The organism is Solwaraspora sp. WMMA2101 (genome assembly GCF_049179175.1).
In the GTDB taxonomy this organism is placed as follows: Bacteria; Actinomycetota; Actinomycetes; order Mycobacteriales; family Micromonosporaceae; genus Micromonospora_E.
Genome location: NZ_JBMHMA010000006.1, coordinates 4,349,174 through 4,463,663 on the forward strand (window position 1 = coordinate 4,349,174; position 114,490 = coordinate 4,463,663).

The 114,490-nt window shown below is 70.6% G+C and carries 98 protein-coding genes, 1 tRNA gene, 1 other RNA gene and 7 pseudogenes (2 of these 107 cut by a window edge); 54 read left to right on the forward strand and 53 right to left on the reverse strand.

Annotation, left to right across the window (positions count from 1 at the left end):
- Positions 1-494, reverse strand: partial view of an L-glutamate gamma-semialdehyde dehydrogenase gene (gene pruA, locus ACN28F_RS20765; RefSeq protein WP_289209549.1) — the 5' portion only. 1,135 nt of this gene lie to the left of the window's left edge; the window shows 494 of its 1,629 coding nt (coding positions 1-494); the start codon lies at positions 492-494; its stop codon lies beyond the left edge, outside the window.
- A 184-nt stretch (positions 495-678) separates the two neighbouring features.
- Between pruA and ACN28F_RS20770 the strand changes: the two genes are divergently transcribed.
- The 11 genes from ACN28F_RS20770 to ACN28F_RS20820 all read left to right on the forward strand — a co-directional run bounded on the left by ACN28F_RS20770 (position 679) and on the right by ACN28F_RS20820 (position 10,441).
- A complete protein-coding gene (locus tag ACN28F_RS20770; protein WP_421359292.1) occupies positions 679-1,746 on the forward strand; it encodes a hypothetical protein in 1,068 nt (355 codons plus the stop codon).
- 74 nt (positions 1,747-1,820) lie between these two features.
- Positions 1,821-3,218, forward strand: a complete 1,398-nt coding sequence (locus ACN28F_RS20775; RefSeq protein ID WP_289209551.1) for a serine/threonine-protein kinase — start codon at positions 1,821-1,823, stop codon at positions 3,216-3,218.
- Positions 3,219-3,438: 220 nt separating this feature from the next.
- A complete protein-coding gene (locus ACN28F_RS20780) occupies positions 3,439-3,954 on the forward strand; it encodes a PadR family transcriptional regulator (RefSeq protein WP_282223798.1) in 516 nt (171 codons plus the stop codon).
- 45 nt (positions 3,955-3,999) lie between these two features.
- Positions 4,000-5,121 carry a peptide chain release factor 2 gene (prfB, locus tag ACN28F_RS20785; RefSeq protein ID WP_289209552.1) on the forward strand — a complete coding sequence of 374 codons (1,122 nt, stop codon included), beginning with the start codon at positions 4,000-4,002 and terminating at the stop codon, positions 5,119-5,121.
- A gap of 212 nt (positions 5,122-5,333) precedes the next feature.
- Positions 5,334-6,014: a cell division ATP-binding protein FtsE gene (ftsE, locus tag ACN28F_RS20790; protein ID WP_289209553.1), complete on the forward strand. Its 681-nt coding sequence runs from the start codon at positions 5,334-5,336 to the stop codon at positions 6,012-6,014.
- A gap of 110 nt (positions 6,015-6,124) precedes the next feature.
- On the forward strand, positions 6,125-7,000 hold the full coding sequence (gene ftsX, locus ACN28F_RS20795; RefSeq protein ID WP_289209554.1) for a permease-like cell division protein FtsX: 876 nt from the start codon (positions 6,125-6,127) through the stop codon (positions 6,998-7,000).
- A gap of 211 nt (positions 7,001-7,211) precedes the next feature.
- A complete protein-coding gene (gene smpB, locus ACN28F_RS20800) occupies positions 7,212-7,688 on the forward strand; it encodes an SsrA-binding protein SmpB (protein ID WP_289209555.1) in 477 nt (158 codons plus the stop codon).
- A gap of 35 nt (positions 7,689-7,723) precedes the next feature.
- Positions 7,724-8,401, forward strand: a complete 678-nt coding sequence (locus ACN28F_RS20805; RefSeq protein WP_421359294.1) for a cellulose binding domain-containing protein — start codon at positions 7,724-7,726, stop codon at positions 8,399-8,401.
- Positions 8,402-8,520: 119 nt separating this feature from the next.
- Positions 8,521-8,894, forward strand: a transfer-messenger RNA (tmRNA) gene (ssrA, locus tag ACN28F_RS20810).
- A 224-nt stretch (positions 8,895-9,118) separates the two neighbouring features.
- Positions 9,119-10,090, forward strand: coding sequence for a hypothetical protein (locus ACN28F_RS20815; RefSeq protein ID WP_421359296.1), 972 nt, complete (start codon positions 9,119-9,121; stop codon positions 10,088-10,090).
- Positions 10,091-10,093: 3 nt separating this feature from the next.
- Positions 10,094-10,441: a hypothetical protein gene (locus ACN28F_RS20820; RefSeq protein WP_421359298.1), complete on the forward strand. Its 348-nt coding sequence runs from the start codon at positions 10,094-10,096 to the stop codon at positions 10,439-10,441.
- On the opposite strand, the gene ACN28F_RS20825 is transcribed toward ACN28F_RS20820, so the two are convergent.
- A complete protein-coding gene (locus ACN28F_RS20825) occupies positions 10,403-11,206 on the reverse strand; it encodes an S-methyl-5'-thioadenosine phosphorylase (RefSeq protein ID WP_421359299.1) in 804 nt (267 codons plus the stop codon). The two genes, ACN28F_RS20820 and ACN28F_RS20825, sit on opposite strands and share 39 nt — an antisense overlap.
- Positions 11,207-11,468: 262 nt before the next feature.
- On the opposite strand from ACN28F_RS20825, the gene ACN28F_RS20830 reads away from it, so the two are divergent.
- Positions 11,469-12,023 (forward strand): YqgE/AlgH family protein, encoded by a 555-nt coding sequence (locus ACN28F_RS20830; protein WP_421359301.1) that lies wholly within the window; start codon positions 11,469-11,471, stop codon positions 12,021-12,023.
- 71 nt (positions 12,024-12,094) lie between these two features.
- Positions 12,095-12,167: transfer RNA gene (locus tag ACN28F_RS20835), tRNA-Ala, on the forward strand.
- 128 nt (positions 12,168-12,295) lie between these two features.
- Here the strand turns inward: ACN28F_RS20835 and ACN28F_RS20840 are convergent.
- The 11 genes and pseudogenes from ACN28F_RS20840 to ACN28F_RS20890 all read right to left on the reverse strand — a co-directional run bounded on the left by ACN28F_RS20840 (position 12,296) and on the right by ACN28F_RS20890 (position 23,276).
- The gene (locus ACN28F_RS20840) at positions 12,296-13,084 is read right to left on the reverse strand and encodes a helix-turn-helix domain-containing protein (RefSeq protein WP_421359302.1); all 789 of its coding nucleotides are present in this window, start codon (positions 13,082-13,084) and stop codon (positions 12,296-12,298) included.
- 931 nt (positions 13,085-14,015) lie between these two features.
- A pseudogene (locus ACN28F_RS20845) lies at positions 14,016-14,175 on the reverse strand (VOC family protein); the annotation flags it as partial.
- Between the two features lie 188 nt (positions 14,176-14,363).
- On the reverse strand, positions 14,364-15,650 hold the full coding sequence (locus ACN28F_RS20850; RefSeq protein WP_421359304.1) for a glycosyltransferase family 2 protein: 1,287 nt from the start codon (positions 15,648-15,650) through the stop codon (positions 14,364-14,366).
- 127 nt (positions 15,651-15,777) lie between these two features.
- The gene (locus tag ACN28F_RS20855) at positions 15,778-16,662 is read right to left on the reverse strand and encodes an SMP-30/gluconolactonase/LRE family protein (RefSeq protein WP_421359306.1); all 885 of its coding nucleotides are present in this window, start codon (positions 16,660-16,662) and stop codon (positions 15,778-15,780) included.
- A 35-nt stretch (positions 16,663-16,697) separates the two neighbouring features.
- The gene (locus ACN28F_RS20860; protein ID WP_421359308.1) at positions 16,698-17,435 is read right to left on the reverse strand and encodes an SDR family NAD(P)-dependent oxidoreductase; all 738 of its coding nucleotides are present in this window, start codon (positions 17,433-17,435) and stop codon (positions 16,698-16,700) included.
- Positions 17,435-18,661 carry an acetyl-CoA C-acetyltransferase gene (locus ACN28F_RS20865; protein WP_289209605.1) on the reverse strand — a complete coding sequence of 409 codons (1,227 nt, stop codon included), beginning with the start codon at positions 18,659-18,661 and terminating at the stop codon, positions 17,435-17,437. Before ACN28F_RS20865 ends, ACN28F_RS20860 begins: the two co-directional genes overlap by 1 nt.
- Positions 18,661-19,725: an ABC transporter permease gene (locus tag ACN28F_RS20870; RefSeq protein ID WP_289209606.1), complete on the reverse strand. Its 1,065-nt coding sequence runs from the start codon at positions 19,723-19,725 to the stop codon at positions 18,661-18,663. Before ACN28F_RS20870 ends, ACN28F_RS20865 begins: the two co-directional genes overlap by 1 nt.
- The gene (locus ACN28F_RS20875; RefSeq protein WP_289209607.1) at positions 19,722-20,048 is read right to left on the reverse strand and encodes a hypothetical protein; all 327 of its coding nucleotides are present in this window, start codon (positions 20,046-20,048) and stop codon (positions 19,722-19,724) included. The genes ACN28F_RS20870 and ACN28F_RS20875 overlap by 4 nt, the downstream gene beginning before the upstream one ends.
- Entirely contained in the window at positions 20,045-20,740 is a 696-nt protein-coding gene (locus ACN28F_RS20880; RefSeq protein WP_421359310.1) for an ABC transporter permease, read from the reverse strand. Before ACN28F_RS20880 ends, ACN28F_RS20875 begins: the two co-directional genes overlap by 4 nt.
- Complete coding sequence (locus ACN28F_RS20885; protein ID WP_421359312.1) at positions 20,737-22,278, reverse strand: sugar ABC transporter ATP-binding protein; 1,542 nt, start codon at positions 22,276-22,278, stop codon at positions 20,737-20,739. The genes ACN28F_RS20880 and ACN28F_RS20885 overlap by 4 nt, the downstream gene beginning before the upstream one ends.
- On the reverse strand, positions 22,263-23,276 hold the full coding sequence (locus tag ACN28F_RS20890) for a sugar ABC transporter substrate-binding protein (protein WP_289209610.1): 1,014 nt from the start codon (positions 23,274-23,276) through the stop codon (positions 22,263-22,265). Before ACN28F_RS20890 ends, ACN28F_RS20885 begins: the two co-directional genes overlap by 16 nt.
- Before the next feature lie 268 nt (positions 23,277-23,544).
- Here ACN28F_RS20890 and ACN28F_RS20895 point away from each other — a divergent pair, with 268 nt between their 5' ends.
- From ACN28F_RS20895 to ACN28F_RS20905, 3 genes are all read left to right on the forward strand, one after another.
- On the forward strand, positions 23,545-24,222 hold the full coding sequence (locus tag ACN28F_RS20895; protein ID WP_289209611.1) for a TetR/AcrR family transcriptional regulator: 678 nt from the start codon (positions 23,545-23,547) through the stop codon (positions 24,220-24,222).
- A 46-nt stretch (positions 24,223-24,268) separates the two neighbouring features.
- Positions 24,269-25,942: a long-chain fatty acid--CoA ligase gene (locus tag ACN28F_RS20900; RefSeq protein ID WP_421359314.1), complete on the forward strand. Its 1,674-nt coding sequence runs from the start codon at positions 24,269-24,271 to the stop codon at positions 25,940-25,942.
- A gap of 88 nt (positions 25,943-26,030) precedes the next feature.
- Positions 26,031-26,576: a hypothetical protein gene (locus ACN28F_RS20905; protein WP_421359315.1), complete on the forward strand. Its 546-nt coding sequence runs from the start codon at positions 26,031-26,033 to the stop codon at positions 26,574-26,576.
- Here ACN28F_RS20905 and ACN28F_RS20910 read toward each other — a convergent pair.
- The 4 genes from ACN28F_RS20910 to ACN28F_RS20925 are packed head-to-tail and all read right to left on the reverse strand — an operon-like array spanning position 26,557 to position 32,811.
- The gene (locus tag ACN28F_RS20910; RefSeq protein ID WP_421359316.1) at positions 26,557-28,623 is read right to left on the reverse strand and encodes an Hsp70 family protein; all 2,067 of its coding nucleotides are present in this window, start codon (positions 28,621-28,623) and stop codon (positions 26,557-26,559) included. The genes ACN28F_RS20905 and ACN28F_RS20910 overlap by 20 nt on opposite strands.
- Positions 28,623-30,521, reverse strand: a complete 1,899-nt coding sequence (locus tag ACN28F_RS20915; RefSeq protein WP_289209615.1) for a dynamin family protein — start codon at positions 30,519-30,521, stop codon at positions 28,623-28,625. The genes ACN28F_RS20910 and ACN28F_RS20915 overlap by 1 nt, the downstream gene beginning before the upstream one ends.
- A gap of 14 nt (positions 30,522-30,535) precedes the next feature.
- Positions 30,536-31,120, reverse strand: a complete 585-nt coding sequence (locus tag ACN28F_RS20920) for a hypothetical protein (protein ID WP_421359318.1) — start codon at positions 31,118-31,120, stop codon at positions 30,536-30,538.
- A complete protein-coding gene (locus ACN28F_RS20925; RefSeq protein ID WP_421359320.1) occupies positions 31,105-32,811 on the reverse strand; it encodes a dynamin family protein in 1,707 nt (568 codons plus the stop codon). The genes ACN28F_RS20920 and ACN28F_RS20925 overlap by 16 nt, the downstream gene beginning before the upstream one ends.
- Positions 32,812-33,066: 255 nt before the next feature.
- Here ACN28F_RS20925 and ACN28F_RS20930 point away from each other — a divergent pair, with 255 nt between their 5' ends.
- Together ACN28F_RS20930 and ACN28F_RS20935 are read left to right on the forward strand one after the other, a co-directional pair.
- Complete coding sequence (locus ACN28F_RS20930) at positions 33,067-33,810, forward strand: Crp/Fnr family transcriptional regulator (protein ID WP_421359322.1); 744 nt, start codon at positions 33,067-33,069, stop codon at positions 33,808-33,810.
- On the forward strand, positions 33,807-34,805 hold the full coding sequence (locus tag ACN28F_RS20935) for a hypothetical protein (protein WP_421359323.1): 999 nt from the start codon (positions 33,807-33,809) through the stop codon (positions 34,803-34,805). The genes ACN28F_RS20930 and ACN28F_RS20935 overlap by 4 nt, the downstream gene beginning before the upstream one ends.
- 177 nt (positions 34,806-34,982) lie before the next feature.
- Here ACN28F_RS20935 and ACN28F_RS20940 read toward each other — a convergent pair whose 3' ends face one another.
- The 4 genes from ACN28F_RS20940 to ACN28F_RS20955 all read right to left on the reverse strand — a co-directional run bounded on the left by ACN28F_RS20940 (position 34,983) and on the right by ACN28F_RS20955 (position 40,288).
- A complete protein-coding gene (locus tag ACN28F_RS20940; protein ID WP_289209621.1) occupies positions 34,983-35,465 on the reverse strand; it encodes a hypothetical protein in 483 nt (160 codons plus the stop codon).
- Positions 35,466-35,574: 109 nt separating this feature from the next.
- On the reverse strand, positions 35,575-36,303 hold the full coding sequence (locus tag ACN28F_RS20945; RefSeq protein WP_421361457.1) for a winged helix-turn-helix domain-containing protein: 729 nt from the start codon (positions 36,301-36,303) through the stop codon (positions 35,575-35,577).
- 65 nt (positions 36,304-36,368) lie between these two features.
- Positions 36,369-36,752, reverse strand: a complete 384-nt coding sequence (locus ACN28F_RS20950) for a DUF1622 domain-containing protein (protein WP_421359325.1) — start codon at positions 36,750-36,752, stop codon at positions 36,369-36,371.
- 101 nt (positions 36,753-36,853) lie between these two features.
- Entirely contained in the window at positions 36,854-40,288 is a 3,435-nt protein-coding gene (locus tag ACN28F_RS20955; protein WP_421359327.1) for a helicase-related protein, read from the reverse strand.
- A 419-nt stretch (positions 40,289-40,707) separates the two neighbouring features.
- Between ACN28F_RS20955 and ACN28F_RS20960 the strand changes: the two genes are divergently transcribed.
- Entirely contained in the window at positions 40,708-43,098 is a 2,391-nt protein-coding gene (locus ACN28F_RS20960) for a DEAD/DEAH box helicase (protein ID WP_421359329.1), read from the forward strand.
- Positions 43,099-43,111: 13 nt separating this feature from the next.
- On the opposite strand, the gene ACN28F_RS20965 is transcribed toward ACN28F_RS20960, so the two are convergent.
- The 6 genes from ACN28F_RS20965 to ACN28F_RS20990 form a co-directional block, all read right to left on the reverse strand.
- Positions 43,112-43,777, reverse strand: a complete 666-nt coding sequence (locus ACN28F_RS20965; protein WP_289209626.1) for a dihydrofolate reductase family protein — start codon at positions 43,775-43,777, stop codon at positions 43,112-43,114.
- On the reverse strand, positions 43,777-44,286 hold the full coding sequence (locus ACN28F_RS20970) for an SRPBCC family protein (RefSeq protein ID WP_421359331.1): 510 nt from the start codon (positions 44,284-44,286) through the stop codon (positions 43,777-43,779). The genes ACN28F_RS20965 and ACN28F_RS20970 overlap by 1 nt, the downstream gene beginning before the upstream one ends.
- 3 nt (positions 44,287-44,289) lie before the next feature.
- Positions 44,290-44,631, reverse strand: a complete 342-nt coding sequence (locus ACN28F_RS20975; RefSeq protein ID WP_421359333.1) for an ArsR/SmtB family transcription factor — start codon at positions 44,629-44,631, stop codon at positions 44,290-44,292.
- 287 nt (positions 44,632-44,918) lie between these two features.
- Complete coding sequence (locus ACN28F_RS20980; protein ID WP_421359335.1) at positions 44,919-46,364, reverse strand: ATP-binding protein; 1,446 nt, start codon at positions 46,362-46,364, stop codon at positions 44,919-44,921.
- Positions 46,365-46,667: 303 nt separating this feature from the next.
- Positions 46,668-46,943 carry a hypothetical protein gene (locus tag ACN28F_RS20985; protein WP_289209630.1) on the reverse strand — a complete coding sequence of 92 codons (276 nt, stop codon included), beginning with the start codon at positions 46,941-46,943 and terminating at the stop codon, positions 46,668-46,670.
- A 183-nt stretch (positions 46,944-47,126) separates the two neighbouring features.
- On the reverse strand, positions 47,127-50,267 hold the full coding sequence (locus tag ACN28F_RS20990) for a hypothetical protein (RefSeq protein ID WP_421359338.1): 3,141 nt from the start codon (positions 50,265-50,267) through the stop codon (positions 47,127-47,129).
- 433 nt (positions 50,268-50,700) lie between these two features.
- Between ACN28F_RS20990 and ACN28F_RS20995 the strand changes: the two are divergent.
- Positions 50,701-57,156 (forward strand): annotated as a pseudogene (locus ACN28F_RS20995) (ricin-type beta-trefoil lectin domain protein); the annotation flags it as partial.
- Positions 57,157-57,161: 5 nt separating this feature from the next.
- Here the strand turns inward: ACN28F_RS20995 and ACN28F_RS21000 are convergent.
- A complete protein-coding gene (locus tag ACN28F_RS21000; protein ID WP_289205445.1) occupies positions 57,162-57,923 on the reverse strand; it encodes a transposase family protein in 762 nt (253 codons plus the stop codon).
- Between the two features lie 133 nt (positions 57,924-58,056).
- Here ACN28F_RS21000 and ACN28F_RS21005 point away from each other — a divergent pair.
- From ACN28F_RS21005 to ACN28F_RS21015, 3 genes and pseudogenes are all read left to right on the forward strand, one after another.
- Positions 58,057-59,244: pseudogene (locus ACN28F_RS21005) on the forward strand (polymorphic toxin-type HINT domain-containing protein); the annotation flags it as partial.
- Positions 59,245-59,374: 130 nt separating this feature from the next.
- The gene (tnpC, locus tag ACN28F_RS21010) at positions 59,375-61,030 is read left to right on the forward strand and encodes an IS66 family transposase (protein ID WP_421359340.1); all 1,656 of its coding nucleotides are present in this window, start codon (positions 59,375-59,377) and stop codon (positions 61,028-61,030) included.
- Between the two features lie 225 nt (positions 61,031-61,255).
- Entirely contained in the window at positions 61,256-61,726 is a 471-nt protein-coding gene (locus ACN28F_RS21015; protein ID WP_421359342.1) for a hypothetical protein, read from the forward strand.
- A gap of 242 nt (positions 61,727-61,968) precedes the next feature.
- Here the strand turns inward: ACN28F_RS21015 and ACN28F_RS21020 are convergent.
- Positions 61,969-62,123 (reverse strand): annotated as a pseudogene (locus ACN28F_RS21020) (IS5/IS1182 family transposase); the annotation flags it as partial.
- Between the two features lie 10 nt (positions 62,124-62,133).
- Between ACN28F_RS21020 and ACN28F_RS21025 the strand changes: the two are divergent.
- Positions 62,134-63,105 (forward strand): annotated as a pseudogene (locus tag ACN28F_RS21025) (polymorphic toxin-type HINT domain-containing protein); the annotation flags it as partial.
- Positions 63,102-63,596 (forward strand): SUKH-4 family immunity protein, encoded by a 495-nt coding sequence (locus ACN28F_RS21030; protein ID WP_421359344.1) that lies wholly within the window; start codon positions 63,102-63,104, stop codon positions 63,594-63,596. The pseudogene ACN28F_RS21025 and the gene ACN28F_RS21030, both read left to right, overlap by 4 nt.
- A gap of 127 nt (positions 63,597-63,723) precedes the next feature.
- On the opposite strand, the gene ACN28F_RS21035 is transcribed toward ACN28F_RS21030, so the two are convergent.
- From ACN28F_RS21035 to ACN28F_RS21045, 3 genes are all read right to left on the reverse strand, one after another.
- Positions 63,724-64,743, reverse strand: a complete 1,020-nt coding sequence (locus ACN28F_RS21035; RefSeq protein ID WP_421359346.1) for a hypothetical protein — start codon at positions 64,741-64,743, stop codon at positions 63,724-63,726.
- Positions 64,744-64,845: 102 nt separating this feature from the next.
- Complete coding sequence (locus tag ACN28F_RS21040) at positions 64,846-65,034, reverse strand: DUF397 domain-containing protein (RefSeq protein ID WP_421359348.1); 189 nt, start codon at positions 65,032-65,034, stop codon at positions 64,846-64,848.
- On the reverse strand, positions 65,024-65,872 hold the full coding sequence (locus ACN28F_RS21045; RefSeq protein WP_421359350.1) for a helix-turn-helix domain-containing protein: 849 nt from the start codon (positions 65,870-65,872) through the stop codon (positions 65,024-65,026). Before ACN28F_RS21045 ends, ACN28F_RS21040 begins: the two co-directional genes overlap by 11 nt.
- Positions 65,873-66,101: 229 nt before the next feature.
- On the opposite strand from ACN28F_RS21045, the gene ACN28F_RS21050 reads away from it, so the two are divergent.
- Both ACN28F_RS21050 and ACN28F_RS21055 read left to right on the forward strand, forming a co-directional pair.
- Entirely contained in the window at positions 66,102-66,245 is a 144-nt protein-coding gene (locus ACN28F_RS21050; RefSeq protein WP_421359352.1) for a hypothetical protein, read from the forward strand.
- Entirely contained in the window at positions 66,242-67,456 is a 1,215-nt protein-coding gene (locus ACN28F_RS21055; RefSeq protein WP_421359354.1) for a helix-turn-helix domain-containing protein, read from the forward strand. Before ACN28F_RS21050 ends, ACN28F_RS21055 begins: the two co-directional genes overlap by 4 nt.
- Before the next feature lie 16 nt (positions 67,457-67,472).
- Here the strand turns inward: ACN28F_RS21055 and ACN28F_RS21060 are convergent, their stop codons facing one another.
- The 3 genes and pseudogenes from ACN28F_RS21060 to ACN28F_RS21070 all read right to left on the reverse strand — a co-directional run.
- Positions 67,473-67,772 (reverse strand): helix-turn-helix domain-containing protein, encoded by a 300-nt coding sequence (locus tag ACN28F_RS21060; protein WP_421359356.1) that lies wholly within the window; start codon positions 67,770-67,772, stop codon positions 67,473-67,475.
- Between the two features lie 50 nt (positions 67,773-67,822).
- A pseudogene (locus ACN28F_RS21065) lies at positions 67,823-68,140 on the reverse strand (helix-turn-helix domain-containing protein).
- Positions 68,137-68,373, reverse strand: a pseudogene (locus tag ACN28F_RS21070) (type II toxin-antitoxin system RelE/ParE family toxin); the annotation flags it as partial. The pseudogenes ACN28F_RS21065 and ACN28F_RS21070, both read right to left, overlap by 4 nt.
- Positions 68,374-68,436: 63 nt before the next feature.
- Here ACN28F_RS21070 and ACN28F_RS21075 point away from each other — a divergent pair.
- Positions 68,437-68,835 (forward strand): hypothetical protein, encoded by a 399-nt coding sequence (locus ACN28F_RS21075; protein WP_421359358.1) that lies wholly within the window; start codon positions 68,437-68,439, stop codon positions 68,833-68,835.
- Positions 68,835-71,276 (forward strand): DUF4132 domain-containing protein, encoded by a 2,442-nt coding sequence (locus tag ACN28F_RS21080; protein ID WP_421359360.1) that lies wholly within the window; start codon positions 68,835-68,837, stop codon positions 71,274-71,276. The genes ACN28F_RS21075 and ACN28F_RS21080 overlap by 1 nt, the downstream gene beginning before the upstream one ends.
- 72 nt (positions 71,277-71,348) lie before the next feature.
- Here ACN28F_RS21080 and argG read toward each other — a convergent pair whose 3' ends face one another.
- Positions 71,349-72,767, reverse strand: coding sequence for an argininosuccinate synthase (gene argG / locus ACN28F_RS21085; RefSeq protein WP_282223750.1), 1,419 nt, complete (start codon positions 72,765-72,767; stop codon positions 71,349-71,351).
- A gap of 298 nt (positions 72,768-73,065) precedes the next feature.
- Between argG and ACN28F_RS21090 the strand changes: the two genes are divergently transcribed.
- From ACN28F_RS21090 to ACN28F_RS21100, 3 genes are all read left to right on the forward strand, one after another.
- The gene (locus ACN28F_RS21090) at positions 73,066-73,653 is read left to right on the forward strand and encodes a hypothetical protein (protein ID WP_289209642.1); all 588 of its coding nucleotides are present in this window, start codon (positions 73,066-73,068) and stop codon (positions 73,651-73,653) included.
- Between the two features lie 5 nt (positions 73,654-73,658).
- Entirely contained in the window at positions 73,659-74,327 is a 669-nt protein-coding gene (locus tag ACN28F_RS21095; protein WP_289209643.1) for a copper resistance CopC family protein, read from the forward strand.
- A gap of 125 nt (positions 74,328-74,452) precedes the next feature.
- Positions 74,453-76,006, forward strand: a complete 1,554-nt coding sequence (locus tag ACN28F_RS21100) for an NAD(P)-binding domain-containing protein (protein ID WP_289209644.1) — start codon at positions 74,453-74,455, stop codon at positions 76,004-76,006.
- 27 nt (positions 76,007-76,033) lie between these two features.
- On the opposite strand, the gene ACN28F_RS21105 is transcribed toward ACN28F_RS21100, so the two are convergent.
- The 4 genes from ACN28F_RS21105 to ACN28F_RS21120 form a co-directional block, all read right to left on the reverse strand.
- Positions 76,034-76,633 (reverse strand): nitroreductase family protein, encoded by a 600-nt coding sequence (locus ACN28F_RS21105; RefSeq protein ID WP_421361459.1) that lies wholly within the window; start codon positions 76,631-76,633, stop codon positions 76,034-76,036.
- A 189-nt stretch (positions 76,634-76,822) separates the two neighbouring features.
- Positions 76,823-77,944 carry a carboxylate-amine ligase gene (locus tag ACN28F_RS21110; RefSeq protein ID WP_421359363.1) on the reverse strand — a complete coding sequence of 374 codons (1,122 nt, stop codon included), beginning with the start codon at positions 77,942-77,944 and terminating at the stop codon, positions 76,823-76,825.
- A gap of 28 nt (positions 77,945-77,972) precedes the next feature.
- Positions 77,973-79,139, reverse strand: coding sequence for a M20/M25/M40 family metallo-hydrolase (locus ACN28F_RS21115; RefSeq protein WP_421359365.1), 1,167 nt, complete (start codon positions 79,137-79,139; stop codon positions 77,973-77,975).
- Positions 79,140-79,315: 176 nt separating this feature from the next.
- The gene (locus ACN28F_RS21120; RefSeq protein ID WP_289209647.1) at positions 79,316-80,329 is read right to left on the reverse strand and encodes a hypothetical protein; all 1,014 of its coding nucleotides are present in this window, start codon (positions 80,327-80,329) and stop codon (positions 79,316-79,318) included.
- 214 nt (positions 80,330-80,543) lie between these two features.
- On the opposite strand from ACN28F_RS21120, the gene ACN28F_RS21125 reads away from it, so the two are divergent.
- Together ACN28F_RS21125 and ACN28F_RS21130 are read left to right on the forward strand one after the other, a co-directional pair.
- On the forward strand, positions 80,544-81,800 hold the full coding sequence (locus ACN28F_RS21125; RefSeq protein ID WP_289209648.1) for an extracellular solute-binding protein: 1,257 nt from the start codon (positions 80,544-80,546) through the stop codon (positions 81,798-81,800).
- A gap of 69 nt (positions 81,801-81,869) precedes the next feature.
- The gene (locus tag ACN28F_RS21130) at positions 81,870-82,223 is read left to right on the forward strand and encodes a hypothetical protein (protein WP_289209649.1); all 354 of its coding nucleotides are present in this window, start codon (positions 81,870-81,872) and stop codon (positions 82,221-82,223) included.
- Between the two features lie 29 nt (positions 82,224-82,252).
- Here the strand turns inward: ACN28F_RS21130 and ACN28F_RS21135 are convergent, their stop codons facing one another.
- On the reverse strand, positions 82,253-82,942 hold the full coding sequence (locus ACN28F_RS21135; RefSeq protein WP_289209650.1) for a DsbA family oxidoreductase: 690 nt from the start codon (positions 82,940-82,942) through the stop codon (positions 82,253-82,255).
- Positions 82,943-83,149: 207 nt separating this feature from the next.
- Between ACN28F_RS21135 and ACN28F_RS21140 the strand changes: the two genes are divergently transcribed.
- The 3 genes from ACN28F_RS21140 to ACN28F_RS21150 all read left to right on the forward strand — a co-directional run bounded on the left by ACN28F_RS21140 (position 83,150) and on the right by ACN28F_RS21150 (position 86,654).
- The gene (locus ACN28F_RS21140) at positions 83,150-83,869 is read left to right on the forward strand and encodes a helix-turn-helix transcriptional regulator (protein WP_289209651.1); all 720 of its coding nucleotides are present in this window, start codon (positions 83,150-83,152) and stop codon (positions 83,867-83,869) included.
- A gap of 101 nt (positions 83,870-83,970) precedes the next feature.
- Positions 83,971-84,918, forward strand: coding sequence for a hypothetical protein (locus tag ACN28F_RS21145; protein ID WP_421359368.1), 948 nt, complete (start codon positions 83,971-83,973; stop codon positions 84,916-84,918).
- Positions 84,915-86,654, forward strand: coding sequence for a M16 family metallopeptidase (locus ACN28F_RS21150; RefSeq protein ID WP_421359370.1), 1,740 nt, complete (start codon positions 84,915-84,917; stop codon positions 86,652-86,654). The genes ACN28F_RS21145 and ACN28F_RS21150 overlap by 4 nt, the downstream gene beginning before the upstream one ends.
- On the opposite strand, the gene ACN28F_RS21155 is transcribed toward ACN28F_RS21150, so the two are convergent.
- Complete coding sequence (locus tag ACN28F_RS21155) at positions 86,606-88,009, reverse strand: FAD-dependent oxidoreductase (protein WP_289209654.1); 1,404 nt, start codon at positions 88,007-88,009, stop codon at positions 86,606-86,608. The two genes, ACN28F_RS21150 and ACN28F_RS21155, sit on opposite strands and share 49 nt — an antisense overlap.
- A 290-nt stretch (positions 88,010-88,299) precedes the next feature.
- Positions 88,300-89,196, reverse strand: coding sequence for a hypothetical protein (locus ACN28F_RS21160; protein ID WP_421359372.1), 897 nt, complete (start codon positions 89,194-89,196; stop codon positions 88,300-88,302).
- A gap of 980 nt (positions 89,197-90,176) precedes the next feature.
- On the opposite strand from ACN28F_RS21160, the gene ACN28F_RS21165 reads away from it, so the two are divergent.
- The 3 genes from ACN28F_RS21165 to ACN28F_RS21175 all read left to right on the forward strand — a co-directional run bounded on the left by ACN28F_RS21165 (position 90,177) and on the right by ACN28F_RS21175 (position 93,341).
- Positions 90,177-91,421: a quaternary amine ABC transporter ATP-binding protein gene (locus ACN28F_RS21165; RefSeq protein WP_421359374.1), complete on the forward strand. Its 1,245-nt coding sequence runs from the start codon at positions 90,177-90,179 to the stop codon at positions 91,419-91,421.
- Positions 91,418-92,305 (forward strand): ABC transporter permease, encoded by an 888-nt coding sequence (locus ACN28F_RS21170; protein WP_289209658.1) that lies wholly within the window; start codon positions 91,418-91,420, stop codon positions 92,303-92,305. The genes ACN28F_RS21165 and ACN28F_RS21170 overlap by 4 nt, the downstream gene beginning before the upstream one ends.
- Positions 92,306-92,423: 118 nt before the next feature.
- Positions 92,424-93,341, forward strand: a complete 918-nt coding sequence (locus tag ACN28F_RS21175; protein ID WP_289209659.1) for a glycine betaine ABC transporter substrate-binding protein — start codon at positions 92,424-92,426, stop codon at positions 93,339-93,341.
- A 66-nt stretch (positions 93,342-93,407) separates the two neighbouring features.
- On the opposite strand, the gene ACN28F_RS21180 is transcribed toward ACN28F_RS21175, so the two are convergent.
- The 3 genes from ACN28F_RS21180 to ACN28F_RS21190 all read right to left on the reverse strand — a co-directional run bounded on the left by ACN28F_RS21180 (position 93,408) and on the right by ACN28F_RS21190 (position 95,842).
- Positions 93,408-94,388, reverse strand: coding sequence for a hypothetical protein (locus ACN28F_RS21180; protein ID WP_421359376.1), 981 nt, complete (start codon positions 94,386-94,388; stop codon positions 93,408-93,410).
- Positions 94,389-94,814: 426 nt separating this feature from the next.
- Positions 94,815-95,066 carry a DUF397 domain-containing protein gene (locus ACN28F_RS21185; RefSeq protein WP_421359378.1) on the reverse strand — a complete coding sequence of 84 codons (252 nt, stop codon included), beginning with the start codon at positions 95,064-95,066 and terminating at the stop codon, positions 94,815-94,817.
- Complete coding sequence (locus ACN28F_RS21190; RefSeq protein WP_289210846.1) at positions 95,063-95,842, reverse strand: helix-turn-helix domain-containing protein; 780 nt, start codon at positions 95,840-95,842, stop codon at positions 95,063-95,065. Before ACN28F_RS21190 ends, ACN28F_RS21185 begins: the two co-directional genes overlap by 4 nt.
- Positions 95,843-96,011: 169 nt before the next feature.
- On the opposite strand from ACN28F_RS21190, the gene ACN28F_RS21195 reads away from it, so the two are divergent.
- The 4 genes from ACN28F_RS21195 to ACN28F_RS21210 all read left to right on the forward strand — a co-directional run bounded on the left by ACN28F_RS21195 (position 96,012) and on the right by ACN28F_RS21210 (position 97,943).
- Entirely contained in the window at positions 96,012-96,242 is a 231-nt protein-coding gene (locus ACN28F_RS21195) for a hypothetical protein (RefSeq protein ID WP_421359380.1), read from the forward strand.
- On the forward strand, positions 96,232-96,489 hold the full coding sequence (locus ACN28F_RS21200; protein ID WP_289209663.1) for a hypothetical protein: 258 nt from the start codon (positions 96,232-96,234) through the stop codon (positions 96,487-96,489). Before ACN28F_RS21195 ends, ACN28F_RS21200 begins: the two co-directional genes overlap by 11 nt.
- A gap of 105 nt (positions 96,490-96,594) precedes the next feature.
- Positions 96,595-96,951 (forward strand): PadR family transcriptional regulator, encoded by a 357-nt coding sequence (locus ACN28F_RS21205; protein ID WP_289209664.1) that lies wholly within the window; start codon positions 96,595-96,597, stop codon positions 96,949-96,951.
- Positions 96,948-97,943, forward strand: a complete 996-nt coding sequence (locus ACN28F_RS21210; protein WP_289209665.1) for a hypothetical protein — start codon at positions 96,948-96,950, stop codon at positions 97,941-97,943. The genes ACN28F_RS21205 and ACN28F_RS21210 overlap by 4 nt, the downstream gene beginning before the upstream one ends.
- 51 nt (positions 97,944-97,994) lie before the next feature.
- Here ACN28F_RS21210 and ACN28F_RS21215 read toward each other — a convergent pair whose 3' ends face one another.
- Positions 97,995-98,402, reverse strand: a complete 408-nt coding sequence (locus ACN28F_RS21215; protein WP_289209666.1) for a VOC family protein — start codon at positions 98,400-98,402, stop codon at positions 97,995-97,997.
- Between the two features lie 145 nt (positions 98,403-98,547).
- Here ACN28F_RS21215 and ACN28F_RS21220 point away from each other — a divergent pair, with 145 nt between their 5' ends.
- Positions 98,548-98,934, forward strand: a complete 387-nt coding sequence (locus ACN28F_RS21220; protein ID WP_289209667.1) for a hypothetical protein — start codon at positions 98,548-98,550, stop codon at positions 98,932-98,934.
- On the forward strand, positions 98,931-99,458 hold the full coding sequence (locus tag ACN28F_RS21225) for a DUF6036 family nucleotidyltransferase (protein WP_421359383.1): 528 nt from the start codon (positions 98,931-98,933) through the stop codon (positions 99,456-99,458). Before ACN28F_RS21220 ends, ACN28F_RS21225 begins: the two co-directional genes overlap by 4 nt.
- Before the next feature lie 21 nt (positions 99,459-99,479).
- Here the strand turns inward: ACN28F_RS21225 and ACN28F_RS21230 are convergent, their stop codons facing one another.
- The 5 genes from ACN28F_RS21230 to ACN28F_RS21250 form a co-directional block, all read right to left on the reverse strand.
- Positions 99,480-99,896, reverse strand: a complete 417-nt coding sequence (locus tag ACN28F_RS21230; RefSeq protein ID WP_289209669.1) for a helix-turn-helix transcriptional regulator — start codon at positions 99,894-99,896, stop codon at positions 99,480-99,482.
- Positions 99,897-99,934: 38 nt separating this feature from the next.
- Positions 99,935-100,273, reverse strand: a complete 339-nt coding sequence (locus ACN28F_RS21235; protein WP_289209670.1) for a hypothetical protein — start codon at positions 100,271-100,273, stop codon at positions 99,935-99,937.
- A 70-nt stretch (positions 100,274-100,343) separates the two neighbouring features.
- Complete coding sequence (locus ACN28F_RS21240; RefSeq protein WP_421359386.1) at positions 100,344-101,471, reverse strand: hypothetical protein; 1,128 nt, start codon at positions 101,469-101,471, stop codon at positions 100,344-100,346.
- A 147-nt stretch (positions 101,472-101,618) separates the two neighbouring features.
- Positions 101,619-102,932 (reverse strand): YcaO-like family protein, encoded by a 1,314-nt coding sequence (locus tag ACN28F_RS21245; RefSeq protein WP_421359387.1) that lies wholly within the window; start codon positions 102,930-102,932, stop codon positions 101,619-101,621.
- An 83-nt stretch (positions 102,933-103,015) separates the two neighbouring features.
- Complete coding sequence (locus tag ACN28F_RS21250) at positions 103,016-103,150, reverse strand: hypothetical protein (RefSeq protein ID WP_421359389.1); 135 nt, start codon at positions 103,148-103,150, stop codon at positions 103,016-103,018.
- Between the two features lie 218 nt (positions 103,151-103,368).
- Between ACN28F_RS21250 and ACN28F_RS21255 the strand changes: the two genes are divergently transcribed.
- Positions 103,369-105,240: a BTAD domain-containing putative transcriptional regulator gene (locus tag ACN28F_RS21255; RefSeq protein WP_421359391.1), complete on the forward strand. Its 1,872-nt coding sequence runs from the start codon at positions 103,369-103,371 to the stop codon at positions 105,238-105,240.
- Here ACN28F_RS21255 and ACN28F_RS21260 read toward each other — a convergent pair.
- Positions 105,224-106,054: a hypothetical protein gene (locus tag ACN28F_RS21260; protein ID WP_289209675.1), complete on the reverse strand. Its 831-nt coding sequence runs from the start codon at positions 106,052-106,054 to the stop codon at positions 105,224-105,226. The two genes, ACN28F_RS21255 and ACN28F_RS21260, sit on opposite strands and share 17 nt — an antisense overlap.
- 186 nt (positions 106,055-106,240) lie before the next feature.
- Here ACN28F_RS21260 and ACN28F_RS21265 point away from each other — a divergent pair, with 186 nt between their 5' ends.
- The 7 genes from ACN28F_RS21265 to ACN28F_RS21295 form a co-directional block, all read left to right on the forward strand.
- Positions 106,241-106,861: a TetR/AcrR family transcriptional regulator gene (locus ACN28F_RS21265; protein WP_289209676.1), complete on the forward strand. Its 621-nt coding sequence runs from the start codon at positions 106,241-106,243 to the stop codon at positions 106,859-106,861.
- A complete protein-coding gene (locus ACN28F_RS21270) occupies positions 106,858-108,051 on the forward strand; it encodes an FAD-dependent oxidoreductase (protein ID WP_421359393.1) in 1,194 nt (397 codons plus the stop codon). Before ACN28F_RS21265 ends, ACN28F_RS21270 begins: the two co-directional genes overlap by 4 nt.
- Before the next feature lie 54 nt (positions 108,052-108,105).
- Positions 108,106-109,356, forward strand: a complete 1,251-nt coding sequence (locus ACN28F_RS21275; RefSeq protein ID WP_421359395.1) for a sensor histidine kinase — start codon at positions 108,106-108,108, stop codon at positions 109,354-109,356.
- On the forward strand, positions 109,353-110,081 hold the full coding sequence (locus ACN28F_RS21280) for a response regulator (protein ID WP_289209679.1): 729 nt from the start codon (positions 109,353-109,355) through the stop codon (positions 110,079-110,081). The genes ACN28F_RS21275 and ACN28F_RS21280 overlap by 4 nt, the downstream gene beginning before the upstream one ends.
- Before the next feature lie 96 nt (positions 110,082-110,177).
- Positions 110,178-110,948 (forward strand): ABC transporter ATP-binding protein, encoded by a 771-nt coding sequence (locus ACN28F_RS21285; RefSeq protein WP_289209680.1) that lies wholly within the window; start codon positions 110,178-110,180, stop codon positions 110,946-110,948.
- A gap of 7 nt (positions 110,949-110,955) precedes the next feature.
- Positions 110,956-113,520, forward strand: coding sequence for an ABC transporter permease (locus ACN28F_RS21290; protein WP_421359397.1), 2,565 nt, complete (start codon positions 110,956-110,958; stop codon positions 113,518-113,520).
- Positions 113,521-113,596: 76 nt separating this feature from the next.
- Positions 113,597-114,490 carry the start of a HelD family protein gene (locus tag ACN28F_RS21295; RefSeq protein WP_289209682.1) on the forward strand. The gene runs 1,269 nt beyond the window's last position, so 894 of the gene's 2,163 nt are visible here — the first part of the coding sequence; the start codon lies at positions 113,597-113,599; its stop codon lies beyond the right edge, outside the window.

Sequence of the window (114,490 nt, forward strand, 5' to 3'; positions counted from 1 at the left end):
TGCGGCTGCTCGGCCAGCACCTGGTGGCCGAAGTGCACGTTGAACCGGAGGAAGTCGATCAGTTCGCAGGCCGAGTCGATCTCCGCCTGGTAGGCGGTCTTGGACTGGCCGAGCATCGTGGCCGCGTTCAGGGTGTCCCGCCAGGGGCCGGCGAGCAGGTCGGCGGCGCGGAGAAAGACCGCGGCCCGTTCGGCGTACGGCAGGGCCCGCCAGCCCGGGGCGGCCTGTCCGGCCGCTGCCACCGCCGCCTCGGCGTCGGCCGGCTCGGCGTTGCCGGTGACCCCGAGTATGTGCCGGTGCCGGTGCGGCATCACCACGTCGATCGGTGCTCCGGCCGCCATCCGTTGTCGGCCGCCGATGGTCATCGGCAGGTCGATGCGGGCGTCGGACAGTTCGGCCAGCCGGCGGCTGAGGCCGACCTGGTCGGGGCTGCCCGGCGCGTAGTCGCGGATCGGCTCGTTACGGGGGGCGGGGGTGGTGGGTACGGCGTCCATCACAGCTCCTGGCGTGATCTCGACAACGTCGGCGGAACCGGATCCGTCGGGGTACCCGGTGGGGCGGCCACGGCGGCGGATCCGTCGTCTCATCGTCGCACGGGGCGTCGGGGCGGGGCGCTGGTCCGCGTACCCTGGTCGCAACCGGCGCTAGCGCCATGACCACCAGCAGGGGGTGACCGCGTTGACCAGCCAGTCCGTGCCGGCTGTCGCCGCCGATCCGGTTCCGGCCGACGCCGCCGCGGGTCTGGTTCCGGCCGATGTCGCGCCCGTGCCCCGGCCGGCGAACTCGGTGGTGACGGCGGTCACCCTTGCCGGGCTGACCCTGGCCTGGCTGGCGCTGCTGATCTGGTCCGTGCTCGCCACCCTGGCGGCCTCCACGGACGGTGTGCTGGCGGTCACCGAGACCGCGTACGGGCTGCCGGCGGTGATCTTCGCGGCGCTGCTCGCGGGGGCCGGCGTGGCCCAGGCGGTACGCCGTGCCACGGCGCGCCGGCTCGACGCGACCGTGCTGCCCCGGTTGCTGGTGGCGGTCGCCGCCGGTGCGCTCACCGGTGCCGTCGCCGCGGCCGCGCTGGTGTTCGGCGACGGGCGCGGCGGCTCCGCCGTCACCATCCTCGGCTGGGCGTTGTTCGCCGGCGCCACCGTCGGCGGTACGTTGGCCGGCCTGCACCGGTGGGCGGGGCTGCTGACCGCGGCCGGTGCCGCCGCCGGGTTGGCCGTCGCGGTCGCGATCACCGCGCGTGAGCTGTTCAAGGGCCCGCTGCTGGAGCTGTTCGGCGCCGGGCAGACAGCGGCGTCGGTGCTGGCGGCGCAGTCGCGGATCGTGTGGGTGAGTGCGCTGCTGGCCGGTGCGATCGCCGGGGCGGTGGCCTTCGGCTGGTTGGCGGGGGCGTCGCGGCGGTCGACGACGAGGCTGCCGTGGCCGACGTACCTGGTCGCCGGGGCCGCGCCGGGCGTGCTGCTGCTGGTGGCCGAGCTGATCACCCGGGTCGGTGGTGCCGAGTTGCTCGGCCTGGCCCGGTCGTTCAGCGAGACCGACGAGGCGTTCCAGGCCATGGCCGACGCCGGCCGGATCAACTCCGCGTTGGTGGTGCTCTTCGCCGGGTCGTTCACCGCGTTGATCTGCCTGGGGCGGACCCTGCCGAGCCGTCCGGACCAGGCCGACGATCCGGCCGATCCGGCCGTTCCCGCCGATCCGGCCGTTCCCGCCGATCCGGCCGTTCCCGCCGGTCCGGTCCGGGCTGGCTGATCCCGATCCCCGGTTCGTGCCAAGCGTCGGTTCGGTGACGGCGCGGCGGCGTCCGCCGCCCTACCGTCAGCGACGTGGATGGTGAGCAGACGGGTGGGCAGCCGCCGGCACAGCGGTACCGGCTCGGCGCCCAGATTGCCAGGGGTGCGATCGGTGCGGTCCACCGCGCGCACGACCTGCGCGAGGACGTACCGGTAGCGGTGAAGCTGTTGCGGCCGGAGTCGGCCGGGCAGGCCGATCTGGTCGAGGGCTTCCGTACCGAGGCGACGCTGCTGTCGCGGCTGGACCATCCGAACGTCATCCGGCTGCGTGCCCGTACGACGGTCGCGGACCAGCCGGCGTTGGTGCTCGACCTGATCGACGGCGACGACCTGCGGACCCGGCTGCGTCGGGGCGGACCGCTGCCGCCGGCGGCAGCGGTCGACGTCGCCGCGCAGGTCGCCACCGCGCTGGCCTATCTGCACCAGCAGGGCATCGTGCACGGTGACGTCAAACCGGCGAACCTGCTGGTGCCGGCCGACGGCGGCCGGGTCCGGCTGATCGACTTCGGCGCGGCGCGGGCGACGTCGGTCCCGGTGGTCGGACGGTCGACCTTGGCGACCCCGGAGTACGCGGCACCGGAGATCGCCGCCGGCGGGGCCTCGGGTCCGGCGTCGGACGTGTACGCCCTCGGGATCGTCCTGTTCGAGCTGCTGTGTGGACGTACCCCGTACCGTGGCGGGTCGGCCGACGAGGTGTTGGCGCGGCACGGCCGCTGTGTGCCGGTGCCGCCGCCGGGGTGGCCGTCGGCGGCGTGGCCGCTGCTGGAGCAGTGCCTGGATCCGCAGCCGGACCGCCGGCCCGACGCCGCGTCGCTGGCCGCCCGGTTGCGCGGGTTGGAGCCGGCTCTCGACGGTCGTCCGGCGCTGCCGGTGCTGCCGGTGGACGCGGTGACCTGGTGGCCGCGGACAGCGTCGGCGTCCGGTTCGGCCGGTAGCCACGGTCCGTCCGGTGTGACCGCCGCCTCGGTGGGCGGTACCGGGTCGGCGGAGGTGACCGGGTCGGCGGCTGTGTCGCGGCCGGTGGCGCGGCCGGTTCGGCAGCGAGGACTGCTGCGGCTCGGCGCGGCGGCCGGCAGCGGGGCGCTGCTGCTGTCCACGGTGATCGGGCTCACGGTGGTGGCTGGACAGGACGCCAGGCCGACGGGCCGGACGAGTGGCACCGGGGTGCCGGCTGCCACCGCACCGGCGGGGTCGGCGTCGGGCCAGCCGGGCAGGTCGACCGGACCGGACCGCCAGGACGGTGCGAGTGGCCAGGTAGGTTCAGCCGGGTCGGGCGGGTCAGGTGTGCCGGTCGGGCCGACGCCACCGGCCGAACCGGGGGGCTGGCCGACCTTTCCGGGTGGAAGACCTGGTCAGCCGGGTGTCGGGATCGGAGATCCGGTCCCACAGTGGCCGTTGGTCGGAACGGTCGGATCGGACACTCCGAACTAGTCAGAAGAACTGGACTTCATGTATCAAAAATCAATAATACGCTCTAGTTGACCGGATTCTGCGGCAGGTATGCTCCTTTTTGTCGGCTTTAGCGCCAGATGGTAAATATTGATCTTCCTTACCGGACCGTCGTCCACAGACAGTGCACAATAGAACACGATTGGTCGCGGATCGCGGCAAATCCTGGACGTAGAGGCGACAAAGTGGCAGCGTAGAGGGCATGGCGGAAGTTCGTATCAATCCAACGGCAGCGGCCCTTCTCGGCCTGCTCCATGAAGGACCCATGACAGGTGGGCAACTGATGGCCACCGCCGAGCGTCAGCTCGGCGCGTACTGGTCCATGACTCGCAGCCAGGTCTACCGGGAGTTGCCGGTGCTGGCCGAGCAGGGTCTGGTCCGGCTCGGTAAGCCGGGGCCACGGTCCAGCCAGCCGTACGCGATCACCGCGGCCGGCAAACGGGCGTTCCTCAAGTGGCTGGCCGACGCGCCCGGCCGTGACTCGGTGCGTAACCCGATCGCCCTGCGGGTGGCGTTCGGCAACCACCACACGGCCGAGCAGCTGAAGACGGTCTACGCGGACGCGAGCGAGCATCACACCGAGGCGCTGGCGGCAGCCCGCGAGCAGGCGCGTGAGGCGAAGAAGAACGGGGACACCTTCGGTGCCGCCGCCCTCGAGTTCGCGGTCGCGTACCACAAGGCGGTGCTCTCCTGGCTCAAGTCCGCGCCGGTGAGCTGACCGCCGGCGCCGGTCGGCGGCGGTCACGACGTATTCTTGTCGGTCGTGACCAGTGCCGACTATTCCGACCAGCTAAAAGATCTTGACGCCACGCTTCGCCGGATCGAGGCGGTCATCGACATCGATCGACTGCGCCGCGACCAGGCGGAGCTGGAGGAGGCCGCCTCCGCCCCCGACCTCTGGAACGACCAGGCGCGGGCACAGGAGGTCACCTCCCGGCTGTCGTACGCCAACGCGGAGATCGCCAAGCTGGAGTCGTTGCGTGCCCGGCTGGACGACGCGGCCTTGCTGCTGGAGATGGCACAGGCGGAGGAGGACGCCGGCACGGTCGCCGAAGTCGGCACCGAGCTGGCCGGGCTGCACAAGTCGATCGAGGAGCTGGAGGTCCGTACGCTGCTCTCCGGGGAGTACGACTCCCGGGAGGCATTGGTGGCGATCCGGGCGGGGGCCGGCGGCGTGGACGCCGCCGACTTCGCCGAGATGCTGCTGCGGATGTACCTGCGGTGGGCGGAGCGGCACGGTTACCCCACCGAGGTCTACGAGACGTCGTACGCGGAGGAGGCCGGTCTCAAGTCGGCCACCTTCACCGTGAAGACCCCGTACGCGTTCGGCACTCTCAGCGTCGAGTCCGGTACGCACCGCCTGGTGCGGATCAGTCCCTTCGACAACCAGGGCCGGCGGCAGACCAGCTTCGCCGGCGTCGAGGTGCTGCCGGTGGTGGAGCAGACCGACCACATCGACATCCCGGAGAACGAGATCCGGACCGACGTCTACCGGTCGTCAGGGCCGGGTGGGCAGAGCGTCAACACGACCGACTCGGCGGTGCGGCTCACCCACATCCCCACCGGGATCGTGGTCACCTGCCAGAACGAGAAGTCGCAGCTGCAGAACAAGGCGGCCGCGCTGCGGGTGCTGCAGGCCCGGTTGCTGGAACGCAAGCGGCAGGAGGAGCAGGCCAAGATGGCCGGGCTCAAGACGGACGCGGCCGGTTCCTGGGGCGACCAGATGCGCTCCTACGTGCTGCACCCGTACCAGATGGTCAAGGACCTGCGGACCGAGCAGGAGACCGGCAACCCGACGGCGGTCTTCGACGGTGACCTGGATGCCTTCATCGAGGCGGGTATCCGATGGCGCAAGCAGCAGGAGATGGCCCAGGACCAGCACTGATCGCTGCAGGTCAACTACTCTTCGTGTTTTCTGGTCGACACTCGCTGTGACTGAGGCCATCATTTCGGGTGGTGTCGGTTCGGTCCGGACGGTTGATTTCTCGGCATTCGTGGGGAACGCCTGACACGAAACCTTGCACATAGCCGACATACAAGACACCAGCCTTCAGGCTGGACTTGGCGTAGCGGTTACACCGCGTAGACTCACCACCCGTGATTGCGCTCGAGCAAGTGACGAAGACGTACCCGAAGGCGTCCCGGCCCTCGCTGGACAACGTGTCGGTGTCGATCGAGAAGGGCGAGTTCGTCTTCTTCATCGGTCCCTCCGGCTCCGGCAAGTCCACGATCATCAAGCTGCTGCTGCACGAGGTGACCCCCAACACGGGCAAGGTCGTCGTGAACAGCAAGGACGTCACGACCATGCGCTCCTGGAAGATCCCGCACTTCCGGCGCTCCATCGGCTGTGTCTTCCAGGACTTCCGGCTGTTGCCCAACCGCACCGCGTACGAGAACGTCGCCTTCGCCCTCGAGGTGATCGGCAAGACCAAGGCGGTGGCCCGCCGGGTCGTTCCCGAGGTGCTGGAGCTGGTCGGCCTCGGCGGCAAGGAGCACCGCTACCCGCACGAGCTCTCCGGCGGCGAGCAGCAGCGGGTCGCAGTCGCGCGGGCGTTCGTGAACCGCCCGCTGATCCTGCTCGCCGACGAGCCGACGGGAAACCTGGACCCGGACACGTCGATCGAGATCATGCGTCTGCTGGACCGGATCAACCGGACCGGCACGACGGTCGTGATGGTGACCCACGACTCCAACATCGTGAACCAGATGCGCCGCCGCGTCATCGAGATCGAGGCCGGCCGGATCGTCCGCGACCAGGCACGCGGCGTCTACGGGTGACAGCACCACGCCGTCGGTAGTCACCGGCGGCCGGCACGTGGTGACCCGAGCAGACCAGCATGTGGTGACCAAGAACGACCATTCTGCGTCAGATCCGGAAGAGGAACCCGATGCGCGCGAAATACGTCCTGTCCGAGGTGATGGTCGGGCTGTGGCGCAACGTGACCATGACCGTCGCCATGATCATCACCATGGCGGTGTCGCTCACCATGCTGGGCGCGAGTGGCCTGATGTACCTGCAGGTCAACTCGATGAAGGACTTCTACTACGACCAGATCGAGGTCTCGATCTTCCTGGTCTCCGACGTCTCCGAGGAGCAGCGCACCAGCCTGCAGAGCTCGCTGGACGCCGACCCGCTGATCTCCACGGTGACCTACGAGTCGCGGGAGGAGGCGTACGAGCGCTTCCGCACCCTCTACGCGGACGCCCAGGACCTGGTGAACGCGGTCAAACCGGAACAGCTGCCGGAGTCCTTCCGGATCAAGCTGGTCGACCCGGAGGAGTACCAGGCGATCTTCGACAAGTACAACGGCACCGAGGGCATCGACGAGATCGTCGACCAGCGAAGACTGCTCGACAAGATCTTCAACATCCTCAGCTCGGTGCAGAGCATGGCGCTGATCGCCGCCTCGATCATGGCGGTCGCGGCGTTGATGCTGGTCGGTAACACCATCCAGGTCGCCGCGTACAGCAAACGGCGTGAGGTCGCCGTCATGAAGCTGGTCGGCGCCTCCAACTGGTTCATCCAGGCACCGTTCGTCCTGGAAGCGGTCGTCGCCGGCCTGTTCGGCGCGATCCTCGGCTTCGGTGCCCTGGTGCTCGGCAAGATGTTCCTGCTCGACGGCTCGCTACGGGACCTCACCGAGCTGCTGACCCCGATCGAGTGGAGCAGCGTCCTGCTGATGTTCCCGCTGATGGCCGGTGTCGGCAGCCTGGTCAGCGCGGTGACCGCCTGGGTGACGCTGCGGTTCTACCTGCGGGTCTGAGTCGACCGCCAACCGGCGACCCGCATCCGCCGGACACCACCGTGGCACCTGCCTACGACGCCACTGTCGACGCGGCCGGTGCCGGCACGGGTTTTCCGTGCCGGCACCGGCCGCGTCGCGCGGTACCATTGCGCGGTCGCCGGGCGGACCGGCGACACCGACCGACCGCAGGTGAGCGGGTGCGGTCCGGCCAGTCGGGAGGGGCAGCGCGATGCCGCGGGAGAAGGGGCGCAAGGTCGTCGCCTCCAATCGCAAGGCCCGGCACGACTACGCCATCACCGACGTCTACGAGGCCGGCATGGCCCTGACCGGCACCGAGGTCAAGTCGCTGCGGGCCGGGCGGGCGTCGCTGGTGGACGCCTTCGCCCAGGAACGGCAGGGCGAGATCTACCTGTACGGCATGCACATCCCCGAGTACGTCCAGGGCACCTGGACCAACCACGAACCACGGCGGACCCGCAAGCTGCTGCTGCACCGCACCGAGATCGACCGGCTGCTCGGCAAGCTTCGCGAAGGCGGCCTGACCCTGGTCCCGCTGCAGGTCTACTTTTCCGACGGCTGGGCCAAGGTGGAGCTGGCGCTGGCCCGGGGCAAGAAGTCGTACGACAAGCGGCAGGACCTGGCCAAGCGGGACGCCGACCGGGAGATCCAGCGGGCCGTGGGCCGGCGGGGCAAGGGTATGGACTGACATGCCGGCAGGTGCCCTGACCACTGGAGGCACCCATGCCTAGGCGCGCCCCCGACGCCGTGTCGCTGTCACCGATCCGTTCCGGCTGGGCGGTCGGGCTCGGAGTCGTCCTCGCCCTCGTCTTCGGCGGCACCGTCTGGGCGGCGATCGCCCGGGACGATCCGGCACCCGCCCAGCTGATCATCGTCCACCCGTCCGCTTCGCTGCCCGGCCCACCGCCGGTGGCCGAGCGCGGTCTCGGTGCCGGTCCGTCAGCCACCGCGTCGCCGTCGCCGTCGCCCACCGGGTCGTCGCCGTCGGCCACGCCGAGTCTGACCCCGTCGGCGCCGTCCGCCCCACCGACCTCACCGGCCCCCTCCGCCCCGGCGGCCCGTCCGTCGCCGACACCGCCGTCGGCGGTCGAGGTCACCGCGCGGTACGTGTTGAGCAGCACCTGGGACCAGGGGTTCGTCGCCAACGTCGACGTGGTCAACTCCTCGGCCCGCAGCCAGACCTTCGACGTACGGCTGACCTTCCCGGACACGGTGGCGATCACCGTGACCGGCTTCTGGAACGCCACGCCGTCCACCGCCGGCAACACCCTTGTCTTCACCGGCGGCCCGCTGGCGCCCGGTGGGACGGTGCGGTTCGGCTTCCAGGCGGAGAAAAACCGGTCATCACAGGTCAATCCGACCGGCTGCACCGTGAACGGGCGGCCGTGCGTCGGCGTCTGACCGCCGGCGCACGGAACCGGAATGAAGTTGTCGCCGGGAGGCGTTACGATTGACGAAGCTGCGGACCGCATCGGGCCGCAGGGCGCATCAGCTCGTCTGGTGCGCCGCACGGCACACCAGGGGGTGACTGGTTTCGACTTCGTACGTTGCGGCAGGGGAAGCGAGCCGAGGAAGCCGACGTCGTCTCGAGAATCGATCGTCGGAAACCAATAAGCGCCAAGTCTAATCGCGCTGACTTCGCTCTCGCCGCCTGAGGCGAGTAGCGAGTCTGTCGGTCTGGGAGTGCCTTCGGCCCAGTAACCGGCATCAGTAAGAGGGCTGGCCAATCGAACCCGGTCGCGGGGTTCGTGCGGCGAGATCAACTGCGGCTGGGCCCGTCACATCGACTCGCTCGCGTGATCGATGGGGCCGAGTAGAGGCACAGCGAGCTGCGCTCGGAGAAGCCCTGGCAAGACGCCGAAGGACCCGGGTTCGATTCCCGGCACCTCCACGGACGACGACTGGCCCTCCGCCACCAGGCGGGGGGCCAGTCGCATGACCAGGCCAGGACAGTCGCAGGAGCGGGCCGGCCGCGACGTCCTGACCGCTGACCGGCGGGAGCGGCGAAGCAGGGGGAGCAGGGGAGCAGGGGAGCAGGGGAGCAGGGGAGCACCCTAGTGTCGGGGTGCCGGCCCTGGCGCCGGGAACCGGTGCCCGTCGGGGTGCGTCTGACCCGACATGCGCCGTTTCATCGCCCTGCTGGGCGTACCGCTGCTGTTGATCGCCGCCTGCGCCCGCCCTGACGCCACCGGACCCGGCGGACCCGGCGGTCCGGTGGACCAGCGCTGGGAGGCATTCCAGCGCCGCGCCGACGTGGTCGCCGAGGCTTGGCGCACGGCCGCCGGCCGGCCGCAGTGGCAGGCCGGCTACGCGCCACTGCAGAGCCTGACCGTGCTTCCCGCCGACCCCGGCTTCACCCCTGAGACCGAGCAGGCGTTCCTCGCCGGCTGGTTCCGCAGCGAGGTGCCGGTGCCGGGCGAGCGGCCCGCCGACGGCACGGTCACCTTTCCCGACGGGACGCTGTCCGTACCCGTGGTCAGCGCCGCCGACGCGTACGCCGCGATCGACCAGGGCGACCCTCCGCCGTGCCCGACTGACGACCCCGTGCGACCCGGCCCCGACCCGACCGGGTCGACCAGCGGTGGACCGGACACCAGCGTCACGCACTCCCTGCCGATGACAGGTTGCGAAGGGCTCACCGTCACCGGGGTCACCCTCGGCACCGTCGAGCTGCTGACCAGCCGGGGCACCGCGCAGGTGCCGGCCTGGCTGTTCGAGGTCGCCGAACTCGACACGGCGGTGGCCCGGGTCGCCGTCGACGACAGTGTCAGCATTCCGACACCCAGCCCGCAGGTCGCGGCGCCGGACGGGCTGACCGATTTCGTCGTCACCCAGGATCTCACCGGAGTCGACGGCAGCGATCTCGGGTTCCGTCTCGGCGTCGGTGCCTGCGACAGCGAGATCACCCCGTTCGTTCAGGAGTACACCGACGCGGTCGTGGTCTCCGGCGGTGTGGTGCGCAGCGGTGACGCCTGCACCGACCAGCTGTTGCTGCATCCCGTCACGGTGACCCTCGACGAGCCGCTCGGTGCCCGTACGGTGCTCGACGCGCTCACCGGAACGCCGCTGCACGTCGTCACGGCCGGCTGAGCCATGCCTCAGCCGTACGGTCCGGGTCAGGAGCCGGGCGACTACTCCGTGGCGGTGCTGCACCGGTTGACCGTCGACGGCGACCCGGCCGGTGCCAGCTGGCGGCTCGCCGTCGGCGAGGCCGTGGTCGTCGCCGGGGACGCCGCGACCGCGAACCGGATCAGGATGTGCCTCGACGCGGCCGGGATCACCGCCGCCACCGTACTGGTGACCCCCGCAGCCACCGCGACGCTGTCGTCCGGTCCGCCGCCGTCCGGTCCGCCGCCGTCCGGACCGCTGTCGTCCGGTCCGCCGCCGTCCGGACCGCTGTCGTCAGGGCAGCTCGAACGGCAGGGTGATCCCGTCGAGTGACCGGGGGCAGTCGCAGTCGCGGTCGGTCGGCCACTGCGCCAGCGCGGCCAGCAACAGACCGCGCAGCCGGTCGGTGTTCTCACCGAAGACCCGGAACACCTCGTCCTGGGTCACCGCGTGCCCGCTGTCGACTCCCGCGTCCAGATCGGTCACCAGCGCGATCGAGGTGTAACAGAGGGCCAGCTCCCGGGCGAGGACCGCCTCGGGGTGGCCGGTCATGTTCACCAGGGTGCCGCCGATCGCGGTGAACCAGCGCGACTCCGCCCGGGTGGAGAAGCGCGGCCCTTCGACGACCACGACCGTACCGCCGTCGCGCGGTGCCAGGCCCTGTTCGGTGCCGACCCGCAACAGCACCGACCGGCCGGTCGGGCAGTACGGGTCGGCGAAGCTGACGTGCACCGCCCCCCGGTCGTAGTAGGTCTGTGCCCGCCCGGTGGTGCGGTCGATCAACTGGTCGGGTACCACGAACGTCCCCGGGCCGTGATCGGGCCGCAGTCCGCCGACCGCGCACGGGGCCAGCACCTGGCGCACGCCGAGCGAGCGCAACGCCCACATGTTCGCCCGGTACGGGATCAGGTGCGGCGGGTACTGGTGCGCCCGGCCGTGTCGGGGCAGGAACGCGACCCGGCGTCCGCCGACGTCGGCAATGGTGATCACGTCGGACGGTTCGCCGTACGGGGTGTCCACCCGGTGCTCCGTCGCGTTGTCCAGCAACGCGTACAGCCCCGAACCGCCGACTACCGCCAGTTCCGCCTGTGCCTGCACCTGGTCCCTCCCCGGGTCGGGCGGGGTGACCGGAAACACCGATGGCACGCCCGCGCGGTTAGACCTTAACCGGGTGCTGCCGAGCAAGCTATGGTGCCAGGCATGGCGTTCACGGCACCGACGACGGCCCCGGGCCGCGCGGGTCCATGGGCTGTCCGGCCGGCGCGACCCGCACGCGCTCCGGTGGGTCACGGCGGCGCGGTAGGCGCGCCTACAGGAGGTCGAGGTGCAGGGTGAGGGTCAGCGGATCGGAGGACGGTCGATGGCGTCGATGACCGGCCAACTGCTGGTCGCGACTCCCACGCTCAAAGACCCCAACTTCGACCGTACGGTGGTCCTGCTGGTCGCCCACGAGGTGGCCGGCGCGCTCGGCGTGGTGCTGAACCGGGCCACCGAGGTGCCGGTGGCGGAGGTGCTGGGCGCTTGGGCCGGCCTGGCCCGGGAGCCCTCGGTGCTGTTCGAAGGCGGTCCGGTGCAGCCGGAGTCGGCGATCTGCCTGGCCCGGACCCGCACCCAGACCGGCCGGGTGAAGGGCTTCCACCGGATCGCCGGGCCGCTGGGCACCGTGGATCTGTCCACCGATCCCGGTCCGCTCGCCGAATCCGTCTCCGGCATCCGGGTCTTTGCCGGCTATTCGGGCTGGTCGGCGGGCCAGCTCGAGGAGGAGATCAACGCCGGCTCGTGGTTCGTACTGGACGGCCTGCCGGATGATCCGTTCATGACCCGCCCGGAGGACCTGTGGCCGATGGTGCTGCGCCGGCAGGGCGGCATGATGTCGGCGGTGGCGCACTTCCCGGCGGACGTCTCGTCGAACTGACCCCCGCGAGATGACCCTGCGCAGGGGCATGTGTAATATTGCCGAGTGCCCGGGAGATCCGGGACGACCAGGGGGCCGTGGCGCAGCTGGTAGCGCACCACACTGGCAGTGTGGGGGTCAGGGGTTCGAGTCCCCTCGGCTCCACCCGAAACCGCAGGTCAGCGGCATTTCCAAGCAGTGCTTGCCGATGCCGCTGACCGGTATTCTCCTGTCACCGCACGACCGCATCGACCAGTGAGTGACGATGCCACCGAGGCCGGGACCGGCACACGTTATGCCGCGAATGACACCTGGGACATGTCCGTCAGCGCGGCGAACTGGTGCCCGTCGGCCGGCGGCGTGGGCTCGGGCAGCGCCACGAGCAGCGGCGGGTCCAGCTTCCGGGCGGGCTCCAGGTGCAGTTTGACGTCGATCAGGTTCCCGTCACGGATCCGTAGTGGTCCCTGGTAGCCGACGAACCGTGCCGGCCCGTCGGCGGCCCGGCTGGCAGGTGTCCGGCCGAGGCCGTTGCACAGCAGGTACCAGTCCCCGTCGGGCACCTTGTCGAGCAGGAACCCACCCGAGCCCTGCTCTATCGTGCACCGTACCGGCAGTCCTTCCGGGATCCGGCTGCGGAACAGGCCGACGAAGACCGTGTCGAGATAGACGGAGGAGCCGGTCGAGATCGATCCGGACACCATTCCCGCCGCGCGGTCGGTCTCCACCGGGTTGGCCTGCAGGGAACGGACGACACCGCCGCAGCGGCGGTACGCGGTCGGTGGCATGCCGACGCTGCGGGTGAAGCGGGAGCTGAACGTACCGATGCTGTTGTAGCCGACGCGGACGCTGATGTCGGCGACGTTCATCGAGGTGGACAGCAGCAGGCCCTTCGCGTGCTGGACGCGTAGCGCGGAGAGGAAGCGCCCAGGGGTCACGCCGGTCACCCGCTGAAAAACCCGGGTGAAGTGGAACTTGCTGAACATCGCCGCGCGAGCAAGATCGTCCACTGTCAGCTCGTCGCCCAGGTTCTCCTGCATCTTCTCGATGGCTCGCTCGACGGCGGCCTCGAAGTAGTTGCCCATTGATTCTCCCCCTGCTCATTAGGCTAATACGGTGCCGTTCGCCGATATGGGCGGAGCCTCGATGTGAGATGTCCGGACGGTCTTTCGATGCTCCGGTGAGACGCGGAAAGAAGAAGTGTCCCGGCGGTCTGCTAAATAGTTCCTGTTCCTGTCCGTGCGTTCGACATAAGGCGTGGAATGGGTCACGCCGGCGGTAGTGACGGCGTTTTCCGATAGAGTCGACGCCGCATGCCGCAGTCGTGTCCGATGTGTATGAAAACATCTGATGGGTGGTCAGGTGCCCCGCTGGAGCCGTGTCGGTGCGGTCGGGAACCGCTCCGGCTCGATTCGGAATTCCGATCCGAACCATGAACAGCATCGCCGACGTCCCGATTACTTGTCTTCTTCCCGTGTGCTCGTTCGCGGTTACTGTGCGTTACCTGGTGTGCAGCATTTGTCGAAATTCTGCGTGTAGCGAGCCGTCGGAAGGTGTGTGGTGGGTGGGTGATGACGTGTGGCCAAGCCCTGTGTGTGGCCGTTGTCGATGCGGTCAGGCGGGTCGTTCGCCCCGGAATGTGCAGTGAGGTGCAACCGGTGCCCGGCCCTCGGCGCACGTAGGTCAAAACAAAATGGTGATGGATGGCTCGGTCGGCTACCTGGCGGGCGTCGGGAAGTGGCCGGACTCGGCGATGGAAAACTGCGACAGTCTGCCCGGCCGCCCGCCTCGGCACGTGAGAAGAAGACAGGCGGACGAATGCCTTGGCATACTCAGGTCCTCGCCCTGCGTTCCAAGTCGCCGGAACCGGCATCCGTCAACCGTCAACGGGAGTGGTCGACCGACCGACTTCCGCCCGTGACCGGAAAGGAGCCGATCGAGAAAAGCCTCGTTCCACGTGCTGGACCGCGACGCCGCCGGTGACCGGACCGCACACGGACCGCGGATCGCGGCTCGGCGGCCCGGTCGGGCCGCCGCCACGGGTGTCGTGGTCCACGGTGAAGCCCAGCCGCTCGGAGTAGAACTCCTTGGCGCGGTCCACGTCCGAGACCGGTACGGTCACGACTTCCAGGGTCCAGTTCGTGAGGTCCTTCTCTGCGGAGTGCCTACCGGTCACCGGTCGAGGGCCCGCAGCACCACTGGCGGGGTGCCGCCGGCCGCTGTTGGCCAGTGGCGTTGTCGTCGGTCTGCAGCGTATCGAGGAACCAGCCGAGAGGGTCGGAGCTCTCCGCCCAGTAACTGCGGTACGGCTCCAGCCAGTCGGCCACCATCCGGTCGGGTGAGTGCCGAGCCGGCCGGCCGATGTCAGGTCCGGCGGCGGACCCGGACCACCCATGCGTGGTCGCCGTCGTGGACGATGTCGGCCTCGGCGTATCCGCTCAGCATGTCGCAGAGGTAGTCGGGGCAGTCGATCAGACCGACGTCCGCGCCGCCGGGCACCTCCCGGGACGCGCCCAGGTACATGGTCCGCGCCACCCGGAGACCGTCGACGACCATCTTGGACAGGTGCTCCGGCGACGCGATCCGCCACACGTCGAAGTTCAGCAGGTCAGCGAAGCGGTGATCGGGGAACGGCAGCCGGATCCCGATCAGGGCGGGCGCCGCGCCGGACTCCGGTCGATGCTCCAACACGTCCGAACCGTCGGCCGGCGGCATCCGGTCGGCCAGCCCGATGCCGATGCCCAGCCGTCCGGGCGGGAGCGGCTGGCGCAACGCGTCGAGCGTCTCGCCGAGACCGACCTGGTTGGCGACGCCGTACAGGGTCTGCAGCCGGGTGAGGTAGACCGGAAGGGCCGCGTTGACACCCATCGGACCCTCCTCGTACAACTCCACCTCGAGCGTACGGTGCTTGCCCACCAGGTACGGGAGCATCTGGTTGGCTTCGGCCCAGTTCGTTGCGTTGTGGCGGAAGTGCGGAAGGTGGTGGCACCGAGCAGTGGGGTCGAAGTGGAAGTAGCCGGGCCGTCGCGCGGACGCCACGAACAGGCGGTACGCGAACTCGATGTCCTCGTGACCCCATTTGACGAAGCGCTCGTCGAACCCGCCGATCTGGTGGAAGTGATCCGCCGGGACCGACATGTTGTGGCTGTAGGCGAAGGTCCAGGGCGCCGGCCCGTCGCTGAACGTGGCCGGATCGAGGCCCCACCGGTACCGCAGGTCCGTGTGGTACGCGGCGACCGTCGGCGGCCCGGCGGTCGCGGTGCTGCCGGCCACCGCCCGCCAGTCGTGTTCGACCCGGACACCCAGTAGCACGTCATTCGGCCGGGTCCGGTGGAATCGGGCGTGGCCGGCCACCAGATCCGGGTCGGCCATGGAGTCGGCGTCGAGCAGGAGGATCCGTTCGCCGGTCGCCTCCTCTGCACCGCGGTTGCGCGCGGCCGCCCGGCCCCGGTTGACCGGCTGGCGGACGAGTCGCACGTCGAGCCGGTCACGGTAGGCGGCGACCAGCTGGTCGACGTCGTCCCGGGAGTCGTCGTCGACCACCACGACGTCGAAGCCGTCGGCGTCCGGTCGCTGACCGGCCAGTGACCGCAGGGTCAACTCCAGGCATCGACGCTGCCGGAAGTACGGGACGACGATGCTGAGTTCCACGGTGGATACCTCCGGCGCGGCGGGTGGCAAGCTTCTCTACCCGCTGTGGACGCAAGGGCGACCCGGGGTGGCGGCCGCCGGGGCACAGCATAGACGTGGGTCACGATGGCCGCGGCGAGGTCGCCGTTCAGGCCGCCGGTACGGCGACCGGTACGGCGAGCATCCGTGCCTCGCGGGCGGCCGCGCGGGCGTCGGCGTGGAAGTCCGGTGCGGCACAGGCGAACAGCGTGGTGCCGGTGTCGCCGCCGAGCGCGCAGGCGTACACCGACGCACCCGGGTGGATCTCGTCGGTGACCGTCCCGCCGGCGACGACCCGGACGAGCCGTTGGCCGGTCGCGTCGGCGATCCACAGTCCACCGTCGGCGTCGAGGCAGCAGCCGTCCCCGGCGATCCGCAACTCGCCCAGCGCCCGTTCGACGTCGGGGTCGTCGGGCAACGGCCCGAACCGTGCCCAGGTCCGGCGGTCGACCAGGTCGCCGTCGTCGGTGACGGTGAACGCGGTGACCCGGTTGCCGAAGGTCTCCACCACCAGCAGGGTGCCGTCGGTGGTGAGGACGCTGCCGTTGGGGAACCACAGGTCGTCGGCGACCTGGGTGACCCGGCCGTCGGGGTCGACCCGGTGCAGGGCGGTCGGCCGCAGCGGTGCCCCGGCCATCAGGTCGAAGCCGAAGTTGCCGACGAAGGCCCGGCCGTGGGGGTCGACGACCATGTCGTTGGCGTACCCGGTGGCGTGGTCGGCGAGGTCGGCGTGGACGGCGAGCGTGCCGTCCGGCTCCCGGCGCAGGACGCGGCGGTCCCGCATGGAGTCGATCAGCAGCCGGCCGTCGGGCAGCCAGCCCAGTCCCGACGGCTGCCCGGGGACGTGCGCCTCCTGCCGCACGTCGGATCCGTCCGCGCGCATGGAGTGGACCCGGTGGCCGTAGAAATCGGAGAACCAGAGCCGGCTGTCGCGCCAACGCGGTGCTTCCAGGAAATGGAAGCCGTCGGCCACCGTGGTAGCGATCGTGGTCACTTTCGTCCTCCTTCGTGAGGTGCGGGTCGTGTTGACTACAACGACAGGCCGCCGTCGACCGGCAGGACGACCCCGGTGACGTAGGCGGCCTCGTCGGAGGCGAGGAACGCGACGGCGGCCGCCATCTCGGACGCGTCACCGAACCGGCCCATCGGGATGTCCGCGGTGAGCTGGGCCAGCTTCGCTGCGGGGATGGCGGAGATCATCCGGGTCTGCGCGTTCGGCGAGATCGCGTTGACCGTGATGCCGAACCGGGCCAGTTCCTTCGCGGTGGTCCTGGTGAAGCCGATGATCCCGGCCTTGGCCATCGCGTAGTTGGACTGGCCGGGGTTGCCGCGCAGGCCGGTGTAGGAGGTGACGTTGATGATGCGTCCGCCGCCCTGCCGGCGCAGGTGCGGCACGACGGCCCGGGTGAACCGGAACGTGCCGCCGGCGTGCACCGCCATCACCGATTCGTACGCCTCGTCGCTGAGCTTCCAGACCACGCCGTCGCGCAGGATCCCGGCGTTGTTGACCAGGACGTCGATCCGGCCGCTCTCGGCGACCACCCGCTGCACCACGTCGGTGACCTGCCCGGTGTCGGCGACGTCGGCGGCGACACCGACGGCGCCGATCTGATCGGCCGCCGCCTTCACCGTCTCCGCTTCGAGGTCGACGAGGTACACCGTCGCCCCGGCGTCACGGAAGTGGCGGCCGATGGCGAGACCGACGCCCCGGGCCGCGCCGGTGACGACGACCGTACGGCCGGTGAAGTCGAAGGTCAGGTTGCCCATCAGCGGAGCCTCTCCAGGATCATGGCCATGCCCTGCCCGCCGCCGACGCACATGGTTGCCAGGCCGATCGTGCCGTCGACGGCCCGCAGCCCGTTGATCAGCGTGGTGGTGATCCGGGCACCGGTCATCCCGTACGGGTGGCCGAGCGCGATCGCCCCGCCGTGGACGTTGAGCCGGTCGCCGAACGGATCGACGCCGAGGTCCCGGGCGGACGGAATCACCTGGGCGGCGAACGCCTCGTTGAGTTCGACCAGGTCGACGTCGTCGATGGTCATGCCGGCGCGCCGCAGGGCCTGCCGGGACGCGTCGACCGGGCCGAGCCCCATGATCTCCGGCGACAGGGCGGTGACGCCGGTGGCCACGATCCGGGCCAGCGGGGTGACGCCCAGGTCGCGGGCCCGGGTGTCGGACATGACGACCAGGGCCGCCGCGCCGTCGTTGAGCGGGCAGCAGTTGCCGGCGGTGACCAGGCCGTTGGGGCGGAACACCGGCGTCAGCTGCGCCACGGCCTCGTAGCTGACACCACGTCGGGGACCGTCGTCGGTGTCGACCACCGAGCCGTCCGGCAGTGACACCGGGGTGATCTCCCGGGTGTAGAAGCCGCTGTCGAGCGCCTGTTCGGCGAGATTGTGCGACCGTACGCCGAACCGGTCCATCTCCTCCCGGGTGACGCCCCGGGCCCGGGCCAGGTTCTCGGCTGTCTGCCCCATGGCGATGTAGACGTCGGGGAGCGCGCCGTCGGTGCGCGGGTCCTGCCACTGGACGGCACCGGATTCGGCCGCGTCGCGGGTGCGCTGCTCCGCCTGGGCGAACCTCGGGTTGTGGGTGTCCGGCCACGAGTCGGAGGTGCCGCGGTCGTGTCGGGAGACCGTCTCCACGCCGGCCGACACGAACACGTCACCTTCGCCGGCCCGGATCGCGTGCAACGCCATCCGGGTCGTCTGCAGCGACGACGAGCAGTACCGGGTGATCGTGGTGCCGGGGACGCCGTCGAGCCCGAGCAGTACGGCCACCACCCGGGCCATGTTGTCGCCCTGCTCGCCGCCGGGCAGTCCGCAGCCGAGCATCAGGTCGCCGATCTCGGCCGGATCCAACGCCGGCACCTGGTCGAGCGCGGCCCGGACCAGTTGCGCGGTCAGGTCGTCGGGGCGCATTCCCGCGAGCGACCCCTTACGGGCCCGCCCGATCGGTGAGCGGGCCGCCGCGACGATCACGGCTTCGGGCATCAGGACTCCTCAGGTGGTGTCGGCTGTGGGGAGGCTGGGATACCAGCTGCCGTCGGGCGGTGGCGTGCCGCGCGCAAGCTGTCGACGGCGCGGTGCAGTCCAGGGCTCTCGATGGCGACGATCACGGCGAGCAGCGCCGCGTACAGCAGGTGGGTGGAGTAGCTGGGTAGTGCGGCGGCGGTCACGATCTGGGCGAGCAGGGCCACCGACAGCGCCCCGGCGAGCAGCCCGGCGGCGCTGCCCCGGCCGCCGGCCAGCGACACTCCGCCGAGCAACGCGGCGACCGCGGCCAGGATCAGCGGTTGCAGGCCCGGGTCCGGGTTGGCCGAGGCGTAGCTGTAGCTGAGCAGTGCGCCGCCGAGCGCGGCGAACGCGCCGGAGAGGGTGAAGACCCCGACGAGATGCCGGTCGACCCGTACCCCGGCGACCCGGCTGGCCCGGCGGTCGCCGCCGACCGCGCGCAGCTCGCGCCCCAGCCGGGTGGTCCCCAGCACCAGGGCGACCAGCCCGAACGCGGCCAGGGTCAGCAGGCTGCGCGGCGAGAAGATCCCGGCGATCTGCTGGTCGACCCAGACCGTGGCGGCGCTGTCGGGGTACGTCACGCTCAGCCCGCCGGAGAGTACGTTGGTCAGCCCGAGCAGCCCGATGTACGTGGCGAGGGTGACCGGCATGGACGGGATCCGCAGGCCGGCGATCAGTCCACCCTGTACGGCGCCGACGGTGGCACCGGCGGCGACGGCGGCCGCCACCCCGGTCACCGGCGAGGTCGCGCCGGTCGTCACCGCGACCATTCCGCCGAGCGCGTACGTGCCGACCACCGACAGGTCGAACTCGCCGGCGATCATCGTGATGCCGATGGCCAGGGCGAGCAGGCCCAGCTGGGCGAAGCCCTGCAGCGCGTTGTAGCCGTCGAACAGCTCCACCGGCCGGCCGCTGATCAGCGGCGTACCGGCGAACGCCACCGCGACGACGGCGAGCGACACCACCGGCATCGCCCGCTGCGGCCGGCTCCACGCGGCGCGGTCCGTCAGCCACCGCGGCCGGCTCCACCCGGCGCGGTTCATCGCGTGCTCCGGGTGGTGCGCAGGTGGACGAGGACGACGACGGCGAGCACGAGGAGACCTTTCGCGAGGATCTGCATGCCGGTGGAGAATCCGCGCAGCAGCAGGACGTCGGAGATGACGGCGATGAGTACGGCACCGCCGAGGGTCTGCCAGGCCGAACCGCGCCCGCCGGCGATGGCGGTGCCCCCGACGAGGACCGCGGCGATGGCGTCGAGGGTCAGGGTGCCGCCGAGGGTCACCGTCGCCGAGGTGGTGAACGACGCGAGGAAGACGCCGGTCAGCGCGGTGCAGCCGCCGAGGAACGCCCAGGCGAGCACGGTCACCCGGCCGACCGGCCGACCGGCAGGCCGGCGGCGCGGGCGGCGGCGCGGTTCTCGCCGACCAGGTACATCTGCCGGCCGGCGGTGGTCCGCCGCAGCGTCCAGTGGGCCGCGACCGTCACGGCGAGCAGCACGTAGGTGGCCAGCGGCAGTCCCAGGTAGGTGGCGTTGAGCGCGTCGAACGCGGTGGTCCGGGGGTAGACCGGGGTGCCGCCGCTGAACCAGGTGGCGACGCCGCCGATCGCGAACCCGGCGGCGATGGTCAGCACGATCGGGTTGGCGTCCCAGTAGCCGACGACGGCGCCCTGCGCGGCGGTGAGCGCGATGCCGCAGCCGACCGCTACGGCCACCCCGACCGGCAGACCCAGGTGCTGACTGGCCAGAAAGGTCATCGCGGCGACGGTGGCGGTCTGCGCGGTGGCCAGCGACACCGCCGACCCGACGATCATGACCAGGGTGGCGCCGATGGCGGTGATGCCGACGAAGGTGGCCGAGGCGAGGATGGCGCGGGCGTTGTCGACGGTGAGGAACCGGTCGGTCGTCACGGCCAGGGCGATCAGCGGCAGCAGGGCCACGACGGGCGCGACGCGGCTCAGCACGGGCGGCAGCCGCCGGGCCTGCAGCACCGCAGCCCCGGCCCGGTCGCCGCCGATGGTGCCGGCCCGGTCGCCGCCGCCGGCCGAGTGGTCCGTCATGTCGCCTCCGCCTGGTGGGTCATCTCGCGCATCAGGGCCGCGCCGTCGACGTCACCGGTGTGTCGCCGTACGATCCGCCCGTCGCGCATCGTGACGATTTCGTCGCCGAGCTCCAGCAGCTCCTCCAGCTCGGTGGCGGCGAAGACGACGATCAGCCCGCTGTCGGCGGCCTGCCGCAGCAGCTGGTGGATCGCGGCCCGGCCGCCGATGTCGACTCCCCGGGTGGGTTCGTCCAGCAGCAGTGCCCGCACGTCGTCGCGGCCGAGGCAGCGGCCGATGAAGACCTTCTGCTGGTTGCCGCCGCTGAGCGCGCCGACGCGGTCGCCCAGCCGGGCGGCGGGCAGGCCGGACTGACGGGCCAGGTCCCGGACCGCGTCGGCTTCGCGGCCCGACCGCAGCACGCCGTACCGGGCCAGGCGCGGCAGTCGGGTCGCCACCAGGTTCGCGGCGACGGACGTGCCCAGGAACAGACCTTCCGACTTGCGGTCGTTGGAGACGAAGGCGATGCCGGTGCGCGCGGTCGCGACCGGATCGCGGTACGGCACCCGCCGGCCGCCCAGCTCGACGGTTCCGGTCGCGGTGGGGTGCAGCCCGGCGAGCGCCCGCAGGACGTCGGAGGCGCCGCTGCCGAGCTGCCCGGCGAGCGCGTAGACGCGCCCGGGGCGGGCGGTGAGGGTGAAGTCGTCGAGCCGTCCGGGCACCCGGAGGCGCTCGATCCGCAGCGCGGGTCCGGGGTCGCCGTCGGGTCGGGGCGCGGCGGCCAGCCGGTGCGGCGTCTCACCGAGCATCTGCACGATCAGCTCGTCGACGGTGAGCCGGGCCGCCGGTGTGCTGGCGACGGTACGGCCGTCGCGCAGCACGGTCACCATGTCGCAGAGGTCGAGCACCTCCGACAGCCGGTGCGACACAAAGACGACGGCGCAGCCGGTGGCGGCGACCCGGCGGACCGCGGCGAACACATGGGCACTCTCGGTGTCGCTGAGCGTCGCCGTCGGCTCGTCGAGGATCACCAGTCGGGCCTGCTGGCTCAGCGCGCGGGCGATCTCGACCAGCTGCCGCTCACCGATGCTGAGCGTGGACAGTGGCTGGTCGGGCCGCAGGTGTCCGAGCCCCATCTCGTCGAGCACCTGCCGGCACCGGGCGGTGGCCCGACGGCGCCGGTCGACCAGTGGCGCGCTGATGTCGCCGAGCAGCATGTTCTCGCCGACCGTCAACGCCGGTACGACGCTGAGTTCCTGGTCGACCAGGGCCACCCCGAGGCGCTGGGCGGCCTGGCGGCTGCGCAGCACGACCGGCGTACCGCCGACGTGGATTCGTCCGCTGTCCGGGGTCAGCTGTCCGGAGAGCATCTTCACGACGGTGCTCTTGCCGGCGCCGTTGTGGCCGCACAGGGCGTGGATCTCGCCGGCGGCGACGGTGAAGGAGACGTCCCGTACGGCCGGCACACCGTGGAAGGCCCGGGCCAGGCCCTCGACGCGTACCTGCGTACGGTCGAGGGCTCGGTCGCCGCCGGCCGGTCCGGTCAGACGTGGCTGCATTGTTCGGCGAACTCGTCGAGGTTGGCCGCGGTGATTCGGTGTTCCTCGACGATCTCGGTCTGCGGCGGGTTCTCGCCGGTCAGGAAGCGCAGCGCGTAGTCGGCGGTCTGCACGGCGATCGTGCCCGGGTCCTCGGTGGCGGTGCCGTACATGTCGCCGGCCCGGATGGCGTCGATGCCGGCCTTGAAACAGTTGCTGCCGGTGACGATCAGTCCGTCGTCGCCGCCGACCGGGAAGCCGGCCTGCTTGGCGGCCTGAACGATCGGCAGGGCCATGTAGTCGGCCATGCCGTACGCGGCCTGGACGCCGTCGCGGCCGTGTTTGGCCAGCAGTTGCTGGGCGATGGTGCCGGACAGCTGCGGATCCCAGTTGGCGTCCTGTTCGTCGACGACCTGGTACTGCGGCGCGGTCGCCATCACCCGGTTGAAGCCGGTCATCCGGTCCTGGGTGACCAGCATCGACTTGGTGCCGGTGAGCACGATGACGTTGCCGGAGTCGCGGCCCTGGGCCTGCAGACCTTCGATGATGTTCTGGGCGGCGTACTCGCCGAGCTTCTCGTTGTCCGACAGCACCGCCATCACGTCGCCGGCCACCGACGGGTCGGGTGGGCCGTCGAAGGCGAGCACCGGGACGCCGGCGGCCCTGGCCCGTTGGATCGGGACGACCATCGCCTGGGTGTCGAGGATCGCCACGGCGATCAGGTCCGGCTTCTGGGCGACGGCCTGGTTGAAGTTCTGGACCTGCGTACCGGGGTCCATCGTCGTCAGGTCGGTGATCTCGACGCCGGTCGGGGCCAGCTCCTCGGCGAAGACGTCGTTGAAGTAGGCGCCCCATGGGTTGACGTCGCCGTAGCCGACGAGGGCGATGGTCCGGCCCTGCAACGGGGCGTCGGCGGAGGCGGGGCTGTCGGTGTCGCCGCCGCCGCAGGCGGTGGCGAGCAGGGTCAGGCCGAGCGCGCCGGCGGTGAGGCCGACGCGGGGTGATCTGGTGCGGAACATGCGGCTCTCCCTCGAGGGGTCGGAGTGTGCGAAGGGGTGTCGCCGCCACCAGGCGCGTCGACGGCGGTACGCGATGGGCCGTGGGCGGCGTACGCGGCGGGCCGGCGGATCCGGTGCGGCCTGGTGACCAGGGGTGGAATCGGGCGCTGCGGTTTCGGTGACGTTTCGGAGTTGCTCACCTCGTGACTAAGCGCATAGTCATCTAGTAGGCTGGCCCGTGTCAAGGCTCACAGCGGGCCGGCGACGAGAAGGGGACGATGATCGCCTGATGGCCAGACGGCAGGCCCGGTTCACCGCACAGGACCTGGCAGAAGACCCACGACTGCGCGACGACTCGCCCGAGCTGTGGCGCACGGAGCTCGGCGAGGTGCCCCGCGGACTGCTCACCTCGGCGGTGCGCTGCTTCGCCTCGAACGGCTTCCACGCGACCACCACCCGCGACATCGCCGAAGGCGTCGGGCTCAGCCCGGCCGCGCTCTACGTCCACTTCCCGTCGAAGGAACTGGTCCTGTTCGAGATCATCCGGACCGGCCACGAACGGGTCCTGGCGGCCGTACGCGACCCGGCGGTGCTCGCCGTCGAGGCGGCACCCGACCGGCTGCGGGCCATCATGGCCCGCTACACCGCCTGGCACGCCCGGCACCACGTCGCCGCCCGGGTCAGCCAGTACGAGCTCGCCGGTCTCACCGCCGAGCACTACGCCGAGGTGCTGGAGTTGCGGCACGAGACCAACGAGTTCTTCCGCGACGCCGTCGCGCGCGGCGTCGCCGACGGCTCGTTCGCGCCGGTCGACGTCAAACGGATCACCCGGGCCATGCTCTCGCTGAGCATCGACCTGGTCCGGTGGTACCGGCTCGAAGGCACCGACTCACCTGACCAGCTCGGCGACTACTACGCCGACCTCGCGTTGCGGCTGGTCGGCCACCGCGACACCACGACCGGATAGGCCGGTGGCCGCCCGCCGCGGCCGCCCCGTACCGCCGGAGGATGCCATGCGCGCCCTGATGCAGGACCGGCCCCTCGACATCGCGACGCTGATGCGCCGCGCCGAGAGCACGTTCGGCCACAAACGGGTCGTCACCGCCACCGTCGACGGCGAGACCGTCGCCACCTGGCGGCAGGTGGTCGCCCGCGCCCGGCGCCTCGTCGGGGTGCTGGACCGGCTGCGGGTACCCCGGCGCGCCCGGGTCGGCACGTTCGGCTGGAACTCCCAACGGCACGTCGAGCTCTACCTCGCCGTACCGGCCAGTGGACGGGTGCTGCACACCCTCAACCACCGGCTGTTCGCCGCCGAGCTGACCTGGATCGTCGCCGACGCCGCCGACGACGTGCTGTTCGTCGACCGGTCCCTGATCGGCGTCGTCTGGCCGCTGATCGACCAGCTGCCGACCGTGCGCCACGTCGTGGTGATGGACGACGGTGCCACCACGGAGCTGCCCGACGATCCGAGGATCCACGACTACGAGACGCTGCTGGCCGACGCCGACGCCGACGCCGACGCCGACGCCGACGCGCTGGCGCCGGACGCGCCGGCGGCGCCGGTCGTCGTCGACGAGAACGACGCCGCCAGCCTCTGCTACACCTCCGGCACCACCGGGCGTCCCAGAGGCGTGCTGTACAGCCACCGGTCGATCGTGCTGCACGCGTTGCTGCTGCTCGGCGCGGACACCTTCGCGATCAGCGAACGCGACGTCGTGCTGCCCGTCGTACCGATGTTCCACGTCAACGCCTGGGGCCTGCCGTACGCGGCGATGCTCGCCGGTGCCGACCTCGTCCTGCCCGGCCCGGCGATGAGCCCGGCGGCGCTCGCCGGCCAACTGTCCCGGCACCGGGTCACCTTCACCGCCGGGGTCCCGGCGATCTGGCAGGGTCTGCTCCCGCACCTCGCCGAGGTCGACCTGCCCGACCTGCGGATGGTCGTCTCCGGTGGCAGCGCGCTGCCCGCACCACTCGCCCAGGCCTGGCACGACCGCACCGGCGTGATGATCACCAGCTCGTGGGGGATGACCGAGGCGAGCCCACTGGTCGCCTGTGGACGACTCGCCACCGTGCACGACGGGCTCGACGAGCCGGCCCGGCGGGCCCTGCTCGCCACCCCCGGCCCGGCCGTACCCCTGACCGAGCTGCGCCTGGTCGACGCCGACGGCAACCCGGTCGACCACGACGGCCGGACCCCCGGTGAGCTGCAGCTCGCCGGCCCCACGATCGCGTCGGGCTACTTCGGCGCCGAGCCGGGCACGTCGTCGTTCACCGCCGACGGCTGGCTGCGCAGCGGCGACCTCGCCACCATCGACGCCCACGGCTACGTGCGGATCGTCGACCGGGTCAAGGACCTGGTCAAGTCCGGCGGTGAGTGGATCTCGTCGGTCCAGCTCGAACACGAGATCCTGACCCATCCCGACGTGGTCGAGGCCGCCGTGATCGGCATCCCCGACGACCGGTGGGGCGAACGCCCGCTCGCCTGCGTGGTCACCGTACCCGGATCCGTTCTGGACGCCGCCGCGCTGCGCGCCCACCTGACCGGCCGGATCGCCTCCTGGTGGATTCCCGACCAGGTCTGGGTGCTGCCCGAGATCCCCCGGGCACCGACCGGCAAGGTCTCCAAAGTGGCCCTTCGGGAGCGGTACGCCGCTCGCGCCCACCCACCCGGGGCCGTCGACCGGTGAGCCCGGCCCACCCGGGGCCGTCGACCGGTGAGCCCGGACCGCCTCGGATGATGCGGTCCGGCGAGCCGCGCCGTGCTCCCATGAAACCATGTCGATCGAAGACGCCGGACCAGACCACCGCCGCGACGACGACCTCACCCTCAAAGAGGAGCTCGACGTCGCCTGCGCGATCACCGCGTCGTTCCAGGCGAGCATCCAGCACGCCGACACCAAGGGAAGCATGCTCGCCGTCCTGGTGTCCGGCGTCGTCACGTTGCTCGTCACCCAGGCCGGACCGCTGCGCGCCACGCTCGGCGGAGCCGGACCCGCCGCCGCCGTGCTCGTCGTCGTCCTGACCGTGCTGGTGGCCGCGTTGGCGGCGACCGGGCTGCACCTGGCCGCCGCGCTACGCCCCCGGATCACGCCGCCCGGCCCGACCAACCGGTTCGCCTTCCCGGCGATGGCCGGCACCGACCCGCCGCCTGCCGGCGGCACGAGGTCGGGGGACCTGCGGGCCGAGGCCTGGGCGCTCAACCGGCTGCTGGCCGAGATCGCGCTGACCAAGCACCGCCACATCGCCGCCGCGATCCGGGGCACGGTCCTGCTGGTCGTCGCCGGCCTGGCCAGCCTGGTCCTCAGCGCCGGCGCGGGCTGACCTCGCCGGCCTGCGCCGACCTCGTCGTCGACTCGGGCAGTGCGGTGAACAGCACCGTGCCGTCCTGCCCGGCCGAGGCCAGCCGGCCGCCGCCGGGCGAGAACGCCACGCCACTGACCCGTCCACCGTGCACGGTGGTGGTCAGCAGCTCCCCGGTGGCCGACCAGATCCGGGCCGTACCGTCGTCGCTGCCGGTCGCCACGAACCTGCCGTCGCGACTGAACGCGACGCTGCCCACCCCGTCGTCGTGGCGCAACTCGTGCAGCAGTGCGCCGGTGTCGACCGACCAGATCCGGCACCGGCCGTCGTAGCTCGCGGCGGCGAGGCGGCGGCCGGCGGCGTCGAACGCGAGCGCGTTCACCCAGTCGTCGTGCGGCAGCTCCCGGACGGTACGCGCAGTGAGCAGGTCCCAGACCCGGACCAGCCGGTCGGCGCAGCCGGTGGCGAGCAGCCGACCGTCCGGGCTGACCGCGATGGCCCGGACGAAGTGCGGGTGGGGCAGCTCGAACAGCTGGCGTCCGGTGACCGCGTCCGACACCCGGGCGGTACGGTCGTAGCTCGCCGTGGCCAGTCGCCGCCCGTCCGGGCTGAACGCGACCGCGCTGACCCAGTCGGCGTGGTCGACGACCACCAGACGTTCCCGGCGGACCGCGTTCCACACCCGGGCGGTGCCGTCGAGGCCGCCGCTGGCCATCAGCTCCCCGGTCGGGGAGAAGGCCACCGCGGTGACCACCGGCGGGTACGCCGTACCGGCCAGCAGGGGCGGCACGCCACTGCCGGTCGTCCGCCACTCGTGGCCGGCCGAGGCGAGGTCCTGCACCCGCACGTCGGCGACCGAGCCGAGCGCGATCCGGCTGCCTGTCGGGGCGAACGACACGGCGCTGAGCCGCTGCCCGGTGATGAGCCGCTGCGGGATCACCCCGTCGCTGGCCCGGTCGCCGGCCGGCCAGGCGTGGTGGGCCGGCATCCGGGCCAGGGCGACCGCGCCGCGCACCACGGTCAGGTCCGGTCGGTCCAGCCGCAGCACGATCCGGCCGGACCGGCGGCTCAGCAGCCGGCCCACCAGCGGGATCCGGCTGGAGCCGCCGACCGGCACGATCCGGTCGATCTCCGCCCAGCTCAGGCCCATGTCGTTGAGCATGCTCTCGGCGGTGTCGAGCGCACGGGTCAGATAGGGGTCGAGCAACCCGTCCAACGCGGCGCGGGTCAGCTCGAACTCCTGTGGAACGTCCAGCTCGGACAGGAACTCGTGGGCCGACGGCGCACCGGAGAGCACGATCTTCATCCGTTCGACGTCCGCGCGCAGCAACTCCCGGCGGCGCAGCAGATCGGCATCGCCGGCCGGACCCCGCAGGAAGGCGGTCGCCTCGGGGAACTCGTCGGCGATGTGCCGCACGATCCGCCGGTCGAACCACCGGCCGCCGACGTCCGACAGGTGCCCGGACGCGCCGAGCACCTCGAACCGGCGATTCGGCGTCGACCGGGCGACCGTACAGTCGAAGGTGCCGCCGCCCAGGTCGAAGATCAGCGCCGTCATCGGGGCGCCGGTGGTGCCGGCGAAGACCTCGGCCGCCGCGGCGACCGGTTCGAAGACGATCCGTACGGTGTCCGGGTCGAACCCGGCCCGCACGGCGGCCGCCAGCATCCGGTCCCGCCTGCCCTGCTCCCAGGAGGCCGGTACGGTGATCACCACCGTCTCCGGATCCCCGGGGACCTGGTCACGGGCCAGGCCCCGCAGGAAACCGAGCACCTCGGCGGCCAGCTGTTCGGTGGTGAACGCACGGCCGCCGATCATGAACGGGACGTCGCTGCCGACGTCCGCCTTGAACTCGCTGCGGAAATGGCCCGGCCGTGAGCCCTTGGCCCGTTCCGCGGCGGTGCCGACCACGAGGTCGCCGGCGGCGGTCAGGAAGACCGAGGTGGGGACGCTCTCCTGCTGGCCGTACTCGCCCCGGGGATCCCGGCAGACCACGGTGGTGCCGTCGGCCCGGCCGACCGCGATGGCCGACTTGCAGGTGCCGAAGTCGACGCCGTAGACCGGCCCCATCAGTCGACCGGCCGATCGCCGGGCTGGTCGCCGAGGGTGTCGAGCTGCTCCCGCAGGACGTCCTGCTGCTCGATCAGCCGGCCGTAGAGGTCGAGGATCTCCTCCAGCGCGGCGATGCGTGCCGCCCGCTCCTGCTGGTTGTCCCGCAACGCGGCGGTGAGCGACTTCGCCCGATCCTGCAGCATCTCCCGCCGGGTCTGCCGGTGCGCCCGGCGGGCCTGCTCCAGACCCATCGCCAGATCCCGGCCCAGGGCACCGACACTGCGTTCGGCCGCGCGGCGGGCCGAGTCGAGCCGGGGCAGTACGTAGTCGCGCAGCTGGGCCACGGTGTCCCGGCGCTCGGTGAGCGCCTCCTGCCGCTCGTTCTCCTTCTTGCCGGCGAAGAAGCCGCCGATCTTGCCCACCAGCGCGCCGGCGGCGGCACCGAGGGCGGTGCCGACCACCGGGATGAACGAACCGGCGATCGCGCCGATCGCCGCGCCGGCGCCGCCGCCGATGACGACACCGCTGAACCGGGTACGCAGCCGGCTGAACGCGCTCCGCTCGGTCAGGGTCCGGATCGTCAACTCGTCGGTGGCCCCACGCGGACCACCGGGCAGGTCGTCGGCGGTGGCCGTGAACGCGTTGCCGAGCCCGTACTCCAGCGCGACCACGACGGCGGCGGCCCGCAGCTCGCGCCCGGCCTGGTCGGCGATGTCGACGGTCTGGCTGATGGTCTGCTTCGCCAACTTGGCGGGTTCGTCGGGCGGCGTCGGCCGGTTGGTGGCATCCCGGAACGCGTCACCGAGGGCGTCGAAGTCGTCGGCCAGCCGCTCCAGCACCGGCCGGGTCTCCCGGTCGAACCGGTTGGCGAGCTCGGCCGCCTCGGTCGGCAGCGTCTTGTCGAGGTCCGCCAGCTCCTTTTTGATCTCATCGAGTTGACCGCTGATCCCGGTCGCGGACGACTCGGCGCGCAGCGCGGCGATCTGGTCCGCCAGCGGTTGCCGCAGCGTCTCGACCAGCTCCAGCCAGGTGTCGAGGACCGCTGCGACCCGGGCCCGCCCGCAGGTCTCCGCCAGGCCGTCCCACAGTTGCCGCTCCAGCAGCGGGAACCCCGACTCGGTGAGCAGCTCCGGATCGTCGTCGTCGCCGGCGTCGTGCTTGCGTGGCGCGGCGACGCCCACCACGGTCAGCTCGTCCACCGGCCGGCCCGCCAGTGTGGCGATCTTCTGGGCGGTCTCGGCGATCGCCTGCGCCGGGTCGACCACCATGTCGATGAAGGTGACCGCGGTGATCACCGTCGGGCAGACCTCGATGGCGTCGGCGAGGAAGTCGAGCTCGTTCGTGCTCAGCCCTTCCTGCGCCGAGGCCACGAAGATCAGTGCGTCGGCGGAGAGGATCTCGGCCCGGGTGACCACGCCGTGGGCCGGGTTCATGCTGCCGATCCCGGGGGTGTCCACCAGGATCAGACCCTGCTTGAGCTCCTCCAGCGGCAGGCCGACCTCGATCCGGATCACGTTCTTCTCGTTGAACGGATTGCCCTGCTCGGTGGCGTAGTCACCGATCCGGTCCACCGCGATCTCGACCGGGTCCGGTACGTCGTCCGGCCGCTCCATGGTCGAACCGAAGTGCACCCGGACCAGTTCGGTGGCCGAGTAGGACAACTCGATCACCACGGAGGTGGCGATCTGGACGTCGACCGGGAACAGGCCGGCGCGGTCGACCAGCGCGTTGAGCAGGGTGGACTTGCCCCGCTTGAACTCGCCACACACCACGACCCGGTACCGCTCCGCAGCGAGCCGGTGCCACGCCTGCTGGGCGGCCTCGTGCAGCGGCGCCGGCGCGCTGCGTTCGGTGAGATCGACGACGGTACGGAACTCCGACAGCACTTTATGGCGCAGGACGGACAACTGGTTCACCGGGCCTCCTCGGCTCAGGTCGACGATGCGACAGCATCAGGACAGGTGGTGACGATCTGTTGGGTACGCAGCAGCGCGCCACGCCACTGGTAGCCCACCCGTACCGTCTCGGTGATCTCCTCGGCCGTGACCGGGCCCGACCGGCTCGCCACCACCTCGTGCCGGTCGAGGTCGACCGGCCCGGTGGTGTCGGCGATCGCGACCAGGCCGGCCGCTTCCAGCACGGCCGGTAGCTGCCGGTCGAGCCAGCGCAGCACGGCGACGGCCTGTTCCGGATCGACCGGCGTAGCCCGGCCGGTGAGATCGGCCAGCCGGTCGGCGATCCGGATGAGCTGCCACAACGTGTCCGGGACCTCCTCGACCACGGTCGGTTCCACCGGCATGTCCACCGGCGAAGGTGCCGCCGGCGGCGCGGCGTCGATCGCCTGCGGCGAAGGTGTCGCCGGCGCGGTGCCGATCGCCTGCGGCGCGGTGCCGATCGCCTGCAGTACGGCGGACAGGTCGTCGACCTTGCGTTCGATCCGCAGCAGGTCCCGACGGACCGACCGGGGTCGCCACCGTGGTCTGCCCGCCCACCAGCGGGTCACGGTCGTGCGCATGAGGGGGCCTCCAAATCGTCGGACTCCGAGGGGGTGTCACTGGTCGTCGCCTCGGCCTCGATCCGCTCGAACGAGCGCATCAACTGCCGGGCCACCGCCACCTCGGCGGCGTCGCGCATCGGGTCCTGCAACTGCCCGGCCCACCACCCGATGGCGGCGCGGGCGGCCTGCGCGATCTGTGCGGCGCTCGCGTCGGCCGCCAGCCCGACCCGGGACGCCGCGTCGGGCCCGTGCTCGCCGGTGACCTGCAGCAGCGTGGCGACCTCCGACTCGTCGAGCCCGAGTTCGCCGGTGTAGTGGCGGCGCAGGGTCCGCAGCTCCGCGAGACCGGGCAGCGCGTCGTGCAGCATCTCGAGCCGGGCGGCGACGTGGTCGACCTCCGGTGCCACCGGCAGACCGGCGCGTTGCGCGGCCAGGCGCAGCGCGAAGACCTCGGCGCGGGCCCGCTGCAGCACCCCGTCGACCTTGAGCAGCGTCGAACGGTTGCCGAAGTGCCGGATCACCAGGCTGCGCAGCCGAGGAATCCCACTGTGGTCGAGCAGCCGCTGCCGTACCTGCGCCGGGTCGAGCCCGTCGTCGAGGTAGCGGCAGGCCAGCGCGGTGCCCCAGGCGCCGATCCGGACGACGAGGGCACGGCGCTGTGCGACCGGCAGCCGTACGCCGGGCAGCTGCTCCTTCGTCGCGAACCGTGCCGGATCCCGCAGCCGGCGGATGGCGGTCGCCGCGCCGCCGGCCCGCACCAGGTCGGCGAGCCACTCGAACTCGTGCTCGCCCAGCTGGGTCGCGCCCGCGGCGACGAGCCCGGCGATCGGCAGGACCGTGTAGAAGGTCCGGGCGGCCGGCGCCCAGTCGAGCAACCGGCGGGCCAGCTGGTCACCGACGGCCAGCGGATCGTGATCGAGGGGGTCGGCGTCGCGGGCCGCCGTCCGGTCCGGCCAGTACTGGTCGCAGCGGCTGAGGACACCGAACGCCTTCAGCGGCGTCAACGAGGTGCCGGCGGTGCCGATGAACTGCGACAACGCCGCATGGTCGCTCTGATGCAGAGCCCGGCTGAACAGGTACAGCACCGCGTCGGCCTGGTCGAGCTCGGCGGCACTGTCGTGGTGCACGGCCGCCGCGTCCCGGCCACTGGCGGCGAGCGCCTGTTCCAGGGCGTACCGTTCGGAACCGTCGGCGATGTCACCGATGCCGAGAATGTCACGGGTGTTCGCCGCGTCCGTCACGTGCACACTGCCCAGCCCAGGCGTGTCCACCAGATGGAAACTGTGCAGCAACGAGTTGGGGATGCCGAACTCGACCTTTCGGATCAGTCGCAGGTGGTCCGCGCGACTGGAATCACGGGTGGTCAGTTCGTGGAACTGTTCCGGCGCGAATCCGACAGATTCCGTTCCATCCTTGTAGTGCACGACGATCTGCGGCGTGTCGGCGTACCGGAACTCGCTGACCGTGAAGGTCAGCTCGGCCCGCCCCGTCGCGCTGACCTCCTCACCGAGCAGCGCGTTGACCAATGTCGACTTTCCCCGTTTGATCTGCCCGACCACCGCCAGCCGCATGGGCTCGCCCAGTCGGGCACCGCCGCCACGCAGCATCCGCACCAGCGGGGCGAGCTGTTCACCACCGCGCGCCGCGACGTCCGCACAGGACGCCAGGACGTCGCCGACGTCGACGCCCGCTCCGCCCCGGACCTCCACGATGATCACCGTCCTGCGCGACGAGGGCAGCGGCGACGACCGCTGCCGGGATTGGTGGCGATGATGCTAGGGACGCGGCCAGCCGCGCTTCCCATCACCGGATGGGAAGTGGTGAGCCGATTAGTGCGCCAATTGATACGAAGAGCGACCGCCGTCGACCACAAGGAGCGATGTCCCACTACTATGGAAGCGGTTACCGTCCTCATCGACAGCGGCACGATCCCGTGGCCGGCCGCCGCGACTGTGGGGCGTTCGATGAATCATCCGCACCGACCCGTCGCGGTGGGAGCCACCATGTGGCGGGCCGGCACCCTGCTCCACTCACTTGCCGAAACCGACCGGGAGGCGCTCGCCAGCCTCGGCACCGAGCGGCGGTTCGCCGCCGGGGCGGCCCTGATGCTCGACGGCGACACCACCACCGATGCCTTCCTGGTGCTGGCCGGCTGTGTGAAGGTGCTGGGCGGGACCGCCGACGGACGCACCGTACTGCTGACGCTGCGCGGTGCCGGGGACATGGTCGGTGAGCTCGCCGCGATGAACGGCACCCCTCGGGCGGCGTCGGTGTTCACCGCGACGAGCGTCCGGGCGCGGGTGATCTCCGCCCGGTCGCTGCGGACCTTCATCGCCGAACATCCGCAGGCCGCCACCGCGATCCACGCCTCGGTAGCGGAGAAGTTCCGGCGGGCGACCCGGCACCGGGTCGACTTCACCACCGCGTCCACCCTGGTCCGTCTCGCGCTGGCGCTGGAGAACCTGGCCGACGTCTACGGCCGCGGCCACCCGTGCGGGATCCGGATCGAGGTGCCGCTGAGCCAGCCGGAGCTCGCCTCGCTCGTCGGCGTCTCCGACCCGAGCCTGCAACGGGCCTTCCGCACCCTGCGCCAACGCGGCGTGATCAGGACCGAGTACCGGCGGCAGATCGTGTGCCGCCCCGACCTGCTGCGGCGGCTGGTCGCCACCGGCACGCTGCCGCCAGCGGAAGGAGACGACCTGCCGTGACCCGACCGCAGACCCCGTACCGGTTGAGCATGTTCGTCGACGTCGAGGGCTACAGCAAGCGTTCCGTCCCCGGCCAGCTGGACGTGCAGGACCGGCTGCTGCGGGTGGTCCAGTTCGCCTGCGAGCGGGCCAGGATCCGGCGGCTGGACCGGGACAACGTGCAGGACCACGGCGACGGGCAGTTGGCGGTACTGCCCGAGGACACCGATCTCGGGCAGGTCCTCCCGAGGCTGATCCTCGGCCTGCGACACGGACTGTACGAGGCGAACGCCGAGCCCGGCGCGGCCGGCCGGATCCGGCTACGGGCCGCGTTCGCCGGTGGCAGCACCGGACGTGGTGCCACCGGCTTCGTCGGACAGGCGGTGATCCTCGCCGGTGACCTGGTCGGCTCGCAGGTCTTCAAGGACGTGTTCGCCGCGCCCCGCAACGCCGCCGCCGACCTGATCGTGATCGTCGACGACTTCCTCTACCGCGACGTCATCACGAGTCACCGCTACGACGGGGTGCCGGCGGACGCGTTCGACGCACAGCCGGTCGTCGCGCGCGCCAACGGTGCCGGCGAACCGCCGTCGAAGGTGCAGGTCTGGTACCACCTGCCGGCGTCCGGCCCCGCCCCGGACCGACGGGCGGCCCGGACCGTCTGGCGCGGGGTCCGCGCGCCGCTGACGCTGGTCGGGCTCAGCAAGGTCGCGACCCGGGTACGCGAGAAGCTCGGCGTCGGCTCGGGCGGTCTTCCGGTCGACGCCGTCGGCGACGCCCTGGACTGGCTGCGCGACGACCAGCACGATCTCGGCGACCTGGTCGCGCTCGGTGCCGCGATCGACCTGTCGGCGCTCGGGCACGGCGACGACGACCGCGACGACCGGACCGACGAGATGACCCCTGGCCCCGCCCCGGACCCGGCCGCCGGTCGCAGTCGCCCCTTCAGCAGCGGGTACCACGACGGGTTCGCCGGCCCGACCTACGACGATACGGACGACTCCACCGGCCCCTGAGCGGGCCGACGAGGTCAGGGCTGGCCGACGAGGTCGGGCTGGCCGCCGGTGCGACCGACCGCACGCCGAAAGGGTGCCGGCGAGCAGAGCGCCGGCACCCTTTCACGGCTGGTACGCCGTACGGTCAGGTGGTCGATGTGGACGGATCGACGGACTGCCCGACCGTGGCGGGACGGATCAGGTGCAGGTGATGGCGACCGTCGGGGTGGTGACGCTGTCGAAGATGTCGGCCGCGCCGCCGTCGAAGTTGGCGTAGGCGTAGCCCATGGCGTGGTAGTTGCCCGGCACGCAGGTCACCATGTTCAGCTTGTAGGCGTAACTCCGGTTGGTGTACTGGACCCGGGCGCTGCCCAGGAAGGTGCCGTCGCGGTAGAGGGCGACACTTCCGCCGACGCCGGCGATCGTCTGGTTGCAGCTGACCTCGACCAGCGAGTAGACGGAGCTGGTGTAGATCTGCACCGGAGTGGTGATCCGGGTGGAGCATTCGATGGCCGCGGCCTTCGCGGCGGTGGCCGGGGCGGCCGAGGCGGGTGCGATCCCCGCGACGACGACGGCGGCAGCGGCGGCGAGGGTCGCGAAGACCCGGGCGATGGTGCGGCGGTGGGTGCGCAGTGGCATGAGGTTCCTTCCGGCGGTGGTCAGTGGTGCGAACATGTCCACGACCGACATCCTGATCAACCCGACTGAAGCTGGACTGGATCTTGACTGGATGCGTTCGGATGGACAGGGCTGCACCGCACCGGCCGGACCTCGACCGTCGTACCTGCCGTCAGGCCCGCAGGGCCGCCAGGTCGTCGACCATGACCTGCGGGTCCGCCCGGGGTGCCAGCACGAGCTTGTAGCCGACCTGTCGGACGGTGCCGATCATCGACTCGTACTCGCTGCCGAGCTTCGCCCTCAGCCGCCGGACGTGCACGTCGACGGTGCGGTGGCCGCCGAAGTAGTCGAACCCCCACACCTCCCGCAGCAACTGGTCGCGGGTGAAGACCCGCCCTGGGTGCTGGGCGAGGAACTTCAACAGCTCGAACTCCTTGAAGGTCAGGTCGAGCGGCCGGCCCTTGAGTTTCACCGCGTACATGTCGGGGTCGATCGCCAGATCGCCGCAGGTGACCATCGTCCCGGTCGCGCCGGCGGCCGCCGCCCGTCGGGTGACCAGCAGCCGCAGCCGGGTCTCCACCTCGGCCGGGCCGGCGGTGGCCAGGACGAGATCGTCGAGCCCCCACTCGGCCGAGACCGCGATCAGCCCGGCCTCCTCCACCACGGCCAGCAGCGGCACCCGCAGCCCGGTGGTGCGCAGCATCCGGCAGGCCGCGCGGGCCTCGGCCAGCAGATGCCGGGCGTCGACCAGCACCACGTCGGGGTCCGGCCCGGAGATCAGGGCGGCCATGTCGTGACCGGCGACCCGGACGGAATGCGGCAGCAGGTCGAGCGCCGGCAACGCCCGGCGGGCCGGGTCGGTGTGCGGCCGGGTCGTCAGTACGAGAATCTCCACGGAAATGCCACCCTCCAGCCGGCGCGGTGATCCAGCCGCAACCAGCTTTCCGTACGAGTGTTTCCGTTCCGCTACGTGTTGGTGCCGTCGCGGGTCGCGCTGGCGCCGGCGGCGGCCGGCTTGCCCCACGGCCACCGCCCGTCGAGCTCCACCTCGAGGGAGAAACTGAGAAAAGTTCGCACCGCGACGATCAACGCGAGTACGCCGACACTGGCGAAGGTGGGGGAGATGGCGACGGTCCGGATGATGTCCCCGGCGACCAGGAACTCCAGGCCGAGCAGGATCGCCCGGCCGATGTCCTGCCGGTACCGGCGGTACGTCGCGCGGGTGTCCTGACCCCGGAACACGCCCTTGAGGTAGATCACGGTGCCGACGGTCAGCCCGACCAGGATGATCAGTACGCCGGCGGCGTCGATGGCCTTACCGATCGACAGGACCACCGTCTCGAAGTCCATCGGTGCGTTTCCCATCGGGCCGGCCCGACGCGCGGGCGCGTCCTTACATCACCACTCCACCGCACTCTAGGACATATGTGTCTTTCGTGCAGTTCAACCCGTTAGTACGGAGCGACGCCGGCGGCCCAGGACTTCGGCCAACTGACGCGTAGTCCGGTGGCCGGGAGGTCGCCGAACTCCACACCGGCGAACGGGTCGGCGACGTAGCGTACCCGGTCGTGTTCCGGGCCCGCCGCGCTGACGAGGACCATGGCGAGCCGGTAGTCAGGGGCGGCGTTGCGGCCGGTGACGATCTCGTTGTGGGTGACGTGGAAGTCGTCGGCACCCTCGATGCGGGCCTTCACCTCGATCCGGATGGACGAGCCCCCGTCGGCGGTGAGCGAGAGGATATCGTAGCCGGGGTTGGCGTACGGCTGTTCCTGTGGCACTCGGCCGAGGGCTCGTTCAGCGGCGAGGACCAGCTCGACGCCGCGTCGTTCGACCGCGTGGGTCTCCCGGGCGTGGATCGGAGCGTCCGCCGGTATCGCGTCGCCGACCATCGCGAGTGGCAGGACGAGGGCGGCCGTCATGATCTGCGGCGGCTTGATGATCGATTCGACCTGACGATCCAGCAGCGCGAGCCGTTCCGTACGACGTACCTGCAGCTCCTTGGCCTTGCGGAGCAGGCTGTCGGCGCTTTCTCTTGGTTTGACGCCGGACCGTTCCTTCGCCTGCGCGTCGGCTGCTTCCCGGTGTAGCCGGGCAGCTTCGTACGTCAGTCGCTGGTCGACCCGTTCCCGGGTCCGTTCGATCTCGGCGCGCCGTCGGTCGGCAACCTCGGTGAGGTAGCCGGCGAGCTGATGCTTGCTGATCCAGGCGCGGGCTTCGGACTCTGCGGTGGCGAGCCACCGCAGAGTCCGGGCATTCTCCACTGCGGGTGTCGGTGGTGCCGGTGCGCAGTCGAGATACGGCGCCGGCCCGGCCGGGGCGACTCGGCCGCTGGCGTCGACGTACGCGTAACTGAACCGCCGGGCGACCATCTCTCCGGTACCGTCGACGACCTCCTCGCTCACCCCGACCAGCACGGCCGGCTCCTCGACCTGCGGAGACACCAGGACGGTGCCCCGTTCGAGAACACCCCGCAGTTGCTGGAGGACGCGGTCGGCGACGGCGTCGTGCAGCGGATGCCGGGGTGCCAGCAGGTCGGCCCGGGGCCGGCCGTCGACGTCGATCAGGTCGAGAGCGAAGGTGACCCGTTCATAGCGCGACGAGACCGGTCCCCAACGGCTTGCGGCCTGGACGGCCGGCGGGACATGGCTGATCTCGTATCGGCCACGTTCCCGTCGGGCGAGTCGGCCGCCGAGATACCCGAAGGCACGGCGGAAGGCCCACTCGATGTAGTGCGGTTGCAGCCGGCGGGCCCGAGCTTCCTCCATCTGCCTGCGCACCCGGGCCAGGTCGGCGTCGGACATGGCGTCGTGGGTCAGCGCCCGGTCCTCCAGCAGTTCCTTGAGACCGTGGGCAACCTTGTCGTCGATCACCTTCTCCATCCGGGCCCGGGTTTCCGGGCGGTCACCGTAACGGATGGCCTCGATGAGCAGGTCGCGCAGTGGCGTTTCGTCGAAAGCCGATCCGAGAACGTCGAAGACCTTGCCCCCGTAGGCTTTCCGTTGCTCCTCGACCTTCCACAGCAGCCGGGTGAAAACTTCCCCTTCGCGGGTGTTGGCGGCTACCAGGTTCCACAGCCGGCACACCTCGGTCTGCCCGATCCGGTGCACCCGACCGAACCGTTGCTCGATACGGTTCGGGTTCCACGGCAGGTCGTAGTTGACGACCAGATGGGCCGCCTGCAGGTTGAGGCCCTCACCCGCCGCGTCGGTGGCAAGCAGCACCTGACACGTGGGGCTCTTGGTGAATTCCTCGGTGACCGCGCGTCGATCGGCGCGTCCGACACCGCCGTGGATCGCGCGGACCGCGTCGGTCCGGCCGAAGAGCGAGGAGATCTTGCGGGACAGGTAGTCCAGGGTGTCGCGGTGTTCGGTGAAGATGATCAGCTTGCGGGGGCGGTCTGCTCCGGGACGGAGCAACTCGTTGTCCTGGAATATGCGGCGCAGCTCGACCCACTTGCGGTCGGTGTCCAGGTCGCGGACGTGCTGGGAGACCTTGATCAGACCGGCCAGCTCGGCGAGTTCGGCGTCGAACTCTGCGATCGTGGCGGCCGTGGTGGCCGCATCGAGCAGCTCCTCCTCGATGTGTTCCATCTCGGCGGCGCTGTACTCGTCACCGTCCCAGTCGCCCCCGTCCACCGAGCGGAGCGAGTCGTGGGCAGGTCGGCCGCCGAGCAGGTCGTCCCGGCGCCGCCGCAGCCGATTGGCACGGCGCAGCAGAGACTGGTGGATCGCCTCCGGGCTGGAGGCGAGGCGGCGCTGAAGAACGGTGAGTGCGAATCCGACAGTGTGCCGGCGCTTGTCGTGCACACCCAGCCGGTCGGCCCGGTTCATACCCTCCCGTACATAGGTGGTGACCCGCTCGTACAGATCGCGTTCGTCCGGCGACAGATCGTAGGGCACCGTCTGGGCGATACGTTCGGGAAAGAGTGGCCTGCCGTCGAAAGTTAGTAAGTCCTCTTTGACCATTCGCCGCATCAGCCCGCTGGTGCTCGGATCGTCCACGCCGGCCTTGAACTTTCCTTCGAATCCGTCGCGTTCGAGCAGAGTGAGGAAGAGCTGAAAGTCCGCCTCCACGCCGGCATGCGGCGTGGCGGTCATCAGCAGCAGGTGCCGGGTCCGGTCGCGTAGCCGCTCGCCGAGCTGGAACCGCCGCGTCTTGTCGACCTTGCCGCCGTAGTAGCGGGCACCCATCCGGTGCGCCTCGTCGACGACCACCAGGTCGAAGTGGGCGTCGTCGAGCTGTGCCGACAGGACCGGGTTGCGAGCGAGTTGATCCATCCGAGCGATCAACAGCGGGCGCTGGGCGAAGACAGTGGTGCCGTACGCCGCCTCGGCCAGATCCGGGGCGAGCAGCTCGAAGCGGAGGCCGAACTTGAAGAACAGCTCGTCCTGCCACTGCTCGACGAGGCCGCCGGGTGCCACGATCAGGCAGCTCTTCACGTCGTCGCGGAGAAGCAGCTCCTTGATGTAGAGGCCCGCCATGATGGTCTTGCCGGCACCAGGGTCGTCGGCGAGCAGGAAACGTAGCGGGGTGCGGTCGAGCATTTCGCCGTACACGGCGCGAATCTGATGCGGCAGCGGCTGGACGTCACTGGTGGCCACGGCCAGCATCGGGTCGAACAGCCCAGCCAGCGAGATCCGTTGGACCTCGGCGACGAGCCGAAAGTCGTCGCCGTCGGCGTCGAATGGTCGGCTCCCCGCGTCCGATCGACGCAGCTTTGCCTCGTCGGCGCGGAACAGCATCCGTTGATCCAGCTTGCCGGCAGCGAGCCGGTAGGTCAGCTCCACAGCGTCGGCGCCCTGCGGCTGCGCGTAGATGACCTCTACGGTCTCGCCCGGAACGACACCGGTCACCCGCAGCCCGGACACCAGATCTTCCAGACGCACCAGCGGCCTCCACTCCAGACGGTGCCGCGCGACGCGGTACCGGGGACCGAGGGTACTGAAAGAGGCAGAACTGCAAAAGACGTTGCTGTGCCTGGTGGATCCGGTGGACTACCATCGCGCTCTGCGGCCCCTCGACCCTGATGGTGATCATGGATAGAACTGATCGGGAACAGATCCGCCGTTGGATTTCGGACTTCCACAACTGGGGCCGATCAGCAACGGAGTCCGTAAGCTGGCACCGGGCTGTCCGGGAAGCCGCCGACAGCGACGAGCGTTCGCTGTTGTCGCGCAGGGTAACGGTCCGCAGGTCCGGACAGACTGCCTGGTGGGTCCTCCCGCTCGGCGGGAGTGACACCGACGTGGTGCGCCGGCTCTGGGATCGAGCGCTACTTCCAGTTCCCGACGCTACCGATCGCGCCATGCTGCAGCTGCTGACCGTCGGCGTCCCGCGCGCGATCGCCGACGTCACGCCGATGCTCGGCCTGAGACGCATCTTTGCTGGAGCAGCAGTCAAGCAGCGGGCGGCACAGGCTCACGATCTTCTGCGCCGGCAGCATGCCGAACTGCTCGCCAACCAGGGGCCTGACCGGTTGGACCTGCTCAGCTGGCCGACCGGGGAGATCGACCCGCACCGGCTCGGGCTCGATGCGCTGCTCGACCCGGCACTGCAGTTCAAGCCCTTCATCCAGTGGGTTGGCAAGAAGCCGGAACTGGTCGACAGCTCCGCGCTGGTCGGCCTCCGTGAGGCGCTGGACACCATCGACAAGGTGGTCGCGAGCGAGTCGACCTTCCGATCGGCAGCAAAGGAAGCCGGCCAGAAGATCAGGCACGCCGAAGTAACACGGATCCTGCGAGAGATGCCCGCCGAGAAGCTCCGCGACGCCACCCGCGAGCGGCTGAGGCTGGGCACCCTCGCCGCAGCGAGGATCACCACAGTGCAGAACGTGCTGGACAACGCCGGGCGGCTGCATCGACTGCCCGGCATCGGTGAAACGACCGTCCGGCACATCCGTGCGGCTGCCGAGACGCTGCGCCGGACCACCTTCGACGAGATGCCCGTGCGGATCGACATCAAGAAGCGCCGGCCGGAGACGACGGAGCTGTTACGGCGGCTGGCTGACTGGGACGCCTGCCGGCAGACGCGGGGTGCCGCCGCCGACCTTGAGCGGGCGAGTGAACTCGCTCCGCTGCGGCCACTCCTGCACCCGGGCGTCACCCATCTGCTCGTGGCTCCGACCCGTGGGTTGGACGCGGCCGGGCTCCGCGAAAGCATCCAGGTCGTCAAACGCCGGGCCGAGCTGCTCGGCATGTCGTCGACGCCGGGCCGGTCAGCGACGGCTGGACGGGACCCGTGGGCGGACTTCCTTGCCCGACCAGCCGACTACTTCGCGATGCTCGCCGAGTTGGGTTTCCTCACCGAGGACGAGAAGGCGACGCACGGGCACCTGCCGGAGGAGATCATCCAGGCGGTTCGCGACCAGTCCCTCAGCGGCGAGCACCTGACCGCATCGCTGCGCGGATATCAGAGCTTCGCCGCCCGCTTCGCGCTGGTCCAGCGCAAGGTGATCATCGGCGACGAGATGGGACTCGGTAAGACCGTCGAGGCGCTTGCCGTCCTTGCCCATCTACGCAGCCGGGGCGCACACCATTTCGTGGTTGTCTGCCCCGCTGCGGTGGTGACCAACTGGATGCGCGAGGTGGCCGGTAAGTCGAAGCTGCGCCCGCACCGGCTGCACGGGCCGGAGCGGACCCGGGCGGCACGAGCGTGGCAGCGTGACGGTGGCGTAGCGGTGACCACCTACGAGAGCCTGGCGTGGTGGGAGACAAGTCTCCGGAATGTCCCGGAGCTGGGATGTGTCGTGGTCGACGAGGCACACCTGATCAAGAACCCGCAGGCCAAGCGGACGATCCGGACCCGGAAACTGATCGCCGGCACGGACCGGGCGGTCCTGCTCACCGGTACTCCGCTGGAAAACCGGGTGGAGGAGTTCCGCAACCTCGCCTCCTACGTACGACCCGAGCTCGTGGTGAACGCCAGCGACCTGGCACCGCGGACCTTCCGTCGGCAGATCGCCCCGGCCTATCTGCGGCGCAACCAGGAGGACGTACTCACCGAACTCCCGGAGCTGGTCGAGGTCGAAGAGTGGCTTCCGCTGTCCGCCGCCGATTCAGCTCGCTACCGGGCAGCGGTCCGGGACGGCAACTTCATGCAGATGCGACAGGCGGCGATGCTGGAGGGATCGCGGTCGACCAAGCTGCAACGTCTGGTCGAGATCGTCGCGGAGGCAGCGGAGAACGAACGCCGGGTCATCGTCTTCTCCTACTTCCTGGACGTGCTGAAGCTGGTCGCCGACTCCCTGCCGGGCCCGGTATTCGGCCCGCTCAGCGGGTCGGTGTCGCCGGCGCGACGACAGGAGATGGTGGACCAGTTCGCGGCGGCCCGGCACGGTGCCGTGCTCGTCGCCCAGATCACCGCTGGCGGCGTCGGGCTCAACATCCAGTCCGCGTCGGTGGTGGTGATCTGCGAACCGCAGCTCAAGCCGACCGCCGAGGCGCAGGCCATCGCCCGAGCACACCGGATGGGCCAGGTCCAGTCGGTGCAGGTGCACCGGCTGCTGGCCGAGGGCAGCGTCGATCAGCGGCTCACCGAGATGCTGGCGGGTAAGCGACGGGTCTTCGACGACTTCGCCAGGGTCAGCGACATGGCGGCGGCCACCCCCGACGCGGTGGACCTCTCCGAAGCCGACCTGGTGCGCGAGGTCATCGCAGCCGAACGCCAACGTCTCTTCGCCACCAGCGCCGAGTCGTGATGGCACCGCCGCGCTACCGCCGGTGTACGGCGTAGGTCAGGTGCGTCACCCGGGTCGACGGCTCCGAACGGATCGGCTCCAGCGTGACCTTGGACGGGTCCACGCCGTCGAACAGGCGGGTGCCGGCGCCGAACAGCACGGGCGCGAGGGCGATCGAGAACTCGTCGACCAGGCCGGCGTTCACGTACTGCAGGATCGTCTCGCTGCCGCCGGCGATCCGGACGTCCCGGTCGCCGGCGGCCTCGCGGGCCTGGTCCAGCGCGCGGTGGATCCCGTCGTCGACGAAGTGAAATGTGGTGCCGCCCGGCCGCTCCCACAGGTCCCGCCTGTGGTGGGTCAGCACGAAGACCGGGGTGTGGAAGGGCGCCTCTGCCGGCCATGCCCGCTCGCCGAGGTCGAACATGCGCCGGCCCATGATGCTCGCGCCGGTGCGCGCGAACGTCTCCCGGGCGATGTCGTTGGCACGCCCTTCCTCGCCGCCGTCGCCCAGCTTCAGGTTCTCCCGAAAGAACCGCAGCGGGAACATCCACGCCTGCAGCTCCATCCACTGCGCCACCCAGTGCGCCAGTCTCGGGTCCTGCTCCCGCTGCTCGGGCGTGGCGAAGATGCCCTCCATCGACTCGGGCGCGCTGAAGCCGTCCAGCGACATGGACACGCTGACGAACACCTTGCCGGCCATCAGCGATCCTCCTGCCGCCGCTGGGCGAGCTCGGCGACGTAGGCCGCCAGGTTGCTCAGCGTCTGCTCGCCGCCCTCGATCGCGTGGTACTTCTCCACGGCCTGGTCGCGCAGCTCGCGGGTGGGGAAGACGGTACGCATCACGATCCGGGTCGCTGCACCGTCCGGCGCGAAAGCCAGGGTCGACTCGAAGGCGTTCGGATCGTCGCTGGACTCACCGTGCAGCAGCGCGATCCGCTGCGGAGGGACGATCTCGGTCCAGGTGATCCATTCGGAGTAGTCGGTCCCGTCCGGGCCGTGCATCACGAAGTCCCACTCGCCGCCGACCCGGAACTCGAAGGACCTCGTGGTGGTGCTGAACCCCGCCGGACCCCACCACTGCGACAGGTGCCGGACCTCGGTGAACGCCTCGAACACCAGCTCCGGTGGGGCGTCGATGACCCGGGAGATCACGATCTCCCGGTCGGCCGTCGGCGGCTCCGCCGGTGTTTCCCGCTCTGCTCCTGCCATCGGTCATTGCTCCTGTCGTGTCTGCTTGAGGTCCTGCACGTAGGCGTCCAACCGGTCGAAACTGCCGTTCCAGAACTGCTCGAACCCGCCGACCCACTCGTGGATCGGCCGCAGGCCGCGCGCGTCCAGGCCGTAGAGGCGCTGCTTGCCCACCTCGCGGACCCGCACCAGCCCCACCTCGCGGAGCACCCGCAGGTGCTTGGACGCCCCTGGCTGGCTCATCCCTAGCTCTTGGGCCAGGTCGGTCACCGGCCACTCGCCTGCCCGCAGCAGCGCCAGGATGTCCCGGCGCTGCGGCTCGGCGATCGCGTTGAAGACGTCCGACGTCGTCGCTGCTCGTGCCACGGCAGCCATCATATTCCCATAACGGAATGCGTCAAGCCGCCTGCGGTCGTGGTCCTCGACGATCTTGCACTTATCGAGAAGATTTATCGGGTTTGTCGGTCGATAAGTGCAAGATCGTCGTGATCTTGAGGCGCGGCGCCAGTCAGGTCACCCGTCCAGCCTCCAGGGCGCGGGAGTGCACGCCCTGGTACGTCTGCTGGTCGACGTCGAGCCGCCGTACCGGATGCTGCACCTCGCCAGGGCCGCCGCCGCGATCGCATAGCACCGCAGCTGCCTACCGCGTCTGCCTACCGCGTCGTGTCGGAGGTGTGCCGGTAGACGGTCGGACGGCCCTTACCGCCGTCCTGGGCCACGAGACCGTGATCACGTAGCCCGCGCAGCGCCTTGCGGATGTTGGGCGCGGACAGGGCTAGTGCGCCGGCAAGCTCGGCGACGGTCTTCGGGCCAGGGGCGAGCGCATCGTAGATGCGCCGCTCGGTGTTGTTGAGGCGTGGTTCTTGGGCACCTTGGGCGGAGGCGTGCAGCAGCACCGTGAACCGGATGCTCGTGTCGATGTACTGTGCCGGCGGTAGTGCTTGCGCCGCCAACTCCTGGGCGATCGTGGGGATGCCGCTGGCGAGAGCTTCGATGACTCGCCCGCCGGAACCGGTGGAGCGGACGTGCTGGCAGATGGCGACGAGCAGTCCGTTGCGGGCAGAGGTGACGGCGTCATGGCCGAGGCGATCGACGGTGATGCCGTACAGGCCCCCAGGGTTGGTCACGACGAGCCGGTCACGGCGTAGCCGAACCTCGATGGCGAAGGCTTGCGACCAGTTGTCGAGGTCGCGGTGGATCAGCGCGTTGGCGATGATCTCGCGGAATGCAAGCAACGGGTAGGCGGGCTGATCTGTGACGTTCCCGTCCGGATTGGCGACGATGGTCGTGTCGAAGGTGCGGCGAGCCCAATCGAGGGCGGCGTCCAGCATGCGCGGGATGGGGCCGGTGATCGTGACCTGGTTCCGGGCTCGCGCGGCGGGTGGATCCCCGGGTAGCGGTTCAGCGGCTGCCTGGATGACGTATCGAGGAAAGAACTGCTGTGGATGGACACCGAGGGCAAGCAGGCCGGCCACCGTAGGTTGCCCTCCAGCCACGGTCACGCCGGCGCGGCGGAGCAACTCCATGTCATCATCGAATCGCCCGAGTCCGGTTCGGTCCCGTTCGCGGACGGTCGCGAGGAACGAGCCGATCAACTCATGGTCCAGGTCGTCGACAGTGGCGCCGTCGACCGGCTGACGGTCGAACAGCGGGGGGCGTCGAGCGGCCAGGAACCCCTGGGTCTCCACGTCGGACAGCGGGAAGTCGCCGTCGTAGCCGCGAAGATATCCCGTGTTGGTGGCGGTCACCCGGCATGGCTTGGCGGACGGGTCGCACTCGTGGACATGAGCCACGACGACCGGGTGCCCGTCGACCAGCCCATCGTCGATGGAAAGGCGGACCGGCGGGGTGTAGGCGCGCGCCTTGGCGGCAAGGCCCTGCTTGAGGACCTGCGGATCCGCTAGCGGCACGGGGCGAAAGCCGGCACGCTCATCCAGGCCGAGGATTATCGTCCCGCCGCCAGGGAGGTTGGCGAGCGCGCTCAGCGATGCGGTCAGTGAGGTAGGCAGCCCCCCGCCTGCTGACTTGACCTCGATGCTCGTGGTGTCGCCACCAGCCGCGCGCAGCGCCCGAACCAGGCTATCCAAGTCTTCGACCACGCGACCAAATGTAACTCCAGCCTGGTTACATTTCAAGCATTACGGTTACATTTCGAGTTACATTTTTGGGTGAGGGTGACGTGGAGGGCAGCAACTTTGCCTACGACTCTCGCGTCGACCGCCTGGGTCGGCTGCTCAGTGGGCGTCACCAAGGGCCGCGTCTCCGTACCAGGCCAGCTACTTCGACGACGGCGACATCGCCGCGACCGCCTGACCTACGCCCCGTCACCGGGTCAGGGTGGGGCGCGGTGAGGCCGATGGCGGTGGCCACCGACCGGGGTGCCGGTCGGTGGCCCTGGGCCGTCAGTTGTACATGTACAGGTAGTAGTAGCCCTGCGGCTCACCGCTGCGCCACTCGTAGCGGCAGCTGTAGTAGCGCCACACCCCGGCGGCGGTGAGGCTCTCGCCGAAGTACCGGCACGCCTCAAGGGTGTAGTAGGTGCCGAAGTGGTAGTTGTCGGGGGCCGCGTACGACGCCGCGCTGGTGGTGGGTGATGCGGCCTGGGCCGGAGCCGCGGCGCCCACCAGCAGGGCTCCGCTGACGCAGGCGAGAGCGAGGGCGGTGCGCAAGGTACGCATGGGCCTTCTCCTCGGGTAGGAAGCACTTCCGCCTAAAAATAGTTGTCCTTCGATCAACTTTCGGCGCTCCCCAGAAAGGTTTCCGGCATCCGGGTAACCCCTCGAACCTGTCGACAGCGCGCCAACTCCGCCCCATCGGCGCGGATCAGTCCGCCAGGGTCGACGACGCGCGGTCCGCCAGGATCAGCCGAGACCCTTCACGCCCGGATAGACCGTGTTGGAGAGGACCTGTACGTTGGTCCCCGCGTTGGTGGTGGAGGGGTGGTAGACCCGCAGCTGTCCGTCCGATGTCCACCGGGCCCACATGTCGGGGATGCCGTCGCCGTTGAAGTCGGGCGTGCCGACGACCAGGTCGACGCTCGCAGCCGACCAGCCGGTGCCGTAGGAGACATCGCCGTTGCGGGAGGCCGCCGCCGTCTTCAACGAGTTCAGGTCGACGCTGCCGACGACGGTGCCGGGCCGGCCGTGCCGGATGTTCATGATGCCGTTGTCCAGGTCCCGCCAGAGCAGGTCGGGGGTGCCGTCCCGGTCGATGTCGGCCACGTTGACGATCTCCCGTCGGGCCCAGGCGGTGCCCTCCATCAGGGTCGCCTGTTGGAAGCTCGCCCCGGTGTAGCCGCTCAACGTCCAGAACGCGGTGCCGGCGCGCAGCACCAGATCGGGGTGCCTGTCGCCGGTGATGTCACCGACTGCCTTGAGCTGGGTCCAGGTGGCCGGGGACGGTACGCCGGGCGGCAACTGCACGCGGATTCGGTCGTCGACGTTGAAGCTGCCGTACCCGTCGCCGGGGTAGAGCCAGAAGCCGCCGTCGGGGGTGCGGGCGAACAGGTCGGTCACTCCGTCGCCGGGGAATGCGTCACCGTGTTTGGTGATCAGCGCGGCCCGGCCGCTCGCCGGGTCGAACCAGTGCCCGACCGGGTTGAGCTGGTTGCCGGCGCGGTAGGAGGCCGGCAGGGATTCGTACAGGGCGCCGCCGGTGTCGCCGGGGTAGGTCCGCAGATTGCCGTCGGCGTCGATGACCGTCAGGTCTGGCTGTCCGTCGCCGCCGGTGTCGCCCGGTCCGTCGGCGACGTCACGCGGCGGTACGTAGAACGTGTGGTCGGTACGTGCGCTGCGGTTGCCGGCGGCGTCGTAGGCGTACACCTGCAGGGTCGTCGGCCCGGAGTGTCGTGGCCGCAGGGCCGGGACGGTCGCGGTGCCGGCGGTGGCGTCGACGTAGGTCGTCTCCAGGCCGCCGAGTGCGTAGCTGAACCGGGCGGCGTCGGCTGCCGTGAACGTCGCCGCTCCGGTCTGGCCGAACTTCACGCTCGCCCAGGTGGCGGCGTCGGGCGTGGCGGCGGGGAAGTCGTCGCTGACGACGACGGGTGCCGGCGGGGCCGAGGCGTCGATGACGACCCGGCACAGGGGGCTGCCGGGTGGGAACCAGGTGGACACCTCGCCGTCGGTGTCCTCGGACCGGACGTCCCAGGTGTAGGTGGCCCGGTCCTCCAGTGTGGTGGCAGGGATGGTGAGGCTCGCTCTGCCGTTGCTGAGACTGGTGACGAGCGTTCCGGGCGGTGCGGTGGTGCCTTCCTTCCAGAATCGGAACCGCAGGCCGCGCAGGTTGCCGTCGGCGTCGCCGCCGGTGGCGGCCAGCACGAGGTTGGTCCGGCCGACCACGGTGGGCGGTGCGGGGCTGGGCGCGCACGCGCCGCCGGGTGAGACCGTACCGTTGGTCGGTTCGCTCGGCGGGCGGTTGAACACCACGGTCAGCTCGGTGGCGCTGACCCGGAACTTGCGCCAGGTCAGGGTGTCCGACTCGGAGGTGGCCTGCATCCCGAAAGTGACATTCGACCACCCGCTGTCGGCGGCACGCCGAGCGGCGTGAAGGGCGTTGAAGCCGACGTACGCGTCGGCGCACTGGTTGCCGTATCCGTGGGCGAATGATCGCCGCTGCTGTTCGGTGACCCAGGCCGGTTGATGGTTCCAGGTGGTGCCCGACGAGATGGCACCGGCCAGCCACAGCTGCATTTCGCGGGCTTCGCAGGACCAGGAGTGGACGTTGAGCACCCGGAACGTGGCGGAGCTGACCGTGGCGCCCTTGATCCGGGTGTCGAAGGCCATCCGCCAGAAGCTGCGAGTCCACAGCGGGGTGTCCTCTTCGTAGCCGACCCGGGCTTCGGTGGTGCCGTTGTTGAAGTTGGTGCCGTTCCAGGTGTTGGTGTTCGGGTGCTGGTGATAGACGGTCGCCCAGGCCTGGGTGGTGCTGCGCATCGTCGGGTCGAGGAAGATCGGGAAGCGTACGTCCGGGTTGTCGAGCAGGCCGGTGGCGGCGGCGTCCAGTCGCAGTTGGGCGTCGCCGGTGCCGTCACCGTCGAGGCTGCTGGGCATCGGGGCGACAGCGGCGCCGGGTTCGGCGCCGCTGAGCCCGGACAGGCGCAGGACGTCCGCGGTGGTGGCCACGGAGGTACGCGTGGGCGCGTCGGGAGCTTCGTCGTCGCGGCCGGAGGAGTCCCAGGCGAACGGGGTGGGGATGGAGCTGATCTCGGTGCCGCCGGCCCCGTCGAGGACGGAGACTCCGCCGGTGACGGGGTCGTGGCGGAACACGGCGGTGGTCGACCGCAGCCCGTAGCTGAGCTGCTGGACGGCTGCCGAGGCGGCGGCCTGCGGCGTCTTGACGATCAGCAGCTGTCCGAAGCCGCCGTCGTCGCGGACGACGATCAGCAGGTCGACGCCGGGCAGCACCTCCGGGTAGAGGGCGCGGGGGCCGTCGAGGACGGGCTCGGGCAGTGGGCCGGGCCAGGTGTACGCGACGGTGTGCCCGTCGATGTCCAGCTCGGCGAGCACACTGTGGACGGTAGGCGGGGCGGTGTCGGGCTGGTATCGGGCGGGGGCGTACCGGGCGGCGGGGCCGCCGCTGGAGAAGCGGACCGGCGTCGCGGGGTTGACCGGCCGTACGCCGAGACCGTTTTCCGCGGCGGCGACCTGGGTCAGGTCGGTGTCGATGGGGGCCCACTGCCCGGACGCGTCCTGCGCCCGTTGCGGGATGGAGTGCGTGGTGGTGCGGAGCTGTCCGTCGGGTCGCGCCCAGGTCTGTGCGGTGGCGGTGGTGTCGGTGTCGATCAGCACCTCTTCGCCGGTGCGTCGTGCCTCGTCGAAGGCGGCGGCTTCGTCGCGGGGGGCGGCGGGTGCGGCCTCGGCGGGCTGCTGCGGCGCGGACCGGTCGAGGGCGGGCACGATCCACGGCAGGGTGGTGGCGACGAGTGCGGCCGAGATCAGCGCCACCGTCACGGTGAGCCGGGTACGGGTGCGCACGAATGGGCTGATCAGGCGAGACGCGGTCACTGCGAGCTACTCCCGTGGGACCCGGCGGGCAGGGGGCACTGTGGACGCCACTGCGCCCGGTCGTCAGCTGCGGTGCAGAAGCCCGGTCACGATCGCACGACTCGTGCCGCCGGGTCATGCATCAATGTCGTTATAAATCTGTTATATACGACAGCTGTCGATGTCGTAGCTGCCGGCTTTCTGGTCGTACGTCGCTTTTGCCGATAACAACTGATCCAAATATTGGATTGGTGCATTTGATCGGTTCCCGACCAGATCGACGGCACTCGGCCGGCATTGACCCGTGACCGAGCTCACTCCGGCTCCGATCGGGACTCCACAATGTCACTTGAGTGTCGGCTCAAACTGACGCACAGTGCTCACGACCGTGCCACGCCCGGCGTGTGCTCTCGCGGTCCGTCCGCATTCTCTTCACGCCTGGGAGTCGACGCGCATGCGTGGAACCGGTCCACTGTCCTGGCAGCAGGGCGACCGAGCAGCCCGTACCGGACGGGGTCACACCATCCGGCACCGCGCCCGCCGCGCCACCCTGCTGCTGCTCACGGTCGTCATGACCGTGACGGTGCTGCCCGCCCAGGCGTGGGGCGTGCCCGGCCCCGGGATGAGCCGCACCGGACTGCAGGTCGAACTCCCCGACCTGCCGCAGACCCCCCAGCTGCACCAGGACGAGTCCGCCGAATCCGACCTCACCACCGCCGACGAGGTGCCGGTGGTGCCGTACGAGCCGGTGGCGGTCACCCCCTGGACCTCCGGCGACGGCACCGTGGACCTGACCGGGCTCGCCGCCGGCGAGACGCTGCCGGTCGACGACCTGCCGGTGGCGCTCGGCGTACCGGAAAATGGTGATCCGGCGGCACTTGCCGGCAGCTGGGCCGTCGGCCTCGCCGCCCCCGAAGCGTCCCAGGCCGCCGGCGTGGCCGGCCTGATCATGAAGATCACCCCGCCGGCGTCCGCCGACCCGGCCGCCGAGGTGGCGCTCACCGTCGACTACACCACCTTCGCCGACCTGTACGGGCCGCAGGCCGCCGACCGGTTCGGCTTCCTGCTGCTGCCCGACTGCGTCTACGACGACCCCGACGGCGGCGACTGCGCCACCGGCGACGGCGGCGTCGGCGAACGCGCCGGCGCGCAGGCCGGCGGCTCCGGAGTCACCGACACCGGCGAGATCACCCCGATCGCCAGCCAGGTCGCGGTGGAGTCGACCCGACGGGTCGTCAGCGGCACCGTACCGGTCGGTGCGCTGCTCGCCGCATCGTCGGACGCCGGCCGGTCCGCCGCCTCGTCCACCTCGTCGAGCGTGGTCGGTGTGCTGGACACCGGCGCGTCGGCAGCCGGTGACTACACCGCCACCCCGCTGCTCTCCTCCGGATCCTGGGCCGCCGGCTCCTCCTCCGGCGCGTTCACCTACGGCTACCAGATCGAGGTGCCGGAGGCGACCGGCGGACTGGTGCCGCAGGTCAACCTCTCGTACTCGTCGCAGTCGGTCGACGGGCGGACCTCGGCCACCAACAACCAGGCCTCCTGGATCGGTGACGGCTGGGACTACGCCGCCGGCTCGATCACCCGCAGCTACGCCAACTGCCGGCAGGACTCGACAAAGGCCGGATCCAACAACGCCAGCCACCGCACCGGGGACCTCTGCTGGGGGTCGGACAACGCCACCCTGTCCCTCGGCGGCATGACCACCGAACTGGTGTGGGACGGCGGCACCTGGACCACCGCCAACGGCGACGGCTCCCGCGTCGAACTGCTCACCGACACCGGGCTGGCCAACGGCGACGCCGACGGCGAGTACTGGGTGGTCACCACCCGCGACGGCACCCGGCACTGGTTCGGCCGGCACCGGCTGCCCGGCTGGTCCACCGGCGACCCGGTCACCAACTCCGTGCTGACCGTGCCGGTGTACGGCAACCACGCCGGCGAGCCCTGCTACCAGGCCGGCAACTGGGCCGGGTCGGCCTGCACCCAGGCGTGGCGCTGGTCGCTGGATTACGTCGAGGACCTGCACGGCAACGCGATGAGCCTGTGGTGGGCCAAGGAGACCAACTACTACGCCCGCAACTTCAACTTCAAGGACCCGGTCCGCTACGACCGCAGCGGCTACCTGACCCGGATCGACTACGGCCAACGCGCCGACAGCATGTACTCGGCCGCGCCGCTGGCCCGGGTCGCCTTCACCGTCGCCGAACGCTGCTTCGCCGAAGGCGCACTGACCTGCACCGACGCCAACTTCGCCAGCACCAACCCGAACAACTACCGGATCTGGTACGACACACCCGCCGACCTGCACTGCACCGCCGGGCAGAAATGCTGGAACTCGTCCCCGGCGTTCTTCACCCGCAAACGCCTCGACCGGATCACCACGTCGGCGCAGCGCCAGTCCGGCTCCACCGCCCTGCAGACCGTCGACGAGTACCGGCTCAAGCAGTCGTTCCCGATCCTGCGGACCGGGCTGAACACCGCCCTGTGGCTGGAGTCGGTCACCCGTACCGGACACGGCCGCAACGGCGCCGGCGCGATCGCGCTCAACGCCGTCCGCTTCGAGGCCCACCCCGACGACATGCCCAACCGGGTCCGCCGCGACGACCGGCCCAACTTCTCCCGGCTGCGCATCGGCCGCGTCATCAACGAGTACGGCGGCGAAACGATCGTCACGTACAAGCAGCCGACCGGGGCCTGCGCCACCGGCACCGGCCTGCCCGGCAAGAACGACACCGCCGCGTTGAAAGCCAACACCCGGCTCTGCTACCCGTCGTTCTGGCACCCCGACCCGGCCGTCGAGGTCATCGACTGGTTCCACAAGTACGTCGTCGACACCGTCGAGGAACTACCCGCGATCGACGGCGCGTTCCCCACCGTCACCCGGTACTCCTACGCCGACGCCGGCTGGAAACTCGCCGAGCAGGAGTTCACCAAGAAGTCCACCCGCACGTACTCGCAGTTCGCCGGCTTCGCCAAGGTCACCGTCGTCACCGGCGACGACGACCCGGCCATCGGCAGCGCCCGGACCAAGTCGGTGACCCGCTACTTCCGGGGCATGGGCGACAGCGTCTCCGTCCGCGACATCGACGGCACCGTCATCGCCGCCGACGCCGAACCGTTCGCCGGCCGCATCGCCGAGGAACTCACCTACACCAGCGCCGCCGACGCCGACACCGCCTGGCTGACCCGCAGCGTCACCGTACCGGCCGCCACCGAACTGGCCCGCCGCGACCGCGACGACGGGCTCAGCCCACTGCGCGCCTGGCGGGTCACCGAACCCCGGCAGATCACCTACACCCGCTCCTCCGGCACCGGCGACGACACCCGCACCCAACGGGTCGTGGAAACCCGCACCACCTACGAGACGGAGTACGGACTGCCGACCCGGGTCGAGTCGCTCGGCGACACCGGCCGCACCGGCGACGAGTCCTGCACCAACTTCGGCTACGTCCACCGGACGGACAAGCACGTCATCGGCCTGACCCGGCAGGTGCGGACCAGTCCCACCCTCTGCGCCGACGCCAACTTCGACGACCTGACGACGCTGAGCGCGGCAAGCCGGGTCGGCTACGACAACCAGGCGTACGGTGCGGCCCTGACCGCCTCGACCCGGGCGCTGGTCACCAGCTCCTGGTCGCTGAAGGCCGACGGCAGCGGATACCAGCCCGACGGCAGCGTCGCCTTCGACGCGACGGGTCGGGTCGTCTCCCGCACCGACCCGGACGGAAAGACCTCGACGACCACGTTCGAACCGGCCACCGGGCAGGCGTACCGGGTGACCGAACGCAACTCGCTGGGCCACAGCCAGACCGTCGAGGTCGACCCCGGCCGGGGCGTCGCCGTCCGCAGCACCGACCCGAACGGCCACGTCAGCCAGGCCACGTACGACCCGCTGGGTCGCCTCGTCGAAGCCTGGGCCCCCGGACGGACCCCGACCGCCGGCGCCGTCCCCGACTTCAGCGCCGAATACCACCTGCCGGTCGGCAAACCGCCGTACGTGGTCACCCGCAGCCGCGGCCACGAGAACCGGGTCGAAACCGCCGTCACCCTCTACGACGGACTCGGCCGGGAACGGCAGAGCCAGCAGGAAGCCGTCGGCGGCGGCCGGCTCATCAGCGACACCCTCTACAACACCTCCGGTGAGATCTGGCAGACCAACAACGCCTACTACGCCGACGGCGCACCGAGCGGCCGACTGTTCACCCCGCTCGCCGACACCACGGTGCCGAACGCCACCCGCTACACCTACGACGGCCTCGGCCGGGTACTCACCGAGATGCCGGTGCTGCGCGGCACCGACGCACCCGAACGGGCCACCCGCTACGAGTACGGCACCGACCACTCCACCGTGATCAACCCGGCCGGCGCGCCGTCGTACCGGGTCTGGTCCGACGCCATCGGCCGCACCACCCGGGTCGACACCTTCACCGACGCCGCCCGCACCGCGTTCACCACCATGCGGTACGAGCACGACGCCCGTGGCCAACTCGCCCGCGCGTACCACTCGGAAGCCCTTGACCACCCATGGACCTGGTCCTACGACCAGCGGGGCCGGTTGACCACCGCGAACGACCCGGACACCGGCACCACCACCATCGGGTACGACCACCGCGACCGACCGCTCACCACCACCAACGCCCGCGACGTCACCGTCTGGAACGGGTACGACGAACTGTCCCGGCCGGTGGCGCAGCGACTCGACGGGCCGGCCGGCACCCTGCTGGCCGAGTACAGCTACGACACCGCGCCGGGCGGCACCGGGCTGCCGGCGACGGCGACCCGCTACACCGACGGGTTGGCGTACACCCAGCAGATCGGCGGCTACACCGACGACTACCAGCCGACGTCGACGACGTTGACGCTGCCGCAGGAGATCGCCGACACCTGGGGGCTGGCCCCGTCGTACACGTACTCCTACTCCTACACCGACACGGGGCTGCCGGCGTCGGTGCGGATGCCGGCGGTGGGCCGGTTGCCGGCCGAGGAGGTCCTGGTCCGCTACACCGCCGACGGGCTACCGCTGTCGGTGTCCGGTCAGGACTGGTACGGCGCGGAGACGGTCTACTCGCCGTACGGGCAGGTGCTGCGGTCGACGCTGGGCGCGCAGCCGTACCGGGTGTGGACCACGGCGTCGTACGACGACGCCAGCGGCGCGCTGCTCGACCAGCGGGTGTTCCGGGAGCAGACCGGTGATCAGGCGGTCGTGCCCGGGAACCTGGTGTCGCAGCGGTCGTACGGTTACGACGCGGCCGGCAACGTCACCGCGATCCGGGAGCACGCGGCGGGGATCGCGGAGCGGCAGTGTTTCAGCTACGACGGGGTGGGTCAGCTGACCCGGGCGTGGACGTCGGCCGATCAGTCCTCGTGCGCGGCGGCTCCGTCGGCCGCGACGGTGGCGGCCGGTGCGGACGGGGCCGGCTACTGGCAGGAATACGAGTACGACCTGCTCGGTAACCGGACCCGGCTGGTCGAGAAGGATCTGACCGGTGACGTCGCGAAGGACGCGACCAGCACCTACACGTACGGGAAGTTGGACGGTTCGCAGCCGCGCACGTTGACGTCGGTCCGTAAGTCGTATGTGACCTTGTCGGGTGCGCAGGTGACGGCCGAGGCGAAGCGGCTGTACGAGGCGACCGGTGAGACGAAGTCGGTGTCGTCGCTGCAGACCGGCGACGCCCAGACGTTGTCGTGGACGTGGGACGGGCAGGTCGAGCGGATCGCCGGGCAGGGTCAGGGCGGTAAGACCGCCTGGGTGGGTCCGGCGGGGCACTGTCTGGATCTGGCGTACGGGTTGGCGGTGCCGGGGCAGCGGATCCAGTTGCATTCGTGTAACCGGACCCCGCCGCAGCGGTGGGCGTTCACCGTGGCCCCGGGTCAGGTGGACGCGGATCTGGGGTCGATGCGGGTCTACGACGACTGGTGTCTGCAGCCGGTCGGGACCACTGCCGGGTCGCTTGTGCAGTTGCAGCGCTGTGACGACGGTGCCGGGCAGCGGTGGATCCGTACCGGTGTCGGTCAGCTGCGGCATGCGGTGTCGGGGTTGTGTCTGGCGACCCTGGGTGGGGCGACGGCGAACTCGACCCCGATCGTCCTCGCCACCTGTGACGCTGGCGCGACAGCGCAGTTGTGGTCGGCGCAGGACGAGACCCGGCACATCTACGGCCCGGACGGGGCCCGGCTGCTGACGGTGCAGGACGCTCAGGCGACCCTGCACCTGGGCGACGCCCTGCTGACGGTGGCACGTGGCGGGGTCAACGTGACCAGCCAACGCACGTACCCGGCTCCGGGTGGGGCGGTGATGCGTTACGCCTACGGCACCAGCCCGGCCGCGTTGGCCGCGGTCGCCTCGGATCATCAGGGCAGCCCGTACGCGGAGGTCAACCAGTCCACGGGTATGCCGGTGCGGATCGTCAAACGCGACCCGTACGGCAACGAACGCGCCACCACACCCCTCGCGGTGAATCTGCAGACCCATACCGGGTTCCTCGGCGCGACCCGCGACGACTCCTCCGGCTACACGCCGCTCGGGGCGCGGCTGTACGACCCGGAGGTGGGTCGGTTCCTGTCCGCCGACCCGGTCCTGGACCTGGCCGACCCGGCCCAGGCCAACGGCTACACCTACGCCCACAACAACCCCGTCACCCACTCCGACCCGACCGGCCTGTCGATCAGCCTCACCGCCTCCGAACGCGCGGCTGCGCTGGCCGGGGTGGGTCTGTCCGCCGCGCAGGTCTCCCAGGCCCGATCGGCCGCCGGCCGGACCATGACCTCGGTCATCCTGTCGGTGGCGTGGGACGTGTTGAAGGAGTTCATCGGCCTCGACGCCGCGCTGGGCTGCTTCGGCGGCAGCGTCTGGTCCTGCGTCGACCTGGTCACCGAGTTCATCCCCGCCATTAAGATGTTCAAAGAGGTCTATTCACAGGCGATCCTGTAGAAGTGCAGCCCGATGGCACAGGAGATCGTTTCTGTGAAGGTCGCGAGCGGTCTGCGGTAGTCGGTGTGCAGGATTCTCCAGGTCTTCAGATTCGCGATGACCTGTTCGACGACCCAGCGGATCTTGTTGACCTGCCTGTTGTATTCCTTCTGCCACTCTGTGAGCTCGCCGCCCTTGGGCTTCTTGTACGGGGTGATCATGCCGTTGCCGACGTATCCCTTGTCGCCGATCCAGCCTGCAGGATTCAGGCTGACGAGAACACCGGTGTCGTTGATCGCGTACGAGTCGTGGTGGTTGCCGGTGACGGGATCGGAGACCCAGACGAGCGCGCCGTCGAGGGTGCAGGCGACCTGGACGCTCATGCCCGTGGTCTTGTGCTTGCCGGAGTACAGACAGCGGTCCGTGCGCCATGACCAGCAGGGGAACAGGGTGCCGTCGACGATGTACTGGACGGTCGGGTCGAGCTCGTCGGCGGTCGGCACGAACCCCGCCAGCACGCGGTCGAGGACCGGGGTGATGGCGGTGACCGCCCGTGAGATCGTCGACTGGGAGACGCCGTGCGCCTCGGCGATCTCCGCTTGGACGCGGTTGCGCCGCATGTAGGTCAACGTGACCACGAGGGCGCGGTAGAGGCCGAGGATCGGTGGCCACGGTTCCATGCCCAGGTTCCGGCATTCGGCGCGGACCAGCACGCAGAGGTCGCGGATCTGATCGGTCGTGAAGCCGGTGGTATGATACATGTTCGGCGGTCCGCTTTTCTTTGGTTGTTGTGTGGTAACTCCATCCTATGGGAGGGCGGGCCGTCTCATTTATCAGGGGGTCCACTGTGGGCTATCGAGGCCCTGCTGAATAAGCCTCAAAGCGTTCGGCCGGATCGTCAAAGCCGTCGAACGCACCTTCTCCGCGATCAAAGCCTGGCAGAAAGCCAAAGCCGCCGCCCAGGCCGTCCTCAAAGCGGCCCGCGCCGCCGAAACCGCCGCGTTGAACGCGAAGAAAGCCGCCGCCGAACGCGCCAAACGCGCCGCCCAGGCCCTCGCGAAGAAGGCTGCCGACAAGGCCAACACCACCAGCAACAAAGCCGTCAACGCGTCCAAGAAGACCGGCAACCCCGTCCAGAAACAAGCCCAAGCCAAAACCAACCCCAAAGCCTCCAGCAGTGGCGGTGGCCGAGCCAGCGGCGGCGGTAAGAACACCTCCAAACCCGGCGGCACCACCGGCGCCAGCTCACGCTCCAACGGCGGATCCAGCGGCGGCAACTCCTGCGAGAACCCCGCCAACAGCTTCACCCCCGGCACCAAGGTCCTGATGGCCGACGGCACCACCACACCCATCGAGGACGTCAAACCCGGTGACGAGGTCATCGCCACCGACCCCGAAACCGGCGAAACCGAGGTGGAGACCGTCACCGCCACCATCACCGGCGACGGCGTCAAACACCTCGTCAAGATCACCATCGACACCGACGGCCACCACGGCGACGAGACGGCCGAGATCACCGCCACCGACGGCCACCCCTTCTGGGTCCCCGAGCTGGGCGAGTGGATCGACGCCACAGACCTGCAGCCCGGCCAATGGCTCCAGACCAGCTCCGGCACCTGGGTCCAGATCACCGCCATCCAACGCTGGACCGTCCCGCGAGCCGTCGTCCACAACCTCACCATCAGCCACGTCCATACGTACCATGTAACCGCCGGTGATACGCCGGTACTCGTCCACAACTGCGGGCCGACGGAAGTCGATGCAAAGCTCGCTCGTGATCGCGCGGAAGGGCTGCAAGGAATTCGGAATGATTATCCGAACGCCGTCAATCATGGCACTACTTCGGTTATCGGCGTTTACAACAAAACAACCCGCCAGTGGACTAGTCACATCGCGATTAATGGCGATGGCGCAATGCCCGACACGTGGACGCTTGGGCCTGGCGAGAAGTTTGTTCGCGGTGCTGGGCATGCCGAGGAGACCATCCTGAATAACTTAGGGGCGGATGAGGTAGTAGGCTTCGGTGGTACATCTCGAAACATCTGCCGAAGTATCGTAAGTAGTCCCAGTTCCCGTGGGTGACTTTGTGTAGTCGGACAGTTGGTGCGTGCTCCGGCAGCCGTGGTGGTGTTGATTTGCGGCCGTGACGGTCTCGGTTGGTGCTTCGGTGGAGGCGGATGCTGACGCGGGGTTGAGGTCTGCGCTGGCTCGGGTGGTGGAGGCCAACGAGCGGTGGGAGCGGTTGGCCGGGCAGTTGCGGGAGGAGAACGCGGCGCTGCGGGTGGAGAACGAGCGGTTGCGGGAACGTGATGTGCGGCGTGAGGCCGAGTTGGAGCGGGTGTCGGCGGAGTTGGCGGTGTTGCAGCGGTTGGTGTTCGGGCGTTCGTCGGAGCGGGTTCGGCCGCAGCCGACGGCGGGCGACGGTGACGGCCAGGGTGGGTATGGCGGTGAGCCTGGCGAGCGTGAGCGGGAGAGGGCACCGCGGCGGGGGCCGGGAGGGCGGGCCGGTCGCAGGGATTACTCGCATCTGCCGCGGGTGGAGGTGGTGTGGGACTTCGCCGGGGGCGGGTACTGCTGCCCGGACTGTTCGTCGCGGTTCGAGGCGTTCGACGATCACGCCTTCGAGCAGGTCGATTGGCGGGTGACGGTGCGGGTGGTGGTGCACCGTCGGCGCCGGTACCGGCGGCGGTGCCGGTGTGCCGGGGCGAGGACGGTGACCGCGCCGGGCCCGCCGAAAGCGGTCGGCAAGGGCCGGTTCAGTAACGGGTTCATCGCGATGCTGCTGGTCGAACGGTTCGTGGCCGGGCGCTCCCAGAACTCCCTGATCGCCGGGCTGGCACGCCAGGGCGCCGAGGTCAGCTCCTCGACGTTGGTCGGGACCTGCGCGGCCGCCGGGACGTTGCTGGCGCCGTTGGAGGAGCGGATTGTCGCCCGGTCCCGTGATTCGTGGCATCTGCACGCCGACGAGACGTCGTGGCACGTGTTCACCCCCGATGGTGGTGACGGGCCGGCCCGCTGGTGGCTGTGGGTGTTCATCGGCGCGGACACCACCTGTTTCGTGATGGACCCGACCCGCGCCGGCGCTGTTTTGGCCCGCCACGCCGGGATCGACACCGCCACCGGACAGCTGACCCCGCACGCTGATGGTGGGCCACGGCGGCTGGTCGTCTCCAGCGACTTCTACACCGTCTACGCCTCGGCCGGGCGTAGGACCGACGGCCTGACCAACCTGTACTGCTGGGCCCATGTCCGCCGGTACTTCGTGCGCGCCGGGGACGCGAACCCGACCCAACTGGCGTATTGGACCCGAGACTGGCTGGACCGGATCAAGGCCCTGTACCACGCCCACGACGAGCTGACCGACGCGTGGAACGCATCCACGGCCGTCGCAGGGACGGCGGCGACCCGGCTGGACGACGCGTACACCGCCTGGGACACCGCCCTGCAGGCGATCGACACCGCCCGGCAGGCCCAGATGGCCAGCCCCGGCCTGCAACAACCCGCGAAGAAGGCCCTGGCCACCCTGGACCGCGAGTGGGACGGCCTGACCGCGCACCGCGACTACCCGATGATCAGCCTGGACAACAACACGTCCGAGCGGGCACTGCGACGGCCCGTCATCACCCGCAAGAACGCCTACGGCTCCCGCACCGACGACGCCGCGCGCCTCGCCGCGACCGTCTGGACCGTCACCGCCACCGCCGAACAGGCCGGCCTCAACGTCCTGACCTACCTCACCGCCTACCTCGACGCCTGCGGTCGCAACGGCGGCAGACCCCTGACCGGTCCGGACCTCCAACGATTCCTGCCCTGGACCGCGTCCCCCGCCGACCTGCACACCTGGGCCCAGCCACCCCCGACCGGCTGACACCCACACCGACCACCGCGACGGCGACGCCACACCCGGCCACGCCGACCATCAGCATGCCCGCAAACCGCGTCGCCCAACCCCACGAGACTTGGGACTACTTACGAAGTATCTGCTATCCGATGCTCAGTGGCAACGGTATGAGGTTTGGCGGCGCAGGATACTTCGGCGGCAGGGCGGATAAGACTCCGTTCTCATATTTCTGGCAGGAGGGCTAGCTAGGTCATGGAAAGCGTCAGGCTGACGGAAGCGGTCGGCTACACCGTCGGTGAACTGCTCTTGATCTCGGCTGAGGCGTTCGACGCACGCGTCGCCGGAACCACTCTGCGGCGTGTGCTTATCGACTGGCCTTGGCGGGAGATTGACCCTGATTCCGCCAACTCCTGGGACGGAACCGTGGCCTTTCCTCGCGATCCTGATTCGTACGATTGGTGCAACACTCCATGGCGCCTAGAGCCCGATCCATCCGATCTTGAGGCAGGCGACTCATGCTTTATAGGGATCCCGCCCACCAAAGTGATTGTGATTGGAATCGAAAAGTTTGAGCCGCCGGCTGACTTTGGATTTCTGCCTCGACCCGAGTATGTTCTTGAGGTTGTTCCGGTAGACATGCTCGATGATGAAGAAGCCGGATTCGTGCTCTATCTGAACGGCGAGGAACCTATCGAACTTGAGCGGGTCTCAGTGGACGGCTGAAAGTCGGGGACGCTGCCGCACGAGAATCGGTTGGCTCGTTCCGTCGTGGATGACTATTGGGAGCCCAGATTCTTGGCCGACGCTCATTATCGAGGTACGCCGGCGTAGTCTGCTGCTTGTCCCCAAGACGGCGACGGTAGTGATTCCCAATCTTCTGACGGGTGCGCTGAAGACCTCGATACTCCCGGATGATTCCCCAGCGATCGGCCGACCTTCAGTGCAAATCCCTACGCGGGTCTGTGAGTGACGATGACGGCGAGGAGCGGTCCGAGGGTCTCGGTGACGATGCCGCGTTCGCAGCCTGCGATCTTCTTTCCGGCATCGATGCCTTTTGTGGATAGTGGTACGTTGGTGGAGGTCTTGACTCCTGTCTGTCCATGACAGACGCAGCGGGTTGGATAAGGCGGAGCGGCCGGGCCAGCGGAGGCGGCGGTAAGAACACCTCCAAACCCGGCGGCACCACCGGCGCCAGCTCACGCTCCAACGGCGGATCCAGCGGCGGCGGAGACAAACCCGCCGACAGCTGCCCCCTCAAAAACAGCTTCACCCCCGGCACCAAGGTCCTGATGGCCGACGGCACCACCACACCCATCGAGGACGTCAAACCCGGTGACAAGGTCATCGCCACCGACCCCGAAACCGGCGAAACCGAGGTGGAGACCGTTGCCGCCACCATCACCGGCGACGGCATCAAACACCTGGTGAAGATCACCATCGACACCGACGGCCACCACGGCCCGGAGACCGCCGAGGTGACCGCCACGGACGGTCACCCCTTCTGGGTGCCCGAGTTGGGGGAGTGGATCGACGCCGTCGACCTGCAGCCCGGCCAGTGGCTCCAGACCGGCTCCGGCACCTGGGTCCAGATCGCCGCCATCGAACGCTGGTCCACCCAGCGCGCCGTCGTCCACAACCTCACCATCGCCAACACCCACACGTACTATGTGCTCGCCGGCAACACGCCGGTCCTCGTACACAACTGCGGTGAGGCCGAGTACGGAAGCACTGATCTCAGTGTTGAAGTCATTAAGAAGCGCTTGGAGGAGGGCAACCAGTTGAACAATGGTGCAGCTGCACGCTATCTCGATGCTGACGGCAATGGGCGGATCGCGGTGGCTTTTTCGGGTGGCGGTAAGGGGCGGAAGTTCCATGCAGAGCAGAAACTAATTGCCAGACTCGGCAAGGAAAACATTCTAGAGGTATATTCTGAGCTGCAACCTTGCTCAGGCAGGGGGGCGAGTTGCTCGGCGTCGTTGGGGGGTATCAAGCAGTCCTGGTCATGGAAATGGACTACGTCGGCCGCTAGTGCCACTTCAAGAAAAGATCAGGCTATCGCGATTAAGAAGGTGTTTTCGGAGGCGGCGGCAGGAATATGGTGATCACTGGCGAATTAGAGCCTAGATTTCGATACGAGGAGAGTATTCTCACCTTGATTCGGAAGTCGGATGCGCGCGACTATCTGTTGCGTCGGGGCCTTCCTGTGGATAATCCTCTGTTTTTTCCCATGACTGCATATTCGCATACCGAGGAGGGCCGTGAGTTCATCGTCATCGGCAATGATGGAACCGATGATGTTGGTCTGTACTGTGTGGATATCGATACAGGGGAAGTCGCAATCACGAGCCTTGGCGTGGAAGTTGGAATCGGGCATGTCAACGCGTCACCGTACGCCTTCGATCGGTGTATCTCGGAGTTCATCCGCGGATGTCCATATGGGAGCCATGGCAGCGAGCGGGAAGAGCTGGAATTGATCAGCGCGGATCTTGGTCGAGTCTTGTCGGGTATCGACGGCTCCATTTTCGATGAGGATCCGGGATTCTGGTACACGCTGCTCAACGATGTAGCGATCGGCGACTATGTGGGGCCATGAGGATGGCGATGGCAGGATCCGGGGGCGGCCGGTCATGCAGGTGGATCACTCCAAGAGGACTCAAGCAGCTAGCTGCGCTGGTTGATCGCTTCGGATGCGCAGGGTGACGGTTGCCTGTTTGGTGTACTCAGGTGGCGATGCGGTCTTTGGCGCCGGTGCAGAATCGGCGGACTGCGGGGGTGCGTCGGTAGGGGCCGAGTGCGCTGACGAGGTTGCGTACGTGCTTGATGCATCTGGCGGAGGTGACCTGGCCGGTGAGGGTCTGGACGGCCTGGTCGCCGAGGGCGAGTGCCTTGTCCAACTCGGGTTGGTCCTGGCGGACGTAGGTGGTGGCGAGCAGGGCGTTGCGCAGCGCGCCTTCGCGGCTGTACTCGTTGTCCTGGAGTCGCAGTGCTGCCCGGAGGTGTTCGCGGGCGCGGGTCCAGTCTTCGAGTTTGACGTAGCAGTAGCCGGCTTGGGCGTGGGCCTGGGCTTCGTTGATCCAGTACGCCCAGTCGGGGTCGCCGTGTTCCGGGCGTTCGTCGGTGAGCCGGTCGAACGCGCTGTCCAGTGCACGCCGCGTGTCGGCCACGGCGTGGTTGTTGGCGTACGCCTCAGCGGCGCGCAGGTCGAGAATCGTCCCGACTTTCGGGCTGGTGGCGGGGTAGCTGGCCCGTGCGGTCTCGGCGAGGGTGATCGACTGCCGGAGCTGGCCGAGGTCTTTGGCCTGGCAGGACATGAAGCCGAGGATGTTCGCGCCGAGGCCACGGTCACCGGCGGCGTGAGCCTGGTAGAGGCCGGCGATCCAGAACCGTTGCGCCTGGCTGTGGTTGCCGGCGTCGAACGACAGCCAACCGGCCAGGCGCATCAGCTCACCAGCAGTGCCGTGAAGCCGCCGCCCCACCGAGTCGGTGTACCGGCGCTCGCGTAGCACCTCGACCACGGTCGCCAGGTGCTGACAGACCAGGCCGAGCGTCTGGCCGCTGCCGAGGTGGTCGTCCATCCGCCGCAGGCTCGCCGTGACGGTGTCCAGGTGGTCGACGACCTCACCGGACAGCGGCCGATTGGTCGCCGAGGCGACGTCGGCCGGCTGCTGGGCGATGATCCACTCGTGTGCCGGCGACGTCAGCGCGGAACCGAGCAGAGTCAGGTACCTCGGTCGGTGCATGCCGCCTCCCGACTCGGCAATATCATCGGGCCGTGACCGACGCAGTCGGTGCGCTCGTGGCGGCCCATGTGGAGAGCCGCCACGAGCAGGGGGAGTCAGGGATTACGGGCGGGCGCCGTCGGACTTGAGGGTGGTGGTGAAGGTGGTCCAGGCGGCGGGGTCGAAGGTCAGCGTCCCGGAGGCGGGGGCTTTGGAGTCGCGTACGTCGATCTGGGTGCCCCGGTCGCGGACCTCGACGCACTGGCCGTTGCTGCCGGATCGGCTCGACGTGCGCCAGGCGTTACGTTCCATCCTCGCTCAGCTCCTTGATCAGCTTGACCGACTCGGCGGGCGACATAGCCAGCATCCTCAGATTGTCGTACGCCGCCGAGATTCGCGCCAGGTCGCGGGTTGACTCAAGGAACAGCTCACCGGCAAGGGTCTCGATGTAGCCGAGTGGTGGATCGTCTCGCTCGAAGCTGAGCAGTGCGAAGCCGCTGCTGTCGGCCAGGTGTGCGCCGGCTTCGAAACGCAGCACCTGGATCGTGACGTTGGGCAGTTCGCTGAGGGTGACGAGGCGGGCGAGTTGGTCGCGAAGCACCTCTGGGCCGCCGACCTCGGTGCGCAGTGCCGCCTCGGACAGGACGGCGTGCAGCCGCAGCGGTGTCGGTTGCCGGTGCAGCACCTCCTGTCGGGTCATCCGGGTGGCGACGCGTTGGTTGACCGTGTCCGGGTCGACCTCCCGGCCGATGATGTTGACCGCGCGGGCGTAGCGCTCGGTCTGGAGTAGACCGGGCACCAGCGTCGGTTCGTAGTTCTTCAGCTCGACGGCTTCGGTTTCGTAGGCGATGTACGTCGCGTACTTGCCGCCGACCCGCTGCCACCAGCCGTCCTCGCGCAGGTCGCGGGCCTGGGCCAGCAGCGATGAGCCGGGCTCGGCGTCGAGCGGGACGCCGTAGGCGACCAGCAGTTCCATGACGTCACCGGCGCGCGGCTTGATCTCGCCGGACTCGATCCGGCTGATCCGCGACGACGAGCAGCGGACCGACTTGGCGACTTCCTCGCCGGTCAGGCCCTTGGCTTCACGGAGCTTACGCAGCTCGCGGCCGAGCCGCCGGGAGCGTGGGGTGGCTGGGGCAAATCGAGGCATGGCCATGATTCTGCACGATCCCCACTCATCTGTCTGCCCCTGAGGACATGCTCTGACTCATTAATCATGAACCTGGTCTTGCTATGCATCAAGTGATGCTGCAGTCTGTAGTCGACACACCACGGATCAGCCCTGCAGCGGTGCCGTTGCGGCAACGCGGTGACCAGCCAGCGGGTCGGGGCGCGGCAACGCCCCGACCCGCCGACCCCACCAGAAGGTGAGAGTGCTCGTGATCGCCAGACTGCTACCGATCGTCTTCGCCGGCCTGATGCCCGGCTTCCTCCTCGGCCTGTTCACATTCCGGGTCAAATCCCGGTGGTGCCCGCGCTGCGGCGAAACCACCGAAGCCATCCACCGCAGCATGCACCAATGACCGCGCCCGGCCGCCACCGCATCACCGAACTACCCATCGGCCGGCGGATCGCCCAACTCCGCACCCGACGCGGCCTCACCCAACAGGTCTTCGCCGACCGCATCGGCAAATCCCACTCCTGGGTCGACAAAGTCGAACGCGGCATCCGCTCCCTCGACCGCATCTCCGTCATCCACACCATCGCCAACGTCCTCGGCGTCACCCCCGACGTCATCCTCGCCCCCACCACCAGCAGCCGACCCGAACCCGCCACCAACACCACGGCCGCCGTCGAACACCTCCGCACGGCCCTCGCCCGCTACGACACCCCCACCCCCGACCAACAGTCACCCTCCGCCGCCGACCTGCACCACCGCATCCAGTACGCCCACAGCGCCTACCAGCACGCCCACTACCCGCAACTCCTCCGCACACTGCCCGACCTGCTCACCCACACCCGCCACACCACCACGGCACGAGCCGATGCCGCCCACCTGCAAACCCGGATCTACCGACTCACCGCCCACCTACTCACCAAACTCGACGAACCCCACCTCGCCTGGCTCGCCGCCGACCGCGCCATCACCACCGCCACAGGCCACCCCCGACACACCGCCGCAGCCGCCATCCCACTCGCCCAAGCGTTACGCGCCCTGCACCGACCCACCCTCGCGATCCAAGCCGCGCTCACCGCCGTACCGCTGATCGACCCGGCCGGGACCAACGACGCCGCACCCGACGACCATGCCCTCGCCGGCACCCTGCTCATCGAAGCCGCCCTCGCCGCCGCCACCGGCAACGACCCCACCACCGCCCACCACTACGCACACCGTGCCGCCCAGCTTGCCGCCACCCGCCCCGGCGACAACGACGCCACCACCACCGGCTTCGGGCCCACCGCCGTCGAAGTTGCCCGAGCCCACATCGCCACCATCCTCGGCGACCCGCACCAGGCCATCACCCACCACCAATACGCCACCGCCGGCCACGGCTGGCGGGAACTACCCGCCGAACACCGCGCCGCCCACCTGATCGACATCACCCGCGCCTACCTCGACACCGGCAACCCCACCGCCGCCACTCACGCCGTCATCGCCGCCGACCAGACCGCCCCCGCCGAAACCCGCACCCGACCCACCGCCCACACCGTCGTCGCCACCCTCCTACGGACCAGCCCCACCCCCGACCTGACCCGCCTCGCCACCACCATCGGCCTCACCCCACGACCCTGACCAGCCGGCAGCCTTGCTACGCGGCGGCGTCGCGGGGCTCGAAACCGACCTTCAGGCTCACCTCCAGCGCTGCCGCCAGTCTTTCCAGCACCACGAGTGTCGGCACGGTCCCGCCAGCCTCGAACCGGGCCACCGCAGACTGCGTCATCCCTGATGCCGTGGCCAACTGCGTCTGACTCCAACCGCGACGCTCACGCAACTCACGCACCGAACGACCGAGCTCGAACGCCAACCGCGCCGCCTCGTACGCCTCAGCGGCACCCGGCTCAGCCAACCGCCGCTCCCGCATCGCGGCCCAACCGCCACCCTCACCCATGACTAGATCCAACGCCGTTGCAGCCTGAAGCTGCCGGGCGAGGGCGCAGGTCAGGCGATCGCGGCGATGTCGCCGTCGTCGAAGTAGATGGCCTGGTGCAGTCGGCCACCGAGCGCGGCGGCCTAGCGGGCCACCACATCCTGCCCGGAGATCTTGCCCTGCTCGATCTGGGAAACCCGGCCCTTGGTGACGCCCATCCGGTCGGCGACCTGCTGCTGAGTCAGACCCCGGGCCCTGCGTACCTCGGCGAGGCGGTGCCCGACGACGGTGGCCAGCAGCTCCCGCTTGCCGGCCTCGACCGCCTCCTCACCGCCGGCCCGCTCGACATAGGCACTCCGGACGTCGCTCCAACGGGTGTAGCCCATCACGGCTCCCTTTCCTGCTCGGCGCGTTCCTTCAGGTAGATCTCGTAGCGGTGTTCGGCCAGTGGGATGGCTTCGGTGTACCACTCGTTCCACCGGCCGGTCTTGTCGCCAGCGACGAGCAGGATGCTGGAGCGCCAGGGGTCGAAGGCGAACAGGATCCGTACGGTTCCTGGACGCAGCTCCTTAAGGTTCGCGATCGACGACCCCTGGATCGTGTCCACCAGCGGCCGGCCCAGGTCGTGCCATCGCCGGGGTCGGTCGGGGCTGGTTGTCGCAGGGCGGACCTAGACTGCGGCGCCATGGCGATGGTGACCTTTGTCGACGAGAGCACTGCCGGGGCCCGTACCCCGGCCTGGGCGCTGCGGATATTCGAGGAGCGACTGACGCTGCGGGAGCTGATCCGTCGGCGGATCCACCAGGAGGTGGCCGAGTACCACGCCGCCGAAGGGGTCGTGCCGACCCGGTCGCTGGTGGCGCCGACCCCGGTCGAGCAGACCCTCAACGGTGACCCGGCGGCCCGCCGCCGCCCCCGGGTCGACCCGGACACCCAGGTCGCGCTCGCCGAGACGGCGTTTCGCCGCAACGGGTTCGTGGTGCTGGTCGGTGACCGGCAGGTCGAGGACCTCGACGACGAGGTCGACCTGCGCCGGGACACCGAGGTCACGTTCCTCAAGCTCGTACCGCTGGTCGGTGGCTGATGTCGATCACGGGCAACACCGAGCCGTGGCGCGCCGAGCGGCTGCGTGAGCTGGTCGCCGGTGCCGACGTACCCGGCCTGGCCAGCTATCTCTACCGGCACGCCTGGCAGGTCGTCAACAAGGCGGAGCACCGGGCGCTGCTGCGGCCGCTGTCCCGGCCCGATCTGGTACGCCTGATGCGTGCCCTGATCGACGTCCGGCTCGACGGTCGTCACCTGCCGTGGGCGGCGACGGAGCTGTTGTCGCAGCTGGCCCGGCGGCTGCCCGACGACCTGTCCGCCGAGGACGCCGAGGCCCTGGGCGCGTTCGTCGTCCTGGCTCCGCACTCGCTGCCACCGACCGCGTTGGAGCTGGTGGCGCGTCGGCTGCAGGACACCAGCGGGCTGCCGGACGACGTACTGAAATGGGTGCAGCTGCGGTCGGGGGAGAGCCCACGGCTGCGGCAGTTCCTCGCGGAGCGGGGCAGCGTACCGCTGGAGCCGGTGGACCCGTGGGCCGCGCAGATCCTCACCGAGCTGCCGACCCTCGGCCCGGCCTGGCCCCGGCTGCTGGCGCACGCCAGCACCGCGACCGCCGCCCGCCCGCCGGCGGCCTGGCTGAAGGCCGCCCGGGAGCTGCTCGCCGAGGTCGACCCGGCGCAGGCCCGTACGGTGCTGGACCGGTGGCTGACCGCCGCGTCGGTCACCCCGCAGCAGGTGCCGGACGCCGGCAACGCCGACGTGCTGCGGGGCCTGCTCTGGCTGGCGGAGCTGACCGGCCCGACGACCGACCAGGTACGCCTGTTCGGCGTACTGGTCGAGGTGATGTTGCGGCGGCTGCCGGGGGTCGGGCCGGCCTGCCCGAAGATCGCCAACGCGGCGGTCGGGGTGCTGGGCCGCCTCGACGGTGACGCCGCCCTGGCCCAGCTGGCCCGGCTGTCGGCGCGGCTGACGTACAAGGGCACCCGCAACGAGGTCGACAAGGCGCTCGACGCGCGGGCCGCCGCGCTCGGCATCGGCCGGGACGAGATCGAGGAGCTGGCGGTCCCCGACTACGGGTTGACCGACGTCGGTCGGCACGAGGTGACGGTCGGCGGCTGCCGGGTGGAGCTGTCGGCGGGCACCAGCACCGTCGCGGTGACCTGGCACAACGACGCCGGCCGGGTGGTGAAGTCGCCTCCGGCGGCGGTACGGCGTGACCATCCGCAGGTCGTGGCCGACGTGAAGGCGCTGGCCAAGGACGTTTCCGGGATGTTGGCGGCGCAGTCGGCCCGACTGGACCGGCTCTTCCTGGCCCGACGCGACTGGAGCCTGTCGGTGTGGCGGGAGCGCTACCTGGACCATCCGCTGGTCGGCGTCCTGGCCCGGCGGCTGCTGTGGCTGGTCGACGGGGTGGTGTGCGGCTGGGCCGACGGCGCGCTGCGGACGGTCGACGACACCCCGGTGTCGGCCGCCGACGACGCGGTGGTGCAGCTGTGGCATCCGATCGGGCGGCCGGTGCCGGAGGTGCTCGCCTGGCGGGAGTGGCTGGAGCGCCACCGGGTGGTGCAGCCGTTCAAGCAGGCCCACCGGGAGGTGTACCTGCTGACCCCGGCGGAGGAGTCCACCGGCACCTACTCGAACCGGTTCGCCGGGCACGTGCTGCGCCAGCACCAGTTCCATGCGCTCGCCGCCGCCCGGGGCTGGGCGGACAAGCTGCGGTTGATGGTCGACGACACGTATCCGCCGACGGTGCGGCAGCTGCCGCAGTGGGGGCTGCGGGCGGAGTACTGGGTGGAGGGGATCGGCGACGACTACGGCGTCGACACCACCGACAGCGGTACCTACCTGCGGCTGGTCACCGACCAGGTGCGGTTCTATCCGATCGACGCCCCCGGCAACGTGGCGCACGCCAGCGGCGGCGGCTACACCGGCGGCCGGTGGGGCACGCAACGGGCGCCGGTGGTGCCGATGCCGCTGAGCGAGGTGCCGCCGCTGGTGTTCAGCGAGGTGCTGCGCGACGTCGACCTGTTCGTCGGGGTGGCCAGCGTCGGCAACGACCCGACCTGGTCCGACGGCGGGCCGGCGGGCCGGTTCCGGGACTACTGGTCGTCGTACAGCTTCGGGGAGTTGTCGGCGACGGCGCAGACCCGCCGGGACCTGCTGGCCCGGCTGCTGCCCCGGCTGGCGGTGGGTGCCCGGGCCAGCATCGACGGCCGGTTCCTGGTGGTCCGGGGTGAGCTGCGCACCTACAAGATCCACCTGGGGTCGGGGAACATCCTGATGAGCCCGAACGACACCTACCTGTGCATCGTGCCGGACCGGTCGGCGACGCGCCCCGGTGATGACCGCCACGACGCGTTCCTGCCGTTCGAGGGGGACACCGTGCTCGCCGTGATCCTCAGCAAGGCGATGCTGCTGGCCCGGGACACCGAGATCACCGACGTGACGATCACCCAGCAGATCGGCATCGCCACCGGCTGAGGACGTCGGCGAGCTGAGTACGCCGGCGGGGGTGCACCGACACGTCGGTGCACCCCCGCCGGCCTGCTGGTCTCAGTCGGTGCCGGACTCGATCGCGGCCCGGTCCAACGCGTCCGGCTTGACCGACACATCCTCACCGCCGGTGCGGACGATGTCGGTGGCGCCGCCGAACGGCAGTTCGCTGATCAGTCCGCTGCCGGGCAGCAGCGGGCCGTCGGCGACGTACTGCTCCAGCTTGTCCCGGGAGTCGGCGATGTCGAGGTTGCGCATCGTCAGCTGGCCGATCCGGTCGTCCGGGCTGAACGCCGGGTAGTGGCTGCGCTCCATCGACAGCTTGTCCGGGTGGTAGCTCAGGTGCGGCCCGGTGGTGTCGACGATCGAGTAGTCCTGGCCGCGCCGCAGCCGGACGGTGACGCTGCCGGTGACCGGGTAGCCGACCCAGCGGTGCAGGCTCTCCCGCAGCATCAGCGCCTGCGGGTCGAACCAGCGGCCCTCGTACAGCAGCCGCCCGAGCCGGCGGCCTTCGATCTGGTACGCCGCGACGGTGTCCTCGTTGTGGATGGCGGTGAGCAGCCGCTCGTACGCGATGTTCAGCAGCGCCATGCCGGGGGCCTCGTAGATGCCCCGGCTCTTGGCCTCGATGATCCGGTTCTCGATCTGGTCGGACATGCCCAGCCCGTGCCGGCCGCCGATCCGGTTGGCCTCGTGCACCAGGTCGACGGCGCTGGCGAAGCCCTGGCCGTTGATCTTCACCGGTCGGCCGTGGGCGAACTCGACGGTGACGTCCTCGGTCGCGATGTCGACGTCCGGCTGCCAGAACGGCACTCCCATGATCGGGGTGACGATCTCGATCGAGGTGTCGAGGTGCTCCAGCTGCTTCGCCTCGTGGGTGGCGCCCCAGATGTTGGCGTCGGTGGAGTAGGCCTTCTCCGCCGAGTCGCGGTACGGCAGGTCGCGCTGCGCCAGCCAGTGCGACATCTCCAGTCGGCCACCGAGCTCGGAGACGAACGCGCCGTCCAGCCACGGCTTGTAGATCCGCAGCCCCGGGTTGGCCAGCAGCCCGTACCGGTAGAAGCGTTCGATGTCGTTGCCCTTGAACGTCGAACCGTCACCCCAGATGGAGATGTCGTCGGACTGCATGGCCTGCACCAGCATGGTGCCGACGACGGCCCGCCCCAGGGGGGTGGTGTTGAAGTACGTCTGCCCGCCGGAGCGGATGTGGAAGGCGCCGCAGGCCAGCGCGACCAGGCCCTCCTCGACCAGCGCCGCGCGGCAGTCGACCAGGCGCGCCTTCTCGGCGCCGTAGATCAGGGCCCGGTCGGGTACGTCGCTGAGGTCCGGCTCGTCGTACTGGCCGACGTCGGCGGTGTACGCGTACGGGACGGCGCCGCGTTCACGCATCCACGCGACCGCGATGGATGTGTCCAGGCCGCCGGAGAACGCGATGCCGATCCGTTCACCTACGGGCAGTTTGCGCAGCACCTTCGACATGGCCGTCAGTCTAGGCGAGGGCGGGCGGGCCGGGCCGGGCCGCCCTCACCTCCGGCGGCGTGACCGGCCGACCGTGGGAAGCCGGCGGTGCCCCGACGTACGGGCTGCGCCCCGCCGTCCTGTTCGGGTGCCCTCGACCGCATCCGAGCCTTCGCCGAGTGTTGCGACAAATGCCGGTGGCTCGGTCATGCGCCAACTACGACCCGGCAACTGCCCAGTCTGGGAGAAGAGTCGCGCGCAACGGTCCGATAGTTTCATCACACTTGGTCAATCTCTGCCTCACGGAAGGTGCGCGCTCATGGCTCAGGACGTCGCCGCCGCGCCGGGCGGGCTGCTGGCGCGGCTCAACGGTGCCCACCACAAACTGGCCCTGAACGGATTTCTCGCCGTGGTGATCGCCCACTGGGCCGAGCACCTGGTGCAGGCGTACCAGATCTGGGTCCTCGGCTATCCCCGGCCGCAGGCCCGCGGGGTGCTCGGCCAGTGGTTCCCCTGGCTGGTCACCTCCGAATGGCTGCACTACGGCTACGCCATCGTGATGCTCGCCTTCCTGTTCCTGCTCCGGCGCGGCTTCACCGGCCGGGCACGCACCTGGTGGACGATCGCGCTGGCCATCCAGTTCTGGCATCACATCGAACACCTGCTGCTGCTGATCCAGGCGCAGACCGGCACCATCTTCTTCGGCCAGCCGGTGGTCACCAGCGTGGCGCAGTTGATCATCCCCCGGGTCGAGCTGCACCTGTTCTACAACTCGGTGGTGTTCGTGCCGATGCTGATCGCGATGTACCTGCACCTGCGGCCGAACGCCACCGAACGGGAGCAGATGAGCTGCAGCTGCGCCGGTCACCGTACGCCCGCGCAGCGGCTCGCCCCGCACACGGCCTGATCCGGATGCGGCCCGACCTGGACCCGGTCCGGCGGGGATGGCGGCGGGGGCGGCGGCGACCTGCGGCTGCCGCCGCCTTCGCCGGCCTCGCCGCCATCGTCGGCCTGCTCACGGTCACCCCCGGCCCGGCGCACGCCGACGACCGGACGGCGGACGTGACGGCCCAGCCTGCGGTGGTGGTGGCCCAGCGCGCGGCGGTGGCCGCCGAACCGGTGGCCGGCGCCGTCCTGGCCGAGCCGCCGACGGCCGTGTCGGTGACCTTCGGCGACACCGTCCAGCCCGAACTGTCGCACCTGGATGTCTTCGACGCCGACGGACAGCGGCTCACCGGCGGCGGCTTCGACCAGCCCACGCCCACCCGGATCCGGTTGCCGGTCGAGTTGACCGCCGCCGGGGACTACACGGTGGCGTACCACGTCACCTTCCCCGACGGCAGCAGCGCCTCCGACGCGTACCGCTTCAGTGTCGGCACCGGGGTGCCGCCGGCGCCGCTCGCGGCCGCCGACCGGCAGGCCCGCGTCGACGAGGTGTCCGCGCACGCCCACCAGATCGACGGCTTCAGCGCCACGCTGCTGATCATCGACGGGGTGGTGCTGCTCGGCGTGATCCTGATGCTCTGGCTGCGGCCCCGTGACGGCCGACCGATGACCTACCGGCCCGACGACCCCGACTGACGACCCCGACAGACGAGCCGGGAACCCTCGCTCCTCATCGGACCGGGAAATACCGGGTCGCGGTATTGACCGTCCGGCGCGGGTGCTCGATCGTCGTGGATATTCCGAACCCCGGGGAGACCACGATGACGCACCCGTCCGGCGTTACCGAGCACCACCGGTACCTCATCATCGGCGCCGGTCCGGCCGGCCTGCAGCTGAGCTACTACCTGCAGCAGGCCGGCTGCGACTATGCCACAGTGGAGCGGGCCGAGGCGCCGGGGGAGTTCTTCCGGCGGTTCCCCCGCCACCGGGGGCTCATCTCGCTCAACAAGGTGCACACGGTCAGCACCGACCCGGAGATCCGGCTGCGCTGGGACTGGAACTCGCTGCTGCACGAACCGTTCGACCTGCCGTTCGCCGACTACAGCAGGCAGTACTACCCGAGCGCCGACGACATGGTCCGCTACCTCGTCGACTTCGCCGCGCACCACCGGCTCGCGATCCGCTACGGGGTCGCCGTCGACCAGGTGACGAAGCAGGACGGGATCTTCCTGGCGCACACCGCCGACCGGATCTACAGCGCCGACTGCCTGATCATGGCGACCGGCTGGGGCCGACCGAACATCCCCGATGTCCCCGGCATCGAGCACGCCGTCGGGTACGAGTCGATGAGCACCGACCCGGCCGACTACGCCGGGCAGCGGGTGCTCATCCTCGGCAAGGGCAACTCGGCGTTCGAGACCGCGTCAGCGATCCTCGGCCACGCCTCGATGGTGCACCTGGCCAGCCCTCGGCCGATGCGCCTGGCCTGGAACACCAAACACCCCGGCGACGTACGCGGACACCACGGCGCGGTGATGGACAGCTACCAGTTCAAGACGCTGCACTCGGTGCTCGACTGCGTCGTCGACGAGATCGTGCCGACCGGCGAGGGCTACCGGGTGCATCTGACGTACACCCACGCCGACGGCGAGACCGCCGTGATGGACTACGAGTCGGTGCTGCGCTGCACCGGCTTCGCCATGGACACCTCGGTGTTCGGCGCCGGTGCCCGGCCCCGACTGGTGCCCAGCGGCCGGATGCCGGCCACCGCACCCGACTGGCAGTCCGTCGACGTCGACGGGCTCTACTTCGCCGGCACCATCGCCCAGGACCGTGACTTCAAGAAGGCCTCGTCGGCCTTCGTCGACGGCTTCCGCTACAACCTGCGCACCCTGACGGCACTGCTGCGCGAGCGGTACGAGGGCGTACCGCTGCCCTTCGACACGGTGCCCGCCGACGCCGAGACGCTGACCGGCGTGCTGCTGGACCGGGTCAACTGGAGTTCCGCGCTGTGGACGCAGTTCGAGTTCCTGGTCGACGCGGTCGTCGTCGACCCCGGCACCGGGCAGGCCCGGCACTACCACGACCTGCCGGAGGATCTCGTGGCGGCGCGGTTCGCCGACGAGGAGTACTGCTACACGTTCGGGCTGCGCTGGGGTCGGGACCCGTACCCGGACGTGTTCGCCATCGAGCGTCACCCGCAGCCGGACCGGGCTGCGGAGAGCGCCTTCATCCACCCGGTGCTGCGCCGCTACCGCCACGGTGAGCTGGTCGACGAACTGCACCTGCTGGAGGACCTGCTGGCCGAGTGGCGCCGCCCCGACCGGCACGTCCTGCCGCTGCAGGACCATCTCGCCAAGGACCTGCCGCGCTGACCGCCCGCAGACTGGCGTCGGTCACGGTCACCGCCGCACCAGGACCTCGCTGAGTGGTTTGCGCTCCAGTTGGGGCACGGTGACCCCGTCGGCCGGGTAGCCGACCGGCATCACCACGCAGGCGCGTTCCTCGGCGGGCCGGTCGCAGATCTCGTTGAGGAACCGCATCGGGCTCGGCGTGTGGGTGAGGGTGGCCAGCCCGGCCAGGTGCAGCGCGGTGATCAGCATCCCGGTCGCGATGCCCACCGATTCCTTGACGTAGTACGGCTTCGGGGTGTGCGGCCCCTGGTGCACCTCGAAGACCACGATCACCACCGGGGCGACCTCGAGGAAGGGTTTCTCCCAGTCGGTGCCGATCGGGGCGATGGCGGTGAGCCACTCCTCGGAGGCGCGCCGGTGGTAGAACTCCCACTCCTCGGCCTCGGCGGCCTGCCGCAGCCGGCGTTTGCGCTCCGGGTCGGTGACCACCACGAACCGCCACGGCTGCAGGTTCGCCCCGCTGGGTGCCGACGCGGCTGCCCGGACCGCCTCGTCGATCACGTCGAGCGGCACCGGCTCGGCGGAGAAGTGCCGCACCGACCGGCGGGCGGCCATCCGGTCGGCGAAGTCCCTGGCGGTACGGCTCATGACCGCCGGTTCGAGCCGGTCGAGTTGTAACGGGGTGGTCAACGGTCCTCCAGCCGGAGTCGGGGTCGCCACCTCAGGATGCGCCACCGCGTGACCATATGGTTACTCAGAATTGCGTTCCTGCTGCGACGCCGGTCCGCCGGCAGCTCAGCCCGCCGGTCCGCCTGGTCCGCCTGGTCCGCCGTCGGGTCAGTCCGCGGTGCGGTCGGCGAGCCAGTCGACGACGGCGGCGGCGTCACCGCCGTTGTCGGCCGCCACCGCCCGCTGCCGGCGGGCACCGGTGCCCTCGGCGCGGACCCGCCCCCACCAGTCGACGACGAACGGGTGGGCCTCCTGGTCGTGCAGCACCGGTGCGACGGTGTCGATGAGCGCGCCGACCAGGTCGGCGGCCGGCCGCAGCCGGCCGGTGAACAGGTCCAGCCCCTGACCGTCGAGGCCGTCGCGGGCCGCCCGCCAGTACGCCGCCCGGAGCTGCTCGACCGGTACGTCGACCGGTGGCTCGCCTCGGCGTACCGCTGCGCACAGGTGGGTGACCAGCGCCCGCACCACGGCCGCGTACAGCGCCGACTCCTCGGCGGTGACGGCGCTGTCGGCGACCCTGACCTCCAGGGTGGGCTTGGTGTGCGACGGCCGGACGTCCCAGAAGATGGTGCCCTCGTCGACCATGGCACCGGCGGCGAGCAGCGAGTCGACCACCTGCTCGTAGTGCGTGGCCGAGGCGAACAGCGGTGGCGGCCCGGCCACCGGCCACCGCGACCAGGTCATGGTCCGCCAACTCGCGTACCCGGAGTCCCGGTTGTCCCAGTACGGCGAGTTCGCCGTCAACGTGAGCAGCACCGGCAGGTACGGCCGCAGGTGGTTGCCGACCTGCACCGCCAGCTCCCGGTCGGGCATCTCGACGTGGACGTGCAACGCGCATATCGCCAGCTCGTCGTGCAGACCCCGGAACGTCTCGGTGCCCCGGGTCTGTCGGGGCCCGACGGTGATGGGCGGTGGCACCGGGCCGGCGATCACCGCGGATCCGCTGGCGACGACGCGCAGCCCGCGCGAGCGGGCACAGTCGGCGATCACCTTGCGGGCCCCGGTGAGCTGCGCGACCAGGTCGGCGACGCTCGCGCACGGCGCGGTGCGGGTCTCCACCTGCAGCGGGGTGATCTCGCCAGCGACCCGGTCGGCGAGGTACGGCGCGGCGTCCCGGACGATCTGGCCCGCCTGCGGTACGGGGGCCCGGCTGGCCGCGTCGACGACGATGAACTCCTCCTCCACACCGAACCGGGGAGCCGGATCCGGTGGACTGCTCGATGGTGGCATGGTGGGGGAGTCCCTTCTCGACCGAGGTTCACCGTTCGCCGATCGCGGTTGACCGGAGCGTAGTCGTCCGGGTCGAGGCGCGGGGCCCGTCGGTCGTCCCGGTCGTCCCAGCCGTTGCGGCGATTGCGGTCGTCCCGGTGATGTCGGCGATCATCGCGGCGAGCAGCGCCGTGCGGTCCGGCATCTGCGACACGTCGACCCATTCGTGGCGGGCGTGCGCGCCCCCGCCGACGCCGCCGAGCCCGTCCAACGTGGCCACACCCAGCGAGCCGGTGAAGTTGGCGTCGGAGGCGCCGGGCGCGTGCGCGCCGTCGATCGGCGCCAGCCCCATCCGGCCGCCGGCCGTGCGGGCGATCGCCAGCAGCGGCAGTGCCACCTGCTCCGGCAGCGGGTAGCGGTTGACACCACCGTCGACGGTGACGGTCGCGCCGGCCAGGTGAGGGGTGACCGCCCGGATCATCCGGTCGACCCGGTGCAGCTCGTCGCGGGTCCACGCGCGTACGTCCACGCTGAATTCGGCGGACTCGGGCACCTGGTTGGTCATCCGGCCGCCGCTGAGCATGGTCGGGGTGACGCTGGTGCCGTCGGTGGCCAACGCCCGTACCGCCAGCACCTGATGGGCCAGTTCGACGGCGGCGTTGACGCCCCGGTGCGGCTCGACTCCGGCGTGCGCGGCCCGCCCGTGTACGGCGATCCGGTACACCGACCCGCCCTTGCGGGCGATCTTGAGCGCGCCGTCCTCCGTGGCGGGTTCACCGACCAGTACGGCCCGGGACCGCGCCGCCTGCTGCTCGATCAGGGCCCGGGAGGTCGGCGACCCGCTCTCCTCGTCCCCGGTCAGCAGCAGACCGACCCGCGAGGTGTCCGGGAGCAACGCCAACGCGGTGACCATCTGGACGATCCCGGACTTCATGTCGCACACTCCGGGGCCGGTCGCGATCGGGCCGTCGACCCGGAACGGCCAGTCGTCGATCGTTCCGGCCGGCCACACCGTGTCGTAGTGCCCGATCAGCAGGACCCGCTGGTCGCGGGCGGGCCAGAGCAGGTGGACGACGCCGTCGACGACGACCCGGCGGGCCGGGCGGCCCAGTGCCGCGCTGCCCCACTCGTCGAGCAGGTCCGCGCAGGCGGCGAGCTGCCCGGGTGCGCCCGGTGGTGACTCGGCGGCGACCAGTACGCCGAGTCTGTGCGCCATCGTCGATGCCTGGCCCTGTGCTTCGCGTCGGATCGCAGCTGCATCCATCATGGATCCGATGGTCTGGCCGTGCCGCGTCGGCTGACAAGCTTCCTGGTTGCGTTCCATGCGGGTGCCGGTGCGCGGCCAACGCAGTGGCGGGCAACTGAGCACGTCGGGACAACGACCGGGCTGGTTCAGCGGCTGTTGTACGGCATCGTCGGGAACCAGCCGTAGTCGAACATGGCGGGCAGCCGCACGTTCCAGTAGACGATCATGAAGACGCCGAGGGCGATCAGCATTGCGCCGGTGATCGCGGCGGTCCTGGCCGGGTCGCTGGCGAGCCAGCGGACGAACCGGCCCCGACTGGCCACGATCAGCAGGGCGAACAGCGCCGACACGATGACGATGTTGCCGATCGACTGCAGGACGAACGCCCCCGCGCCGTACAGCGGGTTGCCGTTGTCCACCGCCCACAGGAAGAGCTTGTTGAACAGCGGGTACGGTCGGCCGATCAGGAAACCGCCGACGAGCGCGCCGAGCAGCACCACCCGGGCCACCGGCCGGCGCGCGAACGGGTCGGGCAGCATTCCCACGACGGCCAGGCCGAGGTAGACGAAGACCAGCCCGATGACCCCGAACACGACCATCGCCTGGATGAGTCGGACCGGCAGGCCACCCACCGAGGCGGTGGACAGTTGCGGCAGTCGGTCGCCGAGCAGCACGCCGATCACGCCGTACGCGGCGGAGACGGCGACCATGCCGACGGTGAGCCAGCCGATCGGTTTCACCAGGACCCGCAGGCCGGAGCCGGTCGCGCCACCGGCGCTGCTACCGCCACCGCCGGCGCTGCCACTGCCGGCCTGGCTCATCGGGCCGATCGACGCGGCCATCGCGATGTTGCAGGCGGTGAAGGTGCCGGCGAGGCCGGAAACGAAGGCGAAGACGAGCGCGGCGGCGGTGCCGCCGATCGCGGTGGCCTTCGCGTCGTGGCCGAGCAGTGCGTTCGCCACGTTGTCGCCGATCACGTGGTCGACGAACTCGTAGGACCAGAGGATCGCCAGGAGGACGCCGGCAGCGATGGCGGCGACGACGATCCGGCCTGCGGTGGCGGGCCGGCTGGCGGCAGGCCCGGTGGCGGCGGGCCCAGTAGCGACGGGCCCGGTGGTGACGGGCGGCGGAGCCGAGGATCCACTTCTGGGAGTCGTCATGACAGCGAATTATCCGCTGGGTGATCAGATAGTTCCTCTCCGATGTTGCTGACTCTGACGTGGTGTGCTGCTGACCTTGACGTACGGCCGTGTCTGTTGTCGCCATCCGTCACACCCTTGACATCTCCCCGTAGTGTGACCCACACAACCAATCGCCAGATGTCGATCTTGGGCGTGCGGGTGTCGGCGACGTCGTAGAGAGGGGGGGGAGTCAATGCCGGAGCAGTACTCCCGGCGGTCGTTTCTCAGCGGGGTGCTGGCCACCGGGACCTTCACCGCCGCCACGTTCTACCTGATGCCCGGCGGTCGCCGGCCCCCGTCGGTGGAGCTCACACTCGCCACCGGAGCCGACCCGACCGGCGCCCGTGACCTGCTGATCTCGATCTGGAACCGGAACAATCCACAGACCACCGTCCGGGTCGAGACGATCGCCGTCGGCTCCGGCGACGAGCGGCAGATCATGCTCGACAAGGCCCGGCAGGGCGCCGCCGACCTGCTCAACCTCGACATCATCGACGTACCGGAGTTCGCTGACCAGGAACTCGTCGCCGCGCTCCCGCTCGGTGACAACGGGCCGCTGCTGCCCTCGTTGCGCGGCATCCACCGGGTCGGCGCCGACGACAGCCACTACTGGGCGGTGCCGTTCAACACCGACGTCGGGATGCTGTTCACCCGTACCGACGACGACGCCGAGCCGCCGGCACCCCCGCCGTCGCTGCCCGAGCTGCTCGACACCGTCCCCGACGGCAGCCAGCAGTTCATCGGACAACTGCGGCCCAGCGTCTCGGCGTTCTACGAGGCGTTCGTCGTCAACGTCCTGGAACACGCCGCCGCCCAGCGGCCCGGCGTCCTCAAACCCGTCGACGGACCCAGCGCCGGCGCGGCAGCCGAGCGTGTCTCCGAGGACCTCGACCTGTGGCGGAGCGCACTGACCCCGCTGCGCGAGGCGATTGCCACCGGCCGCGTCATGACCTCCGGCGACGAGACCGACTCCCGGGACCGCTTCGCCGCACCCGGTTCTTCGGCCCGCTACATGCGCAACTGGCCGGTCAAGTACCGGGAGCTGCAGCAACTGGCCAACCCGGACGTGCGGGCCGGCCGGGTGCGGGTCGACCAGCTGACCGTCGGTGTCCTCGGCGGGCAGAGCCTGGCAGTGGTCGCCCGCAGCCCGTACGCCGACCGTGCCCGCGCCTTCATCGACTTCGTGACCGGCGACGACGCCCAGAAGATCCTGGCGATGCACGGGCTCGCGCCCACCTCGATCGCCGCCTACAACGACCCCAACCTGCGGGCGGCGGTGCCGCACCTGGGCGCGATCCGTGCGGCGGTCGAGCAGGCGCTGCCCCGCCCGGCGCACCGCAACTACCGACGCTTCTCCGACGTGGTCAAGGAGCACGTCGAGCAGTTCCTCTACCAGGGGACCGACCTCGGCCCCCGGTTCACCGACGAAATGCTGACCGCCCTCGACTGACCGCCGGCCGCCCCTGCGACCGTTCGGCGGACGCTCGCCGAGTGGAGGCGACCAGGCAGGAAGGTGCCCATGGAGATCCAATCGTGGCAGATCCCGCTGCTGGTGATGGCGGGCATCATCGTCGCCGAGACGGTGACCGTGCCGGCGCTGCGCCGCTGGGGCGGCACGGTGCTCAAGCAGACCCTGCGGACGGCGTCCCTCGGCCTGCTCGCCCTGCTGCTGGTCGCCGCCCTGGTGGTCGCGGCCCTCGGCCCGTCCCTGGCCGACCAGCTGGCCAGCGTCGCCGCGACCATCTCCGGCTTCGTGGCGCTCTGGCTGACCTGGCGGTCGTACCGCGCGACGGCCGCCACGGACGGGGACCGCGCCACGGACCGGGACCGCACCGCGGACGGGGACCGCACCGCAGGTCCGCCGGCCGGTTGACGGCCGTCGACCGGCCGGCGGTGCGTCGGTCAGCCGGTGGCCGCCGTGTGCGCCGCCCGCAACGTGGCGGTGAACACCTCGACCGGCTGCGCACCGGAGATACCCCACCGGTCGGCGACCACGAAGAACGGCACCCCGGTCGCGCCGCGCTGCCGGGCCGCCCGCACGTCGGCGGCGACCTCGGCCGCGTACCTGTCGCCGGCCAGCAGCCGCCGGACCTCGTCGGCGGCCAGGCCGACCTCGACGGCGAGCCGGGTCAGGGTCTGCGGGTCGTCGAGCACCTCGGCCTCGATCAGATGCGCCCGCAGCAGCCGCTCGTGCATCGCCCCGTCGAGTCCGTGCCGCGCGGCCAGTTGGGTCACCCGGTGCGCGTCGACCGTGTTGACCATGATCGCCCGGTCCAACGCGTACGTCAGCCCTTCGGCCGCGGCCAGCTCGGTCACCCGTTGCGTCATCACCCGTACCTGCTCCGGCGCGGCCCCGAACTTCGCCGCCAGCATCTGCGGCACCGGTTGGCGTACCCCGCGCGGGTGGGTCGGGTCGAGCAGGAAACTGTGCCAGTGTACGTCGACCACGTCGGCGTACGGCAGGTCGCGCAGCGCCGCCTCCAACCGCCGTTTGCCCAGGTAGCACCACGGGCAGATGACGTCGGACCAGACGTCGACCCGGACCCGCACGCTGCTGTCCAGGTCGGTGCCGGTCGGGTCGGAAACGCTCATGATCACCTCTCAGGTCGTCGGCGAGCCTACTGCCGGTGACGGCAGTTCCGCACGGAGAGTCAGGACGGCGTACACGAATATCCGGGGTACCACCCAGTAACCAGTGGAAGCCGGGATGATCAACTGCCACGATGATCCGCACTGACCGCCCGATCCGGGCCACTTCAGTGTGCCGCCGGCCGAAGTGAGCAGAGAATGGACTGCCGAATGAGCAGTCCGACGGGCCACCGTACCGTCGTGGAGACCACCAGCATCCTCAACGCCGCCCGTACGGAAACCAGCCCCGGCCACGGCGCCGATCCCGACCTGATCGGTGGGATCCGGTTGCGCCCCGACGCCCGCGCGGTGCAACTGGACCGGTACGGCCGGGTCGTGCGGGTGTCGGCCGGCCTGACCCGATGGATCGGCTGGTCCGGCGCCCAACTCGCCGGTCGCCCCTTCGAACTGGTCCTGCACCCCGACCGGCGGGCCTGGTTCCGGCACCGGTTCAGCGTCCTGCTGACCGACGCCTACCCGCACTTCGTCGGCCTCGCCGAGGTCACCGCCACCGACGGTCGCCTCGCCGCCAGCCACGTCACCGCCGTCGCCGTGCGCGGCATGGAGCCGCCCGCCGACTCCGTGCTGGTGCTGCTCACCCCGGAGAACCGGGTACGCCGCCCACAGCTGACCGAGGTCGGCGCCCGGGTCCTGGAAGGCCTCGCCGGTGGCGCCTCCACCGCCGAACTCGCCGCCAGCATGCACCTGAGCCGCAAGGGCGTCGAATACCACGTGACCGCGCTGCTGCGGCAGGCCCGGGTCACCAACCGGACGGCGCTGGTCGCCTGGGCGTACCACTGTGGAGTCCTGGTGCCCGGCAGTTGGCCGCCCCGGCTGGCCCCCGAGGCCCGCGAGTCCATCCGGCCCCGGGCCCGCGCCGGCACCTCCTGACGGGGCGACCGGGAGCACACACGGAAGGGTGGCGACCGGAAGCGCGCACTGACGGGGCGACCGGGAGCACGCGGGGGCGCGGCGGGCCCTACGATGCCGGGATGCCTGCCGCGCCCGAACTCGCGCTCACCACCGACCTCACCGACGCGTACCCGGAATGGCGCGAGCTGCGGGCCGCGCTGCGCGCCGGCGACTGGCCCGCCGCCCGCACTCTGATCGCCGACCAGCAACCGTCGACCCAGACCGGGCTGATCTCTCAGGCCGACGCCGAGCCCGACATCCGACCGATGGTGCAGCAGCAGGTCGACGCCGACCCCACCGACGCGGTGGCCGCCGCCCTTCTCGGCTGGCTGATGATCCACAACGCCTGGCAGGTACGGACCAGCGCCCGCGCCAAGCACGTCAGCCGCAGCCAGTTCCGCACCTTCCACGAGATTCTGCGCGCCGCCGAGCTGATGCTGATCGACGCCGCCGCGCACCAGCCGGCCGACTGCTCCATCTGGGCCGCTCGGCTGATCACCGCCCGGGGCCTGCAACTGGGCCAGTCCGAGGCGCGCCGCCGCTACGACCGGCTCGCCGAACAGGACCCGCACCACCTGCCCGCCCAGGAACTGCTGCTGCAGCAGCTCTGTCCGAAATGGGGCGGCAGCTTCGACGAGATGCACACCTTCGCCCGCGAGTGCGCCGCCGCCGCCCCCGAGGGCGCGCTGAACGCGTCGCTGATCGCCCAGGCCCACTTCGAGCACCTGGTCGAGCTCAACTCCTGGGAGCAGGCCAAGTACGCCACCACGGAAGTGAAGGAAGAGGTACGGATGGCCGCTGCCCGGTCGGTGCTGCACGCCGATTTCCGCCCGACGTACGGGTGGATCGACGCGGCCAGCCAGTTCGCCATGGTCCACAGCCTGCTCGGCGACCACGCCGCCGCCGCACCACACTTCGTCGCGCTCGGCAACCGGGTCAGCACGGACGTCTGGGGCCGGTTCGACGACCCGGTCGCCATGTTCGCCGAGTTTCGCCGCAAGGCGCTGGCCGCCGGAGGTCGGCGATGATCCGGCAACTCGACGTCGACGGCGTACCGGCGCTGCTGGCCCCGACCAGCGGGCCGGTGCACGCCGGGCTGATGTTCCGGGTCGGTCAGGCCGACGAGACCCTGGCCCGGCGGGGCGTCACCCACCTGTTGGAGCATCTCGTCCTGCATCCGCTGGGCACCGCCGACTACCACTACAACGGCAGCACCGGCAGCGTCGTCACCCAGTTCCACCTGCAGGGCTCGGTCGACGACGTCACCACCTTCCTGACCGGGGTGTGCCAGTCGCTGCGCCAGCTGCCGCTGCAGCGGCTGGGCATGGAGAAGGACATCCTGCGGACCGAGTGGAGCAACCGGGGCAGCTCGGTGACCGACCCGATCCCGCTGTGGCGCCACGGTGCCCGCGACCACGGGCTGGTCGCCTTCCCCGAATGGGGGCTGTCCGCGTTGACCGGTGACGACCTGCAGCAGTGGGTCGCCCGCTACTTCACCCGGGAGAACGCGGTGCTGTGGCTGGCCGGCGACGACATCCCGGCCGGGCTGCGGCTGGACCTGCCCTCCGGGGTACGGATGCCGACCCCGGCGGCCTCGTCGGCGCTGCCGACCACCCCGGCGTACTTCCCCGGCGGTAGCCGGTCCACGGTCTACGACGCGGTGGTGGCGCGCGACGTCGCCGCCAGTGTCTTCAGCGGAGTCCTGGAACGGGAGATGTTCCGGGCGCTGCGCCAACGCGACGGACTGTCGTACACCGCCGCGACCCACTACGAGCCGCGCGGCGACGGGTACTCGGTGATCACCGCCCTGGCGGACGCGCTGCCGCAGAAGCAGGACGCGGTGCTCGGCGGCATGATCGACGTACTGGCGAAGGTGCGCGTCGGCCGGATCGAGGAGGCGGACGTCGCGGCGGTGATCGGCAAGGCCACCGACGCGCTGGCCACCGCCGACGCCGACCGGGCCCGGCTGCCCTCGGCTGCCTTCAACCTGCTGACCGGCTACCCGGTCGACACCAGCGACGACCTGCTGCGGCAGATCAAGGCGGTGACGCCGCAGGACGTGCACCGGGTGGCGACCGAGGCGGCGGCGTCGTCGCTGCTGATGACCCCGTACGGCCGGTCCGCCGACTGGGCCGGGTTCGTCGCGGCACCGTCCGGGTCGACCGAGACCGTCGACGGCACCACGCACCCCGGGCTCGACGACCTGCCGCAGAAGTTGATCGTCGGCGCACAGGGCGTCAGCATCGTCACCGACCCGGCCGATCCCTCCGACGCGGACGACTCGGCGGCGGACCGGGTGGCGACCGTCCGCTACGACCGCTGCGTGGCGATGCTGGCCTGGCCCGACGGCGGCCGGCAGCTGATCGGCGACGACGCCATCGTGGTCCGGGTCGAACCCACCCTCTACCGGGACGTCGACCCGGCGGCGGTGGACGCGGCCGTACCGCCGCAGCTGCGGGTGGACCTGCCGCCCCGCGACCCGGACGAGATCCCCCGGCCGGACACCGTCTACCGCAAGCCGACCGCCCCGAAGCCGCCCGGCGTCCGGGACCGGCTGCGCCGGCTGCCGGTACGGGAGCGGGTCAAGTACCTGCTGTCCGCTTTCTGGGCGGTGTTCTGCGCGGTCCTCGGGGTGGGCATCGGTGTCGGGATCGTCACCGGTGCCGTCGGTCCCGGCCGGGTGGTGCCGATGATCGCCGCACTCGGGGTGAGCGTCTACGTCGCCCGGTCACTCCTCGGCACCTGGCGGGAATTGGGGGAGTGACCGCCCGGCCCGGGTGACCGGCCGGGGCGTACCCGCGCCAGCCGGTCCGGGCGCAGTACCCGCGCCAGCCGGTCCGGGCGCAGCAGGCTGCCCGGCGGGTCCAGCAGCCCGGTGACCCGGACGAACGCCGCCGACAGCGTCGGATCGTGCACGGCGGCGGCGTGCAACCGGGGCAGGTAGGCGTTGGTCAGCCGGACCATCGCGCCGCGCCGGCCGGCCACCCCGGGGAAGGCGAGGTCGCCGCCGGCGGCGATCCGCCACGGTACGTCGACCGCCCGCGCCACCGCCGCGAAGTACCGCCGCCACTGCGGCCCACCGTCGGCCAGCGCGTCGCGCAGCGCCTGCGCCTGCAGCGCGGCCACGGACATCCCCTGACCGTAGAACGGGTTGAACGAGCAGATCGCGTCGCCGATCACCAACAGCCCGTCCGGGAACCGGGTCAGCCGCTCGTACCGGTGCCGCACACTCGCCGGATAGCGGAACGTGACCGGGGAGTCGAGTGGTTCGCCGTACCGGATCGCCTGGGCGATGTCGGGGAACTCGAGCCGGTCGACGAAGGCCTCGAACCCCGCCGGGTCGGCGGGCGGGTGCTCGCCTAGCATGCCGGCCAGGGTGAGGATGTGCCGGCCGCCCTCCTGCTGGGCCAGGCCGGCGCCGTACGGGTGGCGCGGCGTCCAGTTCTGCAGGATCACCGTGTCGGAGCCGAGCGCGCCGGGTGGCAGCCGGTACGACCGGGAGGCGTACCCGACGTCGACCCGGATCTTCTCGGTGACCGGCGACGGGTAGCCCAGTTCGGCAAGCCAGCCCGGGGTGCGGGAGCCCCGGCCGGTGGCGTCGACGACCAGGTCCGCGTCGATCAGGGCTTCGGCGTCGGTGGCGCTGCGGACCCGTACCCCGGTGACCTGCCGTCGGTCCGGGGTGGTCGTCACCGCGACGATGGCGGCACCGTCGACGACGGTGACGGCTGGCAGCGCCCGGACCCGGTCGCGGACGTACCGTTCGAGCAGTGGCCGGCTCGGGAAGAGCACCGGCTGACCGATGTCGACGCGGGCAATTCGTTGTCCGGCGACCAGCCAGCGGATGCCGCCGAGCAGGTCGCCGCTGGGTACGCCGGCGGCGGTGAGGTCGGCGGTCAGGCCGGGGAACAGGTCGTCGAGGATCTGCGCGCCCCGGGCGAGCAGCGCGTGCAGGTGCCGACCCTGCGGTACGCCGCGCCGCTGGTCGCCGTGGGCTGGCAGTTCGTCCCGGTCGACCAGGGTGACCTGGTCGTACCGGTCGGTCAGGACCCGGGCCGCGAGCAGCCCGGCCATACTGGCTCCGAGCACCACGGCGCGTCCGCCCAGGGATCCACTCATGGTTCCTCCTGCTGATGCCACTGTGGAGATAAAACGGGCCAGGAGGATTCTCGTCTGTCGAATGTCGACGATCTTGTTCGAGAATGCGCAGTCAGGTCACGATCTGACATCGGGGTCACGGTATGTACATCATTCGATGTTAGCGGTAACATGGAGTCTGCCGTGTCATGACACGAGAGGTTCATCGCGGCCGCACGAACCACATGATGACCGAGGGACCTATCCGGGCGGGACCCTCGCGGAGCGCAGGCCCGGCCGGTAACCGTCCAACCGGCCGGGTCTGCGACCGCCTACCGGGGCACGCAGTACTGGTGCACCTCGGTCCGGGTGTCGTCCGCCGTCGGCGGCAGGCTGCGGACCAGCAGCGCCGATTCCCGGTGCCGGCCCGGCCGGCAGCCCGAGCGTGAAGCGGTCGGGTCGAAGCCGCCGCCGACGATCACGCCAGCGGCGTCGCGGAACACGATGCCCACGCCGGTGGAGGCCAACTCCCGGCAGTACGGCGAGTGCACCTCGTAGCTGACGGTGGCGTCGATGCTGTCCGGGCCGTACCGGGCGGTGTCCAGATGGCGGGTGGTGACCGCTGCGGTCGGCGTACCCTCCACCGGCAGCCAGGTCGCCCCGGTGACGGTGACATCGACCCTGGCGACCTCCACCCGCCGGCCGCCCCGGGAGGCGACCCAGTGTCGCTCGCCCACCCCGACCTGCTGCCCGGGCAGGATGACCGGGATCTGCCGGGGCTGTTCGCGGGCCGGGTCGAGAGAGGCCGGTCGACCCTCGGCGTCGAGGACGCGGAAGCTCACCGTCGCCCCGTACGCGAGGTGGCCGCTGGTGTTGACGATGACCGCACCGGTGCTCACCACCCCGTCACGGGTGATCGGTGCGGCGGCGCTGCCGAACTGGGTGAAGCCAGACTCGACGATGCTCAACTCGCCCCCGTCCGGAGCCGCCGCCCCGACGTCGGCCGCAGTGCCGGCTGCGGTGCCGCTGCCGGGGTTCGCGGTGTCGCCGGGTGGTGTGATGCAGGGGCTGGCGGCAGTGGGCGTCGCAGGAGGACGGTCGCCCGGCGCGAGCGCGAGCGCGGCTCCGGTACCCAGCATGGCGAGCAGCGCCGTCGCCGCCGTGACGAGGATGATGACGCGCCTGCGTCGCCGGGGTGGCTTCGGCGCGTGCACGGTCGGTGTGGCCATGACGCGTGTATCTCCCACTTCCCGTGCCGGCGGCCGCCTCGCCCGGCACGGGCGGCAATGACTACCTCACGGTACTACGCGGGCACTCACTGTCGCGATATTCACGGCGGTCGTCATGCCGTGTCGTCCGGTACTGGCCCTTGACGTCGCCGTCGCCGCCCGTGACGAGACTCCACCGGAACATCTGCCGGGACGCTGTTCCTCAGCGGATTGTTCGCTCCTCTGAGGAACGCTGTTCCAGCGTAGCGCCGGTCGGCGGTGCGGTGCCGGTCGGGCCGGGCGGCGTGGCTGGCGCCGGTCGGGCTGGGCGCCGCGGGTCGGGCTGGGCAGCGTGGCTGACACCGGTCCGCCGGGCGGCGCGGCCGGCTGGGCGCGCCGATGTCGACGTGGCGCTGGTGCCTGCTGCCGGTTGCGGTCGCGTCCACGCCGCCGGCCCGGGAAATTGGCGGCCCCTCGGGGGAATGGCGCCGTGATTCTGTGTCGGGGTGGCGGGGTGCCCGATGCATCGTGGCGACTGTCACATTTGTCGTGACGGGGTTGGTGGATGAAATCCCGCATTTTCAACCCCCTTTATCGAATGGATACCAAATTGTTTCGTTGATTGCGCCCTGCTGGCGGCTCGGGGTGGGGGGTTTCGTCCCGGAAATCCGCGCGGACGCCCGTATGCCTCGCGGCTGGTGCCGGATGGCGCTGCTGGCGGGCTCGTCACGCTCGGTGCCAATGCTGACGCGGACGTGCATCGGTCGACAATGGAACAGGTGAACAATTGATGGGAGTGACGAACACAGCGAGGTACGGTATGCCCGTAACGTGATGGTATCGGACATTTTTCGTTCTCCGGATCCCATCAGGTATGGTCGACCGCAACCCCCAATCACCGACCGGGACTGGTTCGCCCGCCGACCGTCAGACGATTTGATGCCATCGATGCATGTGCGACGCATGTGTCGCCTGGGACCATCGTCACGACATCCGTTGGAATGGAGATCGTGTCCGCAATCGTCGTCAAATCCCTGTACAAGATATTCGGCAAACGCGCAGACAAGGCCCTCGAACAGCTGCGCGCCGGCCGGGACGACACGCTCCCGGCGCTCGGTGCCACCGGCGCGGTCGTCGACGCCAACTTCGAGGTCCGCCGTGGCGAGATCTTCGTCGTCATGGGGCTGTCCGGCTCCGGCAAGTCCACCCTGATCCGGATGCTCAACGGCCTGCTCCCGCCGACCAGCGGCACCGTCGAGATCGACGGCGTCGACATCACCAGGCTCAAACCGGCCGCCCTGCGCAAGGTCCGGCGCGAGAAGATCAGCATGGTCTTCCAGCACTTCGCGCTCCTGCCGCACCGGTCAGTGCTGGAGAACGCCGGCTACGCGCTGGAGGCGGCAGGTCTGCCCCGCGCCCAGCGCCGCGAGCAGGCGATGGAGGCGCTGCGCCTGGTCGGCCTCGACCAGTGGGCGGACAAGCTGCCCCAGCAGCTGTCCGGCGGGATGCGTCAACGGGTCGGCCTGGCCCGGGCGCTGGCCGCCGGCACCGACATCATGCTGATGGACGAGGCGTTCTCCGCGCTCGACCCGCTGATCCGTCGCGAGGTCCAGGACCAGCTGCTGGACCTGCAGGCCCAACTCGGCAAGACCATCGTCTTCATCACCCACGACCTCAACGAGGCGATGCGCCTCGGTGACCGGATCGCCGTGATGCGGGCTGGGCGGATCGTCCAGATCGGCACCGCCGAGGAGATCCTCACCGACCCGTCGAACGACTACGTCGCTCAGTTCGTGGCCGACGTGGACCGTACCCGGATCCTCACCGCCTCGTCGGTGATGGAACGGCCACTCGGCGTCGTCGACGAGAACTCCGGACCCCGGGTCGCCGCACGGGTGCTGCGGGAGAACCAGATCTCGGCGGTCTACGTCACCGGCCGGGGCAAACGGTTCGTCGGCACCGTCTCCGACGACGGCATCGAACAGGCGATCCGCGACGGCCGGCAGACGCTGCGCGACGTCGTCACGACCGACCAGGTCCGGGTGGCGGCCGAGGAGACCCCGGTCGCGGAGCTGTTCGCCCCGTGCGCCGAGAGCCCACACCCGCTGGCGGTGACCGACGGCACCGGCCGCCTCGTCGGCGTGATCCCCCGGATCACGCTGCTGCGGGCGCTCGGCGCCATCGGCACGGAGCCGACCGCCGCCGACACCGCCAGCGATGCGACTGCCGAAGGAGAAGACCAGTGAACGTCGCGGACGGCCTGGACGGGCTGCTGCCGTACGTGCAGGTCGGCAAGGGGTTCGAAGCCGTCGTCGACTGGACCACCGAGCACATGGAGCCGTTCTTCGACGGCATCTCCAGTCTGGTCCAGGCGTTGGTCGACCCGCTCGACGACCTGCTGAACGCGCCCCCGGCGATCGTCATGGTGCTGATCTTCGCGGCGCTCGGCTGGTGGCTGCGCGGCTGGAAGTTCGGCATCGGCACCGCCATCGGCCTCGGCATGGTCGCCGGCATGCCGTACTGGGAACAGACCATGAGCACCCTCGCGCTGGTGCTGGTCGCCAGCGGACTGTCCCTGCTGATGGCCGTACCGCTGGGCATCCTCATCGCCGAGAATCCGCGGGTGTCCGCGCTGGCCCGCCCGGTACTGGACCTCATGCAGACCCTGCCGGCGTTCGTCTACCTGATCCCGGCGATCTTCTACTTCGGCGTCGGAGCCGTCCCCGGCGTGCTCGCCACCGTGGTGTTCAGCATGCCGCCGGGGGTCCGGCTGACCGAGCTCGGCCTGCGCCAGATCGACCGCGAGGTGATCGAGGCGGGTGAGGCGTTCGGCGCCTCGCCCTGGGCGGTGCTGCTGCGCACCAAACTGCCGTTGGCCCTGCCGACCATCATGCAGGGCGTCAACCAGGTGATCATGCTCGCGCTGTCGATGGTGGTCATCGCCGGCATGGTCGGTGCCGGCGGCCTCGGCGAGGTGATCATGACCGCGTTGGCCCGGATCCAGGTCGGCCGTGGCTTCGAAGGCGGCATCGCCGTCGTCATCCTCGCGGTCGTGCTCGATCGGCTGACCGACTCGATCGGCGCCCGCACCAAGTCGGCCAGGGCACAGCGCGCCGTCGCACAGGCCTGACCGCCCCGAACCGCACCGCAAGACCGAGATCCCGCAGGGAGGGTCACCGGTGCCGGCGCCCTGCCTCGCCTACCGCGAGTCCGCCGGTGAACGGGCAACACACGGAAAGGACGAACACATGTTCGGCAACACACTGCTCCGCCGGGCCGCAGTCGCGGCCGCGGCCGCGCTCGCCCTCGGTGGAGTCGCCGCCTGCGGCAGCGACGACACCGACGACAGCGGCACCGGTACCGGTTCCACCGGCTCCGCCGACAAGAGCATCACCATCGGCTACATGGCCTGGGACGAGGCGATCGCCGCCTCCTACCTGTGGCAGAACGTTCTTGAATCCCAGGGGTACGAGGTCGAGCTGACCAACGTCGAAGCCGGCGTCGTCTACTCCGGTCTCGCCTCCGGCGACATCGACCTGTTCCTCGACGGCTGGCTGCCCCAGACGCACGCCTCCTACATGGAGCAGTACGGCGACGACATCGAACAGCTCGGCGTCTGGTACGACAACGCCAGCCTGAGCATCGCCGTACCGGCGTACGTCGACGGCGTCGACTCGCTGGCCGACCTCGCCGCCAACGCCGACCTGTTCAACGGCGAGATCATCGGCATCGAGCCGGGTGCCGGCCTGACCGCCGCCACCCAGGACCAGGTCATGCCGACGTACGGCCTGGACGACTACGAGCTGCGCACCTCGTCGACCCCGGCGATGCTCGCCGCGCTGCAGAGCGCCATCGCCGACGAGGAGCCGATCGTGGTGACCCTGTGGCACCCGCACTGGGCGTACTCGAACTACGAACTGAAGGACCTGGCCGACCCGGAGGGCACCCTCGGGCAGGCCGAGGAGATCCACACCCTGGCCCGCACCGGGTTCGGCGAGGACTTCCCCGAGGTCACCGAGATGCTCGGCAAGTTCAAGATGGACGACCAGCAGCTCGGCTCGCTCGAGGACCTGATGTTCAACGTCCACGAGGGCGACGAGGCCGGCGCCGTCGAGGCGTGGCTGTCCGAGAACCCCGACTACCTCGGTACGCTCGGCGTCTCCTGACCACCGTACGACTCTGATCGGTGCTTTTCGCCCGGTCCGGCGCTCACGCCGGACCGGGCGAACCTGTCAGCCGGCGAGACTCTGCTGGCCCCGCTGCAGCGCGGCCGCCAGCGCGTCCCGGTAGTCGGCCAACTCGGTGCCGTGCTGGCCGACCGCAGCGTCGAGCGCCGCGTCCCACGCCCGCTGCTGGGCGTCGCGCAGCCCGGATTCGTCGGCGCAGCCGGCGTCCACGACGGCCAGGTCGATCTCCTTGTCCCGCGCCACGTCGACCGGCCACGGCCCGCCGTCGGGCACCGGGCCACCGGGCCGGTCGCCCACCGGCTGGTGGAAATACTGGGCGTAGCGGTGCGCGTCGACCGGGTCGGAAAGCTGCGGGTGGCCCGCGTCCCGCAGGCACCGCGACCAGTCGGCCACCGCCGTGGTCACGGTCGGATCGGCGTCGTACGCGGCCCACGCCGCCTCGCTGATCAGCGGCGTCGGATTCGGCGGGCCGGCGACCTCGCCGTAGACGGCGGTCCGGGCCTGCCCGATGCATCCGCCGATGGTGGGCTGGCCGGCGTCGTCGGTGACCTCCGCGCCGTCGGCGCCTCCGGTGAGCACCTCCTGGAACCGGCGCTCGTCGTCCGGCGACGACCAGACGAACTGCTCAGCGCCGGGCTCGCCGCTGGTGGCGCTGGCGTGGATGCCGTACCCGTTCGCCGTCGCCTCGTCGCGCGTCGGGGACAGCTGCGGTGCCACGACCGCCGACCGCGCCTCCTGCGCCGAGCCCTGCGGTGGGAACTCGTCTACGCCGGCGTCGCGCAGGCACTCCTCGGTGAGCCGGCCGATGACGTCGCGCACCTGTGGCTCCAACGCCAGCGCCTCGGTGAGCAGCGGGTGCCCACCCTGCTCGGCCTGCGCGGCACCGGCACCGGCACCGGATCCGGCGACGCGGGCATCCGCTGTCGCGGGGTCGCTCGAGGCCGGCGAGCAGGCAGGCAACAGTGCCAAGGCACCGATCAGGAGTGCGGCGGGGCGTAACCTGTCGAGTCGTCCGACCAGCTGCATGCGACCATCCCTTGTGCTCTCGGGCGATTGGCCGGGACAGGCTAACACGGTCAGCGGCAGCAGGTTGTCCCGCAAGAGTGAGCTCTGCTCAGACGGGTAGGACGCTCGCGTCGTACATGCGGATATCCGCCCCGCGAGTGGCGATGGTCAACCCTGCACACTGCGCCTGCGCGACGAGCATTCGGTCGAAGGGATCCCGCTGGATCATCGGAAGGCGTGCCCCGCGACGGTCGCGTGGTCGCCGTGCTCCACCCGCTCAATGATCCGTGACAGGGTCGTCTTGGCCTCATGGATGTTGAACTGCTCCAGAGCCTCGCTCGTCATCGTGCACCCCCTTAGCTAAGCGGGTTGGTCCGCAGCTGGCCATCGCGCCAGGGTTTCTCCAGTTGGGGGGCGCGGCGGCCAGCTGCGGACGTTCCTGTGAAGTCAGCGGGCGGGGGTGTGGGTGAGAAAGCTGGTCCAGGCGGTGGGGGAGAAGGCGAGGGTGCCGCCGTCCCGGTCCTTCGAGTCGCGGACCAGGACCCGACCCGGCAGGTTGCCGGCGACCTCGACACAGTTGCCGCCGTTGTCGGTAGAGCGGCTGGACTTGCGCCACACGGCGGCGACCTCGACGCAGTTACCGCCCGTGTCGCCGGAACGGCTGGATTTGCGCCACTGCAGACCGTCAGGAGTCGTCATGGCGTCAGCCTATATTTCGCGATGATGCGTAGCGATGCGCTGGTGGAGGCGGCGTCGCCGAGCAGGCAGTCCCACTTCCGGTTGAGCAGGTCGATCGTCTCCTCGTCGTCGGCGACCTGCCCGCGGGCGTTGTTCTCCAGGTAGAGCATTGGATCGACATCCGATAGCTGAGCGATGGCGAAGCCGCCACCGAGGCCGACGTGTGCGCCGACCTCGGTCGGCAGGATGTGGATTCGCACGTTCGGCAGCTTGGCTACCTCCTGGAGGTGCTGCAGCTGCCGGTCGAGGATCGCGTGATCGCCGATTGGCCTGGCCAACATCGATTCGTCGAGGATGAAGATGCACTCCGGCGGGTCGTCGCGGGTCAGCAGCTCCTGCCGCTCCATCCGGACCCGCACCAGCTCCTCCACCTTGGCCGGGGTGCGTAGCCCGCCAGCGGAGATGATCGCTCGGGCGTACTCCTCGGTCTGTAACAGGCCCGGGATGACGGCCAGCTCGAAGCTACGGAGGCGCCTGGCCTCGGACTCGATCCTGCGCCAGGCAAGGAACCAGGCGGGGGTGCGTTGGCGTTCGGCGCGGTCCAGCAGTTCGGTCAGCAGGCCGCCGGTCTCCAGCGCCTCATCGGCTTCCTCGGCGAACTTGAAGGTCGGCTTGCGCCGTCCGGTCTCGATCGCGGCAATCGTGGACGCGCTCCAATTGATCTTATCGGCGAGTCCGTCCTGGCTTACTCCGGCGGCGACGCGCGCTGCTTTGAGCGCGCGTATCCACATGATCATGTCCACCGCTTACCCCTCCGTACGCGAGTGATTTCACGGGTATGCCGCTCCATCCTTACGGGAGAGTGCCGGCGGAGTCCAGAGTGTTCGCAGGAGAAGTTGCGAGGATCAGCGGAGGGTAGAAATGAGTGTCCTGGTACCAGGTTCCCAACCGCCGGCCATCCCCGAGTTGAGCGAGGAGCAGACCCGCGACGTCGCGATCCGGTACGCGAGGAGCGTCGTCACCGACCACTGGCCCTCGGTGGAGTGGGCCGGCTGCCCGGTCTGTCTGACCGACGGATGCCGCCCGATGGACACCGCGCTGCAATTTCTACAAGTGGAAGACTTCAAGGTGTACGAGCGGCTTGCGGAACTGCTGCGCGACGGCAAGTCGGTGGAAATGATCACCGATGAAGAATGACCCGTTGGTCAAACCCGGCGACACGGTTTCGCTGAATACCGGCGACTACTGCTACGGGCTCGGTCGACTCGTGCTGCGGGTCACCCGGGTCGACGACGGCGCGCAGCATCCAGGGATCGAATGGGTCCACCTGGTCGGGGTCGAGGTCGTCGGCGGCGAGGACCACCGCTTCAGGGCAATCGTCGTACGGGCGGACGCGCTGCGCCGCCCCGGCGCGGTGACCCGGCCGGCCCGTCGCCGCCCGTGAGCTGACTGTGCCTCCGGCCGGGACCGGCAAGCCGACCGGAGGCACAGTCACCCCTCACTAATACCTTCGCTTGCGATATATGTTTGTCACCGATACGTTGTGGTCATGCCCGAGTTGTTACGCGAGCCGACGTTCCTCATCCTGACCGCCCTTGCCCGGGAGCCGATGCACGGCTACGGACTGATCTCCGAGGTGTCCACCCTCTCCGATGGTCGGCTGACCCTGCGTCCCGGCACGCTCTACGGTGCACTCGACCGGCTCGGTGACGACGGCCTTGTCGCCACCGACCGCGAGGAGATCGTCGACGGTCGGCTCCGCCGCTACTACCGCCTCACCGATCGCGGCGAGACGGTGCTGCGGGCCGAAACCGAACGGATGCGGCTCAACGTGCAGGCCGCCAGCCAACGACTGCGCGCCCGCGAGCGGGCCACCAGCACCCGACTCGCCGCAGGTGTGGCATGACCGACGACCGATCCGTCCTGGAGCGCAGGTACCGGGCGTTGCTGCGCTGCTATCCGGCGCACTACCAGGCCCACCGCAGCGACGAGATGCTCGACACCTATCTGGCGATGGTGGACGGCGGCCGCCGACGACCGAGCGCTGCCGACGTCCGGGACGTGCTGGCCGGTGCGACCCGCGCCCACCTGCGCAGCAGCGGCATGGCGGCGGCGCTGCCGATCGCCGCCACCGTCGCTATCGGCACGGTCACGATGCTTGCCACCTTCTGGCTGATCAGCGCCGAAGTGATCGGCGGTGCGCTGGCTGGGCCAGTGCCGATGTTCGGCCCCTTTCAGACCATCGGTGTAGTTGCCTGGGTCGCCTGGCTCGCCGTCGGGCTCACCGCCCTCGTATCGCCCGGCCGTGTCGTTCGGGTCGGTGTCCTGGCGGCCCTGGCGGTGACAGTCGCGCTGCTCCCCGCCGCCGCCCTGCTGCCGTACGACCGGCCCCCGCTGACGGTACTGGTGCCGCAACTGGCGCTCGGCCTGGTCGCGCTCGGCCTGCCGGACAGTCCCGGCAGCCGGGCCGGGCTGCGGCTGCGAGTCGTCGTCGCCCTGGTGACGGTGACCGCCGCCGGGGTCGCGACCATCACCATGCCAGGCAGCCCGTACCGGTGGTTCGACGGCGATCTGCTTGCCGCGATCGCTGCGATCCTGCTGATCGGGCTGCTGGGTGCCAGCGCCCTGCTCGCAGTGCGTGGCGACGATCGGGGCTGGCTGGCGACGGTGATCATGTTGCCGGCGTTCGCGACGCTGCTGGTCGAACCGCTCACCGGGCTGGTGGCCAGCTATGCCGGGACTGCTGCGGATTCCTGGGCGTCGACCGCCTGGGTGGCCGTCGTCTCGGTGCTGGCGGCTGGCGCGGCCCTGCCACTGACTGTCGCGATCCGTGGCCGCCGCCCGAAGCAACCACCCACGGTCTGTCCGACCTGCGGCAACCGGGCTGCCTCGGGATGAGCCGGGACAGCCCGGTCCAGTCAGCGCCGCCGGTCTGCGTCGTCGGTCAGCTCACTGCGACAGCTTCTGGGAGAAACGGATGTTGTTGCCGGACGGGTCGCGGACACCGCAGTCGCGGAAGCCGTACGGCTGATCGATGGGCTCCTGCATGACCTCCGCCCCTGCGGCCCTGACCCGCTCGAACGTCGCGTCCACGTCGTCGACCAGGAAGATCAGCCCGCTGAGCGAGCCCTTGGCGAGCAGCAGCTCCAGGGTCTCCTGGTCGGCGGCGCGACCCATCGCGGCGACTTCGAGCACGATCTCGACGTCCGGCTGTCCGGGCGGGCCGACGGTCAGCCAGCGGACGCCCTCGAACGCCATGTCGGTGCGGACCTCCAGGCCGAGCACGTCGCGGTAGAACTTCAGTGCCTCGTCCTGGTCGTGGACGAGCAGGAACGTGTGGGAAAGCGTGATCGTCATGCCGGTGACGCTACGCCGGACCGGCTGACCTGGGCTTCTCCAAACCGACTTGATGCTCCGCCCGGTCCTGGACAGGCCGTCGCCCGGTAGCCTGAAGCTGATGGTGCCGAAGTGATGCCGAGGTTCGGAAAGTGAGGTTCGCGTTGTGGGTACCGGCTACGAACCGATGAGTCTGGCAGTGCTGGCCAGTCATCTGGCATCCACAGACGTCGACCAGACCCGGTGGAAGTTGGTGTGGGAATTCCTGGAGGAGTTCCGCTGGGAGCCGGCGGACACCAGAGTGACGCTGCTGCTGGACGAACCGGAGCCGACCGGGGACGAGCGGTGGGACGCACTACTCGCGGCACTCGCAGAGCATCTGCTCGCGCAGGCGGACATCGCCCCGCCGCAATGGGCCGAGGCGCGGGTGCTGCGCCGACCATGGTTCCCTGCCGAATTGGCGATCCACCGGGCAGATGCGCTGGCCTGGGCGCCTGCCGCCCTTCGCAAGCATGGGGTGTACCTGTCCGTCCACGATCTGGCGGCGGCGTGACCGGCTCAGACGGCGTCCTGATGGGGCGCGCGGAACTTGAGCGAGCGTTCAGTAGCTTAGGTGATCGGCTCGTCCGTCGAGGGGTCGTTGCTGACATCTTCGTCGTCGGTGGTGCCGCGATGGCCTTGGCCTATGACGCAAAACGGGTGACAAGGGACGTCGATGCGATGTTCGTGCCGCACGGCGTCGTTCTCGACGAGGCGCGTGCAGTGGCCGACGAATTAGGACTGCCCCCGTGGTGGCTCAACGAGCAGGCCAGCGTTTACGTGTCCGGCAAAGAGGACCCGGGACGACGGCGGGTCTTCGACCATCCCGGCATTCGCGTCATGGCGGCTTCGCCCGAGCACATCTTCGCAATGAAGGCTCTCGCGGCTCGGACACGCGACGTGGACGACCTTCGTACCCTCGCCGCGCTGGCCAAGGTCGCGACGGTGGACGATGCCGTGCGGTTGTGCCGTGACTTCTATCCGGACGAGGTGATCTCGCCACGAGCCATGGGCGTGATCCGCGAGCTGTTCGGTTAGCTCAGAGCCTCGTCTCAGTCGTCATTGAACAGGAAAGCGCGGCGCGGCCGGCCGGGTCGGGCGGGTGACGGCCTTGACGTAACAGGCCGGGATGGCCGCGCCGGCCGCATGTGACCTGGCCCGGTACGCGCTGGGCGACTCGCCGACCAACTCGGTGAAGCGGGAGCTGAACGAGCCGAGTGAAGTGAACCCCACCGCCATGCAGACGTCGGTGACGCTCAGGTCGCCACGGCGCAGCAGCGCCTTGGCCCGCTCGACCCGCCGGGTCGACAGATAGCCGTACGGGCTCTCGCCGTAGGCGGCCCGGAACAGCCGGGTGAAGTGCGACGGCGACATGTACGCGGCCCGCGCCATCGCCGGCACGTCCAGCGGGCGGGCGTACTCCCGGTCCAGCAGGTCCCGGGCCCGGCGCAGTCGGACGGCTTCCTCGACGTTCACCCGGTCAGAGTGCCACGCCCCACCGACACGCAGCGGTGTTACGCCGACGCGGCGGCCGCGTAGCAGCGCTCGCGCTCCTGCGCCCACACCTCGTCGTCACTCTTGTCCTCGTACTCCGGGCGGATGCTGCGCGCGAGCCCGTAGAAGCCGGAACTGGGACGGCCGCTGCTGCGGGCCACGACAAGCGCGCTCCACAGCGGCTCGCCCCGCTCGGCGGCAAGCCTGGAGAGCTTGTCCAGCGGCTGGCCCAGGAAGTCGGGGCGGGTGCCGACCCGCTTCGCCAGCGGGCCGTAGCCGATCAGCCCTTTGGCCGTGGCTACTCCAAAGAGGATGTCCGCGATGCGGTCGACGCGGTCGACTGCGAACGTCTCCACCATGCGGCAACCATAGTGCGCAGAGTGCGCAGCGGAAACACGGCTCCGACCGGTATTACTGCGGCGTGGCCGCTCAGTTCATCGCCCTGCGGCGGCGTACCGCGACGACCGCCACCAGGAGTGCCACCGCGACCGCGACCCCGGCGGCCAGCACCCACCATGGCCGTACCGCACCGTCGGGGTCGCGGTCACCGTCGCCGCCGGTGCTGGAGATCGCTGGCAGCTCCAGCCGGTACACCTTGTGCTGGCGCGGGTCGACCAGGTAGCCGAGCTGGTCGTCCACCATGGTCAACGGTCCAGCGATGGACGGATCCGCCAGCAGGGTCTCCACCCGGCCGTCGGGGTGGAAGCGGTAGAGGCCGTCGTCGGTCGACAGGTACCGGGCGTTCGCGGTGGCGGCCAGGTAGAGGGTGCCCTGCCAGGCGCCGGCGGGGATCTCCGCCGACTGCGATTCGGAGTACGTCCACCGACTGTCGCCGTCGCGGACCACCGCGCGCATCCGGTTGTCGGACAGGCCGTACAGCAGGGTGCTCGCCACCCAGCGGCCGCCGTCGGGGTCGTCCGCCGTCGAGATCGGTGCGTACGGGAACGTGAACGACGCCGCGTCGCCGCCGGCCACCAGGCCGACGTCGCCGCTGCCGATCAGGGTGTCGATGAGACCGCTGGTGTCGATCCGCCGGACCCGGTAGTTGCGCAGGTCGCCGAAGACCAACCCGTCGTCGGCGTCGACGGTCAGGCCGCTGACGTCGCGCAGCTGTGCCTCGGTGGCCGGCCCGCCGTCACCGGCGAACCCGGCCCCGTTGCCGCCCGCCACCACGGTCACGTCACCGTCGGGCGGCAGGGAGAGGATCCGGGCGTTGCCGTTGTCGCCGATGTAGATGGTCCCGGCCGCGTCGACCGCCAGACTGCTCGGATGGTTCAGGGAGTCCTCGCCGACGGGGACGGTCCGGATCACGCCGTCGGCCGATATCGCCCGGACGACCCCGTTGCCGGTGTCGGCGACGTACACGACCCCGTCCGGCGCGACGGCGACCCCGCCGGGCTGGTTCAGCACCGCCGCCACGGCAGGGCCGTCGTCGCCGGCGTACCCGGGGTCGCCGGTCCCGGCGTACGGCGTGGCGGTCGCGCCGTCGGCCGGGGCCACCGCGTCGGCTGCCACCGCGTCGGCCGGGGCCACGGCGTCGGCTGCCAGTGCCGGCACCGGCATGCCAACTGTCGCCGTTACGACGAGTGCCGCTGCGAACCCGCGCGCAGTTCGTTTCACCGCCCTGTCTTAGCACAGGTGGCATCTGGCCGGTCCCTATCTCCAGCGTGGTCTGTGCTCAGCCCGGCGCCATCTGCACGTGAGTCACCTGGTGTCGTTCACGGGTCCAGGCCGTACTCCGTTGTTGCGGACCGCCATGCCCCGCGCTCCCGGCACCACCACCTGTCCGTCGGTGACGAGCATGAACCTCTCCAGGCCGGGGACGAAGATGTTGACCACGGCCAGGTTTCCGGTGACATAGTGGTCACGCTGCAACGGCGTGAAGCCGCGTCGGGAGAGGGCGTCGACGAGCGCGTCGAAGTGGCCGGCGGCGGTGGCCGGAGCTTCCGTGTCCCGGTACGGCACGACGGTCGCGTCGTCGAGCCGGGTACTGAAGTCGCTGCGGTAGCAGGCGTGCAGCGCGGGATAGGGCCTGGTCCAGTCGTGCCGCACGGGCGTCATGGCGGCGAACGCGGAGTGGATGTTCCCGAGCGAGGACGCCAGGTGGACCTGGACCAGCTCGCTCACCGCACGGGCGATCGCGTAGTGCCGGGAGAGGGAGGCGCCGCAGCCACGGATCCGGGCCGGTCCGCCGTCGCGCGTGGGGAGGTAGGCGAAGATCGCCGGTACGCCCAGGTCGCTGGTCATGTCGATCAGGTGCAGCGGCTGGCCGGTGATGGTCTCCGCCGCCGACACCAGGTCGGCGAGGTCGTCCGGCAACGTGTCCGTGTCGATGAGGACGAGCGGGGATCTCCGCCGCCCCAGGAACTGGTCGATCAGCAGGAGGGAGAGCGCGTCCCGCTCGATGGTCTCGTTGAGTGCGTGGACCGCCGCCTCGACCGGGTCGGTGCCCGCCGCCCAGCCGTTGTTGCAGGAGTAGCGGCTCACCCCGGTGTAGTCGTAGTGGTCACCGAGGTCCTCCCGCAGCGGGTCGGCCGCCTCGTCGAGGTAGTCCGGCACGGACAGGAACAGCGGTACGTCGACCTCGGCGCCGCTGGTCAGCACCCGGAAGGGCAGGCACCCCAGCGGCCCGTCGGGCAACTCCCCGAGCAGGCCGAGCGCCACGTCCCGTCGGAGCGTCGCATCGCGGGAGATGTCAGCAGCGTGGCGCAGCGTCGTCTCGCCGCCGGCGAGGCCCTGCAGCCCGCTGAGGTGGTGTTCCAATGCCTCGAAGATCGCGCCGACCTGCGCCGCCGCCGAACTTCCCTTGCCGAGTCCCAGCCCGCTGGGCACCGGGTCGTCGCCCCGCCACAGCGTCGCCGTCCAGACCGCCGGGTCGCCGTCGAGCACCGCCGTGCAGTCGACCCGGAGGTCGAGTTCGGTTGCCGCCGCCGTACCCCGCTGGTGGGCCTCGGGCAGACTCAGCGTCCGCTCACCGTCCTGAACCACCGGGCCGGCCGCAAGATCTGTCCTCGACATCGCTCCACCTCCGACTGAACGCACCGACGCTGCGGGTTGCGGGTGGGCCGGACGGGCACGCCGCCCGGCCCTGTGACGTCGACTCAGCCGGCGGACTCGACCGCCGCCATCTCGGAGTCCTGGTCACGCTCGGTCAGCTCGTCGAGGGTCCGCTGCTCGGTCTCGGCGAGTTCCGGCTTGTCCTTCTGCGGCCGGTAGATCGCGTCGTGCAGTCCCATGTGCTTCCTCCTTCATCGAGAGGTGCCTTGGTCAAAGATTCGTGCACACCGATAGATGTCCGATACCTGGTTGATATATCCGCAGGCGTAGCTTGTGGACACGACGTCTGTCCTATGGGTTTGCCTACTGTCCGGACCGCCGACCGCTGCGGTTTGCCAGGATGGCGACATGAGGGTGGATTTGCGGGCCGCCGCCGATGCGATCGTCTGCGGTTGACATGGAGCCCCTTCGGTTCGACCTGCTCGGCGTCGTGCGTGGCCGCCGGGGCTCCGTCGAGCTCGACATGGGAAGCCCGCAGCAACAGGCCCTGCTCGCCGTCCTTCTCCTGCGGCCGGGCCAGGGGGTGAGCGCGACCGTTCTGATGGAGGCGCTGTGGGGCGACGATCCGCCGGTCACCGCGATGAAAGCCCTCCGCACGTACGCTTGGCGGTGGCGCAAGGTGCTGGAGAACGACGCCGCCGAGCCCCGGATCCTGACGACCGTCGGTGACGGCTACCGCCTGACGGTGCCCGAGGACGCCGTCGATGTGCGGTACGCCGAGGCACTGGCCCGCCGCGCCCGTCAGGCCGGCGACGCGCGGAGCGCTCGCGCGATGCTGGCCGAGGCGCTCGCCCTCTTCAACGGCGAGCCGCTGGCCGGGGTGCCCGGCCCGTTCGCGCAACGGCATCGTCGCCGGCTCAGTGAGCTGCACCTCGATCTGCTGGAGGCGCGTCTGGCGTTGGACATCGACCTCGGTCGCGCCTCCTGGTGCGTGCCCGAGTTGCGCGCTCTCAGTGACGAGAACCCGTTGCGGGAGAGCCTTTCCGTGCTGCTGATCCGGGCGCTGCACGCCAGCGGCCGGCCGGGGGAGGCCGCTGCGGTGTTTCCGGCCGCTCGGCGCCGGATCGTGGACCGGCTGGGGCTGGAACCCAGCGTCGAGCTTGCCGAGGCCCACCGGCAGCTCCTGATCAGCGAGCGACCCGCCGCCCCGCCAAGGCGGCGTGCGGAGCCGGTGCGAAGGTCGGAGCCGGCGCGAAGTGAAGGGCCGGCACAAAGTGAAGAGTCGCCGCGACGTGAGGAACCGGCGCCACGACCGGCCCAGGTCCCGGCCCAGGTTCCGGCCCAGGTCCCGGCCACCACGGCGGACTTCACCGGGCGTGCGGCGGTGGCCCGTCTCGTCACCGACGCCCTGAGCCGGCCCGACCGCGAATCGTTGCCGGTCGTGGCCGTAGCCGGGATGGGTGGTGTCGGCAAGACCACCCTGGCCCGGCACGTCGCCCACCGGCTCGGCGCGCACTACCCGGACGGACAGTTGTACGCGGAACTGCGGGGCGGTGACGCCGTGCCGGCGTCACCGCAGGACGTCCTGGACGGCTTCCTCGAGGCGCTCGGGGTGGAGTTCGTACCGGACTGCCTGGACAGCAGGTCGGCGCTGTTCCGCTCGGCGACGCACGACCGCCGGTTGCTCGTGGTGCTGGACGACGCGCACAGCCTCGCACAGATCACCCCGCTGCTGCCGGGTACCGCGACCTGTGGCGTCCTGGTCACCTCCCGTTCCCGGCTGGCCGGCCTGAACGGTGCCGTGCACGCCGATCTCGACGTGTTCGACGAGACCGAGGCGATCGAGCTGCTGAGCCGGGTGATCGGCCACGACCGGGTGGCGGCCGAGCGCGAGACGGCCCGGGAGCTCGTGGTGGCCTGCGGATTGCTGCCGCTGGCGGTCCGCATCGTGGCGGCCCGGCTGGCCGCCCGGCCGGGCTGGTCGATCGGGGCGTTGCGCGACCGGTTCACCGACGGGCACCGGCTGGGCTCGTTGCGGGCCGGTGGTCTCGACGTGAGTGCGACTTTTCTGGCCAGCTGGCGGCAGCTCACCTCGGAGCAGCAGCGCGCCCTGGTCCTGCTGGCCGTCACCGACCGGCCGGACTTCGCGCTGCCCGTCGTGGCGCGGGTGCTGGGCCGGCCCGAGCCGGACAGCGAGGACCTGCTGGAGGAGCTGGTCGACCTGGCGTTGCTGGAGTCGGACACCGTCGGGCGTTACCACCTGCATCCCGTCGTGCGGTCGTTCGCCCTCGCCCAGCATCCGGGCCGGCGAGCTAGCGGCGGAGGATGACGGTGTCCAGTATGTCGAAGGTGGCCGGGGCGTCGCGGCGGTTGCCGACCAGGAACGCCACTTCGCGGCCGGGTTGGCGCAGCGGCCACCAGAACTCGCCGACCAGTGCGCGGCGTAGCGGCAGCCCGCAGTATCTGCGGCGGCGCTGCTGGAAGGCGACCACGTCCCGGTCGCGCAGCTGCTGTACGTGGCCTGCGCAGCCGGGGTGGTGGCACCGGTACCGGTAGGCGAGGGTGAACGGTGGGCGGCGCAGCAGGTCGTGCACGATCGGTCGGAACAGGTCGGGTTCGTGGCGTCGCCAGGTGGCGGCGGACCAGCGTTCGGCCGGTGCCGCCACCGGCGTGCGACCGATCCGCAGGTAGCGCAGCTCGGCGGCGCGGATCAGGGCGACCGACCGGGCGTCGTCGCGGCCGGTCGCCGCCTGGTGGATGTCGCACATGGACCATTCGGCGTGCGGGTGCAGGATCGCGGTGCGCCGGGGCCACTGGCGCGCCTCGTGACGGACCCGCAAGGTGCCGTCGTGGGCCCGCCAGCTTTCCGGGCGTGGGTCGTCGGGGTCGGGTTCGGCGACGGCGGAGACGATGTCGTAGCGCCGTACGGGCGCGGCCTGGCTGAGCGGGTGGGCGGGGATCTCGTCGAACCGGATCCAGTGTCGGGGGCCGTCGAGGCGGAGGCCGACGAGGGTGGTCATGGCACCGTACGTGGCGGACGGCACCGGCGGGGTGATGCCGGTGACCAGCACCTGCATCTGAGTCGCACCGCTGTCCTTGCCTGGCGGCGGTTCGTAGTAGGGCGTGCGGTACAGCTCGCTCACGTGCGCCTCCGGCCGAGGGGTAGCCATCGGTGATCGTGTGATTACTGAACGCCAACAAGGATCGCACGGCGGCGGCCTCGGAATCCAGAGTCGTTTTCACGCATCGCATCGACGTGGTAACGTGTTGGACGTTCGCCCAGGACAAACGACCAGGGCGGGCGACCAATACGGGATCGGAGTGTGCGGATGACGCAGAGCGCCGCAGAACGCGGCCGACAGGTGCGGGCCCGACTGCGGGCCGCCGCCGTCACGCTGATCGCCGAACGCGGCTGGTCGGCGGTCAGCACCCGGGTGGTCGCCGACCGGGCCGGGGTCGCCCCCGGCCTGGTCCACTACCACTACCCGTCGATCCAGGCGCTGCTGATCGAGGCGGCCACCACCGCGGTCACCGACCTGACCGCCGACCTGGGTGCGCTGCTGACGACGGCGGCGACCCCGGCCGACGGCGTACGGTCGATGCTCGCCGCCCTGGACGGCTACTCCGGCACCGACCCGACCTCGCTGCTGTTCGCCGAGACCTACCTCGCCGCCGCCCGCGACGACGACCTGCGGCGTACCCTGGCCGGCATCCTCGACGACCTGCGCGGCCGGCTCGCCGACTGGCTCGCCGGCCACCGCGTCGCCGACCCGGCGGCCACCGCCGCCGTGCTCGCCGCCGCCGTCGACGGGCTGCTGCTGCACCGTCCATTGTCACCCGCTCTGACCTCGGGCGCGGTCGCCGGGCCGCTCACCCGGATGATCATCATCGACGCCACGACGGAGAGCGCCACGACCGAAAGCGCCACGACGGAAGGGGGCCGACAGTGAAGGCGGTCATCTGCGGGGCCGGGATCGCCGGGCTGGCGCTGGCGCACCGACTCGACGCCGCCGGCTGGTCGGTGACCGTGCTGGAGCAGGCGGCCGCCCCGCGTACCGAGGGTTACATGATCGACTTCTTCGGTCCCGGCTACGACGTGCTCGACCGGATGGGGCTGCTGCCGCAACTGCAGGAGCACGGCTACCGGGTGCAGGCGCTGACCTACCGCGACGAGCGCGGCCGCCGCCGGGCCAGCCTCAGCTACGCCCGGTTCGCCGAGATGGTCGACGGCCGACTGACCAGCATCATGCGCCCCGACCTGGAGCGGATCCTGCGCCACGCGCTGCCCGAACGGGTCGCGCTGCGCTTCGACAGCCGGCTGACCCGCATCGACCATCGCTCCGACCGGGTCGACGCCACCACCGCCGACGGCACCGTCCACCGCGCCGACCTGTTGATCGGCGCCGACGGCATCCACTCCACCGTGCGGCGGCTCGTCTACGGCGACGAACGCCACTTCCTGCGCTACCTCGGCTTCCACACCGCCGCCTGGGTGTTCGACGACCCGGCGGTACGGGCCGAGATCGGCGACGAGTTCGCCCTCACCGACAGCACCCGCCGCCAACTCGGCTGCTACGCCCTGCGCGACGGCCGGGTCGCGGCCTTCGCCGTGCACCACAGCAGCGATCCGACGCTGCCGGCGGATCCCCGGGCAGCCCTCCACCAGGAGTACGCCGACCTCGGCTGGATCGTGCCGCAGGCGCTCGCCGCCTGCCCACCCGCCGACGAGATCTACTACGACCAGGTCGCCCAGATCGACCTGCCGTACTGGAACCACGGCCGGGTCGTGCTGGTCGGCGACGCCTGCCAGGCGGTGTCGCTGCTCGCCGGGCAGGGTGCCTCGCTGGCGGTCGCGGGGGCGCAGACCCTCGCCGACGAGCTGACCCGGGCCCTCGGCACCACTCCCGACCCGACGGCCGCCGCCGACCCCACCCTGCTCGCCACCGCCCTGCGCCGCTACGAGACGGCGATGCGGCCGGTCATCACCGACAAACAGCAGGTGGCCCGGCGCGGTGCCCGCTGGTTCGTGCCGCAGCGCCAGTGGTGGCTACGGGCCCGCCGGGTCGCGTTGGCCGCCGCCGGCCTGCCCGGCGTCGACCGGATGATCGTCGGCGCGATGGTCGGCCGGTCCCGCACCTGAGGCGGACCCGGCGGGCCGGCCGGTCCCGCACCTGACCGTGGGTACGCTCGCAGCATGTCGATGCCCACGCCGGTCCTCCCGCGCTGGCTGCGGCGCGGCCGTGACCTGCTGTTCGACCTCGCCATCGTCGCCGTCGTCGGCTCCGCGTCGGTGATCGCCGGCGGCGCGTACGGCACGATCGGCATCGTGCACGGGGTCCTGATGGCGCTGCCGCTGTTCGCCCGTCGTCGCTTCCCGGTCGCCACGTTCGCCGTGGTCGCCGGCCTCGCCGCCGCCCAACTGCTCGCCGGCGACACCTTCACCCTGCTGCCGCACGACGTGGCGATCTTCGTCGCGCTCTACTCGGTGGTGAAGTACGCCCGCCGCGCCTGGGTCGGGTTCGCCGCCCTCGGCGTCACCCTGTTCGGCTGTTTCGCGGCCGCCGTACTGCTCAGCCCGTCAGGCCCCGGCCAGCCGTGGCTCGACCAGTACATCCTCACGCTGGCCGCCTCGGTCACCATCGGGGTGACGCTGCTCGGCCTGACCGTGCGGATCCGGCACCTGTACGTACTCAGCCTGGAGGAACGCGCCGCCACCGCCGAACGCGAACGCGACCACCTGGCCCGGATCGCCGTCGTCGAGGAACGCGGCCGGATCGCCCGCGAACTGCACGACATCATCGCCCACTCGCTGTCGGTCATGATCGTGCACGCCGACGGCGGCCGGTTCGCCCTCGACCGCGACCCGGAACGCACCCGGTCCGCGTTGACCACGATCGGTGCCACCGGCCGGGAAGCGCTCGGCGAGATGCGGCAGCTGATCGACGTACTGCGTCATCCGGAGCGCTCCGCCGAAGCGGTGGTGGAACGCCCGCGCGGCGCCCTCGACCAGGTGGGCGAGGCGGTGGCGAAGGCCCGGGGCGCCGGGCTGGCCGTCGAGTTCGCGGTGACCGGCACCGCGCCGGAGGTGCCCGACGGGGTCTCCCTCGCCGTCTACCGCATCGTGCAGGAGTCGCTGACCAACGTCCTGAAACACGCAGGGGAGCGGGCCACGGCGCGGGTGTCGATCACGTACACCCGGCAGGCCATCACCATCGAGGTGGTCGACGACGGCGGCCGGCGGGCGGCAGCGACGCCCGCGCTGACCAACGTCACCCCGCTGCCGCTGCCGCTGCCGGCCGCCGCGCTGCCGGCCGGTGGGCACGGTCTGATCGGCATGCGCGAGCGGGCCGGACTGTACGGCGGCGAGTTCACCGCCGGCCCGCGGCTCGACGGCGGCTGGCAGGTCCGCGCGTCGATCCCGCTGAGCCTGGCGGCGGCGGCATGACCGGCGGCGCGACGACCGCCGGCGGCCCGGCGACCGAGGGCTCCGCCGCCGCCCCGGGCGCTGCCATCCGGGTCGTCCTCGTCGACGATCAGGCCCTGGTCCGGGCCGGCTTCCGGATGGTGCTCGACTACTCCGGCGACATGACCGTGGTCGGCGAGGCCGGCGACGGCGCCGAGGCACTGCGGCTGCTGCGTACCGTCGACGCCGACGTCGTCGTGATGGACGTACGGATGCCGGTCCTCGACGGCGTCGAAGCCACCCGGCGCATCTGCGCCACCGGGCCCACCCCCCGGGTGCTGGTGCTGACCACCTTCGACACCGAATCCGACGCCTTCGCCGCACTGCAGGCCGGGGCGAGCGGATTCCTGCTCAAGAGCGTCCCACCGGAGGAGCTGCTGGCCGCGATCCGGGTGATCGCCGCCGGCGACTCGGTCGTCGCGCCCCGGATCACCCGCCGACTGCTGGACCGCTTCGCCGGGCAGCTGGTCACCGCCGGGTCGGCCGCCCCCACCGTCGACGGGCTCACCGACCGGGAACGTGAAGTGCTGCTGCTGCTCGGCCAGGGGCTGTCCAACGCAGAGATCGCCGGCCGGCTCACCGTCGCCGAGGCGACCGTCAAGACCCACGTCGGGCGGATCCTGGCCAAGCTGGGGCTACGGGACCGGGTCCAGGCCGTCGTGCTGGCGTACGAGACGGGGTTGATCCGCCCCGGAAGTACGACCTGAGGCGTACGCCGGCCCCGGAGTGCGACCCGCGACGGACCCGGAAGTGACGTAGAACGGCGGACGCCGCGCACCGCCCGCGTCCCTAGCGTTACCGGCATGTCAACGATCACTTCGACCGCGGCAGCGGTCACCGCCACCGGCCTGTCCAAGGTGTACGGCAACGGTGCGGCGGCGGTCACCGCACTGGACGGCGTCGACATCGCCTTCGCCACCGGCCAGTTCCACGCCATCATGGGCGCCTCCGGGTCCGGCAAGTCGACCCTGATGCACTGCCTCGCCGGGCTGGACCGCCCCACCGCCGGATCCGTCCGGATCGGCGACACCGAGATCACCCGGCTCGACGACCGCCGGCTGACCATGCTGCGGCGCGACCGGATCGGCTTCGTCTTCCAGCGCTACAACCTGCTGCCCACCCTCACCGCCCTGGAGAACGTCACCCTGCCGGTGGCGATCGCCGGCGGCCGGATCGACAGCGACTGGCTGCGGCAGGTGGTGGCCGCCGTCGGGCTCACCGACCGGCTCGGCCACCGCCCCGCCGAACTCTCCGGCGGGCAGCAGCAGCGGGTCGCCGTCGCCCGCGCCCTGATCACCCGCCCGGCGGTGATCTTCGCCGACGAACCGACCGGCAACCTGGACTCCCGTTCCGGCGCCGAGGTGCTGCGGCTGCTGCGTGACGCCGTCGACCAGCTCGGCCAGACCGTCGTGATGGTGACCCACGACCCGCTCGCCGCCACCCGCGCCGACCGGGTCACCTTCCTCGCCGACGGCCGCCGGGTCACCGACCTGGACCGCCCCGACGTCGACGCCATCCTCGACGTGATGTCCCGCCTGGACTCCGCCGGGCGCGACGCCCACGCGGGCAGGTGAACCGGAGATGCTGCGGCTCACCCTGCGCTCCCTGCGCGCCAACGCCACCCGACTGCTGCTCTCCTCGCTGGCGATCGTCCTCGGCGTCGGCTTCGTCACCGGCACCCTGATCTTCTCCGACGGGCTGACCGCCGCCACCGAGGAACGCGCCGGCCTGCTCGACCGCTTCGTCGACGTCGAACTGACCCGCGACTTCGACGTACCGCCCGGTGTGGCCGGCGCACCCGACATCGACGGCGCGATCCTGCCGACCGGCCTTGTCGACGCCGTCCGACAGGTCGACGGGGTCGCCGCCGCCGAAGGCACCTTCAGCTCATTCGGCATCGGGCTGCTCGGCCCGGACGACCAGTCCATTCCCGGCATGAACGGCATGGTCACCGTCCCGGCGGACCCCCGACTCGCCGGTCTGCCGCTGGCCGCCGGTCGGCTGCCGCAACGGCCCGGCGAGACCGTGCTGGACGCCCGGACCGCCGACCGCCGCGACATCGCCGTCGGCGACCAGATCCGGGTCGCCGCCGCCGACCGGCAGCCGCAGCCGTTGCAGGTGGTCGGCCTGGTCGACGTCGCCGGCACCGGCGTCGACTCCGGTGGCGCGCTGCTCGGCATGGTCGACGCCGACGCCCGCCGGCTCATCGGCCGTACCGACCTGGACCGGGTGCTGGTCGTCGCCGAACCCGGCGTCGGCCAGGCCGAACTGGCGCAACGGCTGCGTACCGCCGTCGGCGGCTACGTCGTCACCCGCACCGGTGCACAACTGCGCGCCGACGCGCTGGACCACACGGTCGGCAACGGTGAGCAGTTCACCCGCCTGCTGCTGGCGTTCGCCGCGATCGCGGTCTTCGTCGCCGGCTTCGTCATCGCCAACACCTTCACCATCCTGCTCGCCCAACGCACCCGGGAGACCGCGCTGCTGCGGCTCGTCGGCGCCACCCGGGCGCAACTGTTCCGCGCCGGCATCGTCGAGGCCGCCGCCGTCGGGCTGATCGGCGCGGTCTGGGGACTGCTGCTCGGGGTGGTGGCCGCCGCCGGCCTGCGCCAGCTCTACGCCGAGCTGGGCGCCGGTACGCCGAGCGGCACCGTGGTCAGCCTGCGTACCGTCGCGGTCGCCCTGATCTGCGGCGTCGGCGTCACCGTCGGCGCGGCGCTGCTGCCGGCCTGGCGCGGCACCGCCGTACCGCCGGTCGCCGCGCTGACCGACGCGGCACTGACCGTCGCCCGCCCGGTCGGCCGGCTGCGGCTCGGCACCGGCCTGCTGCTGATCGCCGTCGGCGTGCTCGGGCTGGTCGTCGCCGCTCGGCTGGAGGACCTGCTGGTCGTCGTCGCCGGTGGCATCCTGACCTTCCTCGGCCTGGTGCTGGCCAGCCCGTTGATCGTGCCGGCGGTCACCCGGGGGCTCGGCCGGCTGACCGGGTGGGCCGCCGGGCCGACCGCCCGGCTCGCGGTCGCCAACGCGGTCCGCAACCCGCGCCGCGCCGCCGCCACCGCGATGGCCCTGGTGATCGGCATCGGCCTGGTCACCTCGTTCGCGGTCGGCGCGCACAGCGTCAAGCGGGCGGTGGAGCGGGAGGTCGACACCCGGATCGGAACCGGGTTCGTCGTACAGTCCGATCTGGACCCGGTGCCGCCGGAGCTGATCGATCGGCTGCGTGACCTGCCGGAACTCGGTGTGGTGTTCGCGGACGCCGAGGTGTACGGGGCACCCGGCGGCTTCGACGTGGCCGCCGCCCACCCCGACCTGCTGGCCAAGGCGGAACTGACGGTGGTCGACGGGGACGTCCGCGAACTCGGCCCGGGCCGGGTGATCGTCAACGAGGCGACCGGGTACGCCGTCGGCGACCGGATCCGCCTGGAACCGGACCCGGCAGATGCTGCAGATCCTGCTGATCAGGTCCGGCCGGTCGGGCAGGCCCGCGACGCCGTCGTCGTCGCGGTCCTCGCCGACCCGCCCGGCGGCGACCAGCCGGTCCCCGCCACGGTGCTGGCCGTCGAAGAGGACGTCACCGCCGCCTACCCCGGCGTCGACACCTGGCTGGTGCAGCTCGACCCGGCCACCGGCGTCGACGATCAGGCTGCCCGCGAGGCAGTGGAGTCGATCGTGGTCAGCTACCCGTTCGTGACGTTCGTCGACCGGGCCGCGTACGCCGAATCACGCACCAGCACCGTCGACACGGTCCTGCAGTTCGTGCTCGCCCTGCTGGCCCTGGCGATCCTCATCTCACTGCTCGGCCTGGCCAACACCCTCACCCTGTCGGTCGTCGAACGGACCCGGGAGAACGCCCTGCTGCGGGCGGTCGGCCTGACCCGGGGGCAACTACGTCGGATGCTCGCCACCGAGGCGGTGCTGACCGCGGTCAGCGGTACGGCGTGCGGCATCGCGATCGGCGTGGCCGGGGCGTTGAGCGCGCTCGCCGTCCTCAACAACGCCGAGGACGGGATCTTCGCGCTGCAGGTGCCATGGGCACAGCTCGGCGTGATCGTCGCCGGCGCGGCGGTCGCCGCCCTGGTCGCCTCGGTGCTGCCGGCCCGCCGCGCGCTACGGCAACCCGTGGTCACCTCGCTGGCCGCCGAATAGGTCGGAGCCGGGGCTGCCGGGCGGCGGCACCGGCCGGTACGGTGTGGCGAGCCTGCCGACCTGGGGAGGGACGCCCATGGCCGACATGTCCGCGGAGATCGCCGCCGAGCAGGAGCATTTCGACGCCGCCGCCGCCGAACGGGACCGCCGCCGCACCCGGCTCGACGCGCTCGCCGGCAGCGGCGCCGACAAGGCGGCGGCGGCCCGGCTGCGCCAGTACGCCACGACAGCCGCCCGGGCCCTCGGCGACGCCGACGAGGCGGTCGCGTTCGGCCGCATCGACGCCGACTCCGGCCCCGCGCTGTACCTCGGCCGGCACCTGATCAGCGCCGACGGCAGCGCCGATCCGCTGGTGGTGAACTGGCAGGCACCGGCCGCCGCCCGCTACTTCACGGCCAGCCCGGACGACCCGCAGGGCCTGGTCCGCAAACGCAGCTACCGGTGCACCGGCAACACCATCGAGCACCTCGACGACGTACTGTTCGCCGAGATCGCCGCCGGCGTGGCCGCAGCGGCCGGCGGCCCGGAGCCCGGCGGCGCGGCCGGGGTCGACGCCCACCTGCTCGCCGAGCTGGCCCGGGGCCGCACCGGGACGCTGCGCGACATCGTCGCCACCATCCAGGCCGCCCAGTACGAACTGATCCGTTCCCCGCTGGACCAGGTGCTCGTCGTCGAGGGCGGGCCCGGCACCGGCAAGACCGCGATCGCCCTGCACCGGGTCTCCTGGCTGCTGTTCCAGCACGCCGACCTGGCCGCCGACGACGTGCTGGTGGTCGGGCCGCATCCGACGTTCATGCGCTACATCAGCCAGGTGCTGCCCGGCCTCGGCGACGCCGAGGTCGAGCTGCGCGACATCAGCCGGCTCGCCCCGGCGGTACGGCGGGGCCGGGCCGAACCGGCGGCGGTGGCCCGGCTCAAGGGGGACGCCCGGATGGCCGGGCTGCTCGACCGGGCCCTGCGTAACCGGATC

Excerpts from the sequence above, each read along its gene's own strand:
- ACN28F_RS20780 (WP_282223798.1), top strand. The coding sequence starts at position 3,439 with ATGGCGGAAGTTCGTATCAATCCAACGGCAGCGGCCCTTCTCGGCCTG.
- ftsX (WP_289209554.1), top strand. The coding sequence starts at position 6,125 with ATGCGCGCGAAATACGTCCTGTCCGAGGTGATGGTCGGGCTGTGGCGC.
- smpB (WP_289209555.1), top strand. The coding sequence starts at position 7,212 with ATGCCGCGGGAGAAGGGGCGCAAGGTCGTCGCCTCCAATCGCAAGGCC.
- ACN28F_RS20805 (WP_421359294.1), top strand. The coding sequence starts at position 7,724 with ATGCCTAGGCGCGCCCCCGACGCCGTGTCGCTGTCACCGATCCGTTCC.
- ACN28F_RS20815 (WP_421359296.1), top strand. The coding sequence starts at position 9,119 with ATGCGCCGTTTCATCGCCCTGCTGGGCGTACCGCTGCTGTTGATCGCC.
- ACN28F_RS20820 (WP_421359298.1), top strand. The coding sequence starts at position 10,094 with ATGCCTCAGCCGTACGGTCCGGGTCAGGAGCCGGGCGACTACTCCGTG.
- ACN28F_RS20830 (WP_421359301.1), top strand. The coding sequence starts at position 11,469 with ATGGCGTCGATGACCGGCCAACTGCTGGTCGCGACTCCCACGCTCAAA.
- ACN28F_RS20840 (WP_421359302.1), bottom strand. The coding sequence starts at position 13,084 with ATGGGCAACTACTTCGAGGCCGCCGTCGAGCGAGCCATCGAGAAGATG.
- ACN28F_RS20860 (WP_421359308.1), bottom strand. The coding sequence starts at position 17,435 with ATGGGCAACCTGACCTTCGACTTCACCGGCCGTACGGTCGTCGTCACC.
- ACN28F_RS20865 (WP_289209605.1), bottom strand. The coding sequence starts at position 18,661 with ATGCCCGAAGCCGTGATCGTCGCGGCGGCCCGCTCACCGATCGGGCGG.
- ACN28F_RS20870 (WP_289209606.1), bottom strand. The coding sequence starts at position 19,725 with ATGAACCGCGCCGGGTGGAGCCGGCCGCGGTGGCTGACGGACCGCGCC.
- ACN28F_RS20880 (WP_421359310.1), bottom strand. The coding sequence starts at position 20,740 with ATGACGGACCACTCGGCCGGCGGCGGCGACCGGGCCGGCACCATCGGC.
- ACN28F_RS20885 (WP_421359312.1), bottom strand. The coding sequence starts at position 22,278 with ATGCAGCCACGTCTGACCGGACCGGCCGGCGGCGACCGAGCCCTCGAC.
- ACN28F_RS20890 (WP_289209610.1), bottom strand. The coding sequence starts at position 23,276 with ATGTTCCGCACCAGATCACCCCGCGTCGGCCTCACCGCCGGCGCGCTC.
- ACN28F_RS20895 (WP_289209611.1), top strand. The coding sequence starts at position 23,545 with ATGGCCAGACGGCAGGCCCGGTTCACCGCACAGGACCTGGCAGAAGAC.
- ACN28F_RS20900 (WP_421359314.1), top strand. The coding sequence starts at position 24,269 with ATGCGCGCCCTGATGCAGGACCGGCCCCTCGACATCGCGACGCTGATG.
- ACN28F_RS20905 (WP_421359315.1), top strand. The coding sequence starts at position 26,031 with ATGTCGATCGAAGACGCCGGACCAGACCACCGCCGCGACGACGACCTC.
- ACN28F_RS20910 (WP_421359316.1), bottom strand. The coding sequence starts at position 28,623 with ATGGGGCCGGTCTACGGCGTCGACTTCGGCACCTGCAAGTCGGCCATC.
- ACN28F_RS20920 (WP_421359318.1), bottom strand. The coding sequence starts at position 31,120 with ATGCGCACGACCGTGACCCGCTGGTGGGCGGGCAGACCACGGTGGCGA.
- ACN28F_RS20930 (WP_421359322.1), top strand. The coding sequence starts at position 33,067 with ATGAATCATCCGCACCGACCCGTCGCGGTGGGAGCCACCATGTGGCGG.
- ACN28F_RS20950 (WP_421359325.1), bottom strand. The coding sequence starts at position 36,752 with ATGGACTTCGAGACGGTGGTCCTGTCGATCGGTAAGGCCATCGACGCC.
- ACN28F_RS20960 (WP_421359329.1), top strand. The coding sequence starts at position 40,708 with ATGCTGCAGCTGCTGACCGTCGGCGTCCCGCGCGCGATCGCCGACGTC.
- ACN28F_RS20965 (WP_289209626.1), bottom strand. The coding sequence starts at position 43,777 with ATGGCCGGCAAGGTGTTCGTCAGCGTGTCCATGTCGCTGGACGGCTTC.
- ACN28F_RS20970 (WP_421359331.1), bottom strand. The coding sequence starts at position 44,286 with ATGGCAGGAGCAGAGCGGGAAACACCGGCGGAGCCGCCGACGGCCGAC.
- ACN28F_RS20985 (WP_289209630.1), bottom strand. The coding sequence starts at position 46,943 with ATGCGTACCTTGCGCACCGCCCTCGCTCTCGCCTGCGTCAGCGGAGCC.
- ACN28F_RS21000 (WP_289205445.1), bottom strand. The coding sequence starts at position 57,923 with ATGTATCATACCACCGGCTTCACGACCGATCAGATCCGCGACCTCTGC.
- ACN28F_RS21015 (WP_421359342.1), top strand. The coding sequence starts at position 61,256 with ATGGAAAGCGTCAGGCTGACGGAAGCGGTCGGCTACACCGTCGGTGAA.
- ACN28F_RS21035 (WP_421359346.1), bottom strand. The coding sequence starts at position 64,743 with ATGCACCGACCGAGGTACCTGACTCTGCTCGGTTCCGCGCTGACGTCG.
- ACN28F_RS21040 (WP_421359348.1), bottom strand. The coding sequence starts at position 65,034 with ATGGAACGTAACGCCTGGCGCACGTCGAGCCGATCCGGCAGCAACGGC.
- ACN28F_RS21045 (WP_421359350.1), bottom strand. The coding sequence starts at position 65,872 with ATGCCTCGATTTGCCCCAGCCACCCCACGCTCCCGGCGGCTCGGCCGC.
- ACN28F_RS21055 (WP_421359354.1), top strand. The coding sequence starts at position 66,242 with ATGACCGCGCCCGGCCGCCACCGCATCACCGAACTACCCATCGGCCGG.
- ACN28F_RS21060 (WP_421359356.1), bottom strand. The coding sequence starts at position 67,772 with ATGGGTGAGGGTGGCGGTTGGGCCGCGATGCGGGAGCGGCGGTTGGCT.
- ACN28F_RS21075 (WP_421359358.1), top strand. The coding sequence starts at position 68,437 with ATGGCGATGGTGACCTTTGTCGACGAGAGCACTGCCGGGGCCCGTACC.
- ACN28F_RS21080 (WP_421359360.1), top strand. The coding sequence starts at position 68,835 with ATGTCGATCACGGGCAACACCGAGCCGTGGCGCGCCGAGCGGCTGCGT.
- argG (WP_282223750.1), bottom strand. The coding sequence starts at position 72,767 with ATGTCGAAGGTGCTGCGCAAACTGCCCGTAGGTGAACGGATCGGCATC.
- ACN28F_RS21090 (WP_289209642.1), top strand. The coding sequence starts at position 73,066 with ATGGCTCAGGACGTCGCCGCCGCGCCGGGCGGGCTGCTGGCGCGGCTC.
- ACN28F_RS21095 (WP_289209643.1), top strand. The coding sequence starts at position 73,659 with ATGCGGCCCGACCTGGACCCGGTCCGGCGGGGATGGCGGCGGGGGCGG.
- ACN28F_RS21100 (WP_289209644.1), top strand. The coding sequence starts at position 74,453 with ATGACGCACCCGTCCGGCGTTACCGAGCACCACCGGTACCTCATCATC.
- ACN28F_RS21105 (WP_421361459.1), bottom strand. The coding sequence starts at position 76,633 with ATGAGCCGTACCGCCAGGGACTTCGCCGACCGGATGGCCGCCCGCCGG.
- ACN28F_RS21110 (WP_421359363.1), bottom strand. The coding sequence starts at position 77,944 with ATGCCACCATCGAGCAGTCCACCGGATCCGGCTCCCCGGTTCGGTGTG.
- ACN28F_RS21115 (WP_421359365.1), bottom strand. The coding sequence starts at position 79,139 with ATGGCGCACAGACTCGGCGTACTGGTCGCCGCCGAGTCACCACCGGGC.
- ACN28F_RS21120 (WP_289209647.1), bottom strand. The coding sequence starts at position 80,329 with ATGACGACTCCCAGAAGTGGATCCTCGGCTCCGCCGCCCGTCACCACC.
- ACN28F_RS21125 (WP_289209648.1), top strand. The coding sequence starts at position 80,544 with ATGCCGGAGCAGTACTCCCGGCGGTCGTTTCTCAGCGGGGTGCTGGCC.
- ACN28F_RS21130 (WP_289209649.1), top strand. The coding sequence starts at position 81,870 with ATGGAGATCCAATCGTGGCAGATCCCGCTGCTGGTGATGGCGGGCATC.
- ACN28F_RS21135 (WP_289209650.1), bottom strand. The coding sequence starts at position 82,942 with ATGAGCGTTTCCGACCCGACCGGCACCGACCTGGACAGCAGCGTGCGG.
- ACN28F_RS21140 (WP_289209651.1), top strand. The coding sequence starts at position 83,150 with ATGAGCAGTCCGACGGGCCACCGTACCGTCGTGGAGACCACCAGCATC.
- ACN28F_RS21145 (WP_421359368.1), top strand. The coding sequence starts at position 83,971 with ATGCCTGCCGCGCCCGAACTCGCGCTCACCACCGACCTCACCGACGCG.
- ACN28F_RS21150 (WP_421359370.1), top strand. The coding sequence starts at position 84,915 with ATGATCCGGCAACTCGACGTCGACGGCGTACCGGCGCTGCTGGCCCCG.
- ACN28F_RS21155 (WP_289209654.1), bottom strand. The coding sequence starts at position 88,009 with ATGAGTGGATCCCTGGGCGGACGCGCCGTGGTGCTCGGAGCCAGTATG.
- ACN28F_RS21160 (WP_421359372.1), bottom strand. The coding sequence starts at position 89,196 with ATGGCCACACCGACCGTGCACGCGCCGAAGCCACCCCGGCGACGCAGG.
- ACN28F_RS21165 (WP_421359374.1), top strand. The coding sequence starts at position 90,177 with ATGGAGATCGTGTCCGCAATCGTCGTCAAATCCCTGTACAAGATATTC.
- ACN28F_RS21175 (WP_289209659.1), top strand. The coding sequence starts at position 92,424 with ATGTTCGGCAACACACTGCTCCGCCGGGCCGCAGTCGCGGCCGCGGCC.
- ACN28F_RS21180 (WP_421359376.1), bottom strand. The coding sequence starts at position 94,388 with ATGCAGCTGGTCGGACGACTCGACAGGTTACGCCCCGCCGCACTCCTG.
- ACN28F_RS21185 (WP_421359378.1), bottom strand. The coding sequence starts at position 95,066 with ATGACGACTCCTGACGGTCTGCAGTGGCGCAAATCCAGCCGTTCCGGC.
- ACN28F_RS21190 (WP_289210846.1), bottom strand. The coding sequence starts at position 95,842 with ATGATCATGTGGATACGCGCGCTCAAAGCAGCGCGCGTCGCCGCCGGA.
- ACN28F_RS21200 (WP_289209663.1), top strand. The coding sequence starts at position 96,232 with ATGAAGAATGACCCGTTGGTCAAACCCGGCGACACGGTTTCGCTGAAT.
- ACN28F_RS21205 (WP_289209664.1), top strand. The coding sequence starts at position 96,595 with ATGCCCGAGTTGTTACGCGAGCCGACGTTCCTCATCCTGACCGCCCTT.
- ACN28F_RS21210 (WP_289209665.1), top strand. The coding sequence starts at position 96,948 with ATGACCGACGACCGATCCGTCCTGGAGCGCAGGTACCGGGCGTTGCTG.
- ACN28F_RS21215 (WP_289209666.1), bottom strand. The coding sequence starts at position 98,402 with ATGACGATCACGCTTTCCCACACGTTCCTGCTCGTCCACGACCAGGAC.
- ACN28F_RS21235 (WP_289209670.1), bottom strand. The coding sequence starts at position 100,273 with ATGGTGGAGACGTTCGCAGTCGACCGCGTCGACCGCATCGCGGACATC.
- ACN28F_RS21245 (WP_421359387.1), bottom strand. The coding sequence starts at position 102,932 with ATGTCGAGGACAGATCTTGCGGCCGGCCCGGTGGTTCAGGACGGTGAG.
- ACN28F_RS21250 (WP_421359389.1), bottom strand. The coding sequence starts at position 103,150 with ATGGGACTGCACGACGCGATCTACCGGCCGCAGAAGGACAAGCCGGAA.
- ACN28F_RS21255 (WP_421359391.1), top strand. The coding sequence starts at position 103,369 with ATGGAGCCCCTTCGGTTCGACCTGCTCGGCGTCGTGCGTGGCCGCCGG.
- ACN28F_RS21265 (WP_289209676.1), top strand. The coding sequence starts at position 106,241 with ATGACGCAGAGCGCCGCAGAACGCGGCCGACAGGTGCGGGCCCGACTG.
- ACN28F_RS21275 (WP_421359395.1), top strand. The coding sequence starts at position 108,106 with ATGTCGATGCCCACGCCGGTCCTCCCGCGCTGGCTGCGGCGCGGCCGT.
- ACN28F_RS21280 (WP_289209679.1), top strand. The coding sequence starts at position 109,353 with ATGACCGGCGGCGCGACGACCGCCGGCGGCCCGGCGACCGAGGGCTCC.
- ACN28F_RS21285 (WP_289209680.1), top strand. The coding sequence starts at position 110,178 with ATGTCAACGATCACTTCGACCGCGGCAGCGGTCACCGCCACCGGCCTG.
- ACN28F_RS21290 (WP_421359397.1), top strand. The coding sequence starts at position 110,956 with ATGCTGCGGCTCACCCTGCGCTCCCTGCGCGCCAACGCCACCCGACTG.